Origin of the sequence: Lysinibacillus sp. UBA5990, from assembly GCF_002429815.1 — a bacterium.
GTDB lineage: Bacteria > Bacillota > Bacilli > Bacillales_A > Planococcaceae > Lysinibacillus > Lysinibacillus fusiformis.
The window spans coordinates 1-115343 of sequence record NZ_DJAY01000009.1; the positions used below are offsets into that span (position 1 = coordinate 1).

The 115343-nt window shown below is 38.3% G+C and carries 125 protein-coding genes, 1 tRNA gene, 4 pseudogenes and 3 other annotated features (1 of these 133 running past the window's edge); of the genes and pseudogenes, 22 read left to right on the forward strand and 108 right to left on the reverse strand.

The genetic code is table 11. The features are described from left to right. Positions 1 to 155 precede the first annotated feature (155 nt). The gene (locus tag B3D94_RS05515; RefSeq protein ID WP_291755554.1) at positions 156 to 812 is read left to right on the forward strand and encodes a hypothetical protein; all 657 of its coding nucleotides are present in this window, start codon (positions 156 to 158) and stop codon (positions 810 to 812) included. Positions 813 to 853: 41 nt separating this feature from the next. Here B3D94_RS05515 and B3D94_RS05520 read toward each other — a convergent pair whose 3' ends face one another. Next, positions 854 to 1528, reverse strand: a complete 675-nt coding sequence (locus B3D94_RS05520; protein ID WP_069483220.1) for a KinB-signaling pathway activation protein — start codon at positions 1526 to 1528, stop codon at positions 854 to 856. A 151-nt stretch (positions 1529 to 1679) separates the two neighbouring features. On the opposite strand from B3D94_RS05520, the gene gerD reads away from it, so the two are divergent. Further along, on the forward strand, positions 1680 to 2288 hold the full coding sequence (gerD, locus tag B3D94_RS05525) for a spore germination lipoprotein GerD (RefSeq protein ID WP_069483032.1): 609 nt from the start codon (positions 1680 to 1682) through the stop codon (positions 2286 to 2288). A 53-nt stretch (positions 2289 to 2341) separates the two neighbouring features. On the opposite strand, the gene B3D94_RS05530 is transcribed toward gerD, so the two are convergent. The 3 genes and pseudogenes from B3D94_RS05530 to B3D94_RS05540 all read right to left on the reverse strand — a co-directional run. Next, positions 2342 to 3397 carry a P-loop NTPase gene (locus tag B3D94_RS05530; RefSeq protein ID WP_025116425.1) on the reverse strand — a complete coding sequence of 352 codons (1056 nt, stop codon included), beginning with the start codon at positions 3395 to 3397 and terminating at the stop codon, positions 2342 to 2344. Between the two features lie 72 nt (positions 3398 to 3469). Beyond that, a complete protein-coding gene (locus B3D94_RS05535) occupies positions 3470 to 4183 on the reverse strand; it encodes an N-acetylmuramoyl-L-alanine amidase (RefSeq protein ID WP_012296043.1) in 714 nt (237 codons plus the stop codon). A 131-nt stretch (positions 4184 to 4314) separates the two neighbouring features. Then, positions 4315 to 5139: pseudogene (locus B3D94_RS05540) on the reverse strand (DUF4822 domain-containing protein); the annotation flags it as partial. 492 nt (positions 5140 to 5631) lie between these two features. Between B3D94_RS05540 and B3D94_RS05545 the strand changes: the two are divergent. Together B3D94_RS05545 and B3D94_RS05550 are read left to right on the forward strand one after the other, a co-directional pair. Further along, on the forward strand, positions 5632 to 6240 hold the full coding sequence (locus tag B3D94_RS05545; RefSeq protein ID WP_291755563.1) for an ankyrin repeat domain-containing protein: 609 nt from the start codon (positions 5632 to 5634) through the stop codon (positions 6238 to 6240). A 158-nt stretch (positions 6241 to 6398) separates the two neighbouring features. Next, positions 6399 to 6674 (forward strand) — a sequence feature (16S ribosomal RNA rRNA prediction is too short). Continuing rightward, positions 6664 to 6786, forward strand: a complete 123-nt coding sequence (locus tag B3D94_RS05550; RefSeq protein WP_291755564.1) for a hypothetical protein — start codon at positions 6664 to 6666, stop codon at positions 6784 to 6786. It overlaps the preceding feature by 11 nt. Positions 6787 to 6903: 117 nt before the next feature. Here the strand turns inward: B3D94_RS05550 and rpsI are convergent, their stop codons facing one another. From rpsI to B3D94_RS05910, 72 genes and pseudogenes are all read right to left on the reverse strand, one after another. After that, a complete protein-coding gene (rpsI, locus tag B3D94_RS05555) occupies positions 6904 to 7296 on the reverse strand; it encodes a 30S ribosomal protein S9 (protein ID WP_004233744.1) in 393 nt (130 codons plus the stop codon). Between the two features lie 25 nt (positions 7297 to 7321). Next, positions 7322 to 7759, reverse strand: coding sequence for a 50S ribosomal protein L13 (rplM, locus tag B3D94_RS05560; RefSeq protein ID WP_004233742.1), 438 nt, complete (start codon positions 7757 to 7759; stop codon positions 7322 to 7324). Positions 7760 to 7938: 179 nt separating this feature from the next. After that, positions 7939 to 8679, reverse strand: a complete 741-nt coding sequence (gene truA, locus B3D94_RS05565; protein ID WP_069483218.1) for a tRNA pseudouridine(38-40) synthase TruA — start codon at positions 8677 to 8679, stop codon at positions 7939 to 7941. Positions 8680 to 8692: 13 nt separating this feature from the next. After that, positions 8693 to 9490, reverse strand: coding sequence for an energy-coupling factor transporter transmembrane component T family protein (locus tag B3D94_RS05570; RefSeq protein ID WP_025116430.1), 798 nt, complete (start codon positions 9488 to 9490; stop codon positions 8693 to 8695). Next, a complete protein-coding gene (locus B3D94_RS05575; RefSeq protein ID WP_291755587.1) occupies positions 9487 to 10359 on the reverse strand; it encodes an energy-coupling factor ABC transporter ATP-binding protein in 873 nt (290 codons plus the stop codon). Before B3D94_RS05575 ends, B3D94_RS05570 begins: the two co-directional genes overlap by 4 nt. Beyond that, positions 10335 to 11180, reverse strand: coding sequence for an energy-coupling factor ABC transporter ATP-binding protein (locus B3D94_RS05580; protein ID WP_025116432.1), 846 nt, complete (start codon positions 11178 to 11180; stop codon positions 10335 to 10337). Before B3D94_RS05580 ends, B3D94_RS05575 begins: the two co-directional genes overlap by 25 nt. Positions 11181 to 11604: 424 nt before the next feature. Beyond that, on the reverse strand, positions 11605 to 11985 hold the full coding sequence (gene rplQ, locus B3D94_RS05585; protein WP_008181938.1) for a 50S ribosomal protein L17: 381 nt from the start codon (positions 11983 to 11985) through the stop codon (positions 11605 to 11607). Positions 11986 to 12041: 56 nt separating this feature from the next. Beyond that, complete coding sequence (locus tag B3D94_RS05590) at positions 12042 to 12986, reverse strand: DNA-directed RNA polymerase subunit alpha (RefSeq protein ID WP_004233733.1); 945 nt, start codon at positions 12984 to 12986, stop codon at positions 12042 to 12044. Between the two features lie 139 nt (positions 12987 to 13125). Further along, positions 13126 to 13515 (reverse strand): 30S ribosomal protein S11, encoded by a 390-nt coding sequence (gene rpsK, locus B3D94_RS05595; RefSeq protein ID WP_004233731.1) that lies wholly within the window; start codon positions 13513 to 13515, stop codon positions 13126 to 13128. Between the two features lie 25 nt (positions 13516 to 13540). Then, on the reverse strand, positions 13541 to 13906 hold the full coding sequence (gene rpsM / locus B3D94_RS05600; RefSeq protein WP_004233729.1) for a 30S ribosomal protein S13: 366 nt from the start codon (positions 13904 to 13906) through the stop codon (positions 13541 to 13543). Between the two features lie 24 nt (positions 13907 to 13930). Beyond that, entirely contained in the window at positions 13931 to 14044 is a 114-nt protein-coding gene (rpmJ, locus tag B3D94_RS05605) for a 50S ribosomal protein L36 (protein WP_000868344.1), read from the reverse strand. Positions 14045 to 14081: 37 nt separating this feature from the next. Continuing rightward, positions 14082 to 14300 carry a translation initiation factor IF-1 gene (gene infA, locus B3D94_RS05610; RefSeq protein ID WP_004233690.1) on the reverse strand — a complete coding sequence of 73 codons (219 nt, stop codon included), beginning with the start codon at positions 14298 to 14300 and terminating at the stop codon, positions 14082 to 14084. 86 nt (positions 14301 to 14386) lie between these two features. Next, positions 14387 to 14464 (reverse strand): annotated as a pseudogene (locus B3D94_RS05615) (type I methionyl aminopeptidase); the annotation flags it as partial. 249 nt (positions 14465 to 14713) lie between these two features. Continuing rightward, entirely contained in the window at positions 14714 to 15367 is a 654-nt protein-coding gene (locus tag B3D94_RS05620; protein WP_025116434.1) for an adenylate kinase, read from the reverse strand. Between the two features lie 70 nt (positions 15368 to 15437). After that, positions 15438 to 16733: a preprotein translocase subunit SecY gene (gene secY / locus B3D94_RS05625; protein ID WP_025116435.1), complete on the reverse strand. Its 1296-nt coding sequence runs from the start codon at positions 16731 to 16733 to the stop codon at positions 15438 to 15440. Then, positions 16733 to 17173, reverse strand: coding sequence for a 50S ribosomal protein L15 (rplO, locus tag B3D94_RS05630; RefSeq protein WP_008181708.1), 441 nt, complete (start codon positions 17171 to 17173; stop codon positions 16733 to 16735). Before rplO ends, secY begins: the two co-directional genes overlap by 1 nt. Before the next feature lie 34 nt (positions 17174 to 17207). Continuing rightward, positions 17208 to 17390 carry a 50S ribosomal protein L30 gene (gene rpmD, locus B3D94_RS05635; RefSeq protein ID WP_004233668.1) on the reverse strand — a complete coding sequence of 61 codons (183 nt, stop codon included), beginning with the start codon at positions 17388 to 17390 and terminating at the stop codon, positions 17208 to 17210. Positions 17391 to 17405: 15 nt separating this feature from the next. Beyond that, positions 17406 to 17909, reverse strand: a complete 504-nt coding sequence (rpsE, locus tag B3D94_RS05640; protein ID WP_008181711.1) for a 30S ribosomal protein S5 — start codon at positions 17907 to 17909, stop codon at positions 17406 to 17408. A 21-nt stretch (positions 17910 to 17930) separates the two neighbouring features. Next, on the reverse strand, positions 17931 to 18290 hold the full coding sequence (gene rplR, locus B3D94_RS05645) for a 50S ribosomal protein L18 (RefSeq protein ID WP_008181713.1): 360 nt from the start codon (positions 18288 to 18290) through the stop codon (positions 17931 to 17933). 32 nt (positions 18291 to 18322) lie between these two features. Continuing rightward, the gene (rplF, locus tag B3D94_RS05650) at positions 18323 to 18862 is read right to left on the reverse strand and encodes a 50S ribosomal protein L6 (protein ID WP_069483215.1); all 540 of its coding nucleotides are present in this window, start codon (positions 18860 to 18862) and stop codon (positions 18323 to 18325) included. 30 nt (positions 18863 to 18892) lie between these two features. After that, positions 18893 to 19291, reverse strand: coding sequence for a 30S ribosomal protein S8 (gene rpsH / locus B3D94_RS05655; protein ID WP_008181717.1), 399 nt, complete (start codon positions 19289 to 19291; stop codon positions 18893 to 18895). Between the two features lie 29 nt (positions 19292 to 19320). Continuing rightward, on the reverse strand, positions 19321 to 19506 hold the full coding sequence (locus B3D94_RS05660) for a type Z 30S ribosomal protein S14 (RefSeq protein ID WP_004233656.1): 186 nt from the start codon (positions 19504 to 19506) through the stop codon (positions 19321 to 19323). A gap of 21 nt (positions 19507 to 19527) precedes the next feature. Next, the gene (rplE, locus tag B3D94_RS05665; protein ID WP_008181719.1) at positions 19528 to 20067 is read right to left on the reverse strand and encodes a 50S ribosomal protein L5; all 540 of its coding nucleotides are present in this window, start codon (positions 20065 to 20067) and stop codon (positions 19528 to 19530) included. Positions 20068 to 20096: 29 nt separating this feature from the next. After that, positions 20097 to 20405: a 50S ribosomal protein L24 gene (gene rplX / locus B3D94_RS05670; RefSeq protein ID WP_004233652.1), complete on the reverse strand. Its 309-nt coding sequence runs from the start codon at positions 20403 to 20405 to the stop codon at positions 20097 to 20099. A 35-nt stretch (positions 20406 to 20440) separates the two neighbouring features. Further along, positions 20441 to 20809 carry a 50S ribosomal protein L14 gene (gene rplN / locus B3D94_RS05675; protein ID WP_004233650.1) on the reverse strand — a complete coding sequence of 123 codons (369 nt, stop codon included), beginning with the start codon at positions 20807 to 20809 and terminating at the stop codon, positions 20441 to 20443. 42 nt (positions 20810 to 20851) lie between these two features. After that, positions 20852 to 21115, reverse strand: a complete 264-nt coding sequence (rpsQ, locus tag B3D94_RS05680) for a 30S ribosomal protein S17 (protein WP_008181723.1) — start codon at positions 21113 to 21115, stop codon at positions 20852 to 20854. Between the two features lie 18 nt (positions 21116 to 21133). After that, on the reverse strand, positions 21134 to 21334 hold the full coding sequence (rpmC, locus tag B3D94_RS05685; protein WP_004233646.1) for a 50S ribosomal protein L29: 201 nt from the start codon (positions 21332 to 21334) through the stop codon (positions 21134 to 21136). Next, positions 21324 to 21758: a 50S ribosomal protein L16 gene (gene rplP, locus B3D94_RS05690; protein ID WP_025116437.1), complete on the reverse strand. Its 435-nt coding sequence runs from the start codon at positions 21756 to 21758 to the stop codon at positions 21324 to 21326. Before rplP ends, rpmC begins: the two co-directional genes overlap by 11 nt. A gap of 1 nt (position 21759) precedes the next feature. Further along, positions 21760 to 22413 carry a 30S ribosomal protein S3 gene (gene rpsC, locus B3D94_RS05695; RefSeq protein ID WP_025116438.1) on the reverse strand — a complete coding sequence of 218 codons (654 nt, stop codon included), beginning with the start codon at positions 22411 to 22413 and terminating at the stop codon, positions 21760 to 21762. Positions 22414 to 22416: 3 nt separating this feature from the next. Then, the gene (rplV, locus tag B3D94_RS05700; protein ID WP_004233639.1) at positions 22417 to 22761 is read right to left on the reverse strand and encodes a 50S ribosomal protein L22; all 345 of its coding nucleotides are present in this window, start codon (positions 22759 to 22761) and stop codon (positions 22417 to 22419) included. 22 nt (positions 22762 to 22783) lie between these two features. Then, on the reverse strand, positions 22784 to 23062 hold the full coding sequence (gene rpsS / locus B3D94_RS05705; RefSeq protein ID WP_008181911.1) for a 30S ribosomal protein S19: 279 nt from the start codon (positions 23060 to 23062) through the stop codon (positions 22784 to 22786). A 60-nt stretch (positions 23063 to 23122) separates the two neighbouring features. Continuing rightward, positions 23123 to 23953 carry a 50S ribosomal protein L2 gene (gene rplB, locus B3D94_RS05710; protein ID WP_008181913.1) on the reverse strand — a complete coding sequence of 277 codons (831 nt, stop codon included), beginning with the start codon at positions 23951 to 23953 and terminating at the stop codon, positions 23123 to 23125. 48 nt (positions 23954 to 24001) lie between these two features. Then, positions 24002 to 24286 (reverse strand): 50S ribosomal protein L23, encoded by a 285-nt coding sequence (rplW, locus tag B3D94_RS05715; RefSeq protein ID WP_004233628.1) that lies wholly within the window; start codon positions 24284 to 24286, stop codon positions 24002 to 24004. Beyond that, entirely contained in the window at positions 24286 to 24909 is a 624-nt protein-coding gene (gene rplD, locus B3D94_RS05720; RefSeq protein ID WP_012296062.1) for a 50S ribosomal protein L4, read from the reverse strand. The genes rplW and rplD overlap by 1 nt, the downstream gene beginning before the upstream one ends. Before the next feature lie 26 nt (positions 24910 to 24935). Beyond that, positions 24936 to 25565, reverse strand: a complete 630-nt coding sequence (rplC, locus tag B3D94_RS05725; RefSeq protein ID WP_031416717.1) for a 50S ribosomal protein L3 — start codon at positions 25563 to 25565, stop codon at positions 24936 to 24938. Positions 25566 to 25611: 46 nt separating this feature from the next. Next, the gene (gene rpsJ, locus B3D94_RS05730; RefSeq protein WP_004233624.1) at positions 25612 to 25920 is read right to left on the reverse strand and encodes a 30S ribosomal protein S10; all 309 of its coding nucleotides are present in this window, start codon (positions 25918 to 25920) and stop codon (positions 25612 to 25614) included. A 343-nt stretch (positions 25921 to 26263) separates the two neighbouring features. After that, positions 26264 to 27574 carry a Na+/H+ antiporter family protein gene (locus B3D94_RS05735; protein WP_069483214.1) on the reverse strand — a complete coding sequence of 437 codons (1311 nt, stop codon included), beginning with the start codon at positions 27572 to 27574 and terminating at the stop codon, positions 26264 to 26266. Positions 27575 to 27727: 153 nt separating this feature from the next. Next, positions 27728 to 29707, reverse strand: coding sequence for an FtsX-like permease family protein (locus B3D94_RS05740; protein WP_291755625.1), 1980 nt, complete (start codon positions 29705 to 29707; stop codon positions 27728 to 27730). Further along, positions 29697 to 30458 carry an ABC transporter ATP-binding protein gene (locus tag B3D94_RS05745; protein WP_069483212.1) on the reverse strand — a complete coding sequence of 254 codons (762 nt, stop codon included), beginning with the start codon at positions 30456 to 30458 and terminating at the stop codon, positions 29697 to 29699. Before B3D94_RS05745 ends, B3D94_RS05740 begins: the two co-directional genes overlap by 11 nt. A 96-nt stretch (positions 30459 to 30554) precedes the next feature. After that, positions 30555 to 31571, reverse strand: a complete 1017-nt coding sequence (locus B3D94_RS05750) for a sensor histidine kinase (protein WP_069483211.1) — start codon at positions 31569 to 31571, stop codon at positions 30555 to 30557. Between the two features lie 6 nt (positions 31572 to 31577). After that, complete coding sequence (locus tag B3D94_RS05755; protein ID WP_083244765.1) at positions 31578 to 32267, reverse strand: response regulator transcription factor; 690 nt, start codon at positions 32265 to 32267, stop codon at positions 31578 to 31580. 157 nt (positions 32268 to 32424) lie between these two features. Beyond that, complete coding sequence (tuf, locus tag B3D94_RS05760; RefSeq protein WP_069483210.1) at positions 32425 to 33612, reverse strand: elongation factor Tu; 1188 nt, start codon at positions 33610 to 33612, stop codon at positions 32425 to 32427. Between the two features lie 135 nt (positions 33613 to 33747). Next, positions 33748 to 35826, reverse strand: a complete 2079-nt coding sequence (gene fusA / locus B3D94_RS05765; RefSeq protein WP_025116447.1) for an elongation factor G — start codon at positions 35824 to 35826, stop codon at positions 33748 to 33750. Positions 35827 to 35906: 80 nt separating this feature from the next. Continuing rightward, positions 35907 to 36377: a 30S ribosomal protein S7 gene (rpsG, locus tag B3D94_RS05770; protein ID WP_025116448.1), complete on the reverse strand. Its 471-nt coding sequence runs from the start codon at positions 36375 to 36377 to the stop codon at positions 35907 to 35909. Between the two features lie 148 nt (positions 36378 to 36525). Beyond that, positions 36526 to 36945 (reverse strand): 30S ribosomal protein S12, encoded by a 420-nt coding sequence (gene rpsL, locus B3D94_RS05775; protein ID WP_008181595.1) that lies wholly within the window; start codon positions 36943 to 36945, stop codon positions 36526 to 36528. Positions 36946 to 37043: 98 nt separating this feature from the next. Further along, complete coding sequence (locus tag B3D94_RS05780) at positions 37044 to 37292, reverse strand: ribosomal L7Ae/L30e/S12e/Gadd45 family protein (RefSeq protein WP_025116449.1); 249 nt, start codon at positions 37290 to 37292, stop codon at positions 37044 to 37046. 137 nt (positions 37293 to 37429) lie between these two features. Beyond that, on the reverse strand, positions 37430 to 41113 hold the full coding sequence (gene rpoC / locus B3D94_RS05785) for a DNA-directed RNA polymerase subunit beta' (protein WP_069483209.1): 3684 nt from the start codon (positions 41111 to 41113) through the stop codon (positions 37430 to 37432). Between the two features lie 203 nt (positions 41114 to 41316). Beyond that, positions 41317 to 44892 carry a DNA-directed RNA polymerase subunit beta gene (rpoB, locus tag B3D94_RS05790; RefSeq protein WP_175423096.1) on the reverse strand — a complete coding sequence of 1192 codons (3576 nt, stop codon included), beginning with the start codon at positions 44890 to 44892 and terminating at the stop codon, positions 41317 to 41319. A gap of 242 nt (positions 44893 to 45134) precedes the next feature. After that, entirely contained in the window at positions 45135 to 45737 is a 603-nt protein-coding gene (locus tag B3D94_RS05795; RefSeq protein ID WP_025116452.1) for a class I SAM-dependent methyltransferase, read from the reverse strand. 76 nt (positions 45738 to 45813) lie between these two features. Then, positions 45814 to 46173 (reverse strand): 50S ribosomal protein L7/L12, encoded by a 360-nt coding sequence (gene rplL / locus B3D94_RS05800; RefSeq protein ID WP_012296079.1) that lies wholly within the window; start codon positions 46171 to 46173, stop codon positions 45814 to 45816. A gap of 72 nt (positions 46174 to 46245) precedes the next feature. Further along, on the reverse strand, positions 46246 to 46746 hold the full coding sequence (gene rplJ, locus B3D94_RS05805) for a 50S ribosomal protein L10 (protein ID WP_025116453.1): 501 nt from the start codon (positions 46744 to 46746) through the stop codon (positions 46246 to 46248). Positions 46747 to 46778: 32 nt separating this feature from the next. Further along, positions 46779 to 46924 (reverse strand) — a sequence feature (ribosomal protein L10 leader region). Positions 46925 to 46978: 54 nt separating this feature from the next. Then, positions 46979 to 47677: a 50S ribosomal protein L1 gene (gene rplA, locus B3D94_RS05810; RefSeq protein ID WP_031416727.1), complete on the reverse strand. Its 699-nt coding sequence runs from the start codon at positions 47675 to 47677 to the stop codon at positions 46979 to 46981. A 116-nt stretch (positions 47678 to 47793) separates the two neighbouring features. Continuing rightward, positions 47794 to 48219: a 50S ribosomal protein L11 gene (gene rplK / locus B3D94_RS05815; RefSeq protein WP_004233593.1), complete on the reverse strand. Its 426-nt coding sequence runs from the start codon at positions 48217 to 48219 to the stop codon at positions 47794 to 47796. A 230-nt stretch (positions 48220 to 48449) separates the two neighbouring features. Continuing rightward, positions 48450 to 48983 carry a transcription termination/antitermination protein NusG gene (gene nusG / locus B3D94_RS05820; protein WP_036121629.1) on the reverse strand — a complete coding sequence of 178 codons (534 nt, stop codon included), beginning with the start codon at positions 48981 to 48983 and terminating at the stop codon, positions 48450 to 48452. 339 nt (positions 48984 to 49322) lie between these two features. Beyond that, positions 49323 to 49508 (reverse strand): preprotein translocase subunit SecE, encoded by a 186-nt coding sequence (secE, locus tag B3D94_RS05825; protein ID WP_069483207.1) that lies wholly within the window; start codon positions 49506 to 49508, stop codon positions 49323 to 49325. A gap of 48 nt (positions 49509 to 49556) precedes the next feature. After that, positions 49557 to 49703 carry a 50S ribosomal protein L33 gene (gene rpmG / locus B3D94_RS05830; RefSeq protein WP_075807303.1) on the reverse strand — a complete coding sequence of 49 codons (147 nt, stop codon included), beginning with the start codon at positions 49701 to 49703 and terminating at the stop codon, positions 49557 to 49559. A 76-nt stretch (positions 49704 to 49779) separates the two neighbouring features. After that, a complete protein-coding gene (gene sigH, locus B3D94_RS05835) occupies positions 49780 to 50427 on the reverse strand; it encodes an RNA polymerase sporulation sigma factor SigH (protein ID WP_025116456.1) in 648 nt (215 codons plus the stop codon). A gap of 68 nt (positions 50428 to 50495) precedes the next feature. After that, positions 50496 to 51008 (reverse strand): NYN domain-containing protein, encoded by a 513-nt coding sequence (locus tag B3D94_RS05840; RefSeq protein ID WP_008181857.1) that lies wholly within the window; start codon positions 51006 to 51008, stop codon positions 50496 to 50498. Positions 51009 to 51010: 2 nt separating this feature from the next. Next, a complete protein-coding gene (rlmB, locus tag B3D94_RS05845) occupies positions 51011 to 51763 on the reverse strand; it encodes a 23S rRNA (guanosine(2251)-2'-O)-methyltransferase RlmB (RefSeq protein WP_008181856.1) in 753 nt (250 codons plus the stop codon). Positions 51764 to 51768: 5 nt separating this feature from the next. Continuing rightward, positions 51769 to 52203 (reverse strand): Mini-ribonuclease 3, encoded by a 435-nt coding sequence (locus tag B3D94_RS05850; RefSeq protein WP_175423095.1) that lies wholly within the window; start codon positions 52201 to 52203, stop codon positions 51769 to 51771. Beyond that, entirely contained in the window at positions 52188 to 53588 is a 1401-nt protein-coding gene (gene cysS, locus B3D94_RS05855) for a cysteine--tRNA ligase (protein ID WP_069483205.1), read from the reverse strand. Before cysS ends, B3D94_RS05850 begins: the two co-directional genes overlap by 16 nt. Continuing rightward, complete coding sequence (epsC, locus tag B3D94_RS05860; RefSeq protein WP_291755659.1) at positions 53585 to 54235, reverse strand: serine O-acetyltransferase EpsC; 651 nt, start codon at positions 54233 to 54235, stop codon at positions 53585 to 53587. Before epsC ends, cysS begins: the two co-directional genes overlap by 4 nt. A 189-nt stretch (positions 54236 to 54424) precedes the next feature. Then, positions 54425 to 54644 (reverse strand) — a binding site (T-box leader). 50 nt (positions 54645 to 54694) lie between these two features. After that, positions 54695 to 56155: a glutamate--tRNA ligase gene (gene gltX, locus B3D94_RS05865; protein WP_069483204.1), complete on the reverse strand. Its 1461-nt coding sequence runs from the start codon at positions 56153 to 56155 to the stop codon at positions 54695 to 54697. Between the two features lie 88 nt (positions 56156 to 56243). Beyond that, positions 56244 to 56720, reverse strand: coding sequence for a 2-C-methyl-D-erythritol 2,4-cyclodiphosphate synthase (gene ispF / locus B3D94_RS05870; RefSeq protein WP_069483203.1), 477 nt, complete (start codon positions 56718 to 56720; stop codon positions 56244 to 56246). 380 nt (positions 56721 to 57100) lie between these two features. Beyond that, positions 57101 to 57796 (reverse strand): 2-C-methyl-D-erythritol 4-phosphate cytidylyltransferase, encoded by a 696-nt coding sequence (gene ispD / locus B3D94_RS05875; protein ID WP_069483202.1) that lies wholly within the window; start codon positions 57794 to 57796, stop codon positions 57101 to 57103. Between the two features lie 12 nt (positions 57797 to 57808). Continuing rightward, a complete protein-coding gene (locus B3D94_RS05880) occupies positions 57809 to 58894 on the reverse strand; it encodes a PIN/TRAM domain-containing protein (RefSeq protein ID WP_069483201.1) in 1086 nt (361 codons plus the stop codon). Between the two features lie 216 nt (positions 58895 to 59110). After that, on the reverse strand, positions 59111 to 60487 hold the full coding sequence (radA, locus tag B3D94_RS05885) for a DNA repair protein RadA (RefSeq protein WP_008180607.1): 1377 nt from the start codon (positions 60485 to 60487) through the stop codon (positions 59111 to 59113). Between the two features lie 91 nt (positions 60488 to 60578). Beyond that, entirely contained in the window at positions 60579 to 63023 is a 2445-nt protein-coding gene (locus tag B3D94_RS05890; RefSeq protein ID WP_069483199.1) for an ATP-dependent Clp protease ATP-binding subunit, read from the reverse strand. Next, positions 63013 to 64122, reverse strand: a complete 1110-nt coding sequence (locus tag B3D94_RS05895) for a protein arginine kinase (RefSeq protein WP_069483198.1) — start codon at positions 64120 to 64122, stop codon at positions 63013 to 63015. The genes B3D94_RS05890 and B3D94_RS05895 overlap by 11 nt, the downstream gene beginning before the upstream one ends. Next, positions 64119 to 64661, reverse strand: coding sequence for a UvrB/UvrC motif-containing protein (locus B3D94_RS05900; protein ID WP_025116467.1), 543 nt, complete (start codon positions 64659 to 64661; stop codon positions 64119 to 64121). Before B3D94_RS05900 ends, B3D94_RS05895 begins: the two co-directional genes overlap by 4 nt. Before the next feature lie 13 nt (positions 64662 to 64674). Next, on the reverse strand, positions 64675 to 65145 hold the full coding sequence (locus B3D94_RS05905) for a CtsR family transcriptional regulator (RefSeq protein ID WP_031416734.1): 471 nt from the start codon (positions 65143 to 65145) through the stop codon (positions 64675 to 64677). Between the two features lie 263 nt (positions 65146 to 65408). Beyond that, on the reverse strand, positions 65409 to 65714 hold the full coding sequence (locus B3D94_RS05910) for a DUF4870 domain-containing protein (protein WP_036121655.1): 306 nt from the start codon (positions 65712 to 65714) through the stop codon (positions 65409 to 65411). A gap of 125 nt (positions 65715 to 65839) precedes the next feature. Between B3D94_RS05910 and B3D94_RS05915 the strand changes: the two genes are divergently transcribed. Together B3D94_RS05915 and corA are read left to right on the forward strand one after the other, a co-directional pair. Further along, complete coding sequence (locus B3D94_RS05915) at positions 65840 to 66523, forward strand: class I SAM-dependent methyltransferase (RefSeq protein ID WP_291755670.1); 684 nt, start codon at positions 65840 to 65842, stop codon at positions 66521 to 66523. 35 nt (positions 66524 to 66558) lie between these two features. After that, the gene (gene corA, locus B3D94_RS05920; protein WP_069483196.1) at positions 66559 to 67521 is read left to right on the forward strand and encodes a magnesium/cobalt transporter CorA; all 963 of its coding nucleotides are present in this window, start codon (positions 66559 to 66561) and stop codon (positions 67519 to 67521) included. Between the two features lie 55 nt (positions 67522 to 67576). Here the strand turns inward: corA and B3D94_RS05925 are convergent, their stop codons facing one another. After that, the gene (locus tag B3D94_RS05925; protein WP_069483195.1) at positions 67577 to 67786 is read right to left on the reverse strand and encodes a hypothetical protein; all 210 of its coding nucleotides are present in this window, start codon (positions 67784 to 67786) and stop codon (positions 67577 to 67579) included. Positions 67787 to 68067: 281 nt separating this feature from the next. Between B3D94_RS05925 and B3D94_RS22995 the strand changes: the two are divergent. Together B3D94_RS22995 and B3D94_RS23000 are read left to right on the forward strand one after the other, a co-directional pair. Further along, positions 68068 to 68613, forward strand: a pseudogene (locus tag B3D94_RS22995) (protoglobin family protein); the annotation flags it as partial. After that, positions 68596 to 69378, forward strand: coding sequence for a methyl-accepting chemotaxis protein (locus tag B3D94_RS23000; RefSeq protein WP_369794269.1), 783 nt, complete (start codon positions 68596 to 68598; stop codon positions 69376 to 69378). The pseudogene B3D94_RS22995 and the gene B3D94_RS23000, both read left to right, overlap by 18 nt. Before the next feature lie 46 nt (positions 69379 to 69424). Here the strand turns inward: B3D94_RS23000 and B3D94_RS05935 are convergent, their stop codons facing one another. The 5 genes from B3D94_RS05935 to adh all read right to left on the reverse strand — a co-directional run bounded on the left by B3D94_RS05935 (position 69425) and on the right by adh (position 74644). Beyond that, on the reverse strand, positions 69425 to 69904 hold the full coding sequence (locus B3D94_RS05935) for an acyl-CoA thioesterase (protein ID WP_025116473.1): 480 nt from the start codon (positions 69902 to 69904) through the stop codon (positions 69425 to 69427). 68 nt (positions 69905 to 69972) lie between these two features. Further along, complete coding sequence (locus B3D94_RS05940) at positions 69973 to 71400, reverse strand: aldehyde dehydrogenase family protein (RefSeq protein ID WP_069483194.1); 1428 nt, start codon at positions 71398 to 71400, stop codon at positions 69973 to 69975. Positions 71401 to 71440: 40 nt separating this feature from the next. Continuing rightward, complete coding sequence (locus B3D94_RS05945) at positions 71441 to 72409, reverse strand: DUF4003 family protein (RefSeq protein ID WP_069483193.1); 969 nt, start codon at positions 72407 to 72409, stop codon at positions 71441 to 71443. Positions 72410 to 72742: 333 nt separating this feature from the next. Further along, entirely contained in the window at positions 72743 to 73102 is a 360-nt protein-coding gene (locus B3D94_RS05950) for a DUF779 domain-containing protein (RefSeq protein ID WP_036121675.1), read from the reverse strand. Positions 73103 to 73123: 21 nt separating this feature from the next. Next, positions 73124 to 74644 carry an aldehyde dehydrogenase gene (gene adh, locus B3D94_RS05955; RefSeq protein WP_069483192.1) on the reverse strand — a complete coding sequence of 507 codons (1521 nt, stop codon included), beginning with the start codon at positions 74642 to 74644 and terminating at the stop codon, positions 73124 to 73126. Between the two features lie 240 nt (positions 74645 to 74884). Between adh and rluF the strand changes: the two genes are divergently transcribed. Together rluF and B3D94_RS05965 are read left to right on the forward strand one after the other, a co-directional pair. Beyond that, positions 74885 to 75586, forward strand: coding sequence for a 23S rRNA pseudouridine(2604) synthase RluF (gene rluF, locus B3D94_RS05960; protein WP_069483191.1), 702 nt, complete (start codon positions 74885 to 74887; stop codon positions 75584 to 75586). 22 nt (positions 75587 to 75608) lie between these two features. After that, complete coding sequence (locus B3D94_RS05965) at positions 75609 to 76328, forward strand: DUF6904 family protein (RefSeq protein WP_291755681.1); 720 nt, start codon at positions 75609 to 75611, stop codon at positions 76326 to 76328. Positions 76329 to 76369: 41 nt separating this feature from the next. On the opposite strand, the gene B3D94_RS05970 is transcribed toward B3D94_RS05965, so the two are convergent. From B3D94_RS05970 to B3D94_RS06005, 8 genes and pseudogenes are all read right to left on the reverse strand, one after another. Then, positions 76370 to 76867: a cupin domain-containing protein gene (locus B3D94_RS05970; RefSeq protein ID WP_069483189.1), complete on the reverse strand. Its 498-nt coding sequence runs from the start codon at positions 76865 to 76867 to the stop codon at positions 76370 to 76372. A gap of 116 nt (positions 76868 to 76983) precedes the next feature. Continuing rightward, positions 76984 to 77691, reverse strand: a complete 708-nt coding sequence (locus tag B3D94_RS05975) for an ABC transporter ATP-binding protein (protein ID WP_025116481.1) — start codon at positions 77689 to 77691, stop codon at positions 76984 to 76986. Then, positions 77691 to 78470 (reverse strand): ABC transporter ATP-binding protein, encoded by a 780-nt coding sequence (locus B3D94_RS05980; RefSeq protein WP_258269706.1) that lies wholly within the window; start codon positions 78468 to 78470, stop codon positions 77691 to 77693. Before B3D94_RS05980 ends, B3D94_RS05975 begins: the two co-directional genes overlap by 1 nt. Then, positions 78470 to 79405: a branched-chain amino acid ABC transporter permease gene (locus tag B3D94_RS05985; protein ID WP_069483188.1), complete on the reverse strand. Its 936-nt coding sequence runs from the start codon at positions 79403 to 79405 to the stop codon at positions 78470 to 78472. The genes B3D94_RS05980 and B3D94_RS05985 overlap by 1 nt, the downstream gene beginning before the upstream one ends. A gap of 12 nt (positions 79406 to 79417) precedes the next feature. Next, positions 79418 to 80293 carry a branched-chain amino acid ABC transporter permease gene (locus B3D94_RS05990; protein WP_012296114.1) on the reverse strand — a complete coding sequence of 292 codons (876 nt, stop codon included), beginning with the start codon at positions 80291 to 80293 and terminating at the stop codon, positions 79418 to 79420. A 147-nt stretch (positions 80294 to 80440) separates the two neighbouring features. Continuing rightward, positions 80441 to 81661 carry an ABC transporter substrate-binding protein gene (locus B3D94_RS05995; RefSeq protein WP_069483187.1) on the reverse strand — a complete coding sequence of 407 codons (1221 nt, stop codon included), beginning with the start codon at positions 81659 to 81661 and terminating at the stop codon, positions 80441 to 80443. A 356-nt stretch (positions 81662 to 82017) separates the two neighbouring features. After that, the gene (locus B3D94_RS06000; RefSeq protein ID WP_036121696.1) at positions 82018 to 82620 is read right to left on the reverse strand and encodes an SAM-dependent methyltransferase; all 603 of its coding nucleotides are present in this window, start codon (positions 82618 to 82620) and stop codon (positions 82018 to 82020) included. Positions 82621 to 82782: 162 nt separating this feature from the next. Beyond that, positions 82783 to 83139 (reverse strand): annotated as a pseudogene (locus B3D94_RS06005) (response regulator transcription factor); the annotation flags it as partial. Between the two features lie 216 nt (positions 83140 to 83355). Here B3D94_RS06005 and B3D94_RS06010 point away from each other — a divergent pair. Next, complete coding sequence (locus B3D94_RS06010) at positions 83356 to 83691, forward strand: heme oxygenase (protein WP_069483185.1); 336 nt, start codon at positions 83356 to 83358, stop codon at positions 83689 to 83691. Positions 83692 to 83836: 145 nt separating this feature from the next. On the opposite strand, the gene B3D94_RS06015 is transcribed toward B3D94_RS06010, so the two are convergent. Next, positions 83837 to 84859 (reverse strand): YeiH family protein, encoded by a 1023-nt coding sequence (locus tag B3D94_RS06015; RefSeq protein ID WP_069483184.1) that lies wholly within the window; start codon positions 84857 to 84859, stop codon positions 83837 to 83839. 113 nt (positions 84860 to 84972) lie between these two features. On the opposite strand from B3D94_RS06015, the gene B3D94_RS06020 reads away from it, so the two are divergent. Then, the gene (locus tag B3D94_RS06020; RefSeq protein ID WP_069483183.1) at positions 84973 to 85854 is read left to right on the forward strand and encodes a LysR substrate-binding domain-containing protein; all 882 of its coding nucleotides are present in this window, start codon (positions 84973 to 84975) and stop codon (positions 85852 to 85854) included. Between the two features lie 16 nt (positions 85855 to 85870). Here B3D94_RS06020 and B3D94_RS06025 read toward each other — a convergent pair whose 3' ends face one another. Continuing rightward, positions 85871 to 86788: a LysR family transcriptional regulator gene (locus tag B3D94_RS06025; RefSeq protein ID WP_069483182.1), complete on the reverse strand. Its 918-nt coding sequence runs from the start codon at positions 86786 to 86788 to the stop codon at positions 85871 to 85873. Between the two features lie 121 nt (positions 86789 to 86909). Between B3D94_RS06025 and B3D94_RS06030 the strand changes: the two genes are divergently transcribed. Continuing rightward, positions 86910 to 88100, forward strand: coding sequence for a coenzyme F420-0:L-glutamate ligase (locus tag B3D94_RS06030; RefSeq protein ID WP_069483181.1), 1191 nt, complete (start codon positions 86910 to 86912; stop codon positions 88098 to 88100). 39 nt (positions 88101 to 88139) lie between these two features. Here B3D94_RS06030 and B3D94_RS06035 read toward each other — a convergent pair. The 5 genes from B3D94_RS06035 to B3D94_RS06055 all read right to left on the reverse strand — a co-directional run bounded on the left by B3D94_RS06035 (position 88140) and on the right by B3D94_RS06055 (position 92670). Continuing rightward, positions 88140 to 88211, reverse strand: a tRNA-Ser gene (locus B3D94_RS06035). Positions 88212 to 88285: 74 nt separating this feature from the next. Next, positions 88286 to 88921 carry an RNA ligase family protein gene (locus B3D94_RS06040; RefSeq protein ID WP_069483180.1) on the reverse strand — a complete coding sequence of 212 codons (636 nt, stop codon included), beginning with the start codon at positions 88919 to 88921 and terminating at the stop codon, positions 88286 to 88288. Positions 88922 to 88945: 24 nt separating this feature from the next. Further along, complete coding sequence (locus tag B3D94_RS06045) at positions 88946 to 89902, reverse strand: AAA family ATPase (protein WP_291755700.1); 957 nt, start codon at positions 89900 to 89902, stop codon at positions 88946 to 88948. 154 nt (positions 89903 to 90056) lie between these two features. Beyond that, complete coding sequence (locus tag B3D94_RS06050; RefSeq protein WP_291755702.1) at positions 90057 to 91226, reverse strand: M20 metallopeptidase family protein; 1170 nt, start codon at positions 91224 to 91226, stop codon at positions 90057 to 90059. A 31-nt stretch (positions 91227 to 91257) separates the two neighbouring features. Further along, positions 91258 to 92670: a YfcC family protein gene (locus tag B3D94_RS06055; RefSeq protein WP_258269719.1), complete on the reverse strand. Its 1413-nt coding sequence runs from the start codon at positions 92668 to 92670 to the stop codon at positions 91258 to 91260. A gap of 577 nt (positions 92671 to 93247) precedes the next feature. Between B3D94_RS06055 and helD the strand changes: the two genes are divergently transcribed. After that, complete coding sequence (helD, locus tag B3D94_RS06060) at positions 93248 to 95554, forward strand: RNA polymerase recycling motor HelD (RefSeq protein ID WP_069483176.1); 2307 nt, start codon at positions 93248 to 93250, stop codon at positions 95552 to 95554. Positions 95555 to 95667: 113 nt separating this feature from the next. Here the strand turns inward: helD and B3D94_RS06065 are convergent, their stop codons facing one another. From B3D94_RS06065 to B3D94_RS06085, 5 genes are all read right to left on the reverse strand, one after another. After that, positions 95668 to 96423, reverse strand: a complete 756-nt coding sequence (locus tag B3D94_RS06065) for an amino acid ABC transporter ATP-binding protein (protein WP_054610187.1) — start codon at positions 96421 to 96423, stop codon at positions 95668 to 95670. A 13-nt stretch (positions 96424 to 96436) separates the two neighbouring features. Further along, complete coding sequence (locus tag B3D94_RS06070; RefSeq protein ID WP_069483175.1) at positions 96437 to 97138, reverse strand: amino acid ABC transporter permease; 702 nt, start codon at positions 97136 to 97138, stop codon at positions 96437 to 96439. A gap of 12 nt (positions 97139 to 97150) precedes the next feature. Next, complete coding sequence (locus B3D94_RS06075; RefSeq protein ID WP_069483174.1) at positions 97151 to 97858, reverse strand: amino acid ABC transporter permease; 708 nt, start codon at positions 97856 to 97858, stop codon at positions 97151 to 97153. Positions 97859 to 97942: 84 nt separating this feature from the next. Further along, a complete protein-coding gene (locus tag B3D94_RS06080; protein ID WP_069483173.1) occupies positions 97943 to 98806 on the reverse strand; it encodes a transporter substrate-binding domain-containing protein in 864 nt (287 codons plus the stop codon). 28 nt (positions 98807 to 98834) lie between these two features. Continuing rightward, entirely contained in the window at positions 98835 to 100004 is a 1170-nt protein-coding gene (locus B3D94_RS06085) for an acyl-CoA dehydrogenase family protein (RefSeq protein ID WP_069483172.1), read from the reverse strand. Positions 100005 to 100273: 269 nt separating this feature from the next. Between B3D94_RS06085 and B3D94_RS06090 the strand changes: the two genes are divergently transcribed. Beyond that, positions 100274 to 101020, forward strand: coding sequence for a hypothetical protein (locus B3D94_RS06090; protein WP_069483171.1), 747 nt, complete (start codon positions 100274 to 100276; stop codon positions 101018 to 101020). Positions 101021 to 101116: 96 nt separating this feature from the next. Here the strand turns inward: B3D94_RS06090 and B3D94_RS06095 are convergent, their stop codons facing one another. Then, positions 101117 to 101491, reverse strand: a complete 375-nt coding sequence (locus B3D94_RS06095) for a VOC family protein (RefSeq protein ID WP_036147876.1) — start codon at positions 101489 to 101491, stop codon at positions 101117 to 101119. 206 nt (positions 101492 to 101697) lie between these two features. Here B3D94_RS06095 and B3D94_RS06100 point away from each other — a divergent pair, with 206 nt between their 5' ends. Continuing rightward, entirely contained in the window at positions 101698 to 103647 is a 1950-nt protein-coding gene (locus B3D94_RS06100) for a HAMP domain-containing methyl-accepting chemotaxis protein (protein WP_291755717.1), read from the forward strand. A 268-nt stretch (positions 103648 to 103915) separates the two neighbouring features. Further along, a complete protein-coding gene (locus B3D94_RS06105) occupies positions 103916 to 105865 on the forward strand; it encodes a methyl-accepting chemotaxis protein (RefSeq protein WP_291755720.1) in 1950 nt (649 codons plus the stop codon). A gap of 44 nt (positions 105866 to 105909) precedes the next feature. On the opposite strand, the gene B3D94_RS06110 is transcribed toward B3D94_RS06105, so the two are convergent. Further along, positions 105910 to 106329 carry a VOC family protein gene (locus tag B3D94_RS06110; protein WP_069483167.1) on the reverse strand — a complete coding sequence of 140 codons (420 nt, stop codon included), beginning with the start codon at positions 106327 to 106329 and terminating at the stop codon, positions 105910 to 105912. A gap of 236 nt (positions 106330 to 106565) precedes the next feature. Here B3D94_RS06110 and guaC point away from each other — a divergent pair, with 236 nt between their 5' ends. Then, on the forward strand, positions 106566 to 107549 hold the full coding sequence (gene guaC / locus B3D94_RS06115) for a GMP reductase (RefSeq protein ID WP_069483166.1): 984 nt from the start codon (positions 106566 to 106568) through the stop codon (positions 107547 to 107549). A gap of 202 nt (positions 107550 to 107751) precedes the next feature. Continuing rightward, positions 107752 to 109485 (forward strand): methyl-accepting chemotaxis protein, encoded by a 1734-nt coding sequence (locus tag B3D94_RS06120; RefSeq protein WP_291755724.1) that lies wholly within the window; start codon positions 107752 to 107754, stop codon positions 109483 to 109485. Positions 109486 to 109542: 57 nt separating this feature from the next. Here B3D94_RS06120 and B3D94_RS06125 read toward each other — a convergent pair whose 3' ends face one another. Next, on the reverse strand, positions 109543 to 109767 hold the full coding sequence (locus B3D94_RS06125) for a hypothetical protein (RefSeq protein ID WP_008177853.1): 225 nt from the start codon (positions 109765 to 109767) through the stop codon (positions 109543 to 109545). Between the two features lie 218 nt (positions 109768 to 109985). On the opposite strand from B3D94_RS06125, the gene psiE reads away from it, so the two are divergent. Continuing rightward, positions 109986 to 110441, forward strand: a complete 456-nt coding sequence (psiE, locus tag B3D94_RS06130; RefSeq protein WP_036223213.1) for a phosphate-starvation-inducible protein PsiE — start codon at positions 109986 to 109988, stop codon at positions 110439 to 110441. A 15-nt stretch (positions 110442 to 110456) separates the two neighbouring features. Here psiE and B3D94_RS06135 read toward each other — a convergent pair whose 3' ends face one another. Next, complete coding sequence (locus B3D94_RS06135; RefSeq protein WP_291755738.1) at positions 110457 to 111752, reverse strand: GNAT family N-acetyltransferase; 1296 nt, start codon at positions 111750 to 111752, stop codon at positions 110457 to 110459. A gap of 79 nt (positions 111753 to 111831) precedes the next feature. On the opposite strand from B3D94_RS06135, the gene B3D94_RS06140 reads away from it, so the two are divergent. Together B3D94_RS06140 and B3D94_RS06145 are read left to right on the forward strand one after the other, a co-directional pair. Next, the gene (locus tag B3D94_RS06140; protein WP_291755740.1) at positions 111832 to 112875 is read left to right on the forward strand and encodes an HAAS signaling domain-containing protein; all 1044 of its coding nucleotides are present in this window, start codon (positions 111832 to 111834) and stop codon (positions 112873 to 112875) included. 126 nt (positions 112876 to 113001) lie between these two features. Then, the gene (locus B3D94_RS06145) at positions 113002 to 114150 is read left to right on the forward strand and encodes a fused response regulator/phosphatase (RefSeq protein ID WP_291755743.1); all 1149 of its coding nucleotides are present in this window, start codon (positions 113002 to 113004) and stop codon (positions 114148 to 114150) included. A 46-nt stretch (positions 114151 to 114196) separates the two neighbouring features. Here B3D94_RS06145 and B3D94_RS06150 read toward each other — a convergent pair whose 3' ends face one another. Both B3D94_RS06150 and B3D94_RS06155 read right to left on the reverse strand, forming a co-directional pair. Next, the gene (locus B3D94_RS06150) at positions 114197 to 115051 is read right to left on the reverse strand and encodes a CheR family methyltransferase (protein ID WP_069483163.1); all 855 of its coding nucleotides are present in this window, start codon (positions 115049 to 115051) and stop codon (positions 114197 to 114199) included. Between the two features lie 2 nt (positions 115052 to 115053). Continuing rightward, positions 115054 to 115343 carry the end of an ATP-binding protein gene (locus tag B3D94_RS06155; RefSeq protein WP_291755747.1) on the reverse strand. The gene runs 2458 nt beyond the window's last position, so only the last 290 of its 2748 coding nucleotides appear in the window; its start codon lies beyond the right edge, outside the window; its stop codon occupies positions 115054 to 115056.

Consider the following 115343-nt stretch of genomic DNA (forward strand, 5'->3'; position numbering starts at 1 on the left):
GTTCAGTTTTCAAGGTTCATGTTGTTTGTTTCACTGTCACCTCTTGGCGACTTATACATAATAACATCGATTATTCATGAAAGTCAACACTAAATCATAAGTTTTTTTAAAGAGACTTATTTTTTATTTAAAATTAAAGAAACGAGGTTGTTATTATGATCCGTAAAACGTTGATTTCACTGCTTCTAATCGGAATTCTCTTTGTTTTTCTAAAGCCTATAAATTCTACGATGATTTCTGTATTTAATATTGCGAACGCACCAGTTGTCGTTACAAAAGGTCATTACGGCACATCTCTTGTTGTCGAGGTTTCATTCTCTGATGAGTCTCTAATAGATTGGCTTAAAACGGTAAAAGAACCTTATCCCCTTCTTCTTCTAGATACAGATTGGATTAAGCGTTCCCCGGACCATATAAAAATTATTCAAGAACGGAAATTACCTACAGGACTACTTGGACCAGAGGATTCAATAGAAAAACCTATAAACATTGATCTTGTACAAAAGGATATTGATATTTATGAACAATATTTGAAGGAAAAGCCACTTTGGTTTGCTACTCAGAACCACCAGTATTCACAAGACTTACAAAAATCTTTGTTTCAGCAACAAATGAATTTGCTATCTCCTTCCCTTATTTGGCAGGGTGAGAAAACACCAAAACTCCAAAAAGGGGACTTTATATTTGTTCCATTACATCAAGATAGCTCATTTACTTTTAAAGAACTTAATACTTTAATACAGCAAAATAAGTTTATGTCCATTGAGGAAAATATATTTGGCTATAAAGTGCAAACTAAAAAGTCTCCATAGAAAAAAATTGCCTCTATTTTGTAGGAGGCAATTTTTTTCATTTAAGCATTTTTTGCTTGTTTTTGGCGCGCTTTGCGACGTGCTTCTAATTTTTGACGATCTTCATCGGATTTTGCATTATATTTTGGCAATACTAATAATTGATATGCATTAACCGCCAATAACGGGAATAATAATAATGCGACGTATTCATTGATATTTTCATCACGACCCATTAACGCAATTGTCCATTCCAGAGTTGTAATAACAATCATGAAGAACAGAGCAGAAATGAATACATGTTTTTTCCCTGTTAACTTTACTTTTTGAACGGCTGTAGCCATGGCTCCAAAAATGAGGACGATTAATAATCCAACATAGAACAACCAGCTTTGTCCATCCTTTACACCAGGTACAAAACGGAAGAAGATAATATCGAAAATAGTAATTGCAATAAGTAAAAGCTGTACCCAATTCCACAATGTGAGTGTTCTAAAGATATTTACACCGACTTGATGGAGTGTTAAATAAGCGAAAAAGCCAGCCTGTGCAATAACACTCATTGTAAATCCTAAGAAGACCATCCATAACAGCCCAGCGAAAAATTCTCCCCAATGACCGTTTGCTATGTATGGTTGGAAGAAATCCCAGCGAATAAATAAACTAAAAACTCCGTTGACTATCCCACCAACGAGCATTGCAAAGAAGAAAAACTTTGCCCAATTTCGTATCGTCACAACTAAAAGTCCCCCAATTTCTCAATATATCTGTCCTTATTTTATCAATGCATTGTTAAAAAAGCTATTTCTCATCTTTCCCAATACATAAAGTCATCAGAAATGTGAACAATAATTGAAAGAGTCTATCTATAGAAAGGACTGATTGTCGATGCGGAAATTCACCCTATTACTGATTCTAATGCTATTTCTTTCTGCCTGTTCACAAGATAAAACCTCTACTATGTCCTATGATGAAATAAAAAAAATTATGATTGACTCTTTACAAACAGAGGACGGTAAAAAGGCATTGCGACAGCTTTTAGAAGAGCCAAGTTTCCGTGAGCTGTTGATTTTAGAGCATGATGAAGTGAAAAAAGCTACTGAGGAAACATTACTTTCTAAGGAAGCCGAAGACTTTTGGAAGAAAACCTTTGAAGATCCAAAGTTTAAGGAAACAGTTGCAAAAAGTATGCAAAAACAGCAACAGGATATTATGAAGGATTTAATAAAAGATCCAACTTTCCAAAAGGATATGGAAGCCTTTTTTGGACAGCCTGATATGCAGAAACAGCTAGAGACTATTCTAAAATCATCCAACATGCGAAAGCAGATGGAGGAAGTAGTGAAGGAAACGATCGAAAGCCCTTTAATGCAATCGAAATGGCAAGAGCTAATTAAAAAGAGTGGCGAAACAACTTCATCTGGAAGTGGCAATAAGAAAGAAGCGAGTGGTGAAAGCGGTGGCAGCACTGATAAGGAGCAAAAAGGCACTGAATAACCGTGGTTTATTAAAAACGGATTTCCTCCAAAAGGATGGAAATCCGTTTTTTATTATTTATTTAATTTTTCAATGATTTTCGTCGCGATGTCTAAATAAATTTGTCCGGTAGTATGTTTTTCAGCATATACAGACGGTGCAAAATCAGCATCAGTCCAATCTGGTTGCCCAAGTGGGATTTGACCAAGTAGCTCCGTACGAAGCTCTTCTGCTAGTTTAGGACCTCCACCTTGCCCAAAGACAAACTCTTTTTCACCTGATTTCGATTGGAACCAAGCCATGTTTTCAATGACACCTAAAATTTCATGGTCCGTTTGTAGAGCCATGGCACCTGCACGAGCTGCAACAAATGCTGCTGTTGGGTGAGGTGTTGTGACTACAATCTCTTTTGATGAAGGTAACATTTGATGAATATCTAATGCAACATCACCTGTACCAGGCGGTAAATCTAATAGTAGGTAGTCAAGCTCTCCCCATTCTACATCACGGAAGAATTGATCTAATACTTTACCTAACATCGGGCCACGCCATACAATAGGTGCATTATTTTCTACAAAGAAGCCCATTGAGATCATTTTTACGCCAAAGCGATCTACTGGGAAAATACGATTATCGACGACTTTAGGCATATCTGTTACACCCATCATATCGGGCACACTAAAACCATAAATATCTGCATCGATTAAGCCCACTTTTTTGCCTAGACGAGCTAAGGCAACCGCTAAGTTAACCGAAACTGTAGATTTACCTACTCCACCTTTACCCGAAGCAATTGAAATAACTTGAACCGTGCTAAGTGGTGATAAAATATCTTGTGCTTCAGATTCTGTTGCTGTGCCACGGAAGCTTTGAAGCTTTTCTGCTGATAGTTCTTCAAAACGAATACCAACCGTATTTACACCCGCTTCTTTTAACATCTCAACAATTTTCATTTGTAGTTGTAATTGTTCAGGTGTATTCAATTTAGCAATCGCAACTTTTACACTGACATGATTTTTTTCTTCTTTTATTGCTACGTTTGTAATACCATCTGTTTCTGCAAGCGATTTATGTAAAAATGGATCTTGTAGTTGTCCTAGTATTTCTCGTACTTGTTGTTCAGTAATCACGACGAACACTCCCCTTATATTGTCTCAATGTTAGTATATCATAAATGATTTAATTTACGTTGTGATGTTGCTCTACTCAACTTTAGCTAATAAATACTCTTCTATACCTTCAACAATTGCATCTGCCATTTTTTCTTGATAGTTCTTATCTGTTAATAATGCTCGCTCTTCATCATTACTAATAAATCCAGTCTCTACTAATGCCGCAGGTACTTCTGCTTTTTTCAATAAATATATCTGCTTAATAGACAATGCTTCTCGGTCTGTATTTTTTAAATTAGTACGAATGGACTCTTGAATACTTTTTGCAAGTATCTCACCGTCAGCATGTCCCTCCTTATGATAAAACACCTGTGCGCCACGCCATTTTGTTTCCGGAATAGCATTGGCATGAATGGTAATAAATACATCCGGTTTTTCTTTCTCTACAATATCCTTTCTTAAAAAGATATCTTGTTTTTTACGTTCTCTTAACGTTCCATACTTTTCTGATGGCGCGTGTTCATCAATAACATCACCATTTTTTGTTCTTGTCATGATGACTGTTGCGCCTTTTTTCTTCAATTTCTTCTCCACATGCTGAGAAATTGCAAGTGTAATATCCTTTTCAATGACTTCGCCCTTTGAAGCTCCTCCATCCTCCCCACCATGCCCTGCATCAATGACAATTTTTATGCCACCAAGTGGGTCTGGTAAAAAGAAGTTACGGTCCGAAGCATTTGTTTCATATGCCACGACCACTATACTCATAAGCATAATTACTCCTAGTGCCAGCCAGCGCTTCACCCATATCCACCACCCTTTTACATTTAGTGTACGAAGTTAGTGGATAAACTATGCCAGAAAGAAAAAAAAACTCACAAGTATTCAACTTGAGAGTTTTTAAATGATTCTATATTAAGGGAGGAAGAACAATTTTATTGCAGTGTAAATTTTGGTTTAAATTCCCCTTTATAGGGTTCATGCTCAACAAACACGGTTATCTCATTTCCGTCTTTATCTTTACCTGTTCGTTTATACGTAAATTTCTTATCATTCATTTCAGTAATTTCAAGAGCCACACCATATTTATTATCACCAAGTGAAACGTGAGCTCTAATTTTATTGTCATGAATGACGTCAAAGTAGCCATAGTCACCGCGACTTTCGCCTGTTTCAGGGTTAAAGAATTCATATTTATTCGTTTTTGCATCGTATTTTGCAATACTAATGAAATTTGAATTAAATTCGGTTACATCTTTACCATTTTCATCTAAAGCAGCTGTGCCCTGCCATAATGTATTAGCTAAAATTTCATCGCCGTCTACATCTGTTACGATATCGCCTGTAGTTGCATTAAGAGTTTTATTTGGATCTGTAAATGTAAGCTCTTTTTCTTGATAAGGGATATGCTCCACAAAGACTTCTACATCGTTACCAGCAGCATCTTTACCCATTCGTTTATAAGTGAAAATATCTTTGTTTAATTCTGTGATTTCTACAAGCGCTTGATAATTTTTGGACTCAGAAATTAAAATTCTTTGTTTCCCATCGTTTGTAATGAAAAATGTTCCCTTATCATCACGACTTTTACCAGTAGTAGCATCAAAGAATTCATAATGACCTGTTTTCACATCATATTTAGCCAAGCCAATAAAGTTTGAATTTTCCGCAGTTAAATCGTTGTTATCTTTATCGTATACTTTTGTACCTTGCCAGTTTGTAGCACTAAGAATAGTAGCCATTTCTTGACCCTTTGTTACCTGTGCTTGATCTTTCGTTGTATTTTCTGTAGAAGCACTTTCCGTTTTTGTTTCCACACTATTTGTAGTGTTGCCTTTCGCAGGCTCCTTATCTTGACATGCTGCAAGTAGTGCCATTGCTGCAACAGATACAATCAATAATTTTTTCATACCTACTTACCTCCATTTTTTGCTATATTTTTTAGTTACACCAAGCCTCTCTTGTAAGGCTTGATGTAGCTTTCATGATTCATATTAAAATGAATTGTTAAACTCCCTCTAAATAATTTCTTAAAAAAGCATAAACTTATACGAAAATATTTTTAATAATTTTAAATTTGTGCAGAAATAACAATTATTATGCCAAGAAGATTATTTAAAGTTTTATAAATATACTAAAGGGCGCTTTCTACTATATGTAAAAGCTAAGTGCAGCATATTTTTTTAATATTATTCGGGCAAGATGTTACATGTTACCATATTTTTATAATATGGAAAGAGAAGGTGCTAGAAATGAGCGATCATTTGATTATTGCCGCTGCGAATGGAGAAACTGAAAAAGTCCTAACACTTCTACAAGAAGGTGCCGATATCAATGCCACCAATCAATTAGGCAGAACGGCGGTATTAGCAGCTACTTATTATAACCAGGTGGAAACAGTAAGGGCTCTTATTCAGCGTGGTGCGGACATAAATCTACAAGATAATCAGCTAGAAAATGTGCTCCTCCATGCAGGGGCATCAGGTTTTCTAGAAATCGTGAAACTAGCCATCGCTGCTGGTGCCGATACGAAATTGACGAACCGCTTCGGAGGCGTGGCCATTATTCCCGCAGCAGAACGTGGTCATGTAGAAGTAGTTCGTGCACTCCTGAATCATTCAGATATTAATGTCAATCATATTAACCATTTACATTGGACAGCTTTAATGGAAGCCGTCATTCTAGGTAATGGCGGTGAGAGACACCAAGAAATCGTTCAACTGTTAGTGGATTATGGGGCAAATTTGAATATTACTGATAGAGAAGGAGTCACACCGTTACAGCATGCAAAACAATTAGGTTTTCACAAAATAGAGCTGATTTTAAAAGAGGCTGAGTCAGAAGGTTCTAGTAAGAGTTAATATAAGGAGGCATTAGATGATCCACTTGATTGAACGCATTTAGAATGATGTATGCATTAGAAGCAGGTGATGAGCCCTTTGGCTGCGAAAGGTGAGGTGTTAGCCGAAGATCGAAATCATGTGTCTGGTGGTAACCATACGCAACATCCTGATTTTGCATGAGCACGTTGGGTAGCTAAACATATGTCCGCTAAGGAAAGAAGTATCGCAAAAGTCTATACTTCCCGTGGCGGTGAAATGCGTAGAATTTGGAGGAACAACAGTGGCGAAGGCGACTTCTGGTCTGTAACTGACACTAAGGCGCGAAAGCGTGGAGAGCAAACAGGAATAGATATCCTGGTAGTCCACGCCGTAAACGATGAGTGCTAAGTGTTAGGGGGTTTCCGCCCCTTAGTGCTCAACTTGCACAATGGTTGAAAGATATTGGGCATCACTACTATCTCACCCGTTCGTCATCTATCTATTCAAGAAGTGATTCAAGATATTCCTGTTGACGGTCCAGTTCCTGAACTAGCTGAACGTGTACATCAGCTTCCTCCACAATAATATTGAGCAATCTTCGGACAACAACTCCAAAGATTGCTTTTTATAATGGCTACTATTTTCATACAAAAAGACCCTTTCCACAAAAGTAGAAAGAGTCTTTGATAGAAAAATTTGAAATTAACGTTTTGAGAACTGAGGTGCACGACGAGCGCCGCGTAGACCTGGTTTTTTACGTTCTTTCATGCGTGAATCACGAGTAAGTAATCCAGCTGATTTTAATGCAGCACGGAAATCTGGGTCTACTTGAAGTAGAGCACGAGCGATACCGTGACGGACAGCACCAGCTTGACCAGTGTATCCACCACCGTTAACGTTTACGTGGATATCATAGCTTCCTGTAGTTTCAGTAGCTACTAATGGTTGTTTAATTACTTCACGTAATGCAGCGAATGGTACGTATTCTTCGATTTCACGTTTGTTGATAACAATTTTACCTGTACCTGGTACTAAACGTACGCGAGCTACAGAGCTTTTACGGCGACCAGTGCCGATGTATTGAACTTGTGCCAAAGTAATATCCTCCTCTTAATTTATATTATCCGCGAAGCTCGTATGCTTCTGGTTTTTGTGCAGCATGTGGATGCTCTGTTCCAGTGTAAACATTAAGTTTAGTGAACATTTTACGACCTAAAGAGTTTTTAGGAAGCATTCCTTTAACTGCTAATTCGATCATTCTTGTTGGGTACTTGTCTAGCATTTCACCAGCAGTACGAGTTTTTAAACCACCTGCGAATTGAGTGTGGTGACGGTAAAGTTTACCTTCTAATTTGTTACCAGTTAAATGGATTTTGTCAGCGTTGATGATGATTACGTGATCACCTGTGTCAACGTTTGGTGTGAATGTTGGTTTATGTTTACCACGTAAGATTGCAGCTACTTCAGAAGCTAAACGTCCAAGAGTTTGGCCTTCTGCATCAACTACTAACCATTTACGGTCTACTTCGTGACCTTTAGCCATGAATGTTGTACGCATGTATATATCCTCCTAATCGATTCGATTACCGTTATTTTTCATTAAACTACACTATAAGTTTTCGGGGCTTATTTGTGGTGGTAATGAAAATACCATCTGTTATCATATAATGAATGACTTTTAAAGTCAAGCAATTTCATTAAACACCTGGTAAAGTTGTTTCGAGGTTGAAAGTGACACTAATAGAACACTTTTTCTAAGTACAAACCTTGTGGTGGCGCAGTTTTTCCAGCTTTATCTCGATCTTCTGAAGCAACTACCAGAGCTATATTTTCAATCGTCCGGCGATCAATACCCACTTCCCACAATGTACCTGCAATAATTCGCACCATATTATATAAGAAACCACTGCCTTCAATAACCATATGAAGTTCTTCCCCATGCCACTCAAATTGTAATGAGGTGACTGTCCTTACTTTATCCTGAACACTTGTATTGGCTGCGCAGAAGCATGAAAAGTCATGTGTCCCAATGATAGCTTGAGCAGCCTTCTGCATGGCAACTACATCAGGTTTGACCCCGTTTGTCTCAACGGTATAATGTCTCCTAAATGGATTTTGAATAGGCTCACAGGACCAAATATAACGGTATCGCTTCCCAGTTACACTATAGCGTGCATGAAAATCATGTTCTACTTCTTCTACAGACATTACGCGAATATCTCTAGGGAGCTGCACATTCAAAGCTTTGCGATACTTGTCAGCTGGAATGGCTAGTGGTGTATCAAAATGCAATGTTTGCCCTGTTGCATGAACCCTAGCATCTGTACGTCCACTTGCGGTTACCTTCACCTTTTCCTCTTTATGCATAATGGCTAATACACGTTCTACTTCTGCCTGCACGGTGCGTTCCCCAGGCTGTACTTGATAGCCTGAGAAAAGTGTACCGTCATAGCTAATAATTACTTTTAATCGTCGCATAAAGCATACTCCTTTAGCTTCTATAGAAGAATAGCAATACACCTATTGCTACTAATAATACAAGCGCAAATGTATCACCCATATCCCATTTTAGCCTACGATATCTAGTACGTCCTTCTCCTCCGCGATAGCCTCTTACTTCCATCGCTGTGGCTAAATCTTCGGCCCGTTTAAATGCACTCACAAAAAGAGGTACTAGTAATGGCACTACAGCTTTAATACGGTCTTTTATTGGGCCTGAGGATAGATCAGAGCCTCTTGCCATTTGTGCTTTCATAATCTTATCTGTTTCATCCATTAAAGTTGGAATGAAGCGTAAAGAAATCGACATCATTAAAGCTAATTCATGGACAGGTACTTTCAATGCCTTCAGAGGATTTAAAAGCACTTCAATACCGTCTGTAATGGAAATCGGTGACGTTGTTAAAGTTAAGATAGATGTTATAAATACCAATACTAGAAAACGTATTGAAATATAAACCCCACGTCTAATCCCCTCATCGTATATGGTAATATACTTCGAGTCAAAAACGGGAACGCCCTCCTTCGTCATAAAAATATGAAGCAAGAAGGTAAAGGCCATCAAAAAGAGAACCGGTTTAAGACCATTTATCAAAAAATACAAGCGAATTCGTGATATTAATACAACAAGAAGGGTGAATGCCAAGAGCATAGCATACGTCACTGTATTATTGGCCAAAAATACTATAATAATAAAAGCAAATACAAAGATTAGCTTAGAGCGTGGATCCAGTTTATGAACGGGAGAATCTCCTGGTAAAAAGCGTCCAAAAATCATTTTTTCCATCATGATTCCGCACGCTCCTCTCCGAGTACTTGAGCAATCTCAACTGCAAGTTCTTCTTCGGTTAAGCAAACTTTTGATAAAGGTTTCCCCATCATTTGCTCCATCTTTTGTTGAAAGCGTACAATACGAGGTGGCTCTAAGCGGAAGCTTTTTAATGTATCAACATCCTTAAATATATCTCGCGGTGTTCCACTTAAAACATTTTTACCTTCATGCATAATCACAATATTATCTGCATATCGGGCAGCGTCTTCCATGCTATGCGTTACTAGAATCGTTGTCAGGTGACGTTCCTGATGAAGCTCATAAAACATATCCATAATTTCTTTCTGACCACGTGGATCTAAGCCCGCGGTAGGTTCATCCAACACAATTACTTCAGGCTCCATCGCTAAAACACCTGCTATCGCTACTCGACGCATTTGACCTCCCGATAAATCAAACGGAGATTTTTCTAGAACGTCTTCTGGTAACCCCACTAAGCTGACAAGTGCTCGTGCCCGATCTTCGGCCTCCTTTTCTGGTACGCCAAAGTTCATGGGACCAAACATAATATCCTTTAACACGGTTTCTTCAAATAACTGATGCTCCGGGAATTGAAAGACGATACCGACCTTTTGTCGTACAGCTTTTAAATCCTTTGCTTTTTTTCCGGCTACCACTACACGATTCCCGATATGTACTTCTCCTGAAGTAGGTTTTAGAAGTGCATTAAAATGCTGGAGAATAGTTGATTTACCCGAACCAGTATGACCAATAATTGCTTGATATGTGTGTGATGGGATATCGAAATCTACATCGAATAATGCCCGTTTTTCAAAAGGCGTCCCTTGTGCATAAGCATAGCTTACTTGTTGAAGTTTGATGTCCATAAATCATTCACCAACTCTTCTTCTGTCATATGTTGTCCCATTAATGGAACACCTTCCTTTTGCAATAGCTTTGATAACTTTAGTGCAAATGGTAAGTCTAGTCCAAATTCCACTAGCTTGTCCCCAAGAGCAAATATTTCAGCAGGGGTACCTTCTGCAAACTTCTTCCCATCATTCATAAAAAGTACACGATCTGCTAGCATCGCCTCTTCTAAATCATGGGTTATGGATAGTACAGTAAGTCCTGTTTCAGCACGTAAAGTTTGAACAGTTTGTAATACCTCTCCACGTCCCTGAGGATCTAGCATAGAAGTAGCCTCATCTAATATAAGAAGCTTCGGCTTTAACGCAAGTGCTCCTGCAATAGCGACACGCTGCTTTTGCCCTCCCGATAAATGGTGTGGCTCATGATCTAAAAAGTGGCTCATTTTTACTTGTTCCAGTGCCGCATGAACACGCTGTACCATTTCTTCAAAAGGCACGCCGTTGTTTTCCAATGCAAACGCAACATCATCCTGTACGGTTGCACCTACGAATTGATTGTCCGGGTTTTGAAAAACCATACCCATGAGAGAACGGGATTCCCAAAGGTTTTCTTCACTTAATGGCTCTCGTAAAATGCGGACATCTCCTTTTTGAGGAAATAGCAAACCATTCATCAACTTTGCTATGGTCGACTTTCCAGAACCATTATGTCCTACTATAGCAATCCATTCTCCCTCTTCAACGGCGAAGCTAACATTTTCGACAGCATTACGACTAGTTGGTTCTTCTGGTGTATATGAAAAAGTCACATTATTTAAAGATAAAATTTCAGGCATTTCTAGAACTCCTCTCTACATGCTCAGCTCTACTAACTAACTTACACTTTTTTATGTATGAATTCTACTACAATCCTTATGTCGATAAAAGTAAAATACTAAAATAATTAAACGACCTCGTAAAGCTGTAATTAGGGAAAACATTAAACCCATATATTAAAAAAAGCACCACAAATTGGCGCTATCCTTAGTAATAAAAAAGCGCGCACCTCATTCAATAGAAATGCGCTAGTCGTTACATTTTCAAGAAATAAGGGTGCTCAAGCCCTTATCTCTCCTGAATGAGGTGCGGAGAGCTAAACGAGACGCCACACCTTAGTGTCCGCTCATCATAACGCTCAGCTTAATTATTTGTCGTATAAATCGTTTATAAAGAAAGAGGGTGGTGATTCCCACCCTCTTCACCACAAGTTTTCTCTAATGATTAAACTAGTTCAATCACAACTACAGGTGCACCGTCACCACGACGAGGACCTACTTTAAGAATACGAGTGTAACCACCTTGACGCTCTGCATAACGTGGTGCAACATCATCAAATAACTTTTGAAGTGCAAATGATGTTGATTCGTTACCTTCTGCATCAGTCGTTGTTACTAGTTCACGACGGATGAATGCAGCAGCTTGACGGCGTGCATGTAAATCTCCGCGCTTACCTAAAGTAATCATTTTTTCAACAGCTTTACGTACTTCTTTAGCGCGAGCCTCAGTAGTTTCGATACGCTCGTTGATGATTAAATCAGTAGCTAAGTCACGTAACATCGCTTTACGTTGAGAACTTGTACGACCAAGTTTTCTGTAACCCATGGATGTTTCCCTCCTTTATAGAAAAAATCTGACCTTGTTAGTTTTGTTTAAATCGCTTAGTCTTCTTTGCGTAATCCTAAACCAAGCTCTTCTAACTTCGCTTTTACTTCTTCTAGTGACTTACGTCCAAGGTTACGAACTTTCATCATGTCGTCTTCTGACTTATTCGCAAGTTCTAGTACTGTGTTAATACCAGCGCGTTTTAAGCAGTTATAAGAGCGAACAGAAAGATCAAGTTCTTCGATAGTCATCTCTAAAACTTTTTCTTTTTGATCTTCTTCTTTTTCGACCATGATTTCAGCAGTTTGTGCCTCATCTGTCATGCCAACGAAGATGTTAAGATGCTCGGTTAAAATTTTTGCTCCGAGCGAAATCGCCTCTTTCGGACCGATGCTGCCATCTGTCCACACATCAAGAGAAAGTTTATCGTAGTCAGAAGACTGACCTACACGAGTATTTTCCACTTGGAAATTGACGCGTGATACTGGAGTGTAAATAGAGTCGATCGGGATCACGCCGATAGGAAGATCCTCACGTTTGTTTTGATCAGCAGGAGTGTAACCACGGCCGCGTTGTGCGTACATACGCATACGTAAATGACCGTTTTTAGCGATTGTTGCAATATATAGATCAGGGTTTAAAATTTCTACATCACTGTCATGTGTAATGTCAGCAGCCGTAACTGTACCATCGCCTTTTACATCAATCTCAATAACTTTTTCTTCGTCAGAGTAGATTTTAAGAGCTAGTTTTTTCACGTTCAAAATGATTGAAGCTACATCTTCTACTACGCCTTCTACAGTTGAGAATTCGTGAAGAACGCCATCAATTTGAATTGACGTGACAGCAGCTCCTGGTAATGAAGACAGAAGGATACGACGTAAAGAATTACCCAAAGTGTTTCCATATCCGCGTTCAAGCGGTTCTACAACAAACTTTCCATACTTGGAATCTTCGCTGATCTCCACCGTTTCAATCTTTGGTTTTTCAATTTCGATCATTTCATTTACCCTCCTTCAAAACATCGAATGTATAGGTTCTTTCCATCATAGATTCGATCGTCAATGACGTATCGTTTATTATCTGCACAAGACAGTCTGTACAAAAAATGATGTTCTCATACAATATGAGACGCACCCATTACACGCGACGACGTTTTGGCGGACGGCAACCATTATGAGGAACTGGAGTAACGTCTTTAATAGCAGTTACTTCTAAACCAGCAGCTTGAAGTGCACGGATTGCAGCTTCACGACCAGCACCAGGACCTTTAACAGTTACTTCCAACGTTTTCAGACCATGTTCAAGGGATGTTTTAGCAGCAGTTTCTGCAGCCATTTGAGCAGCGAATGGTGTAGATTTACGGGAACCACGGAAACCAAGAGCACCAGCACTTGACCAAGATACAGCGTTACCTTGCATATCTGTAATCGTTACGATTGTATTGTTAAATGTAGAACGAATGTGTGCAATACCAGATTCGATATTCTTTTTCACACGACGTTTACGAGTTTGTTGTTTACGAGCCATGTTAAGAAGGAACCTCCTTTACCAATTATTTTTTCTTGTTCGCTACAGTTTTACGAGGACCTTTACGCGTACGCGCATTGTTCTTCGTATTTTGGCCACGAACAGGTAAGCCACGACGGTGACGGATACCACGGAATGAACCGATTTCCATCAGACGTTTAATATTTAATGAAGTTTCGCGACGTAAGTCACCTTCAAGTTTGTAAGAATCTAATTGTTCACGGATTTTGTTTAACTCATCTTCAGTTAAGTCGCGTACGCGTGTATCTTCTGAAATACCTGCGTCAGCTAGTACTTTCTGAGCTGTAGTTTTACCAATACCGAAAATGTATGTTAATGAAATTACCACGCGTTTGTCGCGAGGAATATCAACACCAGCAATACGTGCCATGTACGTTGTGCACCTCCTTTAGAATTAACCTTGTTTTTGTTTATGTTTAGGATTTTCACAGATTACCATTACTTTACCGCGTCGGCGAATTACTTTACATTTTTCGCAGATCGGTTTCACAGATGGTCTCACTTTCATCTAACCTAACCTCCTTAGTAGTCCGGAGCGCAAAAGATTATTTAAAACGGTATGTGATACGACCGCGAGTTAAATCGTAAGGAGATAACTCGATAGTAACCTTATCTCCAGGTAGAATACGGATAAAGTGCATACGAATCTTACCAGATACGTGTGCTAGAATCACATGTCCATTTTCTAATTCTACCTTAAACATCGCGTTTGGCAAAGTCTCAACAACTGTCCCTTCGACTTCAATTACATCATCTTTCGCCATCTACTCTGTCTCCTCTCTATATGCAAATTAAAGTTCTCATCGTTACATCAAACGGATATCTGCTGCAACTATAGAAGCAACCTCGTTTCAACATATGTTTGGATTGTATGAGAGATGTTTGAAAGACGCTCGTCTGGTTTCGCTTCACACAATCCACGGAATATCCAGAACCTATAAGGGCACTGAAACTCCCATGTTTACACGAATACCGGAATGTCTTTGATGAGATATTCATACCCGTTACACAGATGCTTCCACGAAACCCATTATACTCCTCCAAAAGCTATGTTGCACTTTTTAGAAGAAATATATACCGGGCACAATATGCTTTTGCAACTCTCAAAAAAATTATGTTTCGTTGTTGCTCCCGCATGCCTCCCGCGGAAGCAGTATTCTGCGCCCGGAGCCGGGTATCAGCTGCGGCTGCCCTGTAAAAGAGCATCAAGATCAGCAAACACTTTGTTTATATCTTGCTGTCCATCTATATTAGTTAACACACCTTTTGATTGATAGAAATCAAGTAAAGGTTGTGCTTGTTTCATATTAACTTCCAGACGGTTCGCAACCGTTTCAGGATTATCATCGGCACGTGTGTAAAGCTCGCCACCATCTTTATCACATTTTCCTTCCTCGGCTGGAGGATTGAAAATTAAATGATAGGATGCGCCACAAGTTTTACAAATGCGTCGACCTGAAAGACGAGCAATTAACTCATCCTTTTCAACTTGAATGTTTAGAGTATGTTCTATTGCCTTACCAAGATCAGCAAGAATGCTATCTAAAGCTTCAGCTTGAGGAACAGTACGTGGGAAACCATCTAATAGGAAGCCCTTTTCACAATCAGGTTTAGCCAGTCGCTCACGAACAATACCAATCGTTACTTCATCCGGTACTAGAGCACCTTGATCCATAAACGACTTAGCTTGTAAGCCAAGTTCTGTACCTTCTTTAATAGCAGCACGGAACATATCGCCTGTAGAAATATGAGGAATCGCGTACTTCTCAACAATTTTATCTGCCTGAGTACCTTTACCAGCACCTGGCAGACCCATTAAAACGATATTCATTAGGAAATATTCCTCCCACCAAAGGTTTGCTGATTTAAGGAAACGATGGAACGTTCCCTAAAAACCAACATTATTTCATAAAGCCTTTGTAGTGACGTTTAACAAGTTGAGATTCTAGCTGTTTCATCGTTTCGAGCGCTACGCCGACTACGATAATAATACTAGTACCACCGATTTGCACTGAGGCAGGTAAATTCATAAAGTTAATGAATAAAATCGGCATTACAGCAATAACAGTTAAGAATATCGCACCAACAAATGTTAGACGATATAACACGCTTGTTAAATACGCTTGAGTGTTTTCACCAGGACGAATACCCGGAATATAAGCACCTTGTTTTTTCAAGTTGTCTGCCACATTTTCAGGATTCACTTGTACGAATGCGTAGAAATATGTGAACGCGACGATCAATGCAACGTAAATAATCATTCCAACAGGTTTCGTATAATCAAACGTGTTTTCAATGAAAGTAGTTACGTCATTTTGACCAAAGAACGTTGCTAACGTACGTGGTGTAACAATAAACGCTACTGAGAAGATTACCGGAATAACCCCTGCAGCATTTACTTTTAAAGGTAAATGTGTTTGTTGACCACCAGTTTGTTGATTACGTCCAGTAACTCGTTTTGCATATTGAATTGGAATTTTACGAAGTGCTTGTTGCACGTATATAACTCCAACTACAACTGCGAGTAAAACCAATACAAGCAATGCAAGGATTACGATATTGATAAATAATTTATCACCAGCACCCTCGATTTGCTGTGCAAAGATTTGGTTAATTCCTGTAGGCAATGCTGCAACGATACCTGCGAAGATTACAACAGATATACCATTACCAACACCGTGTGCAGTAATTTGCTCTGCAAGCCACACAAGGAAAGCCGTCCCCGCTGTCAATACAATGGCGATTGTAACATATGTTAGAATCCCTTCTTCTTTAATCAAAGATCCGCCATACATTCTATTAAAACCGAATGACATTGCGAATGATTGGATGAAAGCAAGAATAATAGTAAAGTAGCGAGTGAATTGTGCAAGTTTACGTCTTCCGACTTCACCTTGCTTTGCCCATTCAGCAAACTTCGGTACTACGTCCATTTGCAATAACTGAACAATAATTGAGGCTGTGATGTAAGGCATAATTCCCATCGCGAAGATAGAGAAGTTCTTTAAAGCACCACCGCCAAAAGTATTCAGGAAACCAACGAGGTTAAACTCATCAGTTGCCTTTAATACATTTGCGTCAACGTTAGGTACTGGAATGAATGTTCCAATACGGAAAACGATTAACATTAAAAGAGTGAAAATGATTTTATTTCTTATATCTCGAACACGCATAAAGTTAGAGATTGTCTGAAACATTAAATCACCTCAGTAGTTCCGCCGGCATTCTCGATTGCTTCTTTAGCTGAAGCTGAGAATTTATGAGCTTTAACTGTAAGCTTTTTGTTAAGAGTTCCGTTGCCAAGAACTTTAATTCCAGCTTTTTCATTACTCACAAGACCAGTTTCAAGTAATAATGCAGTTGTTACCTCTGCACCGTCTTCGAAACGGTTTAAAGCATCAAGGTTAACGATCGCGTATTCTTTACGGTTGATGTTCGTAAAGCCACGTTTTGGTAAACGACGGAATAATGGGTTTTGACCGCCTTCAAAGCCTGGGCGTACACCGCCACCAGAACGAGCGTTTTGACCTTTATGACCTTTACCTGCTGTTTTACCGTTACCAGAACCGATACCACGACCAACGCGGTTGCGTTGCTTACGAGAACCTTCTGCTGGTTTTAACTCATGCAGTTTCATAGTGGGTGGCACCTCCTTGTTCATTAATTGGAAATTAAATTTCTTTTACAGTAACTAAGTGAGCTACTTTATCAAGCATACCACGAGTAGCTGCGTTATCAGCTTTCTCTACAGTTTGGTGTAATTTACGTAAACCTAGAGCTTCAACAGTTTTGCGTTGAGCAGGTTTAGTACCAATCACAGATTTAGTAAGGGTGATTTCTAATTTGTTAGCCATATTATCTTTCCCCCCTTATCCTAATATTTCTTCCACTGATTTACCACGTAATTTTGCTACGTCCTCTACGCGTTTTAATTCAGTTAAACCTTGAACAGTTGCACGCACCATGTTAATTGGTGTGTTAGATCCAAGAGATTTTGAAAGAATATCAGTAATACCAGCAAGTTCTAGTACTGCACGTACTGGACCACCAGCGATAACCCCTGTACCAGGAGCAGCAGGTTTAATTAGGATTTCTCCTGCACCGAAGCGACCAAGCACTAAGTGTGGAGTTGTTCCACCAACACGTGGCACTTCTACTAAGTTTTTCTTCGCATCTTCAACAGCTTTACGGATAGCATCTGGAACCTCTTGAGCTTTACCAGTACCGAAACCTACATGACCGTTTCTATCGCCAACAACAACAAGTGCTGTGAAGCGGAAGCGACGTCCACCTTTAACAACTTTAGCAACACGGTTAATAGTAACTACGCGTTCTTCAAGTTCTCCAAGTTTGTTTGCGTCAATTCGACTCATGAAATGTGTCCCTCCTTCTTATTAAAATTCTAAACCATTCTCACGTGCAGCTTCAGCTAAAGCTTTCACGCGTCCATGATATAAGTAACCACCACGGTCAAAAACTACAGCAGTAATATTTTTTTCCGCAGCGCGTTTCGCGATTGTTTCACCGATTTTTGATGCAGTTTCAACATTGCTACCAGCACCTTCAAAACCTTTTTCTTGAGAAGATGCGCTAACAATTGTTACGCCTGCTACGTCATCGATAAGTTGAGCGTAGATGTTCTTGTTAGAACGGAATACATTTAAGCGTGGACGCTCAGCAGTACCCGAAATTTTAGAACGTACTCGCGCATGACGTTTTTTACGAACTTGATTTTTATCCTGTTTCGTAATCACAAGGGTCACTCCTTTCTAATGCTTAAGCAGCATTATTTACCTGTTTTACCTTCTTTACGACGAACGTATTCGCCTTCGTAACGGATACCTTTACCTTTATATGGCTCTGGCGGACGAACGTCACGGATGTTAGATGCTAGAGCACCGACGCGCTCTTTGCTGATACCTTTAATGATGATTTTAGTGTTAGAAGGAACTTCAATTTCAAGACCATCTTCAGGTGTGAACTCTACTGGATGAGAGTAACCTACGTTAAGTACAAGTTTTTTGCCTTGTAATTGCGCACGGTAACCAACACCGATAAGTTCTAAAGCTTTTTCGAAACCTGCAGAAACTCCAGTAACCATGTTCGCTAGAAGCGCACGAGTAGTACCGTGGTTTGTGCGGTGTTCTTTTGAATCAGAAGGGCGAGATACTGAGATTACGTTACCTTCTTGATCAATTTTCATATCTTGGTTGAAAGAACGAACAAGTTCGCCTTTAGGACCTTTAACAGTAACAGTGTTGTCAGCTGCAACAGTAACAGTTACGTTAGCTGGTACCTCGATAATTTTTTTACCTACACGAGACATTTAGTTGCACCTCCATTCATTTATTGCTAATTACCAAACGTATGCTAGAACTTCGCCGCCAACTTGTTTAGCGCGAGCTTCTTTATCTGTTAATAAACCTTGTGAAGTTGACACTAAAGCGATACCAAGACCGTTCAGTACTTTAGGAACTTCATTTGTTTTTGCGTATACACGTAGACCAGGTTTAGAAATACGTTTTAAGCCAGTGATAACACGCTCGTTATCTTTACCGTATTTTAAGAAGATACGGATAATACCTTGCTTGTTGTCTTCCACGTATTCTACGTCACGTACGAAACCTTCACGCTTTAAAATTTCAGCGATTTCTTTTTTCACGTTGGAAGCTGGTACTTCTAACTTCTCGTGACGAACCATGTTCGCATTACGAATGCGAGTAAGCATATCTGCAATCGGATCAGTCATTGTCATTACATTTACCTCCTTCCCAAATTAGGGGATTACCAGCTGGCTTTTTTCACGCCAGGAATTTGTCCCTTATATGCAAGTTCTCGGAAACAAATACGGCAAAGTTTGAATTTGCGATATACAGAGTGTGGACGGCCACAGCGTTCACAACGTGTATATTCTTGCACTTTAAACTTTTGCTTACGTTGTTGTTTAACGATCATAGATTTTTTAGCCACGTTTTCGCCCTCCTTGTTTGATTACTTTTGGAACGGCATACCGAATTGTGTCAATAACTCGCGAGCTTCTTCGTCAGAGTTCGCTGTCGTTACGATCACGATGTCCATACCGCGTACTTTTGAAACTTTATCGTAATCGATTTCTGGGAAAATTAATTGCTCTTTAACACCTAGAGTGTAGTTACCGCGACCATCGAATGCTTTTTTAGAAACACCACGGAAGTCACGTACACGAGGAAGTGAAATTGAGATTAATTTGTCCAAGAATTCATACATACGCTCACCGCGTAATGTAACTTTAGCACCGATAGGCATACCTTCACGTAAACGGAAACCTGCGATCGATTTTTTCGCTTTAGTTACTACTGGTTTTTGACCAGTGATAATTGTTAATTCTTCTACAGCTGCATCTAATGCTTTAGAGTTTTGAACAGCATCACCAACACCCATGTTGATAACGATTTTGTCAACTTTCGGCAATTGCATAACTGATTTATATCCAAATTTGCTCATAAGAGCAGGAGAAACTTCGTTTAAATACTTTTCTTTTAGGCGGCTCATGTGTGTACCTCCCTTCTTTTATTTACTAATTAGTCGATTACTGCACCTGATTTTTTTGCAACACGAACTTTTTTACCGTTTTCGATTTTATAACCTACACGAGTCGGCTCGCCAGATTTAGGATCGATTAGCATTACGTTCGAAACGTGAATTGCAGCCTCTTGGCTTACAATCCCACCTTGTGGATTCAATTGGTTAGGTTTAACGTGTTTTTTCACGATATTAACACCTTCAACAAGAACGCGATCTTGTTTAGGGAAAGCAGCTAGGATTACTCCTTCTTTGCCTTTGTCCTTACCAGTGATAACCTTAACCTTGTCACCTTTTTTTACATGCATGCTGTCGCACCTCCTTGATTGGCACTATCATGAAATTAAAGAACTTCTGGAGCTAGAGAAACGATTTTCATGAAGTTGCTGTCACGTAATTCACGTGCAACAGGTCCGAAAATACGAGTTCCGCGTGGTGATTTATCATCACGAATAATTACACAAGCATTTTCATCAAATTTGATGTACGTACCGTCTTTACGACGAACGCCTGATTTAGTACGAACGATAACAGCTTTAACAACGTCACCCTTCTTGACAACGCCACCTGGTGTTGCTTTCTTAACTGTACAAACAACGATATCACCGATGTTAGCAGTTTTACGGCCAGAGCCACCAAGCACTTTAATTGTAAGAACTTCACGTGCACCTGAGTTGTCAGCAACTTTCATACGACTTTCTTGTTGGATCACTTAGGTTACCTCCCTTCGGAAATGGTTGTTCCGAAATAGTTATTAAATAATAACCGCTTTTTCTACAACTTCAACTAGACGGAAACGTTTAGTAGCTGATAGCGGGCGAGTCTCCATGATACGTACGATATCACCGATTTTCGCTTGGTTTTGCTCATCATGAGCTTTAAACTTTTTAGAGTATTTTACACGTTTACCGTAAAGCTTGTGCTTTTTGTGAGTTTCAACTAAAACAGTAACAGTTTTGTCCATTTTATCTGAAACAACGCGGCCCGTGTAAACTTTGCGTTGGTTACGCTCAGTCATACTTGAAAACCTCCTTTATCAGTTATTTGCACTGATTTCTCTTTCACGAATAACAGTTTTCATACGCGCGATTGCTTTACGCACTTCACGAATACGAGCTGTGTTTTCTAATTGACCAGTCGCCAATTGGAAGCGAAGGTTGAAAAGCTCTTCTTTCAGTGATTTCACTTTTAATTCAATTTCAGAAGTGGCAAGGTCACGGATTTCATTAGCTTTCATTAGATTCACCACCAGTTTCTTGACGTTTTACGATCTTACATTTAACAGGAAGCTTATGTGATGCTAAACGAAGTGCTTCACGTGCGATCTCTTCAGACACACCAGCAATTTCGAACATAATTTTTCCTGGTTTTACTACTGCTACCCAACCTTCAGGAGAACCTTTACCAGAACCCATGCGGACTTCTAGAGGTTTTTTAGTGTAAGGTTTATGTGGGAAGATTTTAATCCAAACTTTACCGCCACGTTTCATGTAACGAGTCATCGCGATACGTGCAGATTCGATTTGACGGTTAGTAATCCAGCTAGCTGTTTGAGCTTGTAAGCCCCATTCGCCGAAAGATACTTCTTTGCCGCCTTTCGCTTCGCCACGCATGTTTCCGCGGTGTTCACGACGGTATTTTACGCGTTTAGGCAATAACATATTATTTGCCTCCTTCCACAGATTTCTTCGTAGGAAGAACTTCACCACGGTAGATCCATACTTTAACGCCTAATTTACCGTAAGTAGTGTCAGCTTCTGCGTGTGCATAATCAATGTCAGCACGTAGAGTATGAAGTGGAACAGTTCCTTCACTATAGTGTTCAGCACGCGCGATATCAGCGCCACCTAAACGACCAGATACTTGTGTTTTAATTCCTTTTGCTCCAGCACGGATTGTGCGTTGGATCGCTTGCTTTTGCGCACGACGGAATGATACACGGTTTTCTAATTGACGAGCGATATTTTCAGCTACTAGACGAGCGTCAAGATCTGCACGTTTAATTTCAATGATGTTGATGTGTACACGTTTACCAGTTAACTCGCTAAGGTATTTACGAAGATTTTCAACTTCAGTACCACCTTTACCGATTACCATACCTGGTTTCGCAGTGTGAATTGTAATGTTTACACGGTTTGCAGCACGTTCGATTTCTACTTTAGAAACAGAAGCGTCTTTAAGAGCCGTTTCAATATATTTACGCACTTTGATGTCTTCGTGAAGTAGAGTTGCATAGTCTTTTTCAGCGTACCATTTTGACTCCCAGTCACGAATAATACCAACGCGTAGTCCTATTGGATGTACTTTTTGACCCACGGATTAACCCTCCTTCTTCTCAGATACCACTAGAGTGATGTGGCTTGTGCGTTTGTTAATTGCGCTTGCACGTCCTTGCGCACGTGGACGGAAACGTTTTAAAGTTGGACCTTCATCAACGAACACTTCAGAAACTACTAAAGAGTTGATGTCAAGATCGTAGTTGTGCTCAGCATTAGCAACTGCAGATTTTAATACTTTCTCAACGACTGGAGACGCCGCTTTTGGAGTATGACGTAAAATTGCAACTGCTTCACCAACTTGCTTACCTCGGATTAAGTCTACAACTAGACGTACTTTGCGAGGAGCAATGCGTACTGTACGAGCGATAGCTTTAGCTTGTGTCATTAGGATTTACCTCCTCTCAAAATTAGCGTCTTGTTTTCTTGTCGTCTGCACCGTGACCTTTGTAAGTACGTGTCGGTGCGAACTCACCAAGTTTATGGCCTACCATATCTTCTGTTACGTATACAGGAACATGTTTACGTCCATCATATACAGCAATCGTTAAACCGATAAAGTTCGGGAAGATTGTAGAACGGCGTGACCAAGTTTTGATAACTTGTTTTTTCTCAGAAGCCTCTTGTACTTCCACTTTTTTCATTAAGTGGTCATCGACAAAAGGTCCTTTTTTCAAGCTGCGACCCATGTAGGAACCTCCCTCCGTGATTCCACCACGGCTCTCACATAGAACCGTAGTTTAACCACTTTATTTTTTACGACCACGGATGATAAATTTATCCGATTTGTTTTTCTTCTTGCGAGTTTTGTAACCAAGTGCTGGTTTACCCCAAGGAGTCATTGGTGATTTACGTCCGATTGGAGAACGTCCTTCACCACCACCGTGTGGGTGATCGTTAGGGTTCATTACAGAACCACGAACTTCTGGGCGTTTACCTAACCAACGGCTACGACCCGCTTTACCGATGTGTACTAGTTCGTGTTGTTCATTACCAACTTGACCGATTGTAGCGCGGCAAGTAGCTAACACTAAACGTACTTCACCAGATTGAAGACGAACGATTACGTACTTTCCTTCACGACCAAGTACTTGAGCAGAAGTACCAGCAGAACGTACTAATTGTCCACCTTTACCAGGTTTTAACTCGATGTTATGGATTGTAGTACCCATTGGAATGTTTGCTAATGGTAAAGCGTTACCTACTTTGATGTCAGCATCTGGACCAGAAACGATTGTTTGACCAACCTCTAGACCTTTAGGTGCTAAGATGTAAGCTTTTGCTCCATCAGCGTAATTGATTAATGCGATATTCGCAGAACGGTTTGGATCATATTCAATAGTAGCAACTTTTGCCGGAATGCTATCTTTAACACGTTTGAAATCGATAACACGGTATTGCTTCTTATGACCACCACCATGATGACGAACAGTGATTTTACCTTGGTTGTTACGACCAGCTTTGCGTTTAGTTGGTTCAAGCAATGATTTCTCAGGCTTGTTAGTTGTAATTTCCGCAAAGTCTAATGACGTCATGTTACGACGACCATTAGAGGTAGGTTTATACTTTTTAATCGCCATTGTGTTTTCCCTCCTTCTTGAGTGTTCAAATCATAAATCCACTAGGGATTACATTTCGAATAATTCGATTTCTTTGCTATCAGCAGTTAATTTAACAATCGCTTTACGACGTTTGTTAGTGTAACCACCGTAACGGCCAACACGCTTGAATTTACCTTTGTAGTTAAGAACGTTTACTTTCTCAACTTTTACACCAAAGATTTCTTCTACAGCGTCTTTTACTTGAGTTTTGTTAGCGCGAGTGTCTACTTCGAAAGTATACTTTTTCTCTGCCATAAGTTCTGAAGAACGCTCAGTAATGACCGGACGTTTTAAAATATCACGTGCTTCCATTATCCAAGCACCTCCTCAACTTTTTCTACTGCAGATTTAGTGAATACAACTTTTTCGTGACCTAAAAGATCAAGAACGTTGATTCCATTTGCAGTTAAAACTGTTACACCAGGGATGTTACGAGCAGATAATGCTACGTTTTCATCTAGGTCAGCAGTTACGAATAAAGATTTTTTCTCTAAAGAAAGATCTTTAAGAATTTTTGTGAATTCTTTTGTTTTTGGTGCTGCTAGTGTAAGAGCATCAAGAACTAAGAAGTTTTGTTCTACTACTTTAGCTGATAAAGCAGATTTAAGAGCTAAGCGACGAACTTTTTTAGGTAATTTATAAGAATAGCTACGTGGAGTAGGACCGAATACGATACCACCGCCGCGCCATTGTGGAGAACGGATAGAACCTTGACGAGCACGACCAGTTCCTTTTTGACGCCATGGCTTACGACCACCACCAGCAACTTCAGAACGGTTTTTAACCTTGTGATTACCTTGACGTAGAGAAGCGCGTTGAGCTACTACTGCGTCGAATAATACTGCTTCATTTGGCTCGATTCCGAAGATCGCATCGTTTAATTCGATTTCACCAACTGAAGCACCTGTTTGACTAAGTACAGATACTTTTGTCATTCCTGTTTCCTCCTTTCCTTAAGTGATTACTTAGCTTTAATTGCAGTTTTTACTGTAACTAGAGCTTTTTTAGAACCAGGAACATTACCTTTAACAAGTAGTAAGTTACGATCTGTATCAACTTTCACGATTTCTAAGTTTTGGATTGTAACTACATTGCCACCCATTTGACCAGGTAATTTCTTTTGTTTGAATACGCGGTTCGGAGCAACTGGACCCATTGAACCAGGACGACGGTGGTAACGAGAACCGTGGGCCATAGGACCACGAGATTGTCCGTGGCGTTTAATTACACCTTGGAAACCTTTACCCTTAGTAACACCTGTTACATCGATTACATCGCCTTCTGCGAAAATTTCTACTTTGACTTCTTGACCAACTTCGTACTCTTCCACGTTCACGTTGCGGAATTCACGAATGAAGCGCTTAGGAGCAGTGTTCGCTTTTGCTACGTGACCTTGTTGCGGTTTGTTAGAAAGCTTAACGCGCTTATCTTCGAAACCAACTTGAATTGCTTCGTAGCCGTCTGTTTCAACAGTTTTCTTTTGAAGTACTACGTTTGGAGTAGCTTCGATAACTGTTACCGGGATTAAATCGCCGTTTTCAGCGAAAACTTGTGTCATACCAATTTTTCTACCTAAGATTCCTTTAGCCATTTGTCACACCTCCTGTAAGTTTTAAAAAGTTATATTGTTTTTACCATTAAAGTTTGATTTCGATATCAACGCCAGATGGTAAATCAAGTTTCATTAACGCATCAACAGTTTGTGGTGTTGGGTTAACGATATCGATCAGACGTTTATGCGTACGCATTTCGAATTGTTCACGAGAATCTTTGTACTTGTGAACAGCACGAAGAATTGTGTACACAGACTTCTCAGTTGGAAGTGGAATCGGACCTGATACACTTGCACCTGAACGTTTTGCAGTTTCCACAATTTTCTCAGCAGATTGATCTAAAATACGGTGATCATACGCTTTTAAACGAATACGAATCTTTTGTTTTGCCATTATTTTCCCTCCTTCTCGCCTATTTTCTAGACATTCTCCACGAAAATTTTCCCACACACCGCCATGGCAAAGCGGCCGGGTGTGTCGGCAACCTCTCGCTTCATCGCAGTCAAAGACCAACATTCAACATTATATACAATAAAAAAAGAATAAGCAAGTCTTTTCGCTAAATTCTTTTAAATGTTGCTGATATTCTTAGTACTACTATTACTTCGCTTTGTTAAGCCGTTTATTAGTATATAAAATTTCACTACATATTGCAACACCTAAGGTTACCAAGCAACAATGTCGAACATTTCAAATAACTATGAAGTCTTTTTTAAATAGTAGTACCCTTTCTATTCTATAGAAAGAACACACATGCAATCCAACCAAATAGAATTAGTGGAATGTTAATGAATATAAAAGTCGGAACACAGGTGTCCCAAATATGATGATGTTGTCCATCTACATTTAATCCTGCTGTTGGTCCTAGTGTAGAATCTGATGCTGGAGAACCTGCATCGCCTAAAGCTCCTGCTGTACCTATTAAACAGAGGATCGCTAAAGGGCTCATTCCTAACCCTTGTGCGAGAGGAACAAAAAGCGTCGCAATAATTGGCACTGTTGCAAAGGAAGACCCAATCCCCATTGTCACAACTAATCCTATGACTAACATAATAAATACCGCTAAACTTCTATTTCCTTTTAAAATAGTTATAGAGCTTGTAATTAAGCTATCCACATGTCCAGTAGCATTAATGACCGCAGCGAAGCCATTTGCAGCGATCATAACAAACCCTATAAAGGCCATCATCTTCATTCCTTCAGATAGAATGTCATCTGCCTCTTTCCATTTCAGTGCCCCAGTAAAATACATAATCATAATACCTGCAAAGGAGCCAACAATCATAGAATCTGTTAACACTTGAGCACATAATGATACGACTAATGCAAGTGCTGTGGAAAACATCACAAATTTGCTGACATGAACATGGAGAGAGTCTGCCTCTATTTCATTATTTTTATAATGCCTTGGCTTACGATATACAATGAAGGCTATAAATAATCCAATCAGCATACCTAGCACTGGAATCGCCATTGCCACAGGGACATCACGTGAAGATACTACCATCCCAGCCTCAGACACTTGTGTAGCAACGATATCTTGAAAGATCGCTCCAAAGCCAGCCGGTACAAAGCTATAAGTACCTATTAAGCCCACTGCAATTAATGTTGCCACTAGACGCCGATCGACCTCTAGCATATTTAAAATTTTTAAAACAGGTGGAATCAATAGGGGAATAAAAGCGATATGAATAGGTATGACATTTTGAGATAAAATTGACATCAAGAAAATAAGGAAGAAAATTAAGATCTTCACTAAACCTTTTCGATTGCTTTCACTATTTAAAATGTTTAACATCCCTGTAATCATCAATTCAGGTATCCCGGTTTTGGAAATGGCGATGGCAAAGCCCCCAAGTAGGCCATAACTTAATGCAATAGTTGCACCTGCCCCTAACCCTTCTGTAAAAGATTCTACTGTTGCCTCAATGCTCATACCGCTTGTGACGCCGCCTACAAATGCTCCTAGCACTAAAGAAAGAACGACATTGATGCGAAGTAAGCTTAATATTAACATGACAGCTACCGCCATTATTACTGCATTCATTGTTACACTCACTTTCATACACTAAATTACTAACATGTTAAAGATTATTATTCTGATAATTGAAAGTCAAGGTTTTTCATCTTTAGAAGCAATAAAAAAACAGTATGACTAATTATCATCACACTGTTTCTGAGTTTTTACTTTATTGAATTGTTACAATGATTCTCGAACGACTTTTTTATAATATCCCACGGAAAGAATGGCAAAAATCGTATACAACGCTATATAACAGCACATCGCTATCCACAAGGGTGCCGTTAACTCTGTACCAAATAAAAACCATCCTGATTTAACAGCAAAATAACTATGCAATAATCCAATAATTAAAGGAACTCCAAAATTAAAGGCTTGTTTCATATATATGCCTCTCATAATATCTTTTTCTGCAAAGCCAATTTTTCTTAGGATTGTATAGGAACCACGCTCTTCCTCTGCCTCAGACATTTGTTTGAAGTACAGAATACTACCAGTTGTCATTAAGAAGGCTAATCCTAAAAAGGCAGTTGTAAATATAGTGAGACCTAATGATTCAATATTATCTTTACGTTTCTCTTCAAAAGAAGATTGAGTATATTGCTGTGTTTTACCCTCATGATCTTTAGTTGTAATCACCCCTGCACTTGTCTGTACATATAATTTCTCTGCCATTACTAAGTCTTCTTTTGAATTAATAGTAATAGACGATTGTTGATGCCATGGGTAATGCTCTGATTGCGTAGTTAGACTTTTAAACATATCGTCTGTTACAACAAAGATAGGCCCGCCACCTCCAGCTGTAACAATACCACTTATAATACTTTTATCATGTACATCTGTAACATGAAAAGTTTCTTCAAGCTCCCCTGCAGATACTACTACATCACGATCTTTCTCTAATGGGAACATCTCAGCCATATACCCACCATAGTTTGTTAAAATCACTTCATTCCCTGATAGCGAGGCTTCAGGGACACTCCTCTTGTAATCAGAAAGTGGAATCGTATAGATTGTTCCTTCCATATTATATAAAGGATTATCCTGCTGTTTTTTAGACATTAATTGTCCTACAGAGGCTGTTACTCCTTGCAAACGATAATCTACCTTATCATAGGCTATGTTATTTTTCTCTAATGCATGTAAGAAAGACGTCCCCTGCTCTTCTAGCAAGATAAAATCACCTGGTACTTGGCTATATGCCGATGCTTCTGAGGAATAGTAGGAGATATAGGATAATGTCGTCACACCTAGAGATACACCCGTTAATACAGTTATAAGCGTTAATGATTTAGCATTGCTCTTCATGCGATGCATAATAGGTGTTAATGCTAATACATCTTGGATGGAAAGATGCCCTTTTTTCTTTAAGCGAATAGTATTCATAATAAATGCTACAGAGAATCGAAAGACTAGAAATGTTCCACCAATTGTAGTAGCTAGAATAATGATCATATTAATAAATAGGTTACCAGCTGATTCAATATCAAATAGCTTTGTTGAAGCATAGTAGCCATAAACAATTAAAACTAGCCCCATAAAGCCTATTGCCATTTGTAATGCACTAAAACGTCTTACACGTTCATCTGCTTGTTTAGCTGCGGTAAATAGTGATAGTAAAGAAACACGATGAATCATCCAGGCCATTTGTATAAGGACAATCAACAAAAGTATAGTAAATACAATCATGGATTGCCGTAATGCCTGTGTACTAAATGTCATCGTTACAAGAGCTTCTCTCTCAAGCACACGCAATAAAATCATTGCAAACACGCGTGAACTAAAGAAGCCGGCTAGCATACCTAAAATCACAGCTCCCACAAATAGTAGAATATTTTCGATTGCTAATAGGCGTACAATCAATCCCTTGGTCATGCCAATCAATTGGTACAAGCCTATCTCCTTACTACGACGCTTCATAAATAAATGATTGGCGTACAAGACGAAGAACAAGACGATAAAATATAAAATATAAGTTGCTGCTTTAAATCCAGCCGTTGCCGTTCCACTCATTTGAACAGCATCCCATACCGCAGAATTATTTTGTAATGTTACAAAGGAAAAATATAAAGTAACGCTAAAAATAAGCGCAAAGAAATATAAATAGTAGTGCTTCATATTTTTCTTCATGCTTCTTAACACTAGCTTACTAAGACTCATAACCATCACCGCCTAGCACACTTTGCGTATGCATGATTTCCTGAAAAAAAGCCTGTCGTGTTTTATCCCCTTTATAAAGTTCACTATAAATAAGACCATCCTTTAAAAATAAAACACGTGTACAGAAACTTGCAGCTACTGCATCATGCGTAACCATCATTATGGTCGCTTCTTTTGTCTCATTAATATTTTGTAGATTTTGAAGCAAGGCTGTAGCTGATTTTGAATCTAATGCACCAGTAGGCTCATCCGCAAATACCAATGATGGATTTGTAATGAGTGCACGCGCGGCAGAAGTACGCTGTTTTTGCCCTCCGGATATCTCATTGGGATATTTATTTAAAATATCTGTTATGCCTAGTAAGGATGTTAGCTCCTTTACACGGCTTTCAGCAACTGCTTTAGGCAATTTACTGATCGCTAAGGGGAGAAGTATATTTTCTTTTACGGTTAATGTATCTAATAAATTATAATCTTGGAATATGAAACCTAATTGCTCTCTACGGAAATTGGCCAAAGCCTTTTCCTTCATTCCCTGTAAATTATGACTGTTTATTTCAATTACTCCTTCTGTTGCAAAGTCGATTGAACATAAGACATTTAAAAGTGTTGTTTTTCCTGAGCCAGAAGGTCCCATAATACCTACAAATTCACCTTTACTTACTTCCAAATCAATGCCCTTTAAAACTTCCTGAGCCGTTGATTTCTTTCCATAAACTTTTTTTATTTTACGACCAATTAAAACTGTCACTTATAAACGCCCCTTTCTATATTCAAAGTGTACCCTGTTGCATCTATTCATTCGTGCGTTTTACATGACAATATAAAAAGGTAGGTGACATTTTCGTCATCTACCTGTTAGTTTGACATATTCATTTTGTAATGGGAACCGTAGCGTAAATAATGAACCCTCGCCTACTTTCGATTGGACATTTATACGGATACCTATTTTTTTCGCCACATTATATGTTAAGTAAAGACCCATACCAGTAGAATGAGTAGACTCTCTCCCTACGTTACCTGTATATGACTTTTGAAAAATCCTAGGTAAATCCTCCGAAGGTATACCAATACCCATATCTTTAATATGTAATAATGTCGCACCTGTTGGGTCAAGTTCTGTGAAAATCATGACCTCTGAATTGGCTGAACTATATTTTATGGCGTTTGAGAGAATTTGCCGTACAATAAACGCAAGCCATTTACCATCTGTCATAACCTTTTCAGTCAGTTCATCTACTTCAAAACCAATTCCCTTTTCTATACACCAGGCTTGCATAGCTCGAATCTCTTTATAAACAATTGGTTTCAACTCAATTTCAGTTAAATAATTATCCTTCTCTATAGAAGTAAGTCTTGTTTGGTGCAGCTGTTGATCGACTAACAAATGGAGTCTTAACCATTCATTTTCTAATTTACGACGTGTGGATAAATCCTCCACATGGTCTAACATTAGATTAATAGTTGTTAAAGGTCCTTTTACTTCATGAACCCATGCCAGCAACTCATCTGAATACTCTTGGAGCTGCACTTTGGCCTGATTCAATTCCATATTCTTTTCATGAAAGACATCCTCTATTTTTCGAAAGCCCACTTCTTGAAAAGGTGATAATGATAAGCTACTTTTATGGGCTTCATCAAGACGACTATCCATATTTCCCAGGAAATCATTTAATTTCCCAACTTCAGCGATAAAACGCCACACAAAAAAGAGTACGAAACTAACAAGCAAACTAACATTTACATACCAAATAGACACACTATTTAAACCAACATCCAAAGAAAATAGCACGTTTAACAGTACCATAACAAATGCAAAAAAACCTATCCATGCAAAGCGTTCTCTTATAAATAATAGTAACAAATTAATTCACGTCCCTTGAGTTACAGCTATATAGCCGAGTCCCTTTTTGGTTAGAATCACTTCATGTAAGCCAATATCCTCGAGCTTTGCACGTAAACGGTTAACATTCACCGATAACGTATTATCGTTTACAAAACGTTCATCATCCCACAGTTTTCGCATTAGTTCATCTCTTGAGACGATATGATTAGCCTGTTCCACTAAGATGCGCAATATAAAGAGTTCATTTTTTGTTAAGGAAGCTATAGCTCCATCACACACAATTTCACTCCTTGCATAATCAATAACGGCTTCGTTAAAGCGTGTAACATCCATCTTTGCTTCAACATAGTCATATGTTCTTCGTAAAATAGCCTGTGCTTTAGCGAGTAATACTTCCATATGAAAGGGTTTTTGTATAAAATCATCTGCCCCCATTTGCATGGCCATCACCATATCCATTGGATGATCTCGCGAGGATAGAAAAAGGATTGGCACATTTGAGAGATGACGAATTTCTCGACACCAATGAAAGCCATCATAGGCAGGCAACTGAATATCAATTAGCACAAGATGAGGCTTCACTTCTATAAAATCATCCATCACCTTTTGAAAATTTTTTGGTCCAACAACTTGTAATGACCATTGTGCAAAACGTTCTTCAATCATACTAAATATCGATGGATCATCTTCTATCAGTAAAATTTTCATCTCCATATTCAAATCCCTTTCTGCTTAAATATTTAACATAGATGACATGCTGGCTGTTATGAATTCATACACTAATTAAAACCTTAATTAGTTTTATTTTAACATAAAAAACCAATCTGTAAGCGTCCCTACAGATTGGTTTGTATATTAGCGAAAGCTAAAATTATTTTTGGATAGAAGCAACTACGCCAGCGCCTACAGTACGGCCACCCTCACGGATAGAGAATTTAGTACCTTCTTCAAGAGCGATTGGAGCGATAAGTTCAACTGTCATTTCGATGTTATCACCAGGCATTACCATTTCAACGCCTTCTGGTAAGTTACAGATACCTGTTACGTCAGTTGTACGGAAGTAGAACTGAGGACGGTAGTTAGAGAAGAATGGAGTATGACGGCCACCCTCTTCTTTTGATAAAACATAAACTTCAGCTTTGAAGTTAGTGTGTGGAGTAATTGAACCTGGTTTAGCTAATACTTGACCACGTTGGATTTCTTCACGAGCAACACCACGAAGTAAAGCACCGATGTTGTCACCAGCTTCAGCATAGTCTAATAATTTACGGAACATTTCTACACCAGTTACAGTAGTAGATTTAGCTTCTTCAGCGATACCGATGATTTCAACTACGTCACCAACTTTAACTTGACCACGTTCAACACGGCCAGTTGCAACTGTACCACGACCAGTGATAGAGAATACGTCCTCTACTGGCATCATGAATGGTTTGTCAGTTTGACGTTCTGGAGTTGGGATGTAAGAATCTACAGCGTCCATTAATTCAACGATTTTTTCTTCCCATTCTGCTTCACCTTCAAGAGCTTTAAGAGCAGAACCTTTGATTACAGGAATATCGTCACCTGGGAAGTCATATTCAGATAGTAGGTCACGGATTTCCATTTCTACTAATTCTAATAATTCTTCGTCATCAACCATATCACATTTGTTCATGAATACTACTAAGTATGGAACACCTACTTGGCGAGATAAAAGGATGTGTTCACGAGTTTGTGGCATTGGGCCATCAGCAGCAGATACTACCAAGATACCGCCGTCCATTTGTGCAGCACCAGTGATCATGTTTTTAACATAGTCAGCGTGTCCTGGGCAGTCAACGTGTGCATAGTGACGAGTTTCAGTTTCGTATTCTACGTGAGAAGTATTGATTGTGATACCACGCTCTTTTTCTTCAGGAGCGTTATCGATGTCAGCGTATGATTTAGCTGTACCACCCATTTTTTTAGAAAGAACTGTAGCGATTGCAGCAGTTAAAGTAGTTTTACCATGGTCAACGTGTCCGATTGTACCAATGTTAGCATGCGTTTTAGAACGGTCAAATTTTTCTTTAGCCATTAGAGATTGCCTCCTCAAAATTATATGTTTATTTTTGAAATTTATAGAATGAATGCTGATAGAGAACGGGCCCATCCCCTATCCTGCAATCATAGCTTACAAATTAGTTATACTTTATGCAAGATGAAAATTCAATTATTCACCTTTATTTTTTTTGATGATTTCAGCAGCAATTGATTTTGGTACTTCTTCATAATGATCGAATGTCATTGAGAATACACCACGACCTTGCGTTGCAGAACGAAGAGTCGTTGCATAACCAAACATTTCTGCTAAAGGAACCATAGCACGAACAACTTGTGAGTTACCGCGAGCATCCATACCCTCAACGCGACCGCGACGAGAAGTAATGTTACCCATGATATCACCTAGGTATTCTTCTGGAATTACAACTTCTACTTTCATCATTGGTTCTAAGATAACAGCATCACATTGTTTAGATGCTTCTTTAAGAGCCATAGATGCAGCAATTTTGAACGCCATCTCATTCGAGTCAACGTCATGGTAAGAACCGAATACTAATTTCGCTTTAATATCGATTAGAGGGTAACCAGCTACTACACCGCGGTCAAGAGAGTCACGAAGACCTGCTTCAACTGCAGGAATGTATTCACGAGGAATTACACCACCAACGATAGCGTTTTCGAATTCAAAGCCTTTACCTTCTTCGTTTGGAGAGAACTCAATCGTTACGTCACCGTATTGTCCACGACCACCAGATTGGCGAGTGAATTTACCTTGAACTTTTGCAGAGCCACGGAATGTTTCACGGTAAGATACCATTGGAGCACCTACGTTAGCTTCTACTTTAAATTCACGGCGCATACGGTCAACTAAGATATCAAGGTGAAGTTCACCCATACCTGAGATGATTGTTTGTCCAGTTTCTGTGTCAGTGTGAGCACGGAAAGTTGGATCCTCTTCTTGAAGTTTTTGTAAAGCTTGACCCATTTTATCTTGGTCAGCTTTTGATTTTGGTTCTACAGAAAGAGAAATTACTGGCTCAGGGAATTCCATTGATTCAAGAATAACTAGGTTTTTCTCGTCACAAAGAGTATCACCAGTAGTAGTATCTTTAAGACCTACTGCTGCTGCGATGTCCCCAGCGAATACTTTAGAAATCTCTTCACGAGAGTTAGCGTGCATTTGTAGGATACGACCTACACGCTCACGTTTACCTTTAGAAGAGTTTTGTACGTATGAACCTGAATCTAATGTTCCAGAGTACACACGGAAGAACGTTAATTTACCTACGAATGGGTCAGTCATAACTTTGAATGCAAGAGCTGAGAATGGCTCCTCATCAGAAGATTTACGTTCTAACTCTTCGTCACCATCAACAGAAGTACCTTTGATTGCTGGTACATCTACTGGAGATGGTAAGTAATCGATAACAGCATTTAACATTGGGCGTACACCTTTGTGTTTGAACGCTGTACCACAGATTACTGGGTAGAATTCTACTGCGATTGTAGCACGACGGATTGCCGCTTTAAGTTCCGCAACAGAAATTTCTTCGCCTTCTAAATATTTTTCCATGATATCTTCATCAACACTTGCAACAGCATCGATTAATTTTTCACGGTATTCTTCAGCTTGTGCGCGGTATTCTTCAGGAATTTCTCCCTCAGTTACTGCTGTACCTTTTTCGTCACCATAGAAAGTAGCTTTCATTTCAACCAAGTCAATGATTGCAGAGAACTGATCTTCAGCTCCGATTGGTAATTGAATAGGGTGAGCGTTTGCTTGTAAACGATCATGTAGAGTTCCTACAGAATATAAGAAGTCTGCTCCTGTTTTATCCATTTTGTTAATGAATACAATACGTGGAACACCATAAGTTGTAGCTTGACGCCATACAGTTTCAGTTTGAGGCTCAACACCAGATTGAGCATCTAGTACTGTAACAGCACCGTCAAGTACGCGTAATGAACGTTCTACTTCTACAGTGAAGTCTACGTGTCCAGGCGTATCGATGATGTTTACACGATGGCCTGCCCATTGGGCTGTTGTTGCTGCAGAAGTGATTGTAATACCACGTTCTTGCTCTTGCTCCATCCAGTCCATTTGAGAAGCGCCTTCATGAGTTTCACCGATTTTGTGAATCTTACCAGTGTAATAAAGGATACGCTCAGTTGTTGTTGTTTTACCAGCATCAATGTGAGCCATGATCCCAATATTACGAGTATTCTCAAGTGAGAATTCGCGTTTCATAGGAAATTTCTCCTTCCATATTGGGGTAAAGACTGTATAAGAGACCTTGTGCTAACCAATCCGTTAACACATAGGTTATATTACCAGCGGTAGTGAGCGAATGCTTTGTTCGCTTCTGCCATTTTGTGCATATCTTCACGTTTCTTAACTGATGCACCAGTGTTGTTAGAAGCATCAAGAATTTCGTTAGCTAAACGCTCTTCCATAGTTTTTTCACCACGAAGACGAGCATAGTTAACTAGGTAACGAAGACCTAAAGTTGTACGACGTTCTGGACGAACTTCAACCGGTACTTGGTAGTTAGAACCACCAACACGGCGAGCGCGTACTTCAAGAACTGGCATTACGTTATTTAGAGCGGCTTCGAATACTTCAATTGGATTTTCACCAGAACGTTCTTTAACAATTTCGAACGCACCGTATAAAATCTTTTGAGAAGTACCTCTTTTACCATCAACCATCATTTTATTGATTAAACGAGTTACTAGTTTTGAACTATAAATTGGATCTGGTAACACGTCACGTTTGGAAACAGGACCTTTACGAGGCATGTGTTTTCCTCCTTTCGAATAAATATCGATTATTTTATAAGTTAGCCTTTTTATAGTCGTCAATCAAATATCAAATCTGCTAGCAAGATTCGATATTTGTGACAATTAGTAGGAGGCTCAGTTTTAAATAACGTTATTGAACGTTAAATTATTTTTTTTCTTTAGGGCGTTTTGTTCCGTATTTAGAACGTGATTGTAAACGACCGTTTACACCAGCTGTATCAAGAGCTCCACGTACGATATGGTAACGAACACCCGCTAAGTCTTTTACGCGTCCGCCACGGATAAGAACAACACTGTGCTCTTGTAAGTTGTGGCCTTCACCTGGGATATAAGCTGTAACCTCAATTTGGTTAGTTAAACGTACACGAGCGTATTTACGTAACGCTGAGTTTGGTTTACGAGGTGTCATTGTACCAACACGAGTACAAACACCACGTTTTTGTGGAGATTTAACATCAGTTAAAGATTTTTTAAATGAGTTATATCCTTTGTTTAACGCTGGTGATTTTGATTTCGTGCTTTTAGATTGACGAGGCTTACGTACTAATTGGTTAATTGTAGGCATCGATTTTTCCTCCCTTCATTTATTCCTTGTTAATACCACACATCCAGGTGGTTCATTTTTTGGGTAAAAACAAAGTCTTTGTGTTTAATACACAAAAACTACTCTCCAGTAATTGCAACTACCGCAGCTCCAACGTGGATTCCACAGGCCTTGCCCAGTTCCTTTTTGGACTCAACAAGAATAACTGGTATACCGATTTCTCTCGCGAAAGATATGGCCAAATCGGTTACCCAATTGTCTGCATCAAGTGCCACAAGAAGTTCTTTCACTGAACCGGCTCGCATTGCTTTTACTGCTTGCTTTGTACCTATGATTGTTTGACTAGTCCTTACTTTATCATAAGACATTTTCATATCCTCCGAAGTACAGACAGTTAACTATCAACCTTCAATATATTATCATTACCATTTTATACTGTCAACTAATATCTTTAAAAAGTCCGAAGAGATGGCGTAATTCCATCTCTTCGGCATATTTTTAATGTTTATTCAGCAGAAACGACTTCTGTGTCAAGCTCATCTTTTTCGATGCGGATTTGACGGTAACGTTGCATACCAGTACCTGCAGGAACAAGTTTACCGATAATTACGTTCTCTTTTAATCCAAGAAGCTCGTCACGTTTACCCTTAATTGCTGCATCTGTTAACACACGTGTTGTTTCTTGGAACGATGCTGCAGATAAGAATGATTCTGTTTCAAGAGAAGCTTTTGTAATACCTAGGATTACAGGACGACAAGTAGCAGGGTTTTTGCCATTCATAACAGCATCTGCGTTTGCCTCTGCAAATTGGTGGATATCTAGTAATGAACCTGGTAATAAATCTGTATCTCCAGCTTCAATTACACGTACTTTTCGAAGCATTTGGCGAACCATTACTTCGATATGTTTATCTCCAATTTCTACCCCTTGCATACGGTATACTTTTTGAACTTCTTTTAATAAATATTCTTGAACAGTTGAAACGTCTTTGACTTTTAACAATTGTTTTGGATCGATAGAACCCTCTGTTAAAACTTGACCACGCTCTACATTATCACCTTCGATAACTTTTAGACGTGCATTATAAGGCGCTTGATACTTACGAGTTTCTACGTCACCTTGGACAGTGATTTCTTTTAAGCCCTCACGGATTTCTGTGATATCTGAAACAGTACCTGCGATCTCTGAAATAACAGATTGACCTTTTGGATTACGTGCTTCAAAGATCTCTTGGATACGTGGAAGACCTTGTGTAATATCGTCCCCGGCAACACCACCTGTATGGAATGTACGCATTGTTAACTGTGTACCCGGTTCACCGATTGATTGAGCAGCAATAATACCAACTGCCTCTCCTACCTCAACCTTTTCACCTGTTGCTAAGTTCATGCCGTAACATTTTTTACATACGCCATGTTTTGTATTACATGTAAATGCTGAACGGATAGTCACTTCTTCAATACCAGCTTCGATAATTGCACGAGCCACATCTTGATCGATTAAACCATCTTTGTTTAGAATCACTTCACCAGTTTCAGGGTGGAAGATTGTTTTCTTCGTATGACGACCAACAATACGTTCATCTAGAGCCTCGATTAGCTCTGTGCCTTCCATTAATGCACCAATTGTTAAACCACGGTCAGTACCACAGTCATCTTCGCGCACAATTACATCCTGTGCAACGTCAACAAGACGACGTGTTAAGTAACCTGAATCGGCAGTTTTTAGGGCTGTATCGGCAAGACCTTTACGAGCACCGTGAGTTGAGATGAAGTACTCTAATACTGTTAAACCTTCACGGAATGAAGATTTAATTGGTAGTTCGATGATACGACCAGCCGGGTTGGCCATCAGACCACGCATACCTGCTAACTGTGTAAAGTTAGATGCGTTACCACGGGCACCTGAGTCAGACATCATGAAGATTGGGTTTGTTTTCTCAAGAGACTTCATCAGTTTCGCTTGGATTTCATCTTTGGCAGCACTCCAGCTTGAGATAACACGGTCATAACGCTCATCCTCTGTGATGAAACCACGGCGGAATTGCGCTTGAACTTTATCTACTTTTTCTTGAGCTACTGCTAAAATTTCACCTTTGTCAGGTAATACGACGATATCAGATACACCAACAGTAATACCAGCACGTGTTGAATACTTGAATCCAAGGTTTTTCATGCGGTCAAGCATTTTAGACGTTTCAGTAATGTGGAAACGTTTAAATACTTCAGCAATGATATTTCCTAAGAACTTTTTACGGAATGGATTTACAACTGGTACAGATTCAAAATGCTTGCGCAATACAGCTGTACGTTGTGCGTCAATTTTCCCTTTTTCATCAAGGCTATTATAAGCACTATCTGATTCAAGCTCTTTTAGTGTGTCTTCGTCAATTGTTAAATTCACAAAGTATTTTTCTGGTGTCACTTGCTCTAAGTTAAAATCAGTCGGCTCATTGATATAAGGGAATGATTCAGGCAAGATTTCGTTAAAGATTACTTTACCGACAGTCGTTAATAGGAACATATTATTTTGTTCCTCTGTGAATGTTGGGTTATTTAACGAACTAGCTTTAATAGCAATACGTGTATGCAAATGCACATGACCTGTATCATATGCGATTAAAACCTCGTTTGGACCGTAGAAAATAGTACCTTCTCCACGTGCATTTTCACGTTCAAGCGTTAAGTAGTAGTTTCCTAATACCATATCTTGCGAAGGTGTTACGACCGGTTTACCGTCTTTTGGATTCAGGATGTTTTGCGCAGCAAGCATCAGAAGACGAGCCTCAGCTTGAGCTTCAGCAGACAATGGTACGTGAACCGCCATTTGGTCACCATCGAAGTCAGCGTTATATGCTGTACATACTAATGGGTGAAGACGAATAGCACGACCTTCTACTAGCGTTGGTTCAAATGCTTGAATACCAAGACGGTGTAGCGTTGGTGCACGGTTAAGTAATACTGGATGCTCACGGATAACATCTTCTAATACATCCCAAACGTCGTTGTTTAAACGTTCGATTTTACGCTTAGCAGATTTAATGTTATGAGCAAGACCACGTTCTACTAATTCCTTCATAACGAACGGCTTGAATAATTCAATAGCCATTTCTTTAGGTAGACCACATTGGTACATTTTTAAGTTTGGACCTACTACGATAACGGAACGACCAGAATAGTCAACACGCTTACCAAGTAGATTTTGACGGAAACGACCTTGTTTACCTTTCAACATATGTGAAAGTGATTTTAGTGGACGGTTACCAGGACCTGTTACAGGACGTCCGCGACGACCATTATCAATTAACGCGTCAACAGCTTCTTGTAACATACGTTTTTCGTTTTGTACGATGATGCTTGGAGCACCTAAATCTAATAAACGTTTTAAACGGTTATTACGGTTGATAACACGACGGTATAAATCGTTTAAATCTGAAGTTGCAAAACGTCCACCATCTAATTGCACCATTGGACGAAGCTCAGGTGGAATTACAGGTAGTACATCTAAAATCATCCATTCAGGTGAGTTACCTGAGTTACGGAATGATTCAACAACCTCTAAACGTTTGATAGCACGAGTACGTCTTTGACCTTGTGCAGATTTTAACTCTTCTTTTAAAGAATGTGTCTCATCTTCTAGGTCAATTTTGCCTAATAATTTTTTAATTGCTTCTGCACCCATTGCAGCTTCGAAAGTATTTCCGAATTTTTCACGGTATGCACGGTACTCTTTTTCTGAAAGTAATTGTTTGCTTTCTAAATTCGTCGCACCAGCCTCAATCACAACGTATGAAGCAAAATAAATAACTTCTTCAAGTGCACGCGGTGACATATCTAAAATTAGACCCATACGGCTAGGAATACCTTTGAAGTACCAGATATGAGAAACTGGTGCAGCTAATTCGATATGACCCATACGTTCACGACGAACTTTAGCACGCGTTACTTCAACACCACAGCGGTCACAAACTACGCCTTTATAGCGAACACGTTTATATTTACCACAATGACATTCCCAATCCTTAGTTGGCCCAAAAATACGCTCACAGAATAAACCATCTTTTTCTGGTTTTAACGTACGGTAGTTAATTGTTTCAGGTTTTTTTACCTCACCATATGACCAAGAGCGAATCTTGTCAGGGGATGCTAAACCAATTTTCATATATTCAAATTCATTAACGTCTATCAAGGAGCCTACCTCCCTCTAGTATAGGTCTTTATAAAGACTCTTTTACGCAGCTCGATAATCGCTTGCAAAGAATTGCCTCTTTGACAAAGGATTAGAAATAGAATGATTTATTAAAAGAAAAAGCCAGGCAGGGCGTTAAATCCTGCCCGGCTAATTTGAAAAATAAGTTTGACCTTATTCACCTTTGTGAATTTTGGTTTCCATTATTCAAAAGACTCTACTGGCTCTTCTTGAGTATCTGGCTGTGGTGCGATGTTAAGTGCATCAGCTGGTTGAAGATCTTCTTCTTCGTCTAAATCACGAAGCTCTACTTCTTCATCATTAACTGTTAACATCTTAACGTCCATACCAAGAGATTGAAGTTCTTTAATCAATACTTTGAATGACTCAGGAACGCCTGGCTCTGGTACACTTTCACCCTTAACGATGGCTTCATATGTTTTTACACGACCAACAACGTCATCGGATTTAACTGTTAAGATTTCTTGAAGGGTATAAGCAGCACCGTATGCTTCAAGTGCCCATACTTCCATCTCACCAAAACGTTGTCCACCAAATTGCGCTTTACCACCAAGTGGTTGCTGCGTAACAAGTGAGTAAGGTCCAGTTGAACGCGCGTGAAGTTTATCGTCAACCATGTGAGCAAGTTTGATCATATACATGATCCCAACAGATACACGGTTATCAAATGGTTCACCAGAACGGCCATCATACAGGATTGTTTTACCGTCACGGTTCATCCCTGCTTCTTCCATTGTTTCCCAAACGTCTTCTTCATTCGCACCATCAAATACTGGTGTTGCCATGTGGACGCCTAGGTAGCGAGAAGCCATACCTAAGTGTAATTCTAAAACTTGTCCGATATTCATACGAGAAGGTACACCAAGTGGATTTAACATAATATCTACAGGCGTGCCATCTGGCATGAATGGCATATCTTCTTCTGGCAAGATACGAGAGATAACCCCTTTGTTACCGTGACGTCCGGCCATTTTGTCCCCAACGCGAATTTTACGTTTTTGAACAATATAAGCACGAACTAATTGGTTAACACCTGGTGGTAGTTCATCGCCATCTTCACGGTTAAATACTTTAACGTCCAGAATGATACCGCCAGCACCGTGTGGTACACGTAATGATGTATCACGAACCTCACGAGCCTTTTCACCGAAAATAGCATGTAATAAACGCTCTTCAGCAGTTAATTCTGTAACCCCTTTTGGCGTAACTTTCCCTACAAGAATATCACCATCGCGTACTTCCGCACCGATACGGATAATACCACGTTCGTCTAAGTTACGAAGTGCATCTTCCCCGACATTCGGTATATCACGAGTGATTTCTTCAGGTCCAAGCTTTGTATCACGAGACTCTGATTCATATTCTTCAATATGAACAGATGTATAAACATCGTCTTTTACAAGACGCTCACTCATAATAACAGCATCCTCATAGTTAAAGCCGTTCCAAGTCATGAATGCAACAAGTACGTTACGTCCAAGAGCTAATTCACCTTTTTCCATAGATGGACCATCTGCTAAAATATCGCGAGGCTTCACACGTTCGCCAACTTTCACAAGTGGACGTTGGTTATATGAAGTACCTTGGTTTGAACGAATAAATTTTTGTAATTTATATTTTGTTAAATCGCCTTTAACCTCTTTGCCGTCTACAACTTCAATGCGGCGAACATGGATAGAGCGAGCCTCAACGTGCTCAACAATACCATCATACTTCGCTACTACAGCTGCACCAGAATCACGTGCATCCACATGTTCCATACCCGTACCTACGAATGGGGCTTCTGGGTTAAGAAGTGGAACTGCTTGACGTTGCATGTTGGCACCCATAAGTGCACGGTTAGAGTCATCGTTTTCTAAGAATGGGATACACGCAGTCGCTGCAGAAACTACTTGTTTAGGAGATACGTCCATGTAGTCCATTTGAGCTTTATTGAATACTGTGTTATCACCACGGAAACGACCTACTACTTCATCATTTGCAAAACTACCATCTGGATTTAATGGTGAGTTTGCTTGTGCTACGTAGTAGTTATCTTCTTCATCAGCTGTTAGGTAATCAATTTGTTCCGTTACTTGACCTGTTTCGTGATCAATACGACGGTAAGGCGTTTCGATGAAACCAAATTTATTTACTTTAGCGAAAGAAGATAATGAGTTGATTAAACCAATGTTTGGACCCTCTGGTGTCTCGATTGGACACATACGGCCATAGTGAGAGTAGTGAACGTCACGTACTTCAAAACCAGCACGCTCACGTGTTAAACCACCAGGCCCTAATGCAGATAATCGACGTTTGTGCGTTAATTCTGCTAATGGGTTTGTTTGGTCCATGAATTGTGATAATTGAGAGCTTCCGAAGAACTCTTTAATTGACGCAATTACTGGACGGATATTAATTAATTGTTGTGGTACGATAGCCGCTGTGTCGTTAATAGACATACGTTCACGTACTACACGTTCCATACGAGATAAACCGATACGGAATTGGTTTTGCAGTAACTCACCTACAGAACGTAGACGACGGTTACCTAAATGGTCAATATCATCTGTTGCTCCTACTTGATAAAGCAGGTTGAAGAAATAGCTTACTGAAGACAATACATCAGCAGGTGTAATATTTTTCACTTCTTCATCAATATAGGCATTACTAATGATATTAATTTCTTTTTGTGCTTCATCTTTCGGTGCATAAATTTTAATAGATTGGATTGTTACATCATCCTCTAGTACTCCACCAACTTGTGATAAAGTACGGAAACCAATACCTTTTGAAGAATCTTCTAGGTAAGGTAGGATTTTATCTAAAGTACGGCGATCAAGCACTGTACCTTTCTCTACTAAAATTTCGCCTGTTTCTGGGTCTACAAGCGTTTCAGCAATCGTTTGGTTGAATAAACGATTTTTAATATGAAGCTTTTTATTCATTTTGTAGCGCCCAACATTCGCTAAATCATAGCGTTTTGCGTCGAAGAAACGAGAGTATAATAAACTTTTCGCGCTTTCAACTGTTGGTGGCTCACCTGGACGTAAACGCTCGTAGATTTCTAAAAGTGCTTTTTCAGTACTTTCAGAGTTATCTTTTTCTAACGTATTACGTAAATACTCGTTATCACCGATAATATCGATAATTTCTTGGTCTGAGCCAAAACCTAATGCACGAAGTAATACGGTTACTGGTAACTTACGAGTACGATCGATACGTACATAAACTACATCTTTTGCATCCGTTTCATACTCTAACCATGCACCACGGTTTGGAATCACTGTAGCTCCAAAACCTTTTTTACCGTTCTTATCCGTTTTATCATGGAAATACACACTTGGTGAACGAACTAATTGTGAAACGATGACACGTTCAGCACCATTGATAATGAACGTACCTGTTTCTGTCATTAATGGGAAATCACCCATGAAGACATCTTGTTCTTTCACTTCGTCTGTTTCTTTGTTGTAAAGACGTACTTTCACGCGTAATGGAGCTGCGTAAGTTACATCTCGCTCTTTACACTCATCGACATCATATTTAGGATCACCTAATGAATAATCGATGAATTCTAATGAAAGATTACCTGTAAAGTCCTCGATCGGCGAAATGTCACGGAACATTTCACGTAAACCTTCTTCAAGGAACCACTCGTAAGACGCCGTTTGAATCTCAATCAGATTTGGAAGCTCAAGCACCTCTTTAATACGCGCAAAGCTTCTACGCTGGCGGTGTTGTCCGTACTGAACTAGTTGACCTGTCAACTCATTCACCCCTCAATAAAGCGATATTAGGTCTTTGCAAAATCATACAAATAGTGTATGATTTCGAAAGACAAAAAGAAAACGAGTCTTCAAAAAGATCTCATTTTCGGTTAACTAAACTTATCTTGGCAAGTATACCCATATTAAAACAACTCTATACAAAAAGGGCATACGACCTCAAAATAATATTTTTGCATTGTATCATATTATCATAGCCGATTTGTCAAGTCAATAAATTATACATATTTCATTTATTTTTTTGCACGTACAATCCAGTATCCTTTTTTCTTCTCGACAACATCGACTTCGGAAAATTTACCTTCTAGGTAACTTACTGTCGATGGCGCTCCTTGTTTCTTCTGAATCACTACCCAAAGCTCTCCAGATGACACTAGTCTATCATAAGCTCCATCGTAAAAGCGGAAAATCGTTTCCTTCCCTGCACGAATTGGTGGATTCGTTAAGATAGCTGCTGCTTCTATATCTTTATCAACCATCGATAGGCCGTCACTCACAAATATTCGCACATTTTGAACACCGTTCACTTGCGCATTTTTTTGCGAAAGCGCAACTGCACGTTCATTTATATCCATCATACAAACGGTACGGTCTGGATTTGCTTTGGCGATGGATAACCCTATCGGCCCATATCCACAACCTATATCAAAAATTGCACCATCAATATTAGGCATTTGAAAAGCGTCTATTAAAACACGGGATCCAAAATCTACTTCGCTTTTACTAAATACACCTGCATCCGTTTCAAATGAAAACGTATGCCCTAGTAATTTGAATGTCCAGTGACGAGGTTTACTCTCAGTTTGAGGATTACTTGTATAATAGTGATCTGACATTTTCACGCCTCCTCAGAATGAAGAAAAAAGCTCGCCAATATGACGAGCTTTCCTTTTGTTTAAAAGTAACGCGAGATTACTTAACTTCTACAGATGCGCCAACTTCTTCAAGTTTAGTTTTGATTTCTTCAGCTTCATCTTTAGAAACGCCTTCTTTAAGAGCTTTAGGAGCGTTATCTACTACTTCTTTAGCTTCTTTAAGACCTAAACCAGTGATTTCGCGAACCACTTTGATTACTTTAATTTTTTCTGCACCAGCAGATGCTAATACTACGTCGAATTCTGTTTTCTCTTCAGCTGCAGCAGCACCGCCAGCAACTACTGCTACAGGAGCAGCAGCTGTTACACCGAATTCTTCTTCGATAGCTTTTACTAAATCGTTTAATTCAAGAACTGTCATAGCTTTGATAGCTTCTAAGATTTGCTCTTTGTTCATTATAATTTCCTCCTAATTGGATAGTGTTTTATTTTTTGCGGTCAGGCCGCGGAAGTTGTTGGACGTATTAAATTACGCGCCTTGTTCTTCTTTTTGTTCTGCAACAGCTTTTGTTGCAAGTGCGAAGTTACGCACTGGAGCTTGAAGTACAGATAAAAGCATAGAAAGTAGACCTTCGCGTGATGGAAGTTCTGCAAGTGCTTTAACATCTTCAACAGAAGAGATTGTACCTTCGATAATACCAGCTTTAATTTCTAAAGCTTCGTTTTTCTTAGCGAACTCGTTGATGATTTTAGCAGGCGCTACAACATCTTCATTTGAGAACGCAATTGCGTTAGGACCAACTAATACGTCGTTGATTCCTTCAAGACCAGCAGCTTCAGCAGCACGACGAGTTAAAGTGTTTTTGTATACTTTGAACTCAACGCCAGCTTCACGAAGTTGTTTACGAAGCTCTGTTACTTGTGCAACATTAAGACCACGGTAATCCACTACTACTACAGAAGAAGCGTTTTGGAATTTCTCAGTAATCTCTTGAACTTGTACTTGTTTGTTTTCGATTGCTTTGCTCATGATGACACCTCCTATTAGAATGGGTCATTTATACCGACAAAAGAAAAGCCCCTACGTCAAATAGACACAGAGGCTGAAAGTCATCATCTTTAAATAAGAATCTGAATTCCGATGTCCTCGGTAGGAACATTAAGTGACAAGTCACTCCTACTGTCTACGGTACAAATGGATAATTCACAACAGCAATGATCATATCATGTAATCATTGCTGTTGTCAATATATATATTTAAATTATTTTACTACTACGTTAGCAGCGTCAATTTTAACAGCTGGACCCATTGTAGTTGTAATATTTACAGATTTCATGTAAGTACCTTTAGCTGCAGCAGGTTTTGCTTTTTGAACTACATCAAATACAGCTAAGAAGTTTTCTACTAATTTTTCTGCAGAGAAAGAAACTTTACCGATAGGAGCGTGGATGATACCAGCTTTATCAGCACGGTATTCTACTTTACCAGCTTTGATTTCTTCGATAGCTTTTGTTACATCGAAAGTAACTGTACCAGTTTTAGGGTTTGGCATTAAGCCTTTAGGTCCTAATACACGGCCAAGTTTACCAACTTCACCCATCATGTCAGGAGTTGCTACGATTACATCGAAATCAAACCAACCTTGTTGGATTTTTTGGATGTACTCTGCATCACCTACATAATCAGCACCAGCTGCTTCTGCTTCTTTAAGTTTTTCACCTTTCGCGAATACTAATACGCGTTGTGTTTTACCAGTACCGTTTGGTAGCACTACAGCACCACGGATTTGTTGGTCGTTTTTACGAGTATCAATACCTAAGCGGAAAGCAACTTCTACAGTAGCGTCGAAGTTTACTGTGCTAGTTTTTTGAGCAAGTTCGATTGCTTCTTGTGCACTATATAGTGAGTTACGATCAATTAATTTAGCTGCATCTTGCAGTTTTTTACCTTTTTTAGCCATTATATATTTCCTCCTTGATTGTGGTTATAGCGGATTTTACCTCCCACGAATAAAGGTTGCGTGTTCACAAAGAAACTTCGCAACCTTCCAAAAAACAAAACATCAAGTAACTGGGATTAGTCTTCGATAACAATACCCATGCTTCGTGCAGTACCTTCTACCATTAACATAGCAGCTTCTACTGAAGCAGCGTTAAGGTCTGGCATTTTAGTTTCAGCGATTTCGCGAACTTTATCACGTTTAACCGTTGCCACTTTTTTACGATTTGGTTCACCAGATCCAGATTGGATACCAGCTGCTACTTTAAGTAGAACTGCTGCAGGTGGAGTTTTTGTAATGAAAGTGAATGAACGGTCTTCGAATACTGAAATTTCAACTGGAATAATAAGACCAGCTTGATCAGCAGTACGCGCATTGAATTCTTTACAGAATCCCATGATGTTCACACCCGCTTGACCTAATGCAGGACCAACCGGTGGAGCTGGGTTAGCTTTACCAGCAGGGATTTGAAGTTTTACAACTTTAATAACTTTTTTAGCCACGAGACACACCTCCTTAAGTCCGTGATGTGGTAATTGGGTTGCCCCTCCCACTCAATATCTGTCTGTCAGCTAAGTGCCGATAACATTAAAATTATCATTACAGACGTCAAACAAAAGTATGACAGTCTGACCTTTGAAATGATACCACTTTTAATTTTTTTAAGCAAGTGGTAATTAACAAAATCTGCGAAACATCTACCAATTGGCATGTCACAGTTCTAGTAATTGTACTATAATTTTTGAATTTGTTCGAAGTCTAGCTCCATAATTGTTTCGCGACCAAACATATCAACAGATACTTTCACTTTTCCTTTTTCTGTGTCAATTTCTTCAACACGTCCTTGGAAATGAGCGAATGGCCCTTCTAATACTTCAACTGCTTCACCAATAGAGATATCTACTTCGACAACTTTATCAGTCATACCCATTTGCTGTAGTAGACGATCCGCTTCTTCAGGTAGTAAAGGTGTTGGTTTTGCTCCTCCACCAGATGACCCGATAAAGCCTGTTACACCTGGCGTATTACGCACTACATACCAAGAATCATCTGTCATTATAAGCTCTACTAATACATAACCTGGGAAAACTTTACGCATCATTGTACGCTTTTTCCCATCCTTCATTTCTGTTTCCTCATGCTCAGGAACAATCACTCGGAAGATTTTATCTTGCATTCCCATTGTTTCTACACGTTTCTCTAGGTTTGCTTTTACTCGGTTCTCATACCCTGAATACGTATGAACAACATACCAATTTTTCTCCATAACTACTAGGACTCCTCGTCCGTCCCTCCCTTACAAATAAAAGTGAAAATGAATCGTGATATGCTAGATGCATTCCTTACCCTTTTCACAAACATCTCATATAGACACTGCAGCCTTTACCTATTAAGAATAGCCTGATGATATGTATCGAAACTAGCATAGTCATCTATTGCTACTATCATACTTATCATAATGAGATTATCTTACTACCATTCACTTCACCCATATCACTTGCCCATAAAGATGGAATTGTCTGCTGAATGAAGATAAAACAAACGAAAAAACCCGTTATTGCAATGGACGGGCTATTTCATAAGTATTAACATGCTATTTACTAAATTATAAATCTAAGTACCAGCGGAATAATGATGAAACACCTAAGTCAACTAACACAAAAAATAAAGCCATAATGACAACAGTTGAAATTACAACGACTGTATATTTAGTCAGCTCTTTACTTTTTGGCCAGCTTGTTTTGCGCATTTCTGACATTACATCACTGAAAAAGCCTTTGATCTTGCCCATTCTAGCTTAACCTCCGAATCAATCAAATCTGTCTATTTACATATCATTTTATAGCGTTTGTTTATGCACTGTATGTTCATTGCAATGCGAGCAAAATTTCTTTAATTCGAGGCGTACAGTAGAGCCTTCTTTAGCCGGGAACGTGTAATTTCTCGATCCACATTTCTCGCAATTTAGCACGACTTTTTTTGCCATATACTCACCTTTTTCGGCACTTTGTCTTTTTAAGACTAACACCTATATTTGTCAATGTCAATAAAGCCTATGCCCTCTAAGACATTTCTTCAAGGACTAAATGTCGCTCTAATTTACGCTTCACTCTCTGCAAAGCATTATCAATCGATTTCACATGACGATTTAATTTTGCAGAAATTTCATGATATGATCGGCCATCTAGATATAGAGCTAAAACCTGTAACTCTAGTTCACTTAAAATCTCACTCATTTTCTCTTCTAAATAACCAAACTCTTCTCTATGAATTATTAATTCTTCTGGATCATCCATGATAGCGCCTGTTAAAACATCCATTAGCGTTCGGTCTGATTCTTCATCAAAAATGGGCTTGTCCAAAGAAATATAAGAGTTAAGAGGTATATGCTTTTGCCTAGTAGCCGTTTTAATAGCGGTAATAATTTGCCTTGTAATACATAGCTCAGCAAAAGCTCGGAAAGAAGCTAGCTTGTCCCCTTTAAAATCACGAATCGCTTTATATAAACCGATCATGCCCTCTTGCACAATATCTTCCTTATCGGCACCAATTAAGAAATAGGATCTAGCCTTCGCTCTAACTAACAAACGGTATTTCGTAATTAAATAATCCAACGCATCTGTATTACCTTGATGCACCATTTCAATAAGTTCTTCATCATTGAATCGTTCAAAATCTTGTGTCACTTGTACAATGCTATTTTTAAACATGGTATCACCTCAGCCACAACAGATAATTAGGAACAGTATAACGGAATTGGAAAATATGCGTCAATCAATCATTTCAATCCACGTCTCCATTTTTCGAATGCTATCGCCACATCTGGCTTTAATTCTATACGTGAAGGTGGTCTACTTTCTTGTTTCCTTTTCACATCGTGTGATATTTTATGCTGGATAATGCTTGTATCTATTTCTAGTTCTCTAGCTGATTTTCTCAAGGCTCCATTACCAAAGATAACACTTTGCTCTGCCATATCGGAAGTTGCTACGTGTATTTGTACGTTTCTAGCCTTAAGTTCATGCGTCATTTTTTCAATACGCTCATCTGCCGTTTCATTTTTCCGAGTATAAATGACTTCAACATCACTTTCTAAATAAGATTGCTCTACGCCTGGAACTAGATGTGCGTCAAAAACAATGATCACGCGCCAACCCATAGCTGCTTTATATTCAGCCATAAGTTCTATCAACCTTTTGCGAGCATCCTCAAAATTTGTATCCCGCAATGGTCGAAGCTCTTTCCAGGACCCAATCATATTATAGCCATCAACTAGCAAAATGTTTTTCATTGTTACTCAATCGCTTCTTGACGTTTACGATACACTTCGTACATTAATAGCGCTGCAGCTACTGAGGCGTTCAGTGATGTCACATGTCCTACCATCGGTAAATGATACAAGAAGTCACATTTCTCTTTTAATAAGCGCCCCATTCCCTTACCTTCACTACCGATAATGATAGCCAATGGTAATGTTGCATCCATTTTTCGATAGTCTACAGAGCCCTTTGCATCTGTACCAGCAATCCATACACCTCGTTCTTTTAGTTCATCTACTGTTTGAGCTAAATTGTTTACACGGACCACAGGAACGTGCTCAATAGCGCCTGTTGATGCCTTCGCCACGACAGCTGTTAAACTCACTGAACGGCGCTTAGGAATAATAATACCATGCGCTCCTATTGCATCAGCTGTTCTCATAATAGAACCTAGATTATGTGGATCTTCAAGCTCATCTAAGATTAAGAAAAAAGGATCTTCTTGTTTTTTTGCGGCTGCAGCAAATAAATCCTCTAGTTCAGCATACTGATAAGCTGCAACAGAAGCAACAATCCCTTGATGATTTGCACTTGATAATTGGTCGACTTTCTTTTTCGGAACAAACTGAACGATCACTCCGCGTTCTCGAGCTAGATCTAGCAGTTCGTTGACACCCGATTTTTTTACACCCTCTGCAATCCATACTTTATTCATATCGCGTCCTGAACGAAGTGCTTCTAACACTGGGTTTTTACCTGCAATAATTTCTCCATTCTGTTCTGTCATTATTTCTACACTCCTTTCGATTCCTCGATGATTTGAATAGCATATGCAATGATTTCATAGACGCGTTCAAGTTCATTTAATAAATATAAACTACCAAGTACCGCCTCAAAGCCTGAGCTATTTCGATAAGTTTGAACATCTGTATTTTTTGGTACAGAGCCGGACTTGGCATTACGTCCACGGCGGAACACTGCCAACTCCTCCTCTGTTAAATAATTCTCATCCATCATACGATGAACAATCATAGATTGTGCTTTTGCCGAAACGTAACTTGTTGCCTCTCGATGAAGTGTATTCGGTTTAACTCGACCTGAACGTAGTAAGTGTTCTCGTATCTTTTGCTCCAATACAGCGTCACCCATATAGGCTAACGCCAACGCATTTAATTGCTTAACATCTTCATTGCGAAGTTTATCCAACTTAATTACCCTCGTTTCCATCTAGTTCCTTGTCGCGTATCTTCTAAAATGATACCTTGGGCTTGCAAATGGTCACGAATCTCATCAGAACGAGCAAAATCACGATTCTTTCGTGCCTCTACACGTTCTTGTAGTAATGCATCAATTTCTTCGTCTAATAATTCTTCTTCTTTTGCAAATTTAATACCTAAGACGTCACCTAGTACTTCGAAAGTTTCAATAAAAGTTTCTAACACTTTCTTGCAAGTATTCGTTTCGTTTAAATAAATATTAGCAATACGAGCTAACTCAAATAATACCGAAATCCCGTTAGCCGTATTAAAATCATCATCCATCGCCTCTTCAAATTGCGCTTTTTGTTCAGAAATTTTATTAAGCCACTCATCTGAGTGATCGCCTAAGCTTACAGTAGTCGTAAGGCGATGCTTCACATTGTTGTAGGCTGTACGAATGCGCTCTAAGCCAGCTGCAGCTGCCTCTACTAAATCCTTCGCAAAATTAATGGGATGACGATAATGTACAGACAACATAAAGAACCGTAGTACTTGTGGATCAATTTGTTTACGAATATCATTCACCAGAATAAAATTCCCAAGAGATTTAGACATTTTTTCATTATCTATATTAATATAACCATTATGCATCCAATAACGTGCAAATGTTTTATCATTATGAGCTTCTGATTGTGCAATTTCATTTTCGTGGTGTGGGAAAGTTAAATCCTGTCCACCAGCGTGAATATCAATAGTATCTCCTAAATGCTCACGAGCCATTACAGAACATTCAATATGCCAACCAGGACGGCCATTGCCCCAAGGACTTTCCCAGAAAATTTCACCTGGTTTCGCTGCCTTCCATAAAGCAAAATCTAATGCATCATCTTTTTTCTCGCCAGCTTCAATACGTGCGCCAATTTTTAAATCATCCACTGATTGATGTGATAATTTACCATAGCCATTAAACTTACGTGTACGGTAATATACATCACCAGCTGACTCATAAGCATAGCCTTTTTCAATTAAGACTTGGATAAACTGAATGATATCAGCCATATGCTCGGTAACGCGTGGATGAACATCTGCCTTTTTGCACCCTAATGCAGTAACATCTTCATAGTACGCAGCAATAAAGCGCTCTGTTAACTCATGCACTTCTTCACCCAGCTCATTGGCAGCCTTAATAATTTTATCGTCTACATCCGTAAAGTTGGATACAAACTTTACATCATAGCCTTTATATTGGAAATAGCGACGTACTGTGTCATAAACTATAACAGGACGTGAATTCCCGATATGGATATAGTTATAAACGGTAGGACCGCAGACATACATTTTCACTTTGCCTTCTTCTAGCGGTACGAAGGTTTCTTTTTGTCGTGATAATGAGTTAAAAATTTGAATACTCATTGTGTCTCTCTCTCCTTTTGTAAGCGTTCAATTTCTTGCTTTAATTCAATGATCTGCTTCTCAAAAGCTTGACAGCGATCTTCTACAGGATCAGGTATATTTTGATGATCTAGCTTTTTCTCTAGACGAACTCCATCCTTAATCACTATTTTACCAGGTATACCGACCACGGTGGCATTTGGCGGCACCTCTTTTAAAACAACTGACCCCGCACCAATTTTACTATTCTCGCCAATTGTAATAGAGCCTAATACTTTAGCGCCCGTTGCTACAAGGACATTATCCTCTAATGTAGGGTGACGTTTCCCTTTTTCTTTCCCTGTGCCCCCTAGAGTTACACCTTGATACAATGTAACATTATCACCAATTTCACATGTCTCACCAATGACAACACCCATACCATGGTCTATAAAAAAGCGGCGGCCAATTTTCGCACCAGGATGAATTTCAATACCCGTAAAAAAGCGGCTAATTTGTGAAATTGCACGAGCCATGAAATAAAAACGTTTTTTAAAGAACCAATGAGCCACTCGATGTGCCCATGTGGCATGCAAACCGGAATATGTTAATACCACTTCAAAAACACTACGCGCTGCTGGATCATTCTCAAAAATGGTTTCCACATCTTCTTTCATCCTTTTTAACACAAAATCTCCCCCTTTTTATGTTGGTCTTGCTCAAATTCCTAGAAATCCTTCATACAGAGCTGTCACTGTAGTCAATTTTCTTTAGAATTCTCTGCCTAAGATGATGTGGCATGTTTGTTTGAAATGCATCCCTCTTCATCAATGAATGAAGATAAAATAAAAAACGCCCCTATCATCCCTAAAAGGAATGACAGAGACGCTTGAATTTGCGTGGTTCCACTCTGATTGAAGGCAAAAAGCCTCCCACTCTGGACGTTCTTTAACGAGAACGAATCGATAAAGCCTACTATAGTTCAGCTTTATGCTCAAAGGTGCATTTCAGTTTTGCCTAGACTCAGACCACTTTCAGCCGGTGATGGTCCTCTCTTTAGAGCATGCGCCACTTACTTCTCCTTATCAACGCTTTATCAATGTAAATACATTTTACAACGAACGAATCAATTGTCAATGAATTTCTATTTATTGCGCAAACTTTCCTACACGATCAATTGCTTTCTCTTTGCCGATTAAGCAAATAGCATTTGGCAGCTCAGGCCCATGTGTTTCACCCGTTGTGACAACACGGATTGGCATAAATAAATTTTTACCTTTATGACCTGTTGCTTTCTGCACAGCTTTTATAGCTGCTTTTACTGCATCTGGCGTAAATTCTTCTAATTCTTCAAGTTGTGTCTTGAATGCAGCCATTACCTCAGGTACTTGTTCTCCTGCTAAAACAGCTTTGGCTTCTTCATCATATTCAATATGGTCTTTAAAGAATAGGCTAGATAATTCAACAATCTCTGAACCAAAGCTCATTTGGTCATGGTAAAGCCCAATTAAATCCGTTGCCCATGCATGTTGCTCCGCTGTAAGCTCCTCTGGTAAGAGTCCAGCTTTTTGTAAATGTGGTAAAGATAAAGCAACCACTTCTTCTAAAGATAGTTTTTTAATATATTGATTATTCATCCATGTCAACTTCTGTTTATCGAACATAGATGGTGATTTAGAAAGACGCTTTTCATCAAAGATTTTAATAAATTCTTCTTTAGAGAAAATTTCCTCTTCCCCTTCTGGAGACCAGCCAAGTAAAGCAAAGAAGTTGAACATTGCTTCTGGAAGATACCCTAAATCCTTATACTGAGTGACAAATTGAATAATGGATTCATCACGTTTTGATAGCTTTTTACGGTTTTCATTAATAATTAATGTCATATGACCGAAGCGTGGGTACTCCCAACCAAATGCATCAAAAATCATCATTTGCTTTGGCGTATTAGATAAATGCTCTTCTCCACGGAAAACATGTGATATCTCCATGAAGTGATCATCTAGAACTACAGCATAGTTATATGTTGGAATTCCGTTTGCTTTTACAATTACCCAGTCGCCAATGTCTTTAGATTCAAATGTAACTTGTCCACGGACTAAATCTTCAAAATCATATGTTACATTTGCTGGTACGCGCATACGAATTGTGTATGGCTCACCTGCTGCTTCTTTAGCTGCAACTTCCTCAGTAGATAGATGACGGCATGTACCATCATAAGTAGGAGCTGCTACACCTCTTGCTTTTTGTTCCTCACGAGATGCTTCTAGTTTTTCTGAAGAACAGAAGCATTTATAGGCTGCACCTTGCTCTAATAGCTTTTCAGCGTGCTCTTTATAAATATCAAGACGCTCCATTTGACGATAAGGCGCATAAGGTCCACCAATATCAATGGACTCATCATATTCAATACCTAACCATTTTAGGTTATCTAGCTGAGATGCTTCTCCACCCTCTACATTACGTTCAATATCCGTATCTTCAATACGTACAATGAATTTACCGTTATGATGTTTTGCATATAAATAATTGAATAATGCTGTACGTGCCCCACCGATATGTAAAAAACCTGTTGGAGATGGCGCGTAACGAACGCGAACTTCTTTCGTCATATTAAAAGCCTCCTAAATTTTCGATCAAAATTGACTTTGTTCATTTTACCACTCTGTAACTGGAAATAAAAGCGGAGTTCACTCACATTTACTTCTTAATCAAAAGAATCGTTGCCATCGCTGCTATACCTTCCTCACGACCAGTAAAACCTAGACGTTCAGTTGTAGTCGCTTTGACATTTACCTGTGACGGCTCAGCATGTAATAATTCTGCAATACGATTTTGCATTTGCTCAATATATGGTGCCATTTTTGGTCGTTGAGCCATAATTGTACAATCCACATTCCCTAGAATATATCCTTTATCCTCAACAATTTTCCAAATGTATTCTAATAATTTGGCTGAATCCGCGTCCTTAAAAGCTGGATCTGTATCTGGAAAATGACGTCCAATATCTCCTTCTCCAATTGCTCCTAGCGCTGCATCTGTCACTGTGTGTAATAAAACATCTGCATCTGAATGTCCAACTAATCCTTTTTCATGTGGAATAGTAATACCCCCGATAATTAATGGACGCCCTACTTCAAATGCATGTACATCAAAACCTTGTCCAATTCGAAACATATGATAGAGAGACTACGTTAGCAATACATGAGGATTTTATTGCTCCTAGTTTGCCTAATGCAGTCTCATTCACCTTCCTTCACTTTTATCTATTTACTCACTATTATACCCTCACATTTTAACATATTTCCTAGGAAATTGAGCTGATAGCAAATAGTGAGCATTTTCTTGTACCGTTAGATCTATTACACCTTACCACCTTGATTGCTTCTAGTTTTTTCAAGCTAACAAATCCTTATTCACATTGGTGTCGCACGCCATTATTACAACAGGCATTTGAACGACAGCTAAAAAACAAGCATATCCTCTTCGTCATTTCTTGCTATATAAATATAAAATCTCATTAGCAACTATCACTAATGAGATGTTTAAACTAATAACTATTCGTTTAGTTGCAATACGCGTTTTCGTAAAATAGCTTCTCCGAATAGTAAATCCTCTTGCGTCGTCATTTTTACATTTTCGTAGCTGCTTTCTACAATATGCACCGTGTGACCAAGACGCTCGACTAGCATCGCTTCATCGGTACCAAGAAAACCTACTTTTTCAGCAATATCCTCTGCCTCAACAATTAAATCAAACCGAAAGGCTTGCGGCGTTTGAATCATCCATAGGCTGTCGCGATCTACCGTTTCCTCAATGACACCATTTCTAACTTTTTTCATTGTATCTTTCGCTCGGACACCTGCAATAGCCGCACCAAAGTCGTGGGCACTTTGAACAAGATTTGCAATAATATCATGTGTAATAAAAGGCCGTGCCGCATCATGAACAAGCACAATGTCTACCTGTTGCATTTCCTTCATACATGAATGTACAGAATGCTGTCGTTCAGCACCACCATCAGGTAAACCTTTGACTTTCGTAATGCGATATTCATCGAGCAATTCTTGAATATAGATACGCTCCTCCGGTTTTACCGCGAGCCAAATACCTGTGCAAAAGGGATCTTGTTGAAAGACCTCTAACGTGTGTATCAGTATAGGCTTCTTTAAAAGTTTTAAAAATAATTTATTTTGCCCTGCCCCCATACGTTTACCGCTTCCTGCGGCAGGTAAGACTACTTCATACTGCATTTTTTTCACATCCTAATCGTCCTTCGGCTTCGCAAATATCATACGACCAGCTGACGTCTGCAATACACTCGTTACTGTTACTGTTATGGCCTGTCCTATAAAGCTACGACCGCCCTCCACAACAATCATCGTACCATCGTCTAAATAAGCGACCCCTTGATTATGCTCTTTCCCATCCTTAATGACTACCACCTGCATATCTTCACCTGGAATCACGACAGGTTTTACGGCATTCGCTAAGTCATTTATATTTAATACTTTCACATGATGTAGCTCACAGACTTTATTAAGGTTAAAATCATTTGTGACGATCTGAGTATCGTTACCCATTTTTTTTGCCAGTCGTACAAGTTTTAAATCTACCTCTTGCACATCCTCAAAATCCTCATCTGTAATCTCTACATCTGTCTTACGTTCGTCCTGTAACTTTCTTAATATATCTAAACCTCGACGTCCTCTTGTACGCTTTAATGTATCAGAGGAATCGGCAATATGCTGAAGCTCTGTAAGGACAAACTGAGGCACCACTAGAACCCCTTCGATGAATCCTGTTTCAGAAATATCTGCGATACGACCATCAATAATGACACTTGTATCTAATAATTTGTAACTTCCTCGCACTTCTGGAATTTCAGCACCCTCAGCAGCTTTTTTCTTCGTATGATTACTACGTAAAGTAAAAAGCTGAATTAATTCATCCCTTTTTCTAAAACCTAGACGGAAGCCTAAATATCCTAATACAAATGACAGGATAATAGGGAGCACCTCTGTAACAAAGGGGACCTTTACACTATTAATAGCAAAGCCTAAGAAATACGCTACAATTAGCCCTATTATTAGGCCAAGCGTACCGAATAATAAATCTCCGACAGGGACCTTAAACAGGACCTCTTCCATCCAGCTAATGAGCTTCACAAAATAATCGGAAAACGCAAATGACAATGTAAACAGTAAAAGCGCTCCTAATGCTACTGATACGTAAGGATTATCAAGCCAAGGATTAGATGATAAATGAAGCAATTCGTATAATGGCGGTAAGAAAACAAGGCCCAACGCTCCTCCAATCAGTAAAAAAGCAATTTGAACAAATTTTTTCACAAGCTGTCACCTCCTATTGTTAGTTAAGATTATACATAGTTTACTGTAGAAAATCCTTCATCAGCCCATCAAATTATCATTATTTAATCTCTATTTTCCATCACACCTTCACCATGCATTAACTAGGACGCCTATCCCTTTACTTGAGTTTCGTCTTTTTCCGTCAAAAATGAAGGAAATGCATGTCAGAATACTATCTAACATGCATGGTTTTTCCTATAACTCTCTAAAGCAGGCATTTAATGCATCCTTTATCGTTTCTACCCCGATAATTTCAATCCCTTGTGGAAAATCCCATCCACCTATATTGGATGTAGGAATGAATACTCTTTTAAAACCAAGCTTCGCTGCTTCAATGACACGTTGCTCAATACGGGATACTCGACGCACCTCTCCTGTCAGACCTACCTCACCAACAAAGCAATCCGTTGCTCGCACAGCCTGATCCTTAAAGCTAGAAACGATGCTTGTCAGAACAGCTAAATCGATGGCGGGTTCGTCCAATTTTACACCACCAGCAACTTTAATATATGCATCCTGTGCTTGTAGCATGAGGCCCATACGCTTTTCAAGTACGGCCATTAGCAATTGCACTCTATTTTGATCAACCCCTGTTGCCATCCGTTTAGGGTAATTAAAGCTGGTAGGCGTCACAAGCGACTGAATTTCAACGAGAATTGGCCTTGTTCCCTCCATTGAGGCAACAATCGTGGAGCCCGCTGCTCCTTGTGAACGTTCCTGTAAAAATAGCTCAGACGGGTTCAACACCTCTTTTAGTCCACCCTGTAGCATTTCAAATATAGCAATTTCATTTGTAGAGCCGAAACGGTTCTTTTGACTTCGTAAAATACGATGATTATGATGTCTTTCCCCTTCAAAATACAGGACCGTATCCACCATATGCTCTAAAATACGAGGCCCTGCAATTTGCCCCTCTTTCGTAACATGCCCAACTAAGAAGATCGCAATTCCTTTAGTCTTAGCAATTCGCATAAGCTCAGCTGTACACTCACGGACCTGCGAGACACTACCTGGCGCACTTGTTACCTCTGGATGAAAGACGGTTTGAATGGAATCGACAATGACAAATTTCGGCTGTACTTCCTCAATCGTTTGATTCAAAAACTCAAGATTTGTTTCGGAATAAATGTATAGTTCTTGTGAAATTACCCCCAAACGCTCCGCACGTAGCTTCGTTTGACGGATAGATTCCTCACCAGAAATATAAAGTACACGATGACCTTTATTGGAAAGCAAAGCTGAAACTTGTAGTAATAATGTGGATTTCCCAATCCCAGGATCACCACCTATTAATACTAGAGATCCCGGCACAATACCACCACCTAACACGCGGTTCAGCTCGCCCATTTCTGTCGCTACACGGGACTCTTCACTAGCTTCCACCTGAATAATAGGAATTGCCTTTTGAGTAACTGTAGCGGAATGCTGGAATGCCCCACGTGGTCCTTTCGCAATAACTTCTACTTCCTCTACCATCTTATTCCATTCCCCACAGCCCGGACATCTTCCCATCCATTTTGCCGATTCATAGCCACAGCCTGAACATACAAATTTCGTTTTTTTCTTAGCCAACTTTCCATCACCTCGAATATTTGTTCTTATATTAATTGTACAAAAAAAAAGACAGCTTGGCACTTAATGCCTCACTGTCTTTCACTTGAAATTATTTAGAGATAGAAACTCCCTCTTTTTTCTTCACAATAAACTCATCGTTTATATAATCAATAACAACGTGATTACCCTTCTCCACATTACCTTTTAGTAATTCTTCTGATAATCGGTCTTCCACTTGTTTTTGTAATGCTCGACGTAGTGGACGTGCACCGTATTGAGGGTCATAGCCCTCCTGTGCAATTTTTTCAAGCGCTGCATCTGTTAATTCTAGTGAGATATCTTGTTCTTTCAACCGTTTTGTTAGAGCATTCCCCATCATCGCAATGATTTCTTTTAAATGCTCTTTTTCTAATGAATGGAAGACAATCATTTCATCAATACGGTTTAAGAATTCTGGACGGAATGCTTTTTTCAATTCTTCCAGCATCGTACTCTTCATATCTTTATGTTTAGAATCTGCGCCACCTACATTAAAACCAAGGCTTTTTTGATATTTAAGAGCATCCGCACCGACATTTGAAGTCATAATGACTACTGTGTTACGGAAGTCTACTACCCGCCCCTTAGAGTCCGTTAAACGACCATCTTCAAGAACTTGCAGTAGAATATTGAAAACATCAGGGTGTGCTTTTTCAATTTCATCTAGTAGTACAACAGAATATGGTTTACGACGAACTTTTTCAGTCAATTGACCACCATCGTCAAAGCCTACATAGCCTGGAGGCGAACCTACTAAACGAGAAGTCGAATGTTTCTCCATGTACTCAGACATATCGACACGAATCATAGCATCCTCGTCACCAAACATCACTTCAGCTAGTGCTCTTGCAAGCTCTGTTTTACCAACACCTGTAGGTCCTAAGAAAATAAATGAACCGATAGGTCGTTTTGGATCTTTGAGGCCCGCTCTTGCACGACGGATCGCACGAGAAATAGCTTCTACCGCTTCGCCTTGCCCTACAACGCGTTTGTGTAGCTCTTCTTCAAGTTGTAATAATTTTGAAGATTCTTCAGAAGCGATTTTAGCTACAGGAATTCCTGTCCACATCGATACAACTGCCGCAACATCATCTACAGTCACTTTGGATTCGGCCTTGCCTTGCTCTTCTTTCCAATTTTTTCGCGTAGCTTCAATCTCATCTTTAAGCTTTTGCTCAGTATCTCTAAGTGCTGCAGCCTTTTCAAACTCTTGACCTGATACAGCAGCGTTCTTTTCTGAGCGAACATTTTCAAGCTTATCTTCAAGTGCCTTTAAGTTTGGTGGCACTGCGAATGAACGTAAGCGAACCTTTGAACCCGCTTCATCGATAAGGTCGATTGCTTTATCCGGTAAGAAGCGGTCTGAAATATATCGATCACCCATTTTTGCCGCTGCTTCAATTGCTTCATCTGTAATTTTCACTCGGTGATGTGCTTCATAGCGGTCACGTAAACCTTGAATAATGAGAATAGCTTCTTCCACCGTTGGTTCATCCACTTGGATCGGTTGGAAACGACGCTCTAATGCTGCATCTTTTTCAATATATTTACGATATTCATCAAGTGTTGTCGCACCGATACATTGAAGCTCCCCACGTGCTAAGGACGGTTTTAAAATATTTGATGCGTCAATCGCACCTTCTGCACCACCTGCACCGATTAAAGTATGCAATTCATCAATAAATAAAATGATATTGCCGGCTTGGCGGATTTCATCCATTACTTTTTTCAAACGGTCCTCAAATTCTCCACGATATTTTGTACCTGCAACGACAGTTCCCATATCAAGCGTCATCACTCGTTTGTCGCGAAGAATTTCTGGTACTTCATTATTAATAATTTGCTGTGCTAATCCTTCAGCAATAGCTGTTTTACCAACACCTGGCTCACCAATTAGGACAGGGTTATTTTTTGTACGACGTGATAATACTTCGATAACACGTGTAATTTCCTTGCTTCGACCAATAACAGGATCTAACGTACCTTCACGGGCAATTTGTGTTAAATCACGGGCTAAACTATCTAATGTTGGGGTATTCGCCGCTTGTGCCGCTTGTTGACCAGACTGCGCGTTATCATTATTTCCTAATAATAATAAAACTTGCTGACGTGCTTTATTTAAGCCTACACCTGCATTATTTAAGACGCGAGCTGCTACACCTTCACCTTCACGTATAAGTGCTAATAGTAAATGTTCTGTACCGATATACGAATGACCTAATTTACGTGATTCGTCAACCGATAGTTCAATTACTTTCTTCGCTCGTGGCGTATAGTGAACTATTGGACCAACATCTTCTTTCCCTTTACCGACTAATTCTTCAATACCAGCTTCAATCATTTGAGGACTAATATCAATAGCTTCTAACGCTTTTGCAGCAATACCGCCGCCTTCACGTATAAGCCCTAATAAAATGTGCTCTGTGCCAATGGATTCGTGCTTCCAACGAATAGCCTCTTCCTGAGCAAGCTGTAATACTTTTTGCGCGCGTTGTGTAAAACGATTAAACATCATATAAATCCTCTCCTTTTTCCCCATTATTAGGCTTATTCGTGTGTGTTTGAAATAATGCCTCACGTAGCATTTCAGCTCGTACACGATCACGTTCAGCAGGCGGTAATGCCTCACCTGCATAATGCTGTAAAAAACCGGGTTGCATACTGACGACACACTCATTTAAAGTTGTTGCGAGTATACCGTCAATCAACTGTAGGTCAACTCCTAAACGAACATTTGAAAGACAGGTAGCCGCTTCCTCACTTGTTAAAATTCTTGCATACGTAAGGGTACCTAAAGCTCGATAAACTCGATCTTCTAAAGCAAGCTCAGCTTTTTCCATCAATTTACCTCTCGCATGTCGTTCTTTTTGTATAATTTTTTCAGCAACACTTTGTATATCTGCTAAAATATCTTCTTCTGTCTTTCCAAGTGTAATTTGGTTGGACACTTGATAAACATTTCCTAAATTTTCGCTTCCTTCACCATATATACCTCTTACGGTCATACCTAAGCGTGTCATCGCATTTATAATTTGATTCATCTGTCCCGTTAACGTAAGAGCAGGTAAATGCATCATCACAGATGCTCGAAGCCCAGTACCAATATTTGTAGGACAGCTTGTTAAATAGCCAAATGTATCTCGAAAAGCATAAGGTAAGATCTTCTCTAGAATACGGTCAATCTTATTCGCTTGTTCATAGGCATTTTGAAGCTGGAAACTCGCTGTCATACATTGAATGCGTAAATGATCCTCTTCATTCACCATAATACTCACGGATTCATCTTGTGACAGAAGAACGGAGCCCACCTGCTCTTTTTTGGCAAGCTGCGGACTAATCAAATGCTTTTCTACAAGAATTTGACGTTGTAAAGGTGTTAAATCATTGATAGCAAAATATGCATAATCATTTTGTAGGGTTGGACTATCACTGACTGCATGTGTAACTGCCTGTTCCACCTGTAAAGCCTCGTTCTCTGAAAACGATAGTGGAAAACGATATCCATCTAAATTTCGAGCAAGGCGAATTCGTGTACTAATGACAATGTCAGAATAATCGTCTTCAATACGCATCCACGTAGGTGTCGCACGCTCTAAAAACGATTCAATCATCAAGACACATCACCACCTTCAAATTGTAGCTGCTTCTCAAGCTCTTTGACTTCGTCTCGAAGTTTTGCTGCCTCTTCGAATTGCTCTTCATCTACAGCGAACTTCATACGTTTACGGATATCCTCTATTTGCTTTTTAATGACATACACATTGCTATGGGCACCTGGCATTTTCCCAATATGTTGGGGACCAGCCTGTATGCGATTAAAGAGCTTAGGTAAATGCTCACTAAAAGTGTCATAACAGCTTGGGCAACCAAACTTACCTTCTTTTAAAAATTGCTTATACGTAAATTCACATTGTGGGCATGTCTGCTGTTGTGGCTGTGTTTGTTGTTTTTCTCCTACCTTTTGCCATGTAGGTGAGCCAAACCAGTTTGATAATAACTGTTGTATGGAAACTGGCTCTTGTTTAAACTCTGCATGAAATGGATGGAACTGTGAGGCGCAGACGTCACAATAATGGTGCTCCACCTTTTGCCCATTTTGAACTTGTGTTACAGTAACTGTCGCATTACGTTGTTTACAATGTTCACATATCATTTCCATCACCTCACTATTTCTGTTGCTCATATTTTATAGTTGTCAGCATCGCACGCAATATCTTTGCACGAATTATATCTCTTAGAGGGAGATGTAAGTCAATTGTTGAGCGATCAATTGCTGCTAACATTAATTTCGCTTCTCGCTTTGAAATTACCTGCTCATCGATGAGTCGATACACTAAATCTTCTGCCATTGTTTGCGATGCTCCACCTTCAATATGCCGGAGAACATCGTCGATTAAATCAATCTGTGAATTCGCGCGGACACGTAAAATTCGAATGTATCCACCACCACCTCGCTTGCTCTCCACAAGGTAACCTCGCTCGGCGGTAAATCTTGTATTAATGACATAATTTATTTGTGACGGTACACATTGAAATTTGTCTGCAATTTCACTACGTTTTATTTCAATATGTCCTTCTCCACCTAATTCAAGTACTTGCTTTAAGTAACCTTCTATGATGTCTGATATATTACGCATTTTAGGAATACACCTCGCTTGCTTCACTGACTTTGACTATCTTTGACTTTCTTTGAGTATATTATACAAAACGCTTGAAAATAATTGCAATGATTTCGCCTAGAGAAAAATGAAAAGGCTAAAAAACGATATTCAAGCGTAGAAAATAGCACTAATTAGTGGTTATCAAGCATATCATTTTGCTTCCTACACCTAATGTACCCTTTTTATCCATAGAAAAAACGCAAGCATATGCAACTAGCATATACTTGCGTCTATAAAAATTATACCCAACGACCTACAATTGGATAACGCCAAGGCTCGTCAGTTAATGCTTTGACAATACCTATAATTGGTACTACAAATAGCATAATCCCAAAAACAATTAAAAATGGAATGCCAATAATGAAAATGCTTAAGAATCCAGAAACAGCAAGTAAAATTGCCATGACAAGTTGGAAAAGAATAGCTTGAATAGAAATTGCCTTCACTTCCTCATCCGAACTAATTAAAAAGAAGATAATGGGAACTAACCATGGCGCAAAAAACGAACTTGCGTGTATGATTACTTTAGACCATTTACTCTCCATATATATCAACCCTTTCTTTATACGTTATCTATCGTTTTATGTACTACTATTTACGGAACTATACCCGTAATAGTTTCAGTTTAAAGTGAGTTTTTTAAAAAAATTTTGAAAGGTCGTGATGAGAAATGGAATTCAACCACACATTAGCAAATGAATATGAAAAGGGGATTCGCCGTACTCTACCAAGCTATGAGGCAATGCTTCGTTTAATACAAACTTTTTATCGTTCTACATTACATGAGCATGCGGATATATTGGTTGTTGGTGCAGGTAGTGGCAATGAAATATTGCAGCTAGCAGATGGAAGACCACATTGGTCATTTACGGGTATTGATCCGTCAGAATCCATGCTCGAAATAGCAAAGGAGCGTCTCCAATCTTTACCGAATGATCTGTCGTTCTATCATGGAACATTGCTGGATACCCATCTACCTGCTATAAAATTTGATGCAGCTAGTTGTGTACTCGTCCTTCATTTTATTCAAAGCTATGAAGATAAGCTATCGACCCTGAAAGAAATTTGGAACCATTTACAACCTGGCGCACCATTTGTCCTAGTTTCGAAATACGGTCGACCTGGTACTATTGAAACGGAACTACAATTCGATTTATGGCGTTCTTACTGGCTCCAACATACAAAACTTTCCGTTGCTGATGTTGCAGAAATGGAAAAATCCATTCGTGCCCTGTCATTTATGCCCGAGGAAGCCATTTTAACATTATTACATGAAGCAGGTTTTATAAAACCTTCACGTTTTTTTGCCACTACTTTGTTTGGTGGATGGGTATGCTTTAAAGAAGAACATTAAATATATTTTGTAGTAAATACTTTGAGGTGAAAGCTGTGATAAGCACCATTGGCATTACAAAAAAACAACAATTACTAAAAGATTTCCCTTTGGAATCCATACATCAACAAGAGTTCGAATGGTACTGGGTTGATTTTAATTGTCCAACTAGAGAGGAAGAATCTTTGCTAGATTCATTTTTTCATTTTCACCCACTAGCTATTGAAGATTGCTTAATGCGATTACAACGCCCAAAACTCGATTTTTATGACGATTTCCATTTTTTCGTCATTCATCGATTAAACGAGCTGACATTAGCTGCAGAAGAGGTTAACATTTTTGCCTCTAATAAGTTTATTGTGACATTCCATAAGAACCCAGTTCCCGAAATTGAAAAGGTACAAAAGATGTTAGAAAGCCAGCCAAAAAATTGGGAACGTGGCACAGTCTACTTAACGTATCAAACTATTGATAAAATCGTTGATAGTTATTTTCCACTTGTTTATAAAATTGAAGATCATTTAAATGCACTTGAAGGCGAGCTTACATACCAAAGTAATGTAAATGCCATGAAGATTGTCTTCGAATTTCGTAGTGATTTGCTCGATTTGCGGCGTGCCATTTTACCGATGCGAGACCTTTTATATCGAGTACTTAATTCTTACCGTTTTTCATTAAACAAATCTGAAAGAGCTTATTTTGGAGATATATACGACCATCTTCTAAAACTGACAGAAATGGTTGAATCCAATCGAGAGCTGACAGCAGATATGCGAGATAGTTATATGGCTATGAGCTCAAGCCGCATGAACGGCATAATGATGACTTTAACAATCGTCTCAACGATCTTCATTCCACTAACCTTTATTGCAGGTGTTTATGGGATGAACTTTGATAATATGCCTGAGCTACATGGACAATACAGCTATTTTATTGTCCTCGGTATTATGATTATTGTTGTAATCGCTATGCTTACTATCTTTAAACATAAAGGCTGGTTTAAATTATTTAAGCCTTAATTCCCACAAAAAGCTGCTCGTTTAACAATCAAACGAGCAGCTTCATTTATCACTATTAGTAAGGACCTCGATCGTCAATTTTATTGTCACCCTGCTGTGGGAATAAAAAGTATGCTAAAACCCCTGACCCTAGAGCGGCGCAAATTGTAATTAATAGCTGTTCAATACGTGGCACTTCCGCATAGTAGTTTCGTAGCATGTAAACGGAACCTATTGCAACAATGACCATGACTGGAATAACGAATTTAAAGCGTTTTTTCTCCATATAGTACCTCCTCCTATAATCTTTCACGTTCAATTTTTCTCTCCTTAAACAGTTCGTATTTTACAGGTTTCCCAATTTAAATTCAAATTTACTTCGCCTCACTAATCGGACTGCCAATAAAGTAAAAAAATAAAGAAATAACCAAATTTTTAACCAAATATTCAGCAAATAATAGTAAAATAGATTTAATACCAATTATTTATCAAATTTACAGACCTAACAAATTCAGAAGTGCATTTTACTCACAATTATTATGGATATTAAGAATGGAGCAAACAATAATGAGTTGGTTTTCAAAAAACAGCAGTTCCAGCTACTCAATTACATTAACACCTGAAAATTTTAAGGGCCATGTACAATTAGATGTTTTAAGTCATCCAAACCTTCAAAAGCAATTACAGCTTTTAAATTTAACAATTGAGGATTTAGCCATTATTAAGCAACTACAACCGTTAGCTAAGGATCTAATTCCTGCAATGGTGGAGCAATTTTATGCAGCCATTAGCTTGAGCCAAGATTTAGTAGACATTATTAATAGAACCTCGCATATAGATCGTTTAAAAGTTACGTTACATAAGCATTTAAGCGATATTTTTGAAAGTCATATTAATGACGCCTATATCGCTGAAAGAAAAGCCATTGCTGAAACCCATGTTCGAATTGGCTTACAATCAAAATGGTATATAGCATCCTTCCAATCCCTTACTTCTACGTTCACAAATTTTGTGAATGAAGTGGATATCTCAAAGAATGATGCCATTCGTGCAATTAACGCATTTTGCAAAATCATTAATTTTGAGCAACAGCTTGTGATCGAGGCATACGAAAAAGAGGAAGATCGTATTCGAACAGCCGCTGATCAAACGAAAAACGCCCTTGTTACGACAATTCAAAGTACAGCTGAGGAGCTTAACGCCATTAGTGAAGAGACAGCTGCATCTTTGTTAGTCATTTCCTCGCAAACAGATGATATTGCTGAGGCAACAAAGCAGGGATTAAGCTTCGTTGCAGATACACAGGAGAAATCAAGACGTGGGCAACATCAACTGAAAGAGCAAAATGATTTAATCCAAGTTATTTTACAAAGTGTCAACAGTCTTGAGGTAACAATGAATCAATTACGTACCTCCTCTCAAAAAATTTCTGAGATTGTAGGACTTGTCACGGGCATTGCGGATCAAACAAATTTATTAGCTTTAAATGCGTCTATTGAGGCAGCTCGAGCAGGGGAACATGGCAAAGGCTTCGCCGTAGTAGCAGAGGAAGTACGAAAGCTTGCTGAAGAAACGAAAAATGCCGTGCAAAATGTGTCACATCTCATTAAAGAAACTGAAAGTAATATTACAACAATGGCAAATTCAGTTATTAATGTTGATCAAAAAATTCAACATAGCGTCAATACGCAAGAAAACTTATCTAAATCATTTAATGATATAGCTGATGCCGTATCTGGCATTCAACAACAGTATGTTCATACATCTAGAGACATTTCAGCCATTTCTAATTTAATTACCGAGCTATCACAAGGAGCTACACTTGTTTCCTCTTCTTCTGATTCACTTATTAATGTAGTTAATGAATTGAATATGTAATATAACAAAGGGAGCCCCACCGCTTTAGGTGAAGCTCCCTTTAACCTTAATGTGGCAATGCACGCTTTTGTTTACGATGCTCTCGTCTTGCAGGCCCTGTTTCAAATAAACGTTTTTCCTCATCTGTTTCAGGATAAATGGCAGGTACCGGTACCGGTTTTCCTTCTTCATTTACTGCAACCATTGTTACAAATGATTCTGTCGTTAATTTTTCCTCACCAGTCTCTATATTGCGGGAAACAACGCGAACATAAACCTCCATTGAAGAACGTCCTGTAGAGGAAACTATACTTTCAATTTCAAGAATATCTCCTACATGGGCAGCCGATAAAAAATCAACTGAGTCTATTGAAGCTGTGACTACAAGTCCCTTCGCATGTTTCATCGCTGTAATAGCAGCAATTTCATCAATATAAGCTAACACTCTTCCACCGAAAATGGAATTGTGATTGTTTGTGTCTGGAGGTAATACGAGACGTGATTGAACCGTACGTGATTGGCTCATGGGTACAGCATTGTTTGTCATATTTCTTGTAACTTCCCTTCATGTATGTTCTTTCGTCATCGTATCGTAGAAAAAGAGCTTATGCAAATTTAGAACGATTTTTTCATCGTAATAAATTTCATGTCTGTCATTTCCTCAATGGCCCATTTAATGCCCTCTCGCCCATAGCCACTCATCTTCACACCACCATAGGGCATATTATCTACACGGAATGTCGGAACATCATTTATAATGACAGCACCTGCCTGTAATTCGTCGGCTGCATACAAGGCATCTGGTAATACATTCGTGTAAATACCTGCATTTAAGCCAAGGTCCGACTCATTGACAAGTCGAATTGCGTCATCTAATGTTTCATATGAAACAATTGAGACGATTGGCGCGAATGTTTCCTGACAAACAATTTTCATATCAGCCGTCACATTCGTCATAACAGTTGGGGTTAACGTCCGTTCTGTAAATACTCCTCCAGTTGCAATAACTGCTCCTTGTGCCTGTGCTTCTTCAATCCACTCTTTAATTCGTCCAACCTCATTCGGGTTGATCATAGCACTTACATCTGTGTTTTTATCTATAGGATCTCCTACTACAAGCTTTTTAGTTTCCGCAACAAATGCCTCCGTAAATTCATCAATAATAGAAGAATGTACATAAATGCGTTGTAACGAAATACATACTTGTCCAGCAAAGTTAAAGGCACCGCTCACACAACGACTTATAATTTTAGTAAAAGGCGTCGATGGTTCGACAATGACAGCTGCATTAGAACCTAGCTCTAAAGTTACTTTACGTAAGCCGACTTTTTGCTTAATGCCTAATCCAACTTTACCACTACCCGTAAACGTCACCTTTTTGACGTGAGGATGTGTAACTAAAGTATCGCTAAGCTCTCCACCACTTCCTGTCACAATTTGCAACGCTCCATCTGGCAAACCTGCTTCACGGAAAATCTCTGCCATAACAAGGGAACTTAATGGTGTTTGGGTTGCTGGCTTTAAAACAACTGTATTACCTACTGCAAATGCTGGTCCTAATTTATGGGCCACTAAATTAAACGGAAAATTAAACGGCGTAATAGCAGAAATTACTCCCAATGGCTCTCTCTTTGTCCAACCTATACGATCTCCTGCTCCAGGTGCCGCATCCATCGGTACAGTTTCGCCTTTTGGCTGTTTGGCACCCTCTGCTGCAAATTGATAAGTGGCAATTGTACGATCAATTTCCGCTAACCCTGCTGTCAACGGCTTTCCTGCCTCTAATGCTAAAATCTCTGCAAATTCTTCTTTTCGTTGTCGCATTAAATCGACAACTTTATATAAAATTTCGGCACGCTCGTAGGCTGTCGTCTTTTTAAACGAAAGGAATGCTTGCTGTGCACCATCGATTGCTCTCTCCACATCTTGTATAGATGCCTTTGCCACTTGAGCAATCACCTCACCACTATATGGTGATTTTAGCTCATAGCTTTCCTTTGCATCTTGCCATTGACCGTTAATCCACAGTTTTGTTTCCTTCATCCTTCAAATGCACCTCCCATAATTGTTCTCCCTCATTCTATCACGAAGAGCTCGAACTCGATGCAATAGCGGCTGCACTAACTGCCGCTATCATTGCAGCATGCTGAGCTTGAATTAATAATTCAATAGATGACATAATCGTCATAGACAGTGATTTTTGTACTTTCGCCATATCATAAATGGCGATTTGTACAGCCATAAAGAGAACAAATTCACGATGCCATTTTAATAATTTTAAATCCTTTAATTCATGATATAAATGTATAACTTCTTGCAATTGGTGATGAGTAAGATCTAGTAAGGCTAAAAATCCAAGTAAGGGATAATGCATGGCCTTTACTTTGACATCTTGATTTTTTAGCGTATCTCGAATGGTCACGACATTGGGCACTAGTTGACGATCAAATTGTGGAGATAGGAAGGTTAATACTTGTGACAACCATTGCAGCTCATTTCCTGCATTAAAATTATATGTTCGTAATTCTTTATAATAGCGATTCATCGTTTCCGCACGTACTTCCACATCATCAGATGGACTACTTAGTAACACAGTGTATGGAATATCTTCATAGGATGTTAAAAATGGATGATGTTTACGAATGGCATCAAATAAAGCTCTAGCTGCATATGCATGCGCGTTTTTATCCTTTTCGTCCTCTGTCAAAAACTGAGCTGCAATATAACTAAAGTTACCGCTTCTAAATTTCGCTTCCTTTAATGCATTCACATTCGTTAATAAATTCATTACTGCTTTTTCAGCATCCGCATGCTCCATTAAATTAGCAGCTATGCTATAGCCTACCGTAGTTCTTAAGGGAGACATCCACGAGGATTGCTTCTTCATTTCCTGTAAAATATGTTTGTATTGGACCGCATCAAATGTTTTCCCTGACGCAACAAACGTACTAGCTATAGCTAAAACAATTTTACGATCCACTGTCCATCCCGCAGCCTTCGAAACATCTTCTACCGTATTTGTAAATTGATTTTCTATCATCACGTAATCCATATTTAGCACGCTCCTTTACCCATTTTACGTTACATAATGCGAGAAAGATTCATCCCATTTGTAACAATTAACATAAAAAGTAAACTTAATTTAATATATGTTACCCCATTTTTTTGATTTAATAGGAAATATTAAACAAATACAAAAGGAGGAACTACTGTTGATTGCAAAAACCACTCGGAAATTAATATTTACCGTGACCTTAAAAGAACGTTTACAGCTATTTTTATTTTTACGAAATTCGTCTAACAATATAGCTTTACATACCCTTTTTTCTAAAAATTAATGCAAAAAGACAGCGGCAATGTTTTTTGCCGCTGTACAAATGACTCGTTAAATTAATCCTAGCTCCTGTAATTCTTCTGATGTGAAGGCTCTCGATCTTGTTAAGAATCGTTTTCCTTCAACGCCCTCTAATGAAAACATCCCACCTCTACCTTCCACTACATCCAGTATGATTTGAGTATGTTTCCAATAATCATATTGATTTTTATGCATATAGAATGGAGCTCCACCTATTTCGCCCAAACATATATCCTGATCACCTAATAGCAAGTCTCCGTCTGGATAACACATAGGGGAAGAACCATCACAGCATCCGCCTGATTGATGAAACATAACAGGCCCATGTTTCTCTTTTAATAGCTCGATGAGTGCCAGCGCTTCTGCCGTGGCTAATACACGTTCAATCACGCTCATGCACCTCCCTATGGATTAGAAGAAACCAAGTTTATTTTCGCTATAGCTAACTAATAAATTTTTCGTTTGTTGGTAATGAGATAGCATCATTTTATGATTTTCACGACCAACGCCTGACATTTTGTAGCCACCGAACGCAGCATGTGCAGGATAAGCATGGTAGCAGTTTGTCCAAACACGACCTGCCTCTATTTCACGACCGAAGCGATATGCTGTATTAATATCTCTTGTCCAAACACCTGAACCTAAGCCATACAGTGTATCATTCGCAATTTCTAATGCCTCTTCTTTCGTTTTAAACGTAGTAACAGCTACAACAGGACCAAAAATTTCCTCCTGGAAAATACGCATTTTATTATGTCCTTTAAAGACAGTTGGTTTAACGTAGTAGCCATTTTCAAAGCCTTCCCCTACATTATTTTTCTCCCCACCGATTAGACATTCTGCACCTTCTTGCTTACCGATATCTAAATAAGAAAGGATTTTTTCCAGTTGCTCGCTTGAAGCCTGCGCTCCCATCATTGTGTTTGGATCAAGCGGATTACCAACTTTAATAGCTTCTACTCGTTGTAGTACACGTTCCATAAATTTATCATAAATAGATTCTTGAATAATTGCACGTGAAGGGCATGTACATACTTCCCCTTGGTTCAGAGCAAATAATACGAAGCCTTCGACTGCTTTATCTAAAAATTCGTCGTCCTTATCCATAATATCCTCAAAGAAGATATTAGGTGATTTACCACCAAGCTCTAATGTAACTGGGATTAGGTTTTGAGACGCGTATTGCATAATCAAACGACCAGTTGTTGTCTCACCAGTGAAGGCAATCTTACCGATACGTGGATTAGATGCAAGCGGTTTCCCAGCCTCTAAACCAAAACCATTCACAATATTAATGACACCTGATGGTAATAAATCTTCTATTAATTCCACTAGCACCATAATAGATGCTGGTGTTTGTTCTGCAGGCTTTAATACGACACAGTTTCCGGCAGCTAGTGCTGGCGCAAGCTTCCAAACAGCCATTAATAACGGGAAGTTCCAAGGTATAATTTGGCCCACTACCCCTATTGGCTCATGGAAATGATAAGCTACTGTATCGTTATCGATTTGGCTTACAGAGCCTTCTTGAGCACGTAAAGCTCCAGCAAAGTAACGGAAATGATCAATGGCAAGAGGGATATCTGCATTTAAAGTTTCACGTACCGCCTTACCGTTATCCCATGTTTCGGCAACGGCTAGCTTTTCTAAATTTTGCTCAATACGATCCGCAATTTTAAGTAAAATGTTTGCACGTTCTGTCGGTGATGTTTTTCCCCAAGCATCTTTAGCAGCATGTGCTGCATCAAGTGCCAGTTCAATATCCTCAGCTGTGGAACGCGCGACTTGTGTAAAAACTTGTCCAGTAACAGGAGTGACATTATCAAAGTATTGACCCTTCACTGGGGGTGTCCATTCGCCACCAATATAATTATCATATTTCTGCTTGAATTGAACTACCGATCCTTCAGTGTTTGGAAATGCATAAACCATTTTACTTCTCCCCTTTACACAATTTAATGAGATTATCTACAAAAAAACACTATTTTATAGCGAAATAACAATATTTTCATAGAAACCCTCTCACCTAATATATTGTCAGAAACAAATAATAATTTCAACTTTTTAAAAAATTTTTCAAGCAATTTATTTTTACTAGAAAAGTATATAGAATTCACGGTTTGTATAACGTTAAGGTATACTTAAAAATAATATTAGATTTAGGAGAACAATATGCGTATTAATAAATATTTAAGTGAAACAGGCATTATATCGCGCCGTGGGGCTGATAAGTGGATAGCCGAAGGAAAAGTAACAATTAACGGAGAACCTGCGACTGTTGGAAGTCAGGTTGAGAATGGCGACATTGTTTGCGTTGATGGAAAAGAGGTAAAGAAAGAACAAAAGCTTGTCTATATAGCTTTAAACAAGCCGGTCGGCATAACAAGCACAACGGAACGCCATATAAAAGGCAATGTCGTTGATTTTGTAAATCATCCTTTACGAATTTTTCATATTGGGCGTCTCGATAAGGAATCGGAGGGGCTATTGTTATTAACTAATGATGGCGATATCGTCAATAAAATTCTTCGCGCTGAAAACCATCATGAAAAAGAATATATTGTTCAAGTAGATAAACCTATAACAGAGCAATTTATTAACAAGATGGGCGCAGGTGTAGATATTCTAGATACCACGACCTTACCTTGTTATGTTGAAAAGATATCAGACAAAGTTTTTAAAATCATTTTGGAGCAAGGCTTAAATCGCCAAATACGCCGGATGTGTTCAGCTCTTGGCTACTCTGTAAAGCGTCTACAGCGTATTCGTATTATGAATATTAAGCTTGCAAATTTAAAAGTTGGCCAATGGCGCGACTTGACTGATAAAGAGCAGGTAGAGCTATTCAAACTACTGAATTACACACCAAAATAAGGATCAGAGGAGGGCGAGGACGATGATTTCCATTCAAAGCACAGAGCAGTTAACAGGTGTACAGATTTGCGGAGACTTCTGGGATTTAGATGAGCTGATCAACGCTATTTACAAAGTAACTGGTGATGCCAATAAATACTATGATTATCAAGGTCCTCGACTCCGTATTTTAAGCGTTTGCTATAAACTGAGACATGCTATGCTTGGGGAACACCAACTAGAGTTTGTGAGTAACGGTGTTAACAAGAACACCCTCACACAACATGAACTGATTTTCCCCAATAAAAACATCTATTTCGCTACAGATATCCTTTGGCCTGAAATTATCTTTAGCGCTATCGCTTTAAACGATTTCATTGATCTTCACCTGACATTAAACAATGCATCTATTTGGAATCATGAGATAGCGACGATTCGTAAATTTCAAGCTGCTATTGCAGATTGTTTAGAACAGGAAGTGAATGAAGAGGATTATGGAGTCTTTTTAACAATGCTACAGGCAAAAAGCCCTTTAACCTTCCTTTTCGCCACACAGTATGTGGATGTTCTGAATTTAGAATATATCCAATTAAATAAAGAAGAACGTAAAGCTCAGCTAGCAGCATTTGCATTACGCTTACTTGTAGAGGATCATGAATATGTAGCACTTAAATCACACCTAATGGAAGCCGCGATTGCCACGAAACAACCTCTCCACGCCATACAAATACAGCTTAGCTATCCGGAAGAAATTTTATGGTAAACAAACAACGCCGCCTCACAATGAATGAGACGGCATATTTTTTATTTAATCGTTTGGTAGGCCATTTTACGAATTACAGCCTCATGCTGAGGGTAATCTGCTAAAAGCTCATCCTGTGTAAATAATTCGAAATCCTCAAAGTCAAAGCCTGGGGCAACCATACATCCCACTAAACTAAACGTATCTGCTTCCTCCACTGATGATCCAAATATCGTATTTTTAGGCACCACAATTTGTGGTATCTCCCCCGCTTCTATGTTCAATCCAAGCTTCTTCGCTTCATATGTTCCATCTGGAAAAATCATATGGACTGTAAGCGGACTACCGGCATGGTAATACCATAGCTCATCTGACTGCAAACGATGTAGGTGTGAAATGTCCTGTGAGCGAAGTAAGAAATAAATACTCGTATAAATAGGTCTCTGAACATCTCTTACTGCAATATCTTCTGCAGCCCGAAATGAGGAAATATAATAGCCTCCTTCAGGATGTTCGGCTAAATTTAGTTGTTTAATAAAATATTGTGCTGAATAGTTCAAATTACATCACTCCTTTTTTCCACCTTACCAAAAATGAATAGTAAAATGCTACCTTCAATTATTCAGTAGGAAGAACAACGAAAAAGGGCCCCTCATTGTTGAGACGCCCTTCCCCATTATAAACCACCCAAATAAGCTGCTTTTACCTCTTCACTTTCTTGAAGCTCTTTGGCTGAACCAGATAAAACAATACGCCCTGTTTCGAGCACGTATGCACGGTTTGCGACAGACAGTGCCATATTGGCATTTTGCTCAACAAGCAATACCGTTGTCCCCTCTTTATTCACCTGTTCAATAATATTGAAAATGTTTTTAACCATTAGCGGTGCGAGCCCCATAGAAGGTTCATCCATTAATAGCAATTTGGGCTTTGCCATTAAGGCACGACCCATCGCAAGCATTTGCTGTTCCCCACCAGACAATGTTCCTGATAGCTGTTTGCGACGCTCCAATAGTCTAGGGAATAACTCGAAAACATGGTCCATATCTTTTTTAATTCCTGCTTTGTCATTACGCAAATAGGCGCCAAGCTCTAAGTTTTCTTCTACGGACATATTGGCAAAAACACGACGTCCTTCTGGAACGTGGGAAATCCCCGATTTCACAATAGTTTGAGCTGCTTTCCCTGCAATAGAGAAGCCTTCGTATTCAATAATGCCACCTTTTGGCTTTAATAAACCTGACAATGTTTTTAACAATGTACTTTTCCCAGCACCGTTTGCACCGATTAATGTTACAATTTCACCCTCATTTACTTCTAAAGAGAGGCCCTTTAATGCTTGAATGTTGCCATAATAAACATCTATATTTTGTACTTTTAGCATTAGCCGATAACCTCCTCACCAAGGTAAGCTTCAATTACCTTTGGATTGTTGCGAATTTCTTCTGGTGTCCCGTCAGCAATTAGTTGTCCATGATCGAGCACATAAATACGCTCACAAATACCCATTACTAAGCTCATATCATGCTCAATCAGTAATATCGTTAAGCCAAACTTCTTACGAATAAACGCAATTAATTCCATTAGATCATGCGTTTCCTGCGGATTCATTCCGGCAGCTGGTTCATCCAATAATAATAGCTTTGGATTTGCCGCTAATGCACGGGCAATCTCTAATCGTCGCTGCATTCCATATGGTAAATTTTTAGCTAACTCATTCATATAGACATCTAAACCAAAGATTTTTAAAAACTCTATGGATTGAAGCTCCATTTCGGCCTCACCCTTGAAATGCGTGGGTAAGCGAAAAATCGAAGACCACATTGAATGCTTAGCAAGCGAATGGTTGGCTACTTTAACATTGTCTAGAACAGATAGCTCTTTAAATAAACGAATATTTTGGAATGTACGGCTTATTCCCTTTTGTGTCACTTGGTAAGGTGCAAGACCGTTTAATTTCTGTCCGCCAAATGTGATGGTCCCCTCTGTTGGTGTATACACCCCTGTCAGCATATTAAAGCTAGTCGTTTTTCCAGCACCATTAGGGCCGATCAAACCCACTAATTCACCTTGATTGAGGTACATATTAACACCCTGTACCGCCTTTAAACCACCAAATTGAATTCCCATGTTTTCAACATTAATAAGAAGGTTTCCAGTCATTATTTTGTACCTCCTTTTTTACCAAACTTAAATAAATCCGTAATTTCTTTTGTTCCCATTAATCCTGTTGGGCGGTAAAGCATTACGATAATTAATACTAAACTGTAAATAATCATACGAGTCTCAGGGAAGTTTGCTAGATACGTCGATACAATTGTTAAGAAAATCGCAGCGATTACAGAACCTGAAAGACTTCCTAAGCCACCAAGTACAACGTAAATTAAAATATCAAATGATTTTAAGAAACCGAAAGTCGTCGGTTGAATAATGTAAAAGTTATGGGCGAAAATTGCACCTGCTAGCCCAGCAAAGAAAGATCCAATCGCGAACGCCACAACCTTATAGTAAGTTGTATTAATTCCCATAGCATCTGCTGCAATCTCATCTTCTCGGATAGAAATACATGCGCGACCATGACGTGAATTTGTAAAGTTTGAGATGACAAGAATAGTTAATACTACACCGAAGAATGCATACGTCCAGTTAGATAAATATTTAACTTGCATCCCTGCAGCACCGCCAACATAATCCGTATTTAAGAAAATTATACGAATAATCTCCGCAAATCCTAGAGTTGCAATTGCTAGATAATCCCCTTTTAAACGAAGTGTCGGAATACCTACAATGAGACCTGCGATAGCTGCTGCAACTGCCCCTAATAAAATTGCCAATGGGAATGGCAACATGAGCTTCGTCGTAATAATAGCTGATACATAAGCCCCAACTGCTAGGAACCCAGCATGTCCAATCGAGAATTGACCTGTAACCCCGATAACAATATGCAAACTGACAGCTAGCATAATGTTAATACACATCGTAATCAGCATATTTTTATAGTACATATCAACGACTTCGGTCGTAATCAATAATTGCACAACTGCATAGATGACTAGCGCTAATACGGCATAGACCCAGAAAACTTTAGACTTTTTCATATAACCGCTCACCTACACTTTCTCACGGGCATTTTTACCAAAGATACCCGATGGTCTGAATATTAAAATTAAAATTAAAATAACGAATGCCGCTGCATCTCTCCATAAAGAGAAGCCAAGCGCACTTACTAAAGATTCTACAACGCCTAGTAACATACCACCGACCATAGCGCCAGGAATAATACCAATCCCACCAAGAACAGCTGCGATAAACGCTTTAACTCCTGGTATAACACCCATTAACGGGTCAATTTTCGTATAATAAACACCGAAGATAACACCGGCTGCACCAGCTAAAGCCGAACCAATTGCAAATGTTGCAGAGATTGTATTATCAACGTTAATCCCCATTAAACGTGCTGCATCGGCATCATGAGAAACAGCACGCATGGCTTTCCCGATTTTTGTTTTATGTACGATGAATTGTAAAAGGATCATCAGTACAACAGCGACTGATAAAATTAAAATAGATGTGCTACTAATTTGTACGCCTAAAATATCAAAAGACTTATTTTTGAACACTTCAGGATACGCTGCCGGTTGAGCCCCTCTGAAGAAAATAGTTGTATATTCAATTAATAACGATACGCCGATCGCTGTAATTAATGCCGCAATACGTGTTGCATTTCGTAAACGTTTATAGGCGATCCGTTCAATTAAAACACCAAAAATCGCACAAATGAGCATCGCCAATAATAATGCTGGGAAAAAGCCAAGCTCCCATTTAGCAATTGCGTAAAAGCCGATAAATGAACCAATCATGAAAACGTCACCATGAGCAAAGTTAATCAGCTTGATAATACCGTATACCATCGTATACCCTAGTGCTATTAACGCGTAGATACTTCCAAGTGAAATACCATTCACAAGTTGCTGTATCCATTCCATACGCATTCACTCCTTTGAATTTTCTGAAAAATGAGAAATTTGTACATGCATCGATACTAAAAAGTTATGTTTTATACTGCGATTCTAGTTATCTAAAATAGAAAAAAGGAAGGCGTGTTTACCCGCCTCCCCCTTACTTACAAAACATTAAGGATTAACTTTAGAGTTGAACACTTGTTTACCGTCTTTAAATTCAAGAACTGTTGCTGTTTTAATTGGGTTATGGTTTTCGTCAACTGAGAAAGTACCTGTTACTAAAGAAAGATCTTTTGTTGCAGCTAATTCATTTTTAATTGCTTCCCCATCCGTAGAACCTGCACGTTTAATGGCATCAGCAATGTAGTAAATAGAGTCATATCCAAGTGCGTTGAACGCATCAGGTGCCTTATCACCATTTGCCGCTTTAAATGCCTTTACAAAGTCTTGAATTTTTTGATCTGGATCTTCTGCAGAATAGTGGTTAGTAATGTACGTATTATTTAATGCATCCTTCCCAGCTAGATCCACTAAAGTTGGTGAATCCCAACCATCAGCCCCCATTAAAGGTACATCAATACCCATTTCACGGGCTTGTTTAACAATTAAACCAACCTCTTCATAGTATCCAGGGATAAAGATAAAGTCTGGATTCGCTGCTTTAATATTTGTTAATTGTGTACGGAAGTCTGTATCTTTCGCTACATAAGCTTCTTCCTTCACAATTTTTCCACCACTCTTAGTAATCGTTTCTTTAAAGGACTTTGCTAAACCTTTTGCATAATCAGATGCATTGTCTGCAAAAATAGCTACGTTTTTCGCACTTAGCTCACCTGAAGCGAAGTTAGCTGCCACAATCCCTTGGAATGGGTCAATAAAGCATGTACGGAATGCATATTCGTTAACGCTGCCATCCTCATTTACCGTAATATTTGGGGCAGTTCCAGAACCAGTAACAATCGGGATTTTATTTTGATTGGCAATTTGAACCGTTGCTACTGTATTCCCTGAAGTTGCAGGAGCTAGCATTGCTACTACTTTATCTTGCGTTGCTAGTTTAATAGCTGCAGCTGTAGCCTCAGAGTTTTCAGATTTATTATCTACTTTAATCAGTTCAATCTTCTTACCATCAATACCACCAGCATCATTTATTTCTTTTACAGCCAATTCTGCGCCCAGACCGATTGAAGAACCGTAAGATGCTACATTTCCTGAAAGCTCTAGGTTTGCACCAATTTTAATTGTATCACCATCAGATGAACCACCGCCTGATGATGAGCCACCACCTGAACTTGAATCGTCTCCGTTACCACAACCAGCAAGTACACCAGCAAGTAATGAAGATGCTACTAATAGTGAACCGAACTTCTTAAGCTTTTTACTCTCTTTCATAATTAGATTCCCCCTGAAGATTTCTAAAATATTAGATATTTCTGATAATTATAAACAAATAAATTCATTTCCTCAATAGCAAAAATAATTATTTATAACTACTTAAAAACGACAGAACAATATTATTCATTTATGACTTTTACATTGTAAAACATTCTTTATATTTAGTCTAGAGTGATTTTTCAGTATAATTAGTTATTTAAGAATTATCTTTCAATTCAAGTTGTAGTGTAGTACAAAACTATCATATGCGATTATTTTTTTAAGATAAGGTTTTTGCTGTACTTATTTCTTACTAAATTATTTCCCTGAAAATAAGTCTGTAAAAAGAGAAAAAAGCATAGAGCTGGTTGCCCCTATGCTTTCTTTAATTCGAACACACAAAGGCGTTCATTCATATTAGTTTCATTTTCTAAATGCACTTCATGGAGCAATTCAAATGGTGTCCCCTGATGTAAAAACTGTAAATAATCATAGGGAGGATAGTATAAAATTATATGAATATCTCGCATTTTTTGCTCATAGGATTGCCAAATGTTCTGAATAACTGTGCGGAAAATATGAATGGAAAAGGGATTAAAAAAGAAAAACACATTATCACGCGGCTTTATTTCATATGCCTCTGCTATCGTATGAATAAATGTAATAGGTGCATGTGAACGCTTTTTTTGAAGATAGCTTCGTTTATTTTCTTCTGCCTCTGCATAAAATCCAGCGTCCATCTCTATTCCGATCGTTGGAATATGAAATTGATGATGAACATAAATGGGTACCCTTCCCTTTCCACAGCCCATATCAATAAACACAGGGTCGTTAGGCATCTCATAGATAGCAAATAATTGTTCTAGCCCAATATAAGGGGTTGGTTCATAACGGTGATAGTGGGCAAGCTTTGGGAAACCATATTGTTCTCCCACGGTCTTAATGTGCAAATATTTATCAAACTGTTGTTCATTCATATAAAAGGACTCCTAAGAACAGAATGCTTTATTTTAGCACGAGAAAAAGCAAAAACCATACCCAAAAGTTTGGATATGGTCATTTTTTTAATAGCCTCTACGCTTAAATCTATAAACAAAGAGAAGTGAAAGGAGTAATAACATTAAGGATGCAATGATTGTAGCGCGTCTTAAAACGGCCTTCACTCTCGCAACAACTTCATCTGCAATAAAGGGCTTTGCAATATAATCGTCTGCCCCTTGGTCAAAACCTTCTAAACGGTAATTCACCTCACCTAAAGCGGTTAGCATAATAATGGGACAAGCACTGAGTTCTCTAATTTCTTTTAAAATAATCCAACCATTTTTCTCAGGCAGCATAATATCTAGTAGCACTAAATCAGGCTGAGTCTCAATAAATTTATCTAAAGCCTCATCACCTCTAAAACATTGTGTTACATCATAGCCGACCTTTTTTAAATAAACTTTTAACACCTGGCTAATTGCATATTCGTCTTCTATTACTAATATATGCGCCATTTTTGTTCACCTCGCGACTAACTAGCTCTTATATTTATTATAGCACTGGATTATGTCAGTTAAATGTCAGCATATAAGCAGAAGTATACTTACGATGAGAATATATTGAGGACTTCTATTGACAATGTCTTCCTAAGCCACTTATCATTGATTGCGAATGATAATCAGTGATAATTCATTCAAAAACCTAGTAAATGAAAATAAGGGGGGAAAAGCATGATCATTGTTACAAATCGTATTCAAGTGAAGCCAGGTTTTGCAGCAAGAATGGCTCCAAACTTTACAAAACCAGGTCCTCTACAACAATTTGAAGGCTTCCATAAGGTAGAGGTATTAATTTCAACGGATGATCCTACTTATGACGAAATGAGTGTTAATATGTATTGGGAATCCAAGGAGCATTTCCAGGCATGGCGTAATAGCGATGCATTTGCTGCAGCCCATCACCGTCCAAGTTCAGGCTCTGAAGGGGAAAAAGCGGATAGCCCAATTATCGGTAGCAAAATAGTAGTTGCTGAATTAGCAACTTCCATTGAAGCTTTACGTTCATAAACACACTAAATATTTATACATGATCTTCTGATTCTATCTAAAAAGCCCTGCATGTTGGCATACAATGCAGGGTCTTTTTCATGAAGGTAGTTTGTACAAAATCTTTTTACAAATGATTAGTCCTAATACAGGGAAATATTTTTCATCATCTTGCTAAAAAAATAACAAGAAAATAGCCTAATACGGATAGACAAACTGAGCCAATTAAACCAGCAACAAATGCCTTTACTCCAAGCTCCTTAAACGTTTTAATCTCAACATTTAATCCAAGACCAGCCATCGCCATAGCAATTAAAATGTAAGCAATATTTACAAGGGCTTGCGCCACATTAACCGGTATAATACCTAAAGAATTAATCGCACTCATTGCTAAGAACCCTACTATAAACCACGGTATGATTGACAATGAAAATGCTTTTTTCTCTTCCCCTTTAGCCGTTCTTCGATAGAAAATACCAATTATAATGGCTACTGGAACAAGCAAAGCGACACGCGTTAACTTTACAATGACCGCTATATCAATGGCTTCATTTCCACCTGCGGATGCTGCGGCAATAACATGGGCAATTTCATGTAGGGTACCACCTGCGAAAATGCCATACTCTGTTGGCGTTAAGTTCATAACAGAATAAAGTACTGTATAAACAAGTGTAAATACCGTTCCTAATAATGCAACAATGGCTGCCCCCACAGCAGTTTCCTTTTCATTTGCTTTAATTTGAGGTGCAATTGCCACGACAGCTGCAGCTCCACAAATAGCGGTTCCACAAGCCGTTAGTATCCCTAGCTTTTGATCCACGTGAAAAATTTTTGTTAGACCATACACTACAATTAATGCAAATAATAAATTAATGATGGCAATCAAAAAAACATTGGCTCCAGCGTGATAAATATCAGCTAAATTTAAACGCATTCCCAATAAAATAATACCGAATCGTAATAGCTTCTTACTGGAAAATGCAATTCCAACTTGCCAGGAATCCTGCACTTTAAATGCTGCACGCCAAGCCATCCCTAATATAATAGCAATGACCAATTGCCCCAATATTGAAAAGAAAGGAAAAGTAGCAATATATTTTGCAACTAAGGCTATAAAGAGTGTTAGTAATATTCCCTTTAGAAAGTTTGGATGAAGTGCATATTTTCCTTTGTTCTGTCCATTAACCATGATGTTCACTTCTTTCTCCTTTGTTGATTACTACTTTATTAAAAAGTTCATGATTAGTAAAATACATATATATAATTGTTATTATTAATATTTCTAATTACAGAGGTGTAGATATGCAATATGAGGGTTTAAAAACGTTCATCACACTGGTAGAGGTCAATAATTTTACAAAGGCCTCAGAAATACTTCATATTTCACAGCCGAGTGTCAGCTTACACATTAAAAACCTTGAACAGGAATTACAGACTACTTTATTTATTCGTTCGCCAAAATCTGTACAAATTACACCAACTGGTGAAATTCTATATAAACGGGCTAAGCAGATTATGGCTATAACTGAGGCAGCTATAGAAGACATTGCAGCCTATCATCAAGAAGTACAAGGGACACTTGTAATAGGGGCTAGTTTTACTATTGGAGAATATATACTTCCTCCTATTATCGCTAGCTTGCAACAACGTTTCCCCCAACTTGAGCTTCAAATTATTATTGGTAATACGAAAGAAATCATTCAATATACAAAATTATTGCAAGTTGATATTGGCCTGATAGAAGGACAGGCCCATGACAATGAACTTTTGATAAAGCCATTCATGCAGGATGAGTTATTTATTGTAAGTGCAAGCAATCATCCGCTAACAAAGGAACAGCCTATTACTGCGGACAAACTCCAACAGCAAAGCTGGGTTGCGCGTGAGGAAGGCTCCGGCACACGTTATTATTTAGATCATTTATTTAGAGCTAATGGTTTACTGGTTCAATCACTGTTAACCATTAGTAGTAATCAGGGAGTTAAAGAAAGTGTTATGCAAGGACTTGGGCTTTCCTTACTGTCTGCGTGTGTCATTGAGCGTGAGTTAAAAAATGGCGATATGGCGATTCTCTCCCTTGAAGGACAGCATTTTATGCGGACATTTTCTTATCTTTGTTCGCCAACTATGAAAAATAAGCGGAATGTGGATATATTAATTGAAGCATTATCAAAAAAAGCTTAGCTGACTTTTCCCGTCGCTAAGCTTTTTTAATGGTTCTTCTAGTATTAAAACGTTTATGTTCAATGATTTCGACAAATTTGGTCGTCGCTCTAGAAAGAGGTACGGTCTTTAAAAAGCACATACCTATACTCCTTGGCGGAATATCCCCATCTAAAGATAATTCGTATAGAAGTCCTCGATGGAGATAATCCTTTGAAAACTCTTTTGTAACACATGCGATTCCTAAATTACTACGGGCAAATTCTAATACAAGATCATGTGAACCTAACTCAAACTCAGGTTCAATATGGACCCCATTGGATAATAAGAAATCCTCTACATATTTTCGTGAATTCGATTTTTTCTCAAGGAAAATAAGGGGGAATTTTAACAGATCCTCATAGCTTAAACTTTTAGAAGCCAATGTTTTATATTTCTCCCCACAGACAAAAATATCCTGAATATCCGTACATACCGTTAACTGTAATGTCGAATCCTCTATGGGAAAATTACAAAAGCCGATATCCACCTCACCCGATTTAATAAAATTGCAAATTTCAGAGGTAGTACCATTTAACATTTCCAACTTAATATTCGGATACATTGTATGAAATGCTTCTAAATAAGGCATAAGGAAAAAACGTGAAATCGTATCTCCTACGCCAATCTTTAGTTGCCCGGTTGTTAAATTTTTAAATTCTAATAACTTTTCTTCACCCGCATCTAACAGTCCTAAAGCCGAATTTGTATATTCAAATAGCAGGCTGCCTTCTGTTGTCAAAGTTACCCCCTTAGGCGTTCGATTAAAAAGACGTGTACCAAGCTCCTTTTCCAGTTGCATCATAGCTTGACTAACAGCAGGCTGAGTCATATATAAATCCTTGGCGGCTCTTGAAAAGCTATTATTTTTAGCTACAACACTAAAAACACGGTATAAATCTAATTTCCCTATCATATAAGCACCTCTTATAGCTAGTATACGAACTATTAATTTTACTTATATCATGAGTGAGGCGTATAGTAAAACCATATGGATTTTACATCACTTTACAAAAGTTAAATGAGGAGAGATTAAGTTGGAACGTGTAATCGGTACAGTTGTAAGAGGTCTTCGTGGTCCTATTATTAACGAAGGCGATCATATTGAACAAATCGTTGTAGATACAGTGTTAAATGCTGCGAAAGTAGAAGGTTACACTATTGAGGATCGAGATATTGTGACCGTAACTGAGTCAGTAGTAGCACGTGCACAAGGGAACTACGCAACAATTGATGATATCGCTGTGGACGTGGCAGCGAAATTTGGCAATGATACTGTAGGAGTTATTTTCCCTATTTTAAGTCGAAATCGTTTTGCTAACTGTTTACGTGGTATTGCTAAGGGCGTTAAAAAGGTTGTCTTAATGCTAAGCTACCCATCAGATGAGGTTGGTAATCATCTTGTCGATATCGATGAGTTAGATGTAAAAGGCATTAATCCTTGGACAGATACATTAAATGAAGTGGAATTCCGCGAGCATTTCGGCTATAAAAAGCATACATTTACTGGTGTAGATTATATTGAATACTATAAAGAATTAATTGAAGCAGAAGGGGCTACATGTGAGGTCATCTTCTCCAATAACCCAAAAACAATTTTAGATTATACAAAGAGTGTTCTAGCATGTGATATTCACTCACGTTTCCGCACAAAGCGCATTTTAACAGCAAACGGTGCTGAAAAAGTTTACAGCCTTGATAATATTTTAGCTGAATCCATCAATAGTTCTGGTTTCAATGCTGAGTACGGTCTACTTGGCTCTAACAAAGCTACGGAAGATAGTATTAAGTTGTTCCCTCATACTTGCCAACCGATTGTTGACGGTATCCAAGCTAAAATCAAAGAAGCTACAGGAAAAACTGTAGAAGTTATGATTTACGGAGATGGTGCATTCAAAGATCCTGTGGGTAAAATTTGGGAGTTAGCTGATCCTGTTGTTTCTCCAGCATTCACAGCCGGATTAAATGGAACTCCTAACGAGGTTAAATTAAAATATTTAGCAGATAATGACTTTGCTGATCTTCGAGGAGAAGAGTTAAAAGCTGCTATTTCTGAATACATTCAAAATAAGGATGAAGATTTGACAGGTCAAATGGCTGCACAAGGAACAACACCTCGCCGCTTAACTGACCTTATCGGCTCTTTATCTGATTTAACATCAGGTTCAGGAGACAAAGGAACTCCTATGATTTACATTCAAGGTTATTTCGACAATTACACTAAATAATATATAAGAACTCTCGTACTAGTGACGAGAGTTCTTTTTTGGATGGAGGATGACAGGAATCGAACCTGTAATCCCTATATTAAAGGGATATGCAGCCTAGCAACTTCCTCATATATACGATGGTTGATTTATTGTATAAAGTATTACATTTTTCTCAGTCCTTTTCATAAATTAATAAATTACGTTTATTTTAAACGGTTAGGTATTACTTTTTCTTGTAGCCAGTGTTCGCTTGTTTGAACATGGTGAGGTCTCACAAATTTGCCCAAATTATATTGGAAATCATCATAATGAAAGGATCCGGCATTTCGAATGACATAACCCTCTTGCTCACCATCAAACATTGATTTTCCCGTAAACATTCGTTTTATTTTATTCTCATCGAAAATCCCTCTGTATAAAACAGGCACCGTTTCAACACCTAATTTTTCCGCAAAGGCAACTGTCTCATCCCAACTTAAACAAATATTATTTTCATTCCAAATACTAAATAAATAAAAATAACTTGTTAATGCCTGATAATATATAGAATGCTTAGCATACATATTTTCCCCACATAATCGCCAACTATCTGGAATCTGATAAGAAAAACTAGCATGAAATGTTTTGACCCAATGTCTAGAAGGATGGTTAGCTGAATGGATGCTTCTAGCATGCATATAGTCTTTGTACAGCGTTGTTCCTTCTCCATCTAACTTTTCAGTGACAACAACCTCTTTTCCAATAAAATGATTCACATTTTTAGCAACCTTGTCGTCATGTGTATAGCTTCTGCTCCATGGTAAATGAAAGCTTCTTGGATATTTCATTAATTTCATCATATTTACACTTCCTTTCTCTACTGTTTATTTAGCAAATTGGTCGGCCTCACGGAAAAAGTAAAGTCTTGTTAATAAATCCCCATCTAATAAATGATAGATTTCACTTCCCCCTCTATCGCCACCATACTGGATTAACATATGGAATTGCACTAAATAGACGACCTTTAAAACAAAATCCTCTTCAAAGCCCAATTCGAATAAAAAATGACAAACTATCTGTGCTGATACGTTTTCATGGCCAAAATAGCCAAATCGTTGTTGCAGTGGCTTATATTTTTTACAAAATGGCTTGCCAACATCATGGAATAATGCTGCTACTTGTAATGCCAGCTTATCACTTTCCGAATAGTATTCATTGATATAGGCAAAGACAAAATAAGTATGCTGACATAATAGAAATTGGTGATGTGGATTTTCTTGATTGAAATGATAAATCTCTTTAAAAGGTGGGATTGCTCGAAGTGTTTGAAAAAGCTCCTCATAATTGGGCTCACGTTGAATAAGCGAAATAAATTGTTTTCGAGAAATTGCATAGGGGCTGGATTCATGTACGATATGCACTTCATCAAATCCTTCTCCCGCCGTCGGAAATTCTAAATGCTTGCTCATTTTCTCCATCACCACTAATGGTACATTTCTCTTCCGTTGTTGGTTTCTAGCTACACATATGGAATAGGGTGTGTCAAAATAATAGCATTCCTTCCTAATCGAGCTTGGCAATTTACGCAGTGCAAATATCCTCCGTTCCCGTTCAATATTAGTGGCATCTACAATGACCGTATAACCCTTTGCCACAAGGTCATTAAGACGCTCATATAATGTACGAAAGACCTGACGTGATTTCTGTTTTGTTGCGTCACCAAATAACTCCTGACGTATAGCGTCACTCGAAAGGACAACGGCATTTTCTCTTTTCGCTAGCTGTTTCACAAATGTGCTTTTTCCACTTCCAGGTAATCCCACTGTAAAAATTACCTTCATCTCTTTTCACCTCCCTTCAAGTTTCTATATCGTATAAGATAAACAATCCTTTAGTGCTTTTCAATATATCCTTATAAGCAATTTAAAAGGCATGAGTCATGTACTATATCGCACTCATGCCTTCTATATGAATTATTTTTAGCTTACTTCCCTCTTAGGGACATAGTGTTCGTGCAATATTTTCAAAGTAACGAACACCATAAATTAGAGCTTCTTCATCAATTTTAAAACGAGGATGGTGTAATGGGTACGCTTCTCCAAACTCTTCGTTATGTACCCCTATAAATTGCATCGATGAAGGAACAACTTCTGAAAAATCTGCGAAATCCTCAGTACCAAACATTGGTCCAGGTAACTCCTTCACACCTGTATCTCCCACAATCTCTCCCGCTATACGGCGAGATAACGCTGTTAACTCTTTATCATTTGTAACAGAGGGACATCCTAGCTCCCATTTAATTTCTACCTTTGCACCGTGCATGGAAGCAATACTTGTAGCTATCTTTTCTAAATGCTTTCGCGAATCTACACGAATCGTGGGGTCTAGTGAACGAATCGTTCCACCAAGCTCTGCTGTATCTGCAATAATATTTAAGGCCGTTCCACAATGAAATTTTGCCACCGTTAAAACAGGCGCATGTGTACTAGGTACTTTACGTGACACAATTGTTTGCAGAGCTACAACTATTTCAGAACCAATAAGTAATGGATCTATAGCGACCTCTGGTGTAGACGCATGGCCGCCCCGACCGTAGATTTTAATTTCAAAATCATCTGCTGCTGCAGTAAATTTACCTTCTTTCATAGCAAATTGTCCTACCTCATAATCAGGGCTCACATGTAGAGCAAAGGCATAATCGACATTTTCTACAATTCCTAGGGCTACTAGTTGAGCAGCTCCTCCAGGCGTCACCTCTTCAGCATGCTGAAAAACAAAACGAATTTCTCCACAAAAATCTGTCCCACGCTCAGCCAATGCTTTTGCTGCACCAAGTAGCATCGCTGGATGGGCATCATGACCACACGCATGCATGACTCCAGGATTGGTTGATTTAAACAGTAAATCCGTTTCTTCTTCAATCGGCAATGCATCAATATCAGCTCGTAGTAAAATGGTATGCCCCTTATTTTCTGTTTTCGTCCCCTTTAAAAATGCGCATACACTCGTCTCTGTTAAACGCTTCACCTCTAAATGTGGAAAGGCTACTAGTTGATTATAAATATATCGGGCTGTCTCATGTTCCTGATGTGATAATTCTGGATACATATGCAAATGCCTACGCCATTTAATTACCTGTTGTTTTAAATCAATTGTTTCTATCAATTTAATCACTCCTACTATATGATTTATTTTATTAAAAGGGTCCATAGTTTATGAGATGCGCAATAACTAATAAGACAATCGCTAAGCTTGTCTGGATAAGGAAATAAGGAAATACCCATCTTACCCATTTTGAAAACGGGATACCTGCTATTGCTAATCCTGCTAATAAAACTCCACTTGTTGGAATAACCATATTTGAAATACCATCACCAAATTGGAAAGCCAGTACTGCTGTTTGTCTAGTTACACCAATTAAATCTGCTAAGGGTGTCATAATTGGCATCGTTAACGCTGCTTGTCCACTTCCAGATGGTACTAAGAAATTTAAGCAAAGCTGAAGTAAAAACATCCCTACTGCATTTATAGAAGCTGGTAGAACACTTACGGCATTAGAAACAAAATGTAGAATAGTATCAATTAATCCTCCATTCGTCGTTATCACTAAAATGGTTTGGGCAAATCCGATGATTAGAGCACCTTCTACCATATCTCGGGCGCCAGTAATAAACCCCTCAGCCATTTTATTCGGTCCAATTTTACATATAATAGACATAATAATACTGCTTAATAGAAAGATTCCGCCAATTTCACTTATATACCATTGGAATTTTATTACCCCTACAATTAATGCAACAAAATTACCTAATAGGACGAATAATGCCATTAAATGTCGTGTACTTATCTTAAAGTCCAGATCAATCTTTATACTTTCTTCTGGATTAAACTTTCCATAAATCCCTTTTGATGGGTCGCTTTTTACTTTTTTAGCATGTCTATATATAAAAAGGACTGTCAAAATATAAAAAATTGCAAACACGACTATTCGATATGACATCCCTGAATACATCGGAAGCTCAGCAATCGTTTGAGCAACACCAATGTTAAAAGGGTTTGTAATTCCCGATGTAAAGCCCGTGGCTAATGTACCGAGCATAACGATCGCAAAGCCTGTCATTGCATCCATACCTAGTGCCATCGTTAAGGGGATGATAATTGCTATATATACTAGCGTATCCTCTGCAGAGCCAATTAATGTTCCTAAACTAGCAAATATTAATACGAGAATTGGGATTAGTACGTACTCTTTTTTCCCAAACTTAGAGGCCATTACTTTAATAAACGAATCAATAGCACCCGTTTTTTGCATAATCCCTAAAGCCCCGCCGAATAAAAAGACAAATAAAATGATGGGAGCACCTTCAAGCATTCCCAAATGCACGCTATTAAATATTTCTAGAAAGCCAACAGGATTTGAGCTTATGTATTGAAAGGATTCCGGATCAACAACCATTCTCCCATTACTCTCAACTCTTTCATACTGTCCCGCTGGTAAAATATACGTTAATAGCGACATTACTAAAATAATAATAAACATTAATACAAATGCATTAATTCCCTTTATACGTGGTTCATTTTCTTTTTTTTCTTGATGCAGGTTTACCATAATCGTCTCCCCCTACTATTTATTATTCTTTAAACCAAGACATAGACAACGTAGCAATTAGGCAAATGAATACACACCACACTTTCCGTTATACGGAAAACCGTTCCGATTAACGGAAACTTTATACACAAGAATAAAAAATAGATTATAAAAAGTCAATATATTTTGATAATTCAAATAAATTTATTTCTCCTAATAGGACACGTAATTAATAATCATTTCTTTAAAAGCAGGAATAATTCTGGACTTTTCTACATATAAAAAAGACTGCTCCACCTTTTCGTAGAGCAGTCTATGCATATCAATATTTTATTAACTTATACCATTATTGTATCACAAATTTACAAAAATTACTAGACTATACTTCTTACTGAAGTAGATGTATGATAAATTTCCTGATTCAATCACCATACCAAATCTCCTTGAGATAAATTACGTTTGAAGACTTTGGAGTTATTCAAAGGATCAGTGTTTAGCCAGTGAAAAGGGAATCACAATTACCTACATCCCACCATCTATAAAGGTAAGGGTTCATGCCGAACGAATAAAAAACTATGGAGAGGAATGTGAGTAGACATTGGAAAATCAAAATGAGTGGATTGAAGAAAAGCAGCACCTTGAGAGTTGTTTAAATATTATTGATGACAAAATGAAGGAATTACTGCTTAAAGAAAAAGGGTTTAAAGAAAATGCTGTAGCCATCAAGAAAACTTTCTGGAACGATGTCAGAGTCAATTTAGATACTGCTGAGGATGTTGATGAAACATTCTTTGCTATTAAACAACAAGTAGAGCTACTTTCAGACTCAGAACTTGCACAGCAAAGGGCCATTCGAAATGTAAAGGTTTATGAACGTTTACAGCAGTCACCCTATTTTGCACGAATCGATTTTTTACAAAGTGAGCATTGTGAACCTCTAAAAATTTATATAGGTGTTGCCACACTTTTGGATGAGCAAGATGAAAACATCATCATTTATGACTGGCGTGCACCCATTTCCAGTATGTATTATGATTGCACACCTGGTGAAGCTTCATACGAAACTACAACGGAGGATATTCACGGTGAGATGCTGCTTAAACGGCAATTTATTATTAAAAATGGTCAGCTACAATCCATGTTTAATACGGGCCTAACCATTGGTGATGACTTATTGCTCGATATCCTTGCACAAAATGCAAACGAACATATTCGCAGTATCGTTGCAACTATTCAAGCGGAACAAAATAAAATTATTCGCCATATCCACTCACGTTATCTCATAGTAGAAGGTGTTGCGGGTAGTGGTAAAACAGCCGTTGCACTCCAACGGGTGGCTTATTTATTATACCGATATCGTAATGAAATGACAGCAGATCAAATTCTACTAATTACACCTAATCATCTTTTTAATCAATATGTCCATACCGTCTTACCTGATTTAGGTGAAGACAATATGCAACAACTAACGTTTATTGAATATGCTGAAAAACGTTTAGGGCGTCAGTTCCAATTAGAATATCCTTATGAGCAACTTGAAGATCTATTAACAGAAAAAGATGAGGCTCAATATGTAACAAAATTAAATAGCATTTCGTTTAAAGCAAGTCTGACTTACAAACAATTGATCGACCAATATGTAAGCTATTTGTCGAACAAAGGCTTATTATTTAAAAACATTGTTTTTCGTGGAGAACGAATTATTACTGCACAGGAAATTACGGAGTACTTTTATTCTTTCCCATCCTCCATGTCCATACCAAATCGCCTACAATTAGTGAAGGAATGGTTATTACAAAAATTAACAAAAATTGAAAGAGCTGAACGTACGAAGGATTGGGTAGAAGAAGCGACTGAGCTATTAGACAAGGAAGACTACTCCAAGTCTTACAGTGAGCTCTTATATGAGGGACGCTATACTGAAAACTCATTTGATGATTTTGATCATGAACGCAAAAAATTAGCGCGCCAAATTGTAAAAAAACATTTTAAACCATTACGAAACTCTGTCAATCAATTAAGGTTCGTTCATATATTAGGTACCTATCGTCAACTATTTGATATATCTAATACTCTCTATCAAGAATTTCAGCAGCTTGTACCAGACAATTGGGAGGACATTTGCCAAAACACCCTTCCTAATTTAGCAAAACGATTGATTGCTTATGAAGATGCAGCTCCATTTTTATATTTACAGGATAAAATTGAAGGTCAACAGACAAATACGACAATTCGTCATGTATTAATTGATGAAGCACAAGATTATTCACCATTCCAACTAACCGTCTTACAGCAGTTATTCCCTAAAGCTCGTATGACGATTTTAGGCGATGGCCATCAAACCATACATCCGCATACCTTTGATAATCCTTCTCTGCTCGACCCTCAATTATATGGCGAGCATGCAGAAAAGATGATTTTAACGAAAAGCTATCGTTCGACAAAGCAAATTATTCAGCTCACGGCTAAAATTTTAAATGATGGTAGTGTAGTAGAGGCGTTTAACCGAAATGGCCCAGAACCTTCAATTACAATTTTGCCAAATGAAGTGGAATTAAATAAACAAATTATCCAGAGCATCAACACACTATCTCATAAATTTGAAACGATCGCTGTTATTTGTAAAACTGCAGCAGAATGCTCAGCAGTGTTTGAACAATTAAGCAATCACGTTGATATTCAACTTATTACGCACAATACTAAGCAATTTAAAAAGGGTATATTATTACTCCCAGCCTATATGGCAAAGGGGATCGAATTTGACGCGGTCCTTATCTATAATGCATCAGCAGCCAACTATTCACGAGAAACAGAACGTAACTATTTCTATACAGCCTGTACAAGAGCTATGCATGAGTTGCACATTTATTCCATCAACAAATTAACGTACTTCCTTCAATCATAGGGAAGTGTTTCATAAAATATTAAATAAGCGAAGTGATTTCCATTCAGGGCTACAAAGCTCCAGATAACACCCCTGCATACATCGGAGCTTAGTCCGAATGGAAATCATCCTTGTTATATATAGAATGTATAGTCTTCTGGAATGACACGCTTTAAAAATTTCTTTGTGCGTTCCTCTTTTGGGCTAACAAAGATATCATGAGGGCTACCTTCCTCTACCACAACGCCTCCATCCATGAAAATAACACGATTCGCTACATCTTTCGCAAAGCCCATTTCATGTGTCACCACAAGCATTGTTGTCCCCTCAGCTGCAATATTTTTCATGACCTGTAGTACCTCGCCTACTAATTCGGGGTCAAGTGCAGACGTTGGCTCATCGAATAAAATAATATCAGGATTCAATGCTACTGCGCGTGCAATTCCTACCCGTTGTTGTTGACCTCCAGATAACTGACTTGGATATGCATTATATTTTTCAGATAAGCCTACTTTATCAAGAGCCTTTTTGCCAATTTCCACAGCCTGTGCCTTAGCAACTTTACGTCCAATAATTAGCCCTTCCGTGACATTTTCTAATGCTGTTTTATTCGTGAAAAGATTATAATTTTGGAAGACAAATGCCACACGTTGGCGAATTGCATGTACGTCTTTTTTCTTTACATGTTGAAAATCAACTTCAATATCTCCAAATGTTGCATGCCCTTGATCCGCTTTTTCTAGAAAATTGATACAACGTAATAGTGTTGTTTTTCCTGAGCCACTAGGACCTAAAATAACAACAACATCACCTTGATCAATAGCTAGATCTACACCCTTTAAAATTTCATTTTCACCAAATGATTTATGAATATTTTTTATTTCTAACATGTTCGTTCACCCCTTAGGCGTTTGCCGCTTTGTATTTGCTTAAATATTTTTCATATCGCTTGAACAAGTATTCGACAGTGCTACATAAAATCAAGTACACAATAAAGATATCAAGATAGGCTTCCACGTAATTGTAGCCGACATTTGCAGCCACCTTTGCCTTCAAGGTAATTTCAGGTAAAGACATTGCGTACCCTAAGGAAGTTGCTTTAATCAAATTGACTGTCGCAGTACAAATATTCGGTAGCGCAACAACTAATGCTTGTGGAATAATGATTCGGGTATATGCTTGGAATGTTGTCAAGCCTACTGAGTATGCTGCCTCTAATTGTCCCTTTTCAATGGTACTTAGCGCAGAACGAAATACCTCTATTAATATAGCTGTTGAACTGAATGCAAACACAATAAATGCATACCATATTGGATTGATTTTATATATATCATATGGAATTTGATATTTTTCAAAAATAATTTTTAACATAAGCGGAATACTACTATAAATAATAAAGATTTGTATAATAATTGGTGTTCCTCGCACAAAGGATACGTAGATCTTTGCTAAATGATGTATTACTGGAATTTTATTAATCCTCGTTAATGCTAGTAAAAACCCTAGGGGTAGAGCAATCAACAAAGCAACAACAGTGACAAGGAGTGCGATAGGAACACCTGATAATGCGACAAAAAATGTTTCAAGTAAAAATTGATAATTCATGGTTACGCCTCCTTACGTTGTTTCTAAAGTCTTTTTACCCCTACCAAATATCTTTTCTAATATAGAAAATATTTTTTCAATAATAATAGATAGTACCCAATAAATAATAGCCAAGGCGATATAAATCTCTAAGGCATGAGCATTAATATTACTAGCTATAATTAAATTGGCCTTCCCTACAATATCAATTAATCCGATCGTATAGGCCAAGGCACCTTCCTGTAATAAAGCAATCATGCCATTTCCAAAGTTCGGTAATGCGACGACAAGTGCCTGGGGGAAAATAATTCTTCGGTAGGCTTGTATGGGCGTTAACCCTACACTAACAGCCGCTTCAAACTGCCCTTTCGGAATGGCTAAATAAGCCGATCGCATCACCTCTGACATAATTGCTGCAAATTGTAAGGTGAATGTTACTACCACGAAAATAGCCGTTTCAATGGAATGGAGATTGAGACCAAGGTTTTCAGCTAATGTGGGTACACCATAATAGACAAGAAATAATAAAACAATAGATGGTGTACATCGCATAATCGTTGTATATAGATTCGCTAGTTTTCGTAATAGCTTAACAGAAGAGAGCTTAGCGGCTGCTAGTAATAAGCCAAATATTGTGCCTAAGACAATAGAGGACCCTGCCACTAAAAACGTAATTTTTAAAAACGGTAATAAGACGGGTATTGCGCTCCAAATATAGGTCGCGTCAAAGTATTTATCCATTTCCTCACCAACTTTTGTTTTATGAATAAAGACTGCTGAGCATGCCAGCCTCAACAGTCTTCATAATGGTCAATATGCTTTAAATTAACGATTAACAGTTTCTAACACTTCAAATAAATCACGGCCATAGAATTTCGTGCTCAATTCGTTTGTTTGCTTCTGTTCTTTAATTTGAGCAATGGCTTTATCGTAAGCATCCGCAAATTCTTGTTCTTTTTTATTGAAAAGTGGCCATGTTTTAATCACAGAAAATTCATTATAGACTACTTCATCTTTTAAGTTATTATAGGGTCCATCTTCTGCAAGTACTTGCTGTTTAAATGGTCCTTCAATCATAACGCCACCATCGACGCGCCCTTCATTTACCCACTGCACAACATCAACTGTAAATGCGTCACCCGCTTGAAGCTTTACTTTATTGTCAGGGTTGGCCGTATTATATTCATCAATAATTGTGTATTGCGCGTTATTAGCTGCAATAGGTGCCAACGAATAGCCCTTTTTCGCAAAATCAGCTAATGTCTTTATCCCTTCATCTTCTTTACGTAATACTAGGCCTGCACTACTTAATCCTAAAAATTCCTTTGGGAAAATAAATTTCTCTGTACGCTCCTGTGTAAAGAATGCGTTTTTCACCCCAACCTGATATTTCCCTTGCTCTACACCAATTAATAAATCATCACTTGTCGTTCCTACATATTCAAATTGATAGTCAGGTAATAATTCATCTACTAATTTCATTACCTCTACGTCATAACCTGTTGGATTTCCATTATCATCTATATAACTAATAGGCTTTGAGGCCTGATCATAGGCAACTTTGACGGTACGAACTTCGCTACCATCATCTGAATTCTTATCAGCTGATTCTCCAGAATTACAGCCCGCTAAAAGTGCGATGGAAGCCAATCCAATCGCGGCAAATTGAAATATCTTATTCTTCTTCATGAAACATTTCTCCTTATTATCCACATTATTATAGATGGTCATTTAATTTCTGCTGTTCGATAGCAGCCGTTGCTAATTTAATTATGGTCATATCATCCATTGGTGGGTTATGAAGCCCCGCACGTACGTTTCGATAATAGCGCTGTAGCGGATTTGACAATTGTAAGCTTTTCGCCCCGACTACACGCATCGACTTATCAACAATGTCAATTGCGATATTCGTTACGGTATGTTTAGCAACAGCCATTTCATTTGTTAAAATGGCGCGTCTTGCCGGATCATCGTATGCCTCAGCTACCCCATATAAGACAAAGCGTGCTTGATGAAGCTTTAACTCAATGTCTCCTAAAAGCTGTTGAACATTTGGTAATGTACTAATCGGGGCATTCAAGCTATTAGGCTGATGATGATTAGCGAAATGTACGGCATAGTCACGGGCAGCTTGTGCAATGCCTAAGTATGTGGCCGGGATATGTAGAATCCAGCCATTTATTTTACCACCACTAGGATGGTTTGGTAATTCGACTAAGTGATCTTTAGCCACAACGACATCATTTAATACGAGATCATGGCTGCTAGTACCTCGCATGGCAGACATTTCCCAATTTTCCTCAACGGATAATCCTATTGAATCTTTATGGATAAGGAAGAACCCAATTTGTTGCTTCTCTTCAATCCAAGCTGAAGTGAGGAAATAATCTAACACTGGCGAAGCTGTAGTAAAGATTTTGCGTCCATTTATGCGCCATCCGTCTTTTAGTGAAACAGCATTTGTTCCTGGTCTCCCCCCACGTGTTGGGCTCCCAGTTGCTGCTTCACTTACAGCCCTATTAATCATGGCGCCTTTCTTTATTTCCTCTGCGAATGCCGTTAATAAATCCTCCGTCCATAATTTTGTGGCATATATTTCGCCCACAACGCCTAATGTCCATCCGAGGGAGAGCGAGGCATTCTCGTCATAGCTTGCTAATGTTTCTTGTATAAGCACCATGTCATAGACTGATAGGCCCTCTCCTCCATATTGTTTCGGTAAAGTCAGTTGCGGATAACCAATTTGTTGGAGTAGTCGATGTGCTTCAAACGGGAAACGAGATTGTTCATCTACCTCAGCTGCCTCGGCCTTTATAGGACTTGAGATGGCTTCTAACTTCTCTAACCAAAATCGTTGTTGCTCCGTTTTAACAAATAAATTCTTCAAAAAATCTCCTTCTTCCCAATATATATAAATCTTATATATTTACTAAGAATTAATAATAAAAAAAATCCCGCGCTACAAATTTGTAGTGAGATAACATGTGGTACTGAATTTTCTGATTCGTTGACATTTATATTACTTATCACTTTTAAAAATGTCAATGGGTGAAATTCAAGTTTTTTTGTCTGTTTAATATGGTTTAGACCTATTCGAATTTTTATGCACCAAGCTTTGTTTACAACATATGCTAAGACTATGAGAGAGGTGTATATATGACGAATAACATAAATTCTCCGCAAGGTGCGGGCATCGCATCCCATTTAGCACCACAGGTTATTCAAACTAAATTTGGAGATATTAATGGGGATGGCTTCTTTGAAACTATTTTTTTAATGGGGACTCAAAAGCCTGGTAGCCCTTTATGGGAAAACATAACCTTAACCATTTTTTACGGGCAAACAGGGCGAATCGAACAAATCCCACTAAAAGAAAATGTGGGCTATCACCCAACCATTTTTCTAGGAGATTTTACTGGAAATCATATTGAGGATATCTTGGTCATTTCTGATACAGGAGGTAGCGGAGGAATTATTAACGGGGAATTATTCTCCTCTACCAATAATCAGGTGCATTCCATTTTTGACACAGAATCATTCAATACCAAGCTCCACTATACTGTCAATTATGCCAACAACTATAAGGCAGTTGTTCAAAGTAAGGCTCCTGCAAAAAAATATATACTTGATCTACAATATAAAGGCCCGGAATATTTAGCAGAAATCTATCATCCAGATGGGACATTAAAGCAACAGATTGAAGGTTGGGTTGACCCAATTAGTGGATTATACCCTGTTGATTATGATCGGGATGGGACCTATGAAATTTTAGCTTATCAAGAGATTGCAGGTAGGTACCATGCAGATGGCTTAGGGTATGTGGAAAATATATTAAAATGGGATGGCCATGAATTTGTAGTAGATCGACAAACGGTTAGTATTTTCGGAGAAGATTTATCATAGAGGGCTAACTCACATTTATATAAGAAGATATTAAACAGGAATCTGCTTATTTTTGCCTACTTCACGACAAAAATAAGCAGATTCATTCATTTATTATTATTTTTCAACTAATGCAAAGTAATTGTTTTCTGGATCAGCAAAATTAAAAACTCTACCCATTGGCATCATGACTAAATCGCCCACTTTAATGCCCTTTGCCTGAAAATCCTGATACATTTCTTCAATTTGGTCAGCGTAAAACATAATAGAGGGTGTTCCTAAATTTAATTCTGGCTGCATTTTAGCAATGATTTCTTTATTGTGTAGCACAAAGGATGTTTGAGCTTCCTTCGACGGTGCAATTTCAATCCAACGCATTCCCGCCTCTTCCTGCTCGTTTTTAATAATAAACCCTACTTTTTCTGTCCAAAACTTCACTGCAGCATCTTGGTCGTTAACATATAACATGACTTGTCCAATTTGATGAATCATGACTCTATTCCCTCCTCTTTTATGAAATTAGTATACAACAAATCAAAGCATTATATAGCTTCTAACAAATCTGTTTAGCGAAATTTCTAAAAATTGATAATAATATCTTTTAGGGCTTACCTTTTACTTTATTTCTGTTAGAATGAGAATTATTTACCTTATAGGGAAAAGTATAGAATAAAAAATGTTATGTGAGGATAATACAAGTGAAACAACTAAGTGTAAGAAAAAAGCTTATTTTTTCGTTTTTAGCAATGCTTCTCATTCCAACACTGTTAATTGGAATAGTGTCGTACCAAAGCGCTGAAAAGCAAATTTCAGAAGAACAGCAAGCTAGTGCAACTGAAAGCGTGCGCATACTTAATACAAATATTACGAACACGATTGAACCAAAATTGCAAGATGTACAATATTTCTCAAAAAAGTTTAATCAATCTTATTTCCAGGAAAATAAAATTCCTGAGCTTAAATCCCTTCTACAGGAATATGTGAATATGCACCCTGAAGTTGACCTTATTTATATTGGTACTGCTGAAGGGAAACTACTGGATGAACCTGTTCAAGTGTATGCGGATGACTTTGACCCTCGTACAAGACCTTGGTATAAGCAGGCTTTAGAAAATAATGGCCAAGTCTCAATTACCGCACCTTATGTTTCAAAATCTACAGATGATATGGTCATTACCATCACTCAAGCTCTACCAGATGGTTCAGGTGTATTAGGAATAGATTTAAATATTTCTACATTAAGCGACATTACGAATGAAATACGCATCGGCGAAACGGGCTATGCCTCTCTTTTAGATAACAATAAAATCTATATTGCTCAGCCTGATACGGAAAGTGGTACGGAGGCAACAGAAAACTATATCGCGAAAGTTTATGAACAAGAAAGCGGGACGATTACTGATAGAGATCGTCATTTACAGTTTGTTACTAATGAGCTTACTGGTTGGAAGGTTATTGGTACAATGTTTACCGTAGAAGCAGCAAAAGCAGCTGCCTCCACATTAAATATCAACTTAATAATCATTGTTGTCTCAATTGTAGTTGGTGTGATTTTTATGCTCTTTATGATTAAATCTGTTGTTAATCCCATTAATAAGCTAAAACATAGCGCCTTAAAAATTAGTGAAGGCGATTTAACTGAGTTTATAGACATTCATTCCAAGGATGAAATTGGGCAACTTGGTGAAGCCTTTATCTCTATGAAGGTAAGCTTGAAAAAACTGATTCGCAACGTGGACCAAAGCTCGCAGCATGTACAAACTTCTGCTCAAGATTTATCTGCAAACGCTGAGCAAAATATTGCTACCTCTGAGCAGGTTGCTGACGCCGTACAACAGATGGCTATCAGTACAGAGAAACAAACTACTGCTATTGACCAAAATGCGATTTCCGTGGAGGAAATTGCTAAAGGGGTTGTCGAAGTTGCAGATAGTTCTATGCAGGTATCTGACCTTTCTAGCCATGCTATCCAATTGGCAGAGGAAGGTGGTCAAGCTGTCGAACAAACCGTTAGGCAGATGAATTCGATTCATGAGTCTGTTACACAATCAGATACAATGATTAAGACACTTTATGATCGCACAAAAGAAATCGGCTCCATTTTGGAAATGATTAGTGCGATTTCAGACCAAACAAATTTACTTGCGCTGAATGCTGCTATAGAGGCAGCTAGAGCAGGAGAGCATGGAAAAGGTTTTGCCGTAGTGGCCGATGAAGTTCGAAAATTAGCAGAGCAATCACATCACTCAGCAGAACAAATTTCTACACTCATTACGACGATTCAACAAGATACCGCTAAATCTGTACAAACAATGGTAAAAGCATCTTCAGATGTCCAAGATGGCTTACAACTAACGGAGGAAACGAATAAAAAATTCGCCAATATTATTGCAAGCCTTCGAAACATCGCACCAAAAATGGAGGATATTTCGGCTTCTGCTCAAGAAATGTCAGCAGTCGTGGAGGAAGTCTCTGCTACAGCCATTGAACTATCAGACCATGCTAAATTAAATGCAGCCGCTACAGAGGAAGTTGCAGCTTCAACTGAAGAGACTTTATCCTCCATGCAAGACATAGCTTCTGCTGCTAAAACGTTACTTGATATGGCTGATGAATTACAGGGTCATGTAAATCGTTTTCACTATTAAGGTACCTCATTTTAAAATCTGGGTTCAGTACTTCATTGAACTCAGATTTTTCTTTTGTAAAGAACTACAAAATAGGACATTTTTCTTTAAATATCACCAAAACATAACTTTATTTTCCAGATTTTTCAGAAAATTATGTTGATTATTCTCCTTTTTCCTCTTAGAATCAGATTACAACATGAAAGACTAATTCAATGAACAACAATTATTAGCCTTCGTTGTCCCATGATCTACAAACTAATCATGACATGTTAAGGAGGAATACCCTATGAAAAAACTTAGTTTAAGAAAGAAACTCATCTTTGCATTTTTAGTCATCCTTCTCGTTCCTGCACTTATGATCGGTTATACCTCCTTTAAAAGTACTAAAAGTCAAATTTTAAAGGAGCAACAAGCAAGTGCTATGGAAAGTGTCAGAATGCTAAATACCAATATTACAAATATGATTGCGCCTAAAGTACATGATATTGAATATTTTGCAAAAAAGTTAAATCTATCTCATTTACAGCCAGAGAATCGTCAGGAATTGAATAATCTTTTCCAAGAATACGTTCATACACATCCAGAGGTAGAATTGCTTTATATTGGTACTGCAGATGGTGGCATGATTGATGCACCTATCCATGAGTATGCAAGCGATTATGATCCGCGTGTTCGACCTTGGTATACAGAAGCGGTTGAAAACAAGGGACAAGCATCGATTACTTCTCCTTATCTATCAAAATCTACAAATAATATCGTAGTGACCGTTATGCAAGCTCTCCCTGATGATTCAGGTGTTATTGCCTTAGATTTAAATATCTCTGTTCTAAGTGCACTAACAGATGATACTCGTATTGGGAAAACCGGCTTTGCTGCCATACTGGATAATAATCAGCTATATGTAGCACAAAGGGATAAGGAAAGCGGCACCGAAGCTACAGAAAAATATATATCCAAGGTTTATGAACAACAGGAAGGCATCATTATTGAAAAAAACCAACATTTACGCTTTGAGACAAACGAACTGACAGGATGGAAGGTTATCGGAACAATGTTTACCGTAGAGGCTACAGATGCTGCCTCAGCAACCTTTAATATCACCCTACTAATCATTGCAGTTTCTATTATTGTTGGCATTATTTTTATGCTTGCTATGATTAAATCCATTGTTAGCCCTATTAAGCGATTACAGCAGAGCGCACTAAAAATAAGTGATGGGGATTTAACGGAATATATTGATATTCATACGAAGGATGAAATTGGACAGCTTGGTGAGGCATTTGTCTCCATGAAAGTAAACTTAAAAAAGCTCATTCGCAATGTTGATCAAAGCTCTCAGCATGTTCAAACTGCTGCACAAGGTCTTTCAGCAAATGCTGAGCAGAATATCGCTGCTTCTGAACAAGTGACAGAGGCAATGCAGCAAGTAGCTATCAGTACAGAAAAACAAACAACAGGAATCGATCAAAATGCCATTTCCATAGAGGAAATTGCAAAAGGAGTTGTAGAGGTAGCAGATAGTGCACTACAAGTCTCTGATCTATCCAGTCAGGCTATCCATTTAGCAGTGGAGGGTGGACAATCTGTCGAACAATCGGTGAATCAAATGGTATCCATCCATCAATCTGTAGCACAGTCTGATAGCATGATTAAATCACTATTCGATCGTACAAAAGAAATAGGCTCCATCATCGAGATTATTAGTAATATTTCAGACCAAACAAATCTTCTTGCATTGAATGCAGCGATTGAGGCAGCACGAGCTGGCGAAAATGGCAAAGGCTTTGCAGTTGTGGCAGATGAAGTACGTAAATTGGCAGAACAATCTCATCAATCAGCAGAGCAAATTGCCACGCTAATTACAGGCATTCAACAAGATACGGCTAAATCTGTTCAAACCATGATGAAGGCTTCTACAGATGTCCAAGAGGGCTTACAACTGTCTGAGGACACAAAGAAGAAATTTATAAGTATTATTGAGAGCTTACGAAACATTGCTCCTAAAATGGAGGATATATCGGCTTCTGCTCAGGAAATGTCTGCTGTAGTGGAAGAGGTTTCGGCAACGGCCATTGAACTGTCGGATCATGCTAAACTCAATGCAGCAGCATCTGAAGAAGTAGCCGCTTCAACTGAACAAACATTGTCCTCGATGCAGGAAATCGCATCATCTTCTAAAGCATTACTCGATATGGCGGATGAATTACAGGGCTATGTCGATCGTTTTCATTACTAACAATAAAGCACGGTGACCAATCACCGTGCTTTGAATTATATTAATTATTCATTTACCTCATGGCTAAACTGCCACTCTACACCAAATTTATCTGTAAGGGAGCCGTAACATTTGCTCCAAAAAGTTTCTTGAAGCTCCATAACAACTTTCCCACCATCTTTAAGCTTATCAAATGCTTTTCGCATCTGCTCTTCGTCATCAGAAACAACTGCTAATGTAACATTGTTTCCAACCGCATATGGTGAGCCTGGAAATGTATCTGAGAACATAATTCTACTACCGAATACGGAAAGTCGTGTATGCATAACAAGATCTTTTGCTTCCTCTGGTAATGGATAATCAGGGTTTTGTGGTGAATCCCCAAACGTCATAATTTCAGCCTTGTCCGTACTAAAAGCATCTTCGTAAAACGCTACAGCTTCTCGACAATTCCCGTTAAAAACTAAATATACCTCTACCGCCATTTCCAACACTCCCTTGACATTTTTTGAAACAATTATATTGTACATGGATTATAAATCATAACACAAACTAAAAGATAAATAATTCATCTATAACATAAGAAATATAGCCTTATCTTCAAATTTTTTATTTATTTTAGCAAAAGCTTTGACATTTCCTCAAAAATCATGTAAATTACCAAATGGCGAACAATTTAAAATAAATCATTAAAAATATTCGTATTTTAGGAGTGTATATAATGGATAACGTATTTGACTATGAAGATATTCAACTAATTCCCGCAAAATGTATTGTAGAAAGCCGTTCAGAATGTGATACTTCCGTTACTTTAGGAGGGCATACTTTTAAACTTCCTGTAGTACCTGCTAATATGCAAACAATTATTGATGAAACTCTTGCTAAGAAGCTTGCTGAAAACGGTTACTTTTATATCATGCACCGCTTCCAACCAGAAGCACGTATTAACTTTATTCAAGATATGCATGGCAGTGATTTAATTGCTTCTATTAGCGTTGGTGTAAAAGAAGAAGAATATGCGTTTATTGAAGAATTAGCAGCTACAAATGTAGTACCCGATTTCATTACAATCGATATTGCACATGGCCATTCTAATGCTGTTATTCGTATGATTCAGCATATTAAAAAACACTTACCAAGTAGCTTTGTTATTGCTGGTAACGTGGGAACACCAGAAGCTGTACGTGAGCTTGAAAACGCTGGGGCTGATGCGACAAAAGTTGGAATTGGACCAGGTAAAGTATGTATTACTAAAATTAAAACAGGCTTTGGTACAGGTGGCTGGCAGTTAGCTGCACTTCGTTGGTGTGCAAAAGCTGCTACAAAGCCAATTATTGCTGATGGTGGTATTCGTACACATGGTGATATTGCTAAGTCTGTACGTTTTGGCGCTTCAATGGTAATGATCGGTTCTTTATTCGCGGGTCACGAAGAGTCACCTGGTCAAACAATCGAAGTCGAGGGTAAAAAGGTAAAAGAATACTTCGGCTCTGCTTCAGAATTCCAAAAAGGCGAACGTAAAAACGTCGAAGGAAAGAAAATGTATGTTGAGCATAAAGGAAATATTAAAGATACATTAATTGAAATGCAGCAAGACTTACAATCTTCTATTTCTTATGCAGGCGGCACAAAGCTAGATGCTATTCGAAATGTTGATTATGTAATCGTGAAAAACTCTATCTTCAATGGAGATAAAGTGTACTAATACGTTACAACCCCACTTCAGGACAGAACAGTCTGAAGTGGGGTTTTTTAGATCATTTCATTATCCCCATTTCTTTATAAACACCGTGCCTACAATAAAAAACAAAATACTCTATTTATTATCAGAATTTTCTATTTTATTAGATAATTTTATATTATACTATAACTATACTGTATTACTTAGAGGAACGGAGGTCTTTTCTATGATTAAATCAGTACGTAATAAGTTGGTCGCTTTAGCCATTATTGTTATTCTCATATCTACAGTGCTGGTTGGAACAGTGAATTATTTTGTAGCAAAAGGCGAGATGGATCAGGTAGGTAGACAAAGTCTTAAGAATGGTACTCTAGGCATACTTGAATTAATTGCACAATTAGATGGCCAGGTTCAAAATGGAAAATTAACGTTAGAGGAAGCACAGGAAAGTGCCAGAACACAGATTGTTGGTAATAAAATTGAAGATCAAAAGCGATCAATCGATAACCCTGTAAAATACGGTGATAATTTTTATTTCTATGCCTTTAAGGACAATGGTATGGTTGAAACTCACCCCTCTCTTGAAGGTCAAAATATATCCGACTTACAAACGAGCGATGGACGTTATTTTGTAAAGGAAATGATTGAAACGGCACAAGCAGGTGGCGGATATGTGCGGTATGACTGGGCCCTACCCTCCAATCCAGATATTGTTGCTCCAAAAATTACTTATGTTGAAATGGACAAGCATTGGGGATGGATTATCGCGGCTGGTACATATGAAATGGATTTTAATGCAGGCACTAAAAATGTTTTAGTTTACACACTTGGTACAACCATCCTAGCTACTATAATTGGTGTCGTGCTATTTTGGTTCTTCTCTGGACAGATGACCGCCTACATAAGAAAAATTATGGTGATCACATCGGATATTGCGCAAGGTAAGCTTACAGGAGAGGACATCCCCGTTACGACAAAGGATGAACTTGGCACACTAGCGAATAATGTCAATAATATGAAGCAAAGCTTGCATGAGATGGTCAACAATACAAAGGATAGTGCCTCCCAAATGAGAATTTCTTCAGAAATGCTTAGTGCGATTACAGAGGAAACGACCGCCTCAGCTGATGAAATCCATCAAGCTATCAACGACATTTCTAAAGGGGCTGTTGTGCAAGCAGAGGAAGCTGAAATGGCTAGTAGTAAAGTGGAAACACTATCATCTCTGATTTCTAATGCTACAAGTAAATATAAGGACATTACCGAAAATATGAATACTATTAATCAATCACAAGAAAATGGTAGACAAAAAGTAGATCTATTACTGCAAAATTCTCATGAATTCACGCAAGTAATCGAAGAATTAAGAACTAATTTTTCAAGTTTAACAAATCAGATGAAAGAAATTCATCAAGTAGTTCAAACAATAACTTCCATTTCAGAGCAAACAAATTTATTAGCGCTAAATGCAAGTATCGAAGCCGCTCGTGCAGGCGATCACGGTAAAGGATTTGCTGTAGTTGCAGAAGAAGTACGAAATTTATCAGAGGATACAAATGAAGCAACTAGTCATGTCAAAAATCTATTACAGCGCATTGAGATTGATACGGTCAATTCAGATACAAAAATGATACACACTCTTCAGCTTTCACAAAGTCAGGCAATGTCGATTACAGAAGTAAAAGGAGCTTTTACTTTCCTAGCCGATTCTATTCAGGATATAACCGAGCACCTTGTTTCTCTTAATGAGGGTATGAGTGAAATGGCAGAAAACCGTGTAGTTGTCATTCATGCTATTAACGAAATAGCATGCGTGGCCACAGAGTCTGCTGCTGCAACAGAGCAAATCAATGCATCCATTGATGAACAAAAGTCAGCCGTTACGTCTATCATGCACTCCTCACAGGAGCTCCATACAGAGGCAGAGCGCATGTATGATTTAGTAGAACGCTTTACATGACATGTGACATCCTATAAAAAAGAATGCTACGAATTGGTCGTAGCATTCTTCTTTTCATTATAGTTTGTTAATAACTGCGTGGATTGTTTCCTTTAGTTCTGCATCATAGCTAGAAAGATCTACAAGGTTTCCTACACGCTCACGTAATACTGGGCGTTCAATTACTAGCTTCTCATCAAGTACTTGAACAAGTAGTTCGATAATAAGACGATCGCGAACAACTAACGCTTCTTCTAAACGCTCTGGTGTAATTTTCGCATCTGTTTTTGCTGATTTTGCCATTTCAAAAACCCCTTTTAAATTTTAAATTCATGCACATCTATTTTAGCATACCACTAAATTATTTTAAAAACTTTCTTTCGCAAAAAAATACCAAAACTTTACAATTTATAAAAGAAAGATTTACGACAATTTGTTATATTTATATCATAATACACTCGTATTTTGCCATATGATAAATATGTTTAGGCTCACTATACAAATCCGATTGGAGGAGTTATATGAATCATAAAAATTCAACCTATATACAGCTCATTAAAGCTGTACCAAAGTCTTTGCAACTTTTTCTGAATGTTTGCCTAGTCCTCTTAGCACTCATACTAGCATTTTTACTCTTTAAGGAGCTAATAGAATTTCTTAAAATATTGCTCTTCTCTAAGGAAGGTGGCGATTACAAGCTATTCCTTGCCAACATCCTTATATTTTTCTTGTACTTTGAGTTCATTACGATGATTATTAAATATTTTAAAGAGGATTATCATTTTCCGCTTCGATACTTTATATATATTGGTATCACAGCTATGATTCGATTAATTATCGTTGAGCACGATCATCCTCTTAATACGTTAATTTATTCAGTTATTATTCTCATACTCATCATTAGTTACTTTATTATTAATATTACACCACTTGAAAGACCGACACGATCATCTCTATTTATGAAAAAGGAACATTAGCCTAGCGCAACTATTCTAAAACGCCGTCGTACATTTTGGTTTTTCAAATACAAAGAAAAATTGCTGTAAAGCCTGTAGATATTGCTCCTGACTGATTTTTATTTGCTGCAACATATACAGTTCTTGGACCGTTATGACTCCCATTACCAGTGAGGAAAGCTCAGCCACATCTATAATTATTTCCACATCATAGTGACTACTTTCAATAAAGTTAATCGCGCCTTCAACCACCTCAATAATGAGTTGCTGATTATTTTCAGCAAGTAATGAGTCCATAACTGTTAATTTAAATGTCAATGTTACACCATTAAAATGGTGTGTCGTTAACTCTTCAAAAAAACCTTTTACATTAATAATACGGTACATCAGACCAACCCCTGACACAGCATTTTCATGGTAAACACTAGGAATTAAATGATTTGTACCATTTCTGACATCGCCTAAAAAGAAATGAACATTGTCTTCTTGTGTATTCCACTCAATGCGGTTTACTTGATCAGCCTGACTGTTTAAAAATGTACTCAGCTCTAACAAGGCCTGCGGTGTCTCATATACCCATTCTTTAATGACTAAATTATTCAACATAAAATTACTCTCACCTTGCTTTTCAAATGAAAAAACGATATAGCCTTGTACGGTATCATCCTCTTCCATCGCAATCACATAGTTTTCGTCGTTCTTAAAAATAAAAGAAAGCTCTGATTTTGTTTTGAAAAACATTCCATGCTTTTGAGACGCTACCCTGTTATAACAATCTGTTAGCTGCTGTTGATCTCGCACTGTTAAATATTTAAGGTGCTTCTTCGTTGGGCCTTTAGGAAAGCTTAAGGGCTCTACTAAATATTGATACATTCTCGGTCCATATCCAAACCCCATTTTCTTATAAAAATCTGGCCTAAACGGATACAACGCGACAAAGTGAATATCCTTTGCTAAAAAAAATTGAAAAAATTGATGGATTAACTCCTTCGCAACTTTTTCCTTTTTATGTAGTAAATCAACTGCAACAAGCCCTACTCCGCCAATCGGTATCATTTTAGAAAAAAGGTTCATTTCAAAATCATGTAGTCGCATGCCGCCAATTAGTTTGTCATCTTCCCAAAGTCCAAAATAATTTAGGGATTCATCATGATTTTGATTTTCCATAAAAAGATTTTTCAACTGCTCTTTTGTTGTCTGAGCTCCGTTCATTCTTCCAGGGTAGGCTCCTACAACGATACTCGCAAAAGTTAAAAAGTCTTGTTCTTTTACTAATCTCTCTACCACTCTCATTGTTTCCCCTCCATTTTCAAAGTATGACATGTCGTTCATATTCATTTTCCACCCATAATAACATATATTACCACGTCATATGAATGACAATGAACATGATTAAAGGAGGAATAAAGAAATGACCTTAATTGATGCGTATATCAATGAAGTATCTAAAAGACTACATAAAAATAAACGTGACAACATAAAGCTTGAGCTAAAAGCTACTATTGAAGATATGTTGCCAGAGCCATATTCAGAAGCAGATATGATGGAAGTGCTAAAAAAGCTTGGAAGCCCTGCAAAAGTTGCAGCAAGCTATCAAGATACGCCACGTTTTTTAATTGGTCCAAACGTGTTTGATCCATACACTAGAACCATTAAAATCGTTTTTCCTTGGGCAATTTTAATAACAGTCATTGCTCAGGTAATTCAGAGAATTTTTCTCTATTCAGGAGAAGAGGCCTTGCTCTCCACTATCATTTCAGCATTTGCCATGACGATTGTCGCCATTATTTCTGTATCATTTCATGTTTTGTTTTGGATCACCATTTTCTTCATCGTCATCGAACGCACTGATACGAATAAAATTAAATTATTACCTTTCCTGAATGACCCTAAGGAGTGGACACCTGAAAGTTTAAAAATTAAAACCATTCCTAAAGACAAACTCATCACTTTAAGTGATATAATTTTTAGCTTTTTAGGGATTATTATTTTTACCTTTGTTTATTGGAACGCCAATCGGCTTTTAGGTATTTATACAACAAATGGGAATGGTAGCTTAAAATTTGTTATGCCCATCTTTAATCAAAATATTTTACAATCCTATGCTCTCTTCGTTGTGCTCTGTATCATTCTTAGTCTTACTTTAACATTTTTAAAATGGCGTATGGGGCAATGGACCATGGTAATCGCAATCATCAATGCATTACTTCAAAGTGCGGGGACTATTGTATTTATTCTCATCGCTGTTCATCAAGATTTTATCCATAGTGCTTCCATTCCGTACATTGCGGCAATCGTAGAAAGCAATACAGCAAAGGTCTCCTCTGTCATAGATAAGATCCTACTTGCCAGTATGATCATTGCTGTTTTGGCCAATGCTTTTGATATATATCAAGGATTTAGAAAAGCTAAAATACCAAGCGTTAAAAGTGATAAATTGAAAATCTATGATTGAAAACTCTTCTTTCAAATCGCTAAAATACCTTTCTCCTCTAATGTTTTGTATAATAATATAGTTGGAAGTAATTTATATACACGAATAATAATCTGCACAATTCAATTAGAGTAAGGGGAAATAACTATGACCATTCTTCTAGTAGATGACAATCAAGTCAATTTATTTGTCATTGAAAAAATACTGAAAAATGCAGGTTATGAGCACTGTGTTTCTCTTTCATCTGCTAATGAGCTATTTGATTATTTACAATTAAATGAACCAAATCCAACCGGAAGCTCAGTTGATTTAATTTTATTGGACATTATGATGCCTGAAGTAGATGGTATAGAGGCCTGCAAACGTATTAAACAAATTGAAAGATTGAGAGATATTCAAATCATCTTTGTTACAGCGCTCGAAGATAAAAACAAACTCGCAGAAGCATTAGATATCGGGGGCGTAGATTATATTACAAAACCGATTAATAAAACTGAATTGCTTGCTAGAATACGAGTTGCCCTACGGTTAAAAGCTGAATTAGATTGGCACACGCAACATGAAAAGAAAATACAATACGAATTGGATTTAGCTACTCATGTGCAAAGAAGCCTGCTTAGTCCACCTTTAAATGAAAAAGATATTCGTCTAGAAGTCTCTTACCTACCATCCTCTAACTTGGCAGGTGATATGTACTATTGGCATAAAATAGATGATCATCGTTACGCCATTATTTTATTGGACATGATGGGCCATGGTATATCTGCAGCGCTAGTTTGTATGTTTATCTCCTCGGTTTTAAGAGAGGCTGTTAAACAATTAAACGATCCTGAACTTGTTATTAAAGAACTGAATCGTTATATGACCCTCCTGCAAGATGGCAAGGATGAAAATCTTTATTATTTCACAGCGATTTATTTAGTGATTGATACGAAACAAAAAACAATCGAATACATAAACGCTGGTCATCCTGCTGGGTACGCATTAATTGATGAAGAAACTTGTGTTTCATTAAACCAAGGTAGCTGTGCAGTCGGCTTTTTTGATGAAATTAGTGTCAAAAAACAATATATTCAGTACGACAAAGATGTACAAATTGTTATGTTTACAGATGGTGTATTAGAGGCAATGGGACCTTGCGAAATAGAATCCGAAAAGCATTTGCAAACGCTAACATCCTCTAAATGGGACTATACTCAACCCTTGATCGACAACCTATTGCCTAAGGACAAACAAGACAATCAACCTGATGATATGTGTGTATTAATGATTCAAGCCAGTGCTACTACTGTATAAATAAAAAGAAAGAGGCTACCTCCATCACTAGGTAGCCTCTTTCTCTTTAATCTATTTTTTGATAAATCCTTTCGTTCCCAACAACTTCCCTATAATTTGAAATAACCTCTTCAAAGCGCAATGTTTCCTTATCACCTAAACATAAAAACCCCTTGTCGCTTAGGCTTTCATAAAACAAATGATGGACCTGACTTTGCAGCTGCGGCGAAAAATAAATCAGGACATTTCTACATAAGACAACATGAAATTCATTAAATGATTGATCTGTCACTAGGTTATGCTGGGCAAAAATAATATTCTTCAATAATGTTGGATGGAAATAAGCATATTGATAATCCGTCTTATAGTATTCCGAAAAAGCATGGGCTCCCCCTGCAAGCATATAGTTTTTCGTATATGCCTGCATTTTATGAATAGGAAAGACACCCTTCTTAGCCTTTTCTAACACTTGCTCATTCATATCTGTTGCATAAATTACAGCCTTGTCTATGAGCCCTTCCTCTTGAAGCAAGATGGCCATAGAGTATACTTCCTCACCAGTTGCACAGCCTGCATGCCAAATACGAATTTCTTCGTATTCACGTAAGGTTGGGATCACTTTTTCACGAAATGCCTTAAAAAAGCTTGGGTTGCGAAACATTTCCGTGACATTGATTGAAAAATCGTTTAACAGCTGCTCTAAAAATTCCTGATCATGAATGACCTTTTCCTGAACACGAGAAATAGTAGGAATGCTATTTATTCTCATTCTATTAAAAATTCGACGTGAAATGGAAGAACGGTTATATTGCCGAAAATCATAGCCTGATAAACGATAAATAGCCTCTAATAACAAATCAATTTCTAAATTTGTTTGCTTATTCAATTGTATATTTTGCTCCAAAGGCCCGAAATGTTCCATCTTTATAAACTCCCTTTAGAAACTAACCATACTCTTAAAACGGAAATTAATTGATCTAAATTTAATGGTTTACTAATATAATCAGATGCACCAGCTTGCAATGATTTATCACGGTCATTCTTCATAGCCTTCGCCGTCAGAGCGATAATCGGTAAATCTGTTCGCTTCATTTGTTGGCGAATAATAGTCATTGCTTCATAACCATCCATATTCGGCATCATAATATCCATAAGCACTAAATCAATCTCATGATGAGCTTGCAAAACCTCTAAGCATTCAAGTCCATCTTTAG

Coding starts and splice junctions, on each gene's coding strand:
- B3D94_RS05515 (WP_291755554.1), top strand. CDS start 156: ATGATCCGTAAAACGTTGATTTCACTGCTTCTAATCGGAATTCTCTTT.
- gerD (WP_069483032.1), top strand. CDS start 1,680: ATGCGGAAATTCACCCTATTACTGATTCTAATGCTATTTCTTTCTGCC.
- B3D94_RS05545 (WP_291755563.1), top strand. CDS start 5,632: ATGAGCGATCATTTGATTATTGCCGCTGCGAATGGAGAAACTGAAAAA.
- rplM (WP_004233742.1), bottom strand. CDS start 7,759: ATGCGTACAACATTCATGGCTAAAGGTCACGAAGTAGACCGTAAATGG.
- truA (WP_069483218.1), bottom strand. CDS start 8,679: ATGCGACGATTAAAAGTAATTATTAGCTATGACGGTACACTTTTCTCA.
- B3D94_RS05570 (WP_025116430.1), bottom strand. CDS start 9,490: ATGATGGAAAAAATGATTTTTGGACGCTTTTTACCAGGAGATTCTCCC.
- B3D94_RS05575 (WP_291755587.1), bottom strand. CDS start 10,359: ATGGACATCAAACTTCAACAAGTAAGCTATGCTTATGCACAAGGGACG.
- B3D94_RS05580 (WP_025116432.1), bottom strand. CDS start 11,180: ATGCCTGAAATTTTATCTTTAAATAATGTGACTTTTTCATATACACCA.
- rplQ (WP_008181938.1), bottom strand. CDS start 11,985: ATGGGTTACAGAAAACTTGGTCGTACAAGTTCTCAACGTAAAGCGATG.
- B3D94_RS05590 (WP_004233733.1), bottom strand. CDS start 12,986: ATGATCGAAATTGAAAAACCAAAGATTGAAACGGTGGAGATCAGCGAA.
- rpsK (WP_004233731.1), bottom strand. CDS start 13,515: ATGGCTCGTAAACAACAAACTCGTAAACGTCGTGTGAAAAAGAATATC.
- rpsM (WP_004233729.1), bottom strand. CDS start 13,906: ATGGCACGTATTGCTGGTGTTGATATTCCTCGCGACAAACGCGTGGTA.
- rpmJ (WP_000868344.1), bottom strand. CDS start 14,044: ATGAAAGTGAGACCATCTGTGAAACCGATCTGCGAAAAATGTAAAGTA.
- infA (WP_004233690.1), bottom strand. CDS start 14,300: ATGGCGAAAGATGATGTAATTGAAGTCGAAGGGACAGTTGTTGAGACT.
- B3D94_RS05620 (WP_025116434.1), bottom strand. CDS start 15,367: ATGAATATCGTTTTAATGGGTCTGCCAGGTGCTGGTAAAGGTACTCAG.
- secY (WP_025116435.1), bottom strand. CDS start 16,733: ATGTTTCAGACAATCTCTAACTTTATGCGTGTTCGAGATATAAGAAAT.
- rplO (WP_008181708.1), bottom strand. CDS start 17,173: ATGAAACTGCATGAGTTAAAACCAGCAGAAGGTTCTCGTAAGCAACGC.
- rpmD (WP_004233668.1), bottom strand. CDS start 17,390: ATGGCTAACAAATTAGAAATCACCCTTACTAAATCTGTGATTGGTACT.
- rpsE (WP_008181711.1), bottom strand. CDS start 17,909: ATGAGTCGAATTGACGCAAACAAACTTGGAGAACTTGAAGAACGCGTA.
- rplF (WP_069483215.1), bottom strand. CDS start 18,862: ATGTCTCGTGTAGGTAAAAAAATTATCGAGGTACCAGCTAACGTAACT.
- rpsH (WP_008181717.1), bottom strand. CDS start 19,291: ATGACAATGACTGATCCGATTGCAGATATGCTTACTCGCATTCGTAAT.
- rplE (WP_008181719.1), bottom strand. CDS start 20,067: ATGAGCCGCCTAAAAGAAAAGTATTTAAACGAAGTTTCTCCTGCTCTT.
- rplX (WP_004233652.1), bottom strand. CDS start 20,405: ATGCATGTAAAAAAAGGTGACAAGGTTAAGGTTATCACTGGTAAGGAC.
- rpsQ (WP_008181723.1), bottom strand. CDS start 21,115: ATGACTGAGCGTAACCAACGCAAAGTTTACACGGGCCGCGTTGTTTCA.
- rpmC (WP_004233646.1), bottom strand. CDS start 21,334: ATGAAAGCTAATGAAATCCGTGACCTTGCCACTTCTGAAATTGAATTA.
- rplP (WP_025116437.1), bottom strand. CDS start 21,758: ATGTTATTGCCTAAACGCGTAAAATACCGTCGTGAACACCGCGGAAAC.
- rplV (WP_004233639.1), bottom strand. CDS start 22,761: ATGACACAAGCTAAAGCTATCGCTCGTACAGTACGCATTGCTCCTCGC.
- rpsS (WP_008181911.1), bottom strand. CDS start 23,062: ATGGGTCGCAGCTTGAAAAAAGGACCTTTTGTCGATGACCACTTAATG.
- rplB (WP_008181913.1), bottom strand. CDS start 23,953: ATGGCGATTAAAAAGTATAAACCTACCTCTAATGGTCGTCGTAACATG.
- rplW (WP_004233628.1), bottom strand. CDS start 24,286: ATGGAAGCACGTGATATTTTAAAACGTCCGGTCATTACTGAGCGTTCT.
- rplD (WP_012296062.1), bottom strand. CDS start 24,909: ATGACAAAAGTATCTGTACTTAGTCAAACAGGTGCTTCAGTTGGTGAA.
- rplC (WP_031416717.1), bottom strand. CDS start 25,565: ATGGCTAAAGGAATCTTAGGTAGAAAAATTGGTATGACACAAGTTTTC.
- rpsJ (WP_004233624.1), bottom strand. CDS start 25,920: ATGGCAAAACAAAAGATTCGTATTCGTTTAAAAGCGTATGATCACCGT.
- B3D94_RS05735 (WP_069483214.1), bottom strand. CDS start 27,574: ATGAATGCAGTAATAATGGCGGTAGCTGTCATGTTAATATTAAGCTTA.
- B3D94_RS05740 (WP_291755625.1), bottom strand. CDS start 29,707: ATGAGTCTTAGTAAGCTAGTGTTAAGAAGCATGAAGAAAAATATGAAG.
- B3D94_RS05755 (WP_083244765.1), bottom strand. CDS start 32,267: ATGGAGATGAAAATTTTACTGATAGAAGATGATCCATCGATATTTAGT.
- tuf (WP_069483210.1), bottom strand. CDS start 33,612: ATGGCTAAAGAAAAATTTGACCGTTCTAAAACGCATGCTAACATTGGT.
- fusA (WP_025116447.1), bottom strand. CDS start 35,826: ATGAAACGCGAATTCTCACTTGAGAATACTCGTAATATTGGGATCATG.
- rpsG (WP_025116448.1), bottom strand. CDS start 36,377: ATGCCTCGTAAAGGTCCTGTTTCCAAACGTGACGTGTTACCAGATCCA.
- rpsL (WP_008181595.1), bottom strand. CDS start 36,945: ATGCCTACAATTAACCAATTAGTACGTAAGCCTCGTCAATCTAAAAGC.
- B3D94_RS05780 (WP_025116449.1), bottom strand. CDS start 37,292: ATGTCTTATGATAAAGTAAGGACTAGTCAAACAATCATAGGTACAAAG.
- B3D94_RS05795 (WP_025116452.1), bottom strand. CDS start 45,737: ATGTCAGATCACTATTATACAAGTAATCCTCAAACTGAGAGTAAACCT.
- rplL (WP_012296079.1), bottom strand. CDS start 46,173: ATGAACAAAGAGCAAATCTTAGAAGCTATCAAAGCTATGACAGTTCTT.
- rplJ (WP_025116453.1), bottom strand. CDS start 46,746: ATGAGCAAAGCAATCGAAAACAAACAAGTACAAGTTCAAGAGATTACT.
- rplA (WP_031416727.1), bottom strand. CDS start 47,677: ATGGCTAAAAAAGGTAAAAAACTGCAAGATGCAGCTAAATTAATTGAT.
- nusG (WP_036121629.1), bottom strand. CDS start 48,983: ATGGAGAAAAATTGGTATGTTGTTCATACGTATTCAGGGTATGAGAAC.
- secE (WP_069483207.1), bottom strand. CDS start 49,508: ATGGGCAAGATCAAAGGCTTTTTCAGTGATGTAATGTCAGAAATGCGC.
- rpmG (WP_075807303.1), bottom strand. CDS start 49,703: ATGGCAAAAAAAGTCGTGCTAAATTGCGAGAAATGTGGATCGAGAAAT.
- sigH (WP_025116456.1), bottom strand. CDS start 50,427: ATGTTTAAAAATAGCATTGTACAAGTGACACAAGATTTTGAACGATTC.
- B3D94_RS05840 (WP_008181857.1), bottom strand. CDS start 51,008: ATGAAAAACATTTTGCTAGTTGATGGCTATAATATGATTGGGTCCTGG.
- rlmB (WP_008181856.1), bottom strand. CDS start 51,763: ATGACAGAACAGAATGGAGAAATTATTGCAGGTAAAAACCCAGTGTTA.
- B3D94_RS05850 (WP_175423095.1), bottom strand. CDS start 52,203: ATGGAAACGAGGGTAATTAAGTTGGATAAACTTCGCAATGAAGATGTT.
- cysS (WP_069483205.1), bottom strand. CDS start 53,588: ATGAGTATTCAAATTTTTAACTCATTATCACGACAAAAAGAAACCTTC.
- gltX (WP_069483204.1), bottom strand. CDS start 56,155: ATGACGAAAGAAGTTCGCGTTCGTTACGCGCCATCTCCAACAGGTTTT.
- ispF (WP_069483203.1), bottom strand. CDS start 56,720: ATGTTTCGAATTGGACAAGGTTTTGATGTACATGCATTTGAAGTAGGG.
- ispD (WP_069483202.1), bottom strand. CDS start 57,796: ATGCAGTATGAAGTAGTCTTACCTGCCGCAGGAAGCGGTAAACGTATG.
- B3D94_RS05890 (WP_069483199.1), bottom strand. CDS start 63,023: ATGATGTTTAATCGTTTTACACAACGCGCGCAAAAAGTATTACAGCTT.
- B3D94_RS05900 (WP_025116467.1), bottom strand. CDS start 64,661: ATGATATGTGAACATTGTAAACAACGTAATGCGACAGTTACTGTAACA.
- B3D94_RS05905 (WP_031416734.1), bottom strand. CDS start 65,145: ATGCGTAATATATCAGACATCATAGAAGGTTACTTAAAGCAAGTACTT.
- B3D94_RS05910 (WP_036121655.1), bottom strand. CDS start 65,714: ATGGAGAGTAAATGGTCTAAAGTAATCATACACGCAAGTTCGTTTTTT.
- B3D94_RS05915 (WP_291755670.1), top strand. CDS start 65,840: ATGGAATTCAACCACACATTAGCAAATGAATATGAAAAGGGGATTCGC.
- B3D94_RS05925 (WP_069483195.1), bottom strand. CDS start 67,786: ATGGAGAAAAAACGCTTTAAATTCGTTATTCCAGTCATGGTCATTGTT.
- B3D94_RS05935 (WP_025116473.1), bottom strand. CDS start 69,904: ATGACAAACAATGCTGTACCCATGAGCCAATCACGTACGGTTCAATCA.
- B3D94_RS05940 (WP_069483194.1), bottom strand. CDS start 71,400: ATGAAGGAAACAAAACTGTGGATTAACGGTCAATGGCAAGATGCAAAG.
- B3D94_RS05945 (WP_069483193.1), bottom strand. CDS start 72,409: ATGGATTACGTGATGATAGAAAATCAATTTACAAATACGGTAGAAGAT.
- adh (WP_069483192.1), bottom strand. CDS start 74,644: ATGGTTTATGCATTTCCAAACACTGAAGGATCGGTAGTTCAATTCAAG.
- rluF (WP_069483191.1), top strand. CDS start 74,885: ATGCGTATTAATAAATATTTAAGTGAAACAGGCATTATATCGCGCCGT.
- B3D94_RS05965 (WP_291755681.1), top strand. CDS start 75,609: ATGATTTCCATTCAAAGCACAGAGCAGTTAACAGGTGTACAGATTTGC.
- B3D94_RS05975 (WP_025116481.1), bottom strand. CDS start 77,691: ATGCTAAAAGTACAAAATATAGATGTTTATTATGGCAACATTCAAGCA.
- B3D94_RS05980 (WP_258269706.1), bottom strand. CDS start 78,470: ATGACTGGAAACCTTCTTATTAATGTTGAAAACATGGGAATTCAATTT.
- B3D94_RS05985 (WP_069483188.1), bottom strand. CDS start 79,405: ATGAAAAAGTCTAAAGTTTTCTGGGTCTATGCCGTATTAGCGCTAGTC.
- B3D94_RS05990 (WP_012296114.1), bottom strand. CDS start 80,293: ATGGAATGGATACAGCAACTTGTGAATGGTATTTCACTTGGAAGTATC.
- B3D94_RS05995 (WP_069483187.1), bottom strand. CDS start 81,661: ATGAAAGAGAGTAAAAAGCTTAAGAAGTTCGGTTCACTATTAGTAGCA.
- B3D94_RS06000 (WP_036121696.1), bottom strand. CDS start 82,620: ATGAATGAACAACAGTTTGATAAATATTTGCACATTAAGACCGTGGGA.
- B3D94_RS06010 (WP_069483185.1), top strand. CDS start 83,356: ATGATCATTGTTACAAATCGTATTCAAGTGAAGCCAGGTTTTGCAGCA.
- B3D94_RS06015 (WP_069483184.1), bottom strand. CDS start 84,859: ATGGTTAATGGACAGAACAAAGGAAAATATGCACTTCATCCAAACTTT.
- B3D94_RS06020 (WP_069483183.1), top strand. CDS start 84,973: ATGCAATATGAGGGTTTAAAAACGTTCATCACACTGGTAGAGGTCAAT.
- B3D94_RS06025 (WP_069483182.1), bottom strand. CDS start 86,788: ATGATAGGGAAATTAGATTTATACCGTGTTTTTAGTGTTGTAGCTAAA.
- B3D94_RS06040 (WP_069483180.1), bottom strand. CDS start 88,921: ATGATGAAATTAATGAAATATCCAAGAAGCTTTCATTTACCATGGAGC.
- B3D94_RS06045 (WP_291755700.1), bottom strand. CDS start 89,902: ATGAAGGTAATTTTTACAGTGGGATTACCTGGAAGTGGAAAAAGCACA.
- B3D94_RS06055 (WP_258269719.1), bottom strand. CDS start 92,670: ATGGTAAACCTGCATCAAGAAAAAAAAGAAAATGAACCACGTATAAAG.
- B3D94_RS06065 (WP_054610187.1), bottom strand. CDS start 96,423: ATGTTAGAAATAAAAAATATTCATAAATCATTTGGTGAAAATGAAATT.
- B3D94_RS06070 (WP_069483175.1), bottom strand. CDS start 97,138: ATGAATTATCAATTTTTACTTGAAACATTTTTTGTCGCATTATCAGGT.
- B3D94_RS06075 (WP_069483174.1), bottom strand. CDS start 97,858: ATGGATAAATACTTTGACGCGACCTATATTTGGAGCGCAATACCCGTC.
- B3D94_RS06080 (WP_069483173.1), bottom strand. CDS start 98,806: ATGAAGAAGAATAAGATATTTCAATTTGCCGCGATTGGATTGGCTTCC.
- B3D94_RS06090 (WP_069483171.1), top strand. CDS start 100,274: ATGACGAATAACATAAATTCTCCGCAAGGTGCGGGCATCGCATCCCAT.
- B3D94_RS06095 (WP_036147876.1), bottom strand. CDS start 101,491: ATGATTCATCAAATTGGACAAGTCATGTTATATGTTAACGACCAAGAT.
- B3D94_RS06105 (WP_291755720.1), top strand. CDS start 103,916: ATGAAAAAACTTAGTTTAAGAAAGAAACTCATCTTTGCATTTTTAGTC.
- B3D94_RS06110 (WP_069483167.1), bottom strand. CDS start 106,329: ATGGCGGTAGAGGTATATTTAGTTTTTAACGGGAATTGTCGAGAAGCT.
- guaC (WP_069483166.1), top strand. CDS start 106,566: ATGGATAACGTATTTGACTATGAAGATATTCAACTAATTCCCGCAAAA.
- B3D94_RS06120 (WP_291755724.1), top strand. CDS start 107,752: ATGATTAAATCAGTACGTAATAAGTTGGTCGCTTTAGCCATTATTGTT.
- B3D94_RS06125 (WP_008177853.1), bottom strand. CDS start 109,767: ATGGCAAAATCAGCAAAAACAGATGCGAAAATTACACCAGAGCGTTTA.
- psiE (WP_036223213.1), top strand. CDS start 109,986: ATGAATCATAAAAATTCAACCTATATACAGCTCATTAAAGCTGTACCA.
- B3D94_RS06135 (WP_291755738.1), bottom strand. CDS start 111,752: ATGAACGACATGTCATACTTTGAAAATGGAGGGGAAACAATGAGAGTG.
- B3D94_RS06140 (WP_291755740.1), top strand. CDS start 111,832: ATGACCTTAATTGATGCGTATATCAATGAAGTATCTAAAAGACTACAT.
- B3D94_RS06145 (WP_291755743.1), top strand. CDS start 113,002: ATGACCATTCTTCTAGTAGATGACAATCAAGTCAATTTATTTGTCATT.
- B3D94_RS06150 (WP_069483163.1), bottom strand. CDS start 115,051: ATGGAACATTTCGGGCCTTTGGAGCAAAATATACAATTGAATAAGCAA.